General features: G+C 61.3%; 105 protein-coding genes, 1 tRNA gene and 1 other RNA gene (1 of these 107 running past the window's edge). 41 read left to right on the top strand and 66 right to left on the bottom strand.

Going from position 1 to position 115,343, the window contains the following annotated elements; all coding sequences use genetic code 11:
- On the top strand, positions 1-850 hold the 3' portion of the coding sequence (locus KBC96_03045; protein ID MBP6963363.1) for a DUF362 domain-containing protein. The gene continues 257 nt to the left of window position 1, outside the view; only the last 850 of its 1,107 coding nucleotides appear in the window; its start codon lies off the left edge, out of view; the stop codon is at positions 848-850.
- Positions 851-966: 116 nt separating this feature from the next.
- On the opposite strand, the gene KBC96_03040 is transcribed toward KBC96_03045, so the two are convergent.
- The 13 genes from KBC96_03040 to KBC96_02980 all read right to left on the bottom strand — a co-directional run bounded on the left by KBC96_03040 (position 967) and on the right by KBC96_02980 (position 15,568).
- The gene (locus KBC96_03040; GenBank protein MBP6963362.1) at positions 967-1,722 is read right to left on the bottom strand and encodes a sugar phosphate isomerase/epimerase; all 756 of its coding nucleotides are present in this window, start codon (positions 1,720-1,722) and stop codon (positions 967-969) included.
- A 175-nt stretch (positions 1,723-1,897) separates the two neighbouring features.
- Positions 1,898-2,797, bottom strand: a complete 900-nt coding sequence (locus KBC96_03035) for a sugar phosphate isomerase/epimerase (protein ID MBP6963361.1) — start codon at positions 2,795-2,797, stop codon at positions 1,898-1,900.
- Entirely contained in the window at positions 2,794-3,552 is a 759-nt protein-coding gene (locus KBC96_03030) for a TIM barrel protein (GenBank protein ID MBP6963360.1), read from the bottom strand. Before KBC96_03030 ends, KBC96_03035 begins: the two co-directional genes overlap by 4 nt.
- A 161-nt stretch (positions 3,553-3,713) precedes the next feature.
- A complete protein-coding gene (locus KBC96_03025) occupies positions 3,714-5,585 on the bottom strand; it encodes a sodium:solute symporter family protein (GenBank protein ID MBP6963359.1) in 1,872 nt (623 codons plus the stop codon).
- 33 nt (positions 5,586-5,618) lie between these two features.
- Positions 5,619-6,815, bottom strand: coding sequence for a PmoA family protein (locus KBC96_03020; GenBank protein MBP6963358.1), 1,197 nt, complete (start codon positions 6,813-6,815; stop codon positions 5,619-5,621).
- Between the two features lie 5 nt (positions 6,816-6,820).
- Entirely contained in the window at positions 6,821-8,056 is a 1,236-nt protein-coding gene (locus KBC96_03015) for a Gfo/Idh/MocA family oxidoreductase (GenBank protein ID MBP6963357.1), read from the bottom strand.
- Between the two features lie 12 nt (positions 8,057-8,068).
- Positions 8,069-9,166 carry a PmoA family protein gene (locus tag KBC96_03010; GenBank protein ID MBP6963356.1) on the bottom strand — a complete coding sequence of 366 codons (1,098 nt, stop codon included), beginning with the start codon at positions 9,164-9,166 and terminating at the stop codon, positions 8,069-8,071.
- 172 nt (positions 9,167-9,338) lie between these two features.
- The gene (locus KBC96_03005; GenBank protein ID MBP6963355.1) at positions 9,339-10,577 is read right to left on the bottom strand and encodes a Gfo/Idh/MocA family oxidoreductase; all 1,239 of its coding nucleotides are present in this window, start codon (positions 10,575-10,577) and stop codon (positions 9,339-9,341) included.
- A 41-nt stretch (positions 10,578-10,618) separates the two neighbouring features.
- On the bottom strand, positions 10,619-11,308 hold the full coding sequence (locus tag KBC96_03000; GenBank protein ID MBP6963354.1) for an SGNH/GDSL hydrolase family protein: 690 nt from the start codon (positions 11,306-11,308) through the stop codon (positions 10,619-10,621).
- A 67-nt stretch (positions 11,309-11,375) separates the two neighbouring features.
- On the bottom strand, positions 11,376-12,626 hold the full coding sequence (locus KBC96_02995; protein ID MBP6963353.1) for a Gfo/Idh/MocA family oxidoreductase: 1,251 nt from the start codon (positions 12,624-12,626) through the stop codon (positions 11,376-11,378).
- A gap of 87 nt (positions 12,627-12,713) precedes the next feature.
- On the bottom strand, positions 12,714-13,655 hold the full coding sequence (locus tag KBC96_02990; protein MBP6963352.1) for an FAD:protein FMN transferase: 942 nt from the start codon (positions 13,653-13,655) through the stop codon (positions 12,714-12,716).
- Between the two features lie 27 nt (positions 13,656-13,682).
- Positions 13,683-14,915 (bottom strand): Gfo/Idh/MocA family oxidoreductase, encoded by a 1,233-nt coding sequence (locus KBC96_02985; GenBank protein ID MBP6963351.1) that lies wholly within the window; start codon positions 14,913-14,915, stop codon positions 13,683-13,685.
- A 77-nt stretch (positions 14,916-14,992) separates the two neighbouring features.
- Positions 14,993-15,568 (bottom strand): hypothetical protein, encoded by a 576-nt coding sequence (locus KBC96_02980; protein MBP6963350.1) that lies wholly within the window; start codon positions 15,566-15,568, stop codon positions 14,993-14,995.
- A 284-nt stretch (positions 15,569-15,852) separates the two neighbouring features.
- On the opposite strand from KBC96_02980, the gene KBC96_02975 reads away from it, so the two are divergent.
- A complete protein-coding gene (locus tag KBC96_02975) occupies positions 15,853-16,752 on the top strand; it encodes a hypothetical protein (protein ID MBP6963349.1) in 900 nt (299 codons plus the stop codon).
- Between the two features lie 100 nt (positions 16,753-16,852).
- Here the strand turns inward: KBC96_02975 and KBC96_02970 are convergent, their stop codons facing one another.
- Positions 16,853-17,551, bottom strand: coding sequence for a PHP domain-containing protein (locus KBC96_02970; GenBank protein MBP6963348.1), 699 nt, complete (start codon positions 17,549-17,551; stop codon positions 16,853-16,855).
- Positions 17,552-17,721: 170 nt separating this feature from the next.
- Between KBC96_02970 and KBC96_02965 the strand changes: the two genes are divergently transcribed.
- The 14 genes from KBC96_02965 (at position 17,722) to KBC96_02900 (ending at position 31,446) form a co-directional block, all read left to right on the top strand.
- On the top strand, positions 17,722-18,558 hold the full coding sequence (locus KBC96_02965; GenBank protein ID MBP6963347.1) for a glycerophosphodiester phosphodiesterase: 837 nt from the start codon (positions 17,722-17,724) through the stop codon (positions 18,556-18,558).
- Positions 18,559-18,598: 40 nt separating this feature from the next.
- Complete coding sequence (locus KBC96_02960) at positions 18,599-20,500, top strand: family 10 glycosylhydrolase (protein ID MBP6963346.1); 1,902 nt, start codon at positions 18,599-18,601, stop codon at positions 20,498-20,500.
- Positions 20,501-20,503: 3 nt separating this feature from the next.
- The gene (locus KBC96_02955; GenBank protein MBP6963345.1) at positions 20,504-21,571 is read left to right on the top strand and encodes a GHMP kinase; all 1,068 of its coding nucleotides are present in this window, start codon (positions 20,504-20,506) and stop codon (positions 21,569-21,571) included.
- Positions 21,568-22,284 carry an NTP transferase domain-containing protein gene (locus KBC96_02950; protein MBP6963344.1) on the top strand — a complete coding sequence of 239 codons (717 nt, stop codon included), beginning with the start codon at positions 21,568-21,570 and terminating at the stop codon, positions 22,282-22,284. The genes KBC96_02955 and KBC96_02950 overlap by 4 nt, the downstream gene beginning before the upstream one ends.
- A 21-nt stretch (positions 22,285-22,305) precedes the next feature.
- On the top strand, positions 22,306-23,214 hold the full coding sequence (locus KBC96_02945; protein MBP6963343.1) for a radical SAM protein: 909 nt from the start codon (positions 22,306-22,308) through the stop codon (positions 23,212-23,214).
- Between the two features lie 9 nt (positions 23,215-23,223).
- Positions 23,224-24,519 carry an ABC transporter substrate-binding protein gene (locus tag KBC96_02940; GenBank protein MBP6963342.1) on the top strand — a complete coding sequence of 432 codons (1,296 nt, stop codon included), beginning with the start codon at positions 23,224-23,226 and terminating at the stop codon, positions 24,517-24,519.
- Positions 24,520-24,572: 53 nt separating this feature from the next.
- A complete protein-coding gene (locus tag KBC96_02935; protein MBP6963341.1) occupies positions 24,573-25,505 on the top strand; it encodes a sugar ABC transporter permease in 933 nt (310 codons plus the stop codon).
- Between the two features lie 67 nt (positions 25,506-25,572).
- Positions 25,573-26,433 (top strand): carbohydrate ABC transporter permease, encoded by an 861-nt coding sequence (locus tag KBC96_02930; GenBank protein ID MBP6963340.1) that lies wholly within the window; start codon positions 25,573-25,575, stop codon positions 26,431-26,433.
- Between the two features lie 189 nt (positions 26,434-26,622).
- Positions 26,623-26,916 carry a 30S ribosomal protein S6 gene (locus KBC96_02925; GenBank protein ID MBP6963339.1) on the top strand — a complete coding sequence of 98 codons (294 nt, stop codon included), beginning with the start codon at positions 26,623-26,625 and terminating at the stop codon, positions 26,914-26,916.
- Positions 26,917-26,999: 83 nt separating this feature from the next.
- Positions 27,000-27,431: a single-stranded DNA-binding protein gene (locus tag KBC96_02920; protein MBP6963338.1), complete on the top strand. Its 432-nt coding sequence runs from the start codon at positions 27,000-27,002 to the stop codon at positions 27,429-27,431.
- Between the two features lie 56 nt (positions 27,432-27,487).
- Complete coding sequence (locus tag KBC96_02915; GenBank protein ID MBP6963337.1) at positions 27,488-27,766, top strand: 30S ribosomal protein S18; 279 nt, start codon at positions 27,488-27,490, stop codon at positions 27,764-27,766.
- Positions 27,767-27,978: 212 nt separating this feature from the next.
- Entirely contained in the window at positions 27,979-29,886 is a 1,908-nt protein-coding gene (locus KBC96_02910; protein MBP6963336.1) for a hypothetical protein, read from the top strand.
- Positions 29,887-29,952: 66 nt separating this feature from the next.
- Positions 29,953-30,126, top strand: a complete 174-nt coding sequence (locus tag KBC96_02905; protein MBP6963335.1) for a hypothetical protein — start codon at positions 29,953-29,955, stop codon at positions 30,124-30,126.
- 15 nt (positions 30,127-30,141) lie between these two features.
- Positions 30,142-31,446: a sulfatase gene (locus KBC96_02900; protein ID MBP6963334.1), complete on the top strand. Its 1,305-nt coding sequence runs from the start codon at positions 30,142-30,144 to the stop codon at positions 31,444-31,446.
- Between the two features lie 21 nt (positions 31,447-31,467).
- On the opposite strand, the gene pdxA is transcribed toward KBC96_02900, so the two are convergent.
- Positions 31,468-32,469, bottom strand: a complete 1,002-nt coding sequence (gene pdxA / locus KBC96_02895) for a 4-hydroxythreonine-4-phosphate dehydrogenase PdxA (protein MBP6963333.1) — start codon at positions 32,467-32,469, stop codon at positions 31,468-31,470.
- A gap of 108 nt (positions 32,470-32,577) precedes the next feature.
- Between pdxA and KBC96_02890 the strand changes: the two genes are divergently transcribed.
- Together KBC96_02890 and KBC96_02885 are read left to right on the top strand one after the other, a co-directional pair.
- Complete coding sequence (locus KBC96_02890; protein ID MBP6963332.1) at positions 32,578-33,636, top strand: hypothetical protein; 1,059 nt, start codon at positions 32,578-32,580, stop codon at positions 33,634-33,636.
- A gap of 54 nt (positions 33,637-33,690) precedes the next feature.
- Complete coding sequence (locus KBC96_02885; protein MBP6963331.1) at positions 33,691-35,178, top strand: ADP-ribosylglycohydrolase family protein; 1,488 nt, start codon at positions 33,691-33,693, stop codon at positions 35,176-35,178.
- 120 nt (positions 35,179-35,298) lie between these two features.
- On the opposite strand, the gene KBC96_02880 is transcribed toward KBC96_02885, so the two are convergent.
- Positions 35,299-35,805 (bottom strand): phosphoheptose isomerase, encoded by a 507-nt coding sequence (locus KBC96_02880; GenBank protein ID MBP6963330.1) that lies wholly within the window; start codon positions 35,803-35,805, stop codon positions 35,299-35,301.
- 139 nt (positions 35,806-35,944) lie between these two features.
- Here KBC96_02880 and KBC96_02875 point away from each other — a divergent pair, with 139 nt between their 5' ends.
- Together KBC96_02875 and KBC96_02870 are read left to right on the top strand one after the other, a co-directional pair.
- A complete protein-coding gene (locus tag KBC96_02875; GenBank protein MBP6963329.1) occupies positions 35,945-37,216 on the top strand; it encodes a DegT/DnrJ/EryC1/StrS family aminotransferase in 1,272 nt (423 codons plus the stop codon).
- Positions 37,217-37,297: 81 nt separating this feature from the next.
- The gene (locus tag KBC96_02870) at positions 37,298-38,083 is read left to right on the top strand and encodes a TIM barrel protein (protein ID MBP6963328.1); all 786 of its coding nucleotides are present in this window, start codon (positions 37,298-37,300) and stop codon (positions 38,081-38,083) included.
- A 6-nt stretch (positions 38,084-38,089) separates the two neighbouring features.
- Here KBC96_02870 and KBC96_02865 read toward each other — a convergent pair whose 3' ends face one another.
- Both KBC96_02865 and KBC96_02860 read right to left on the bottom strand, forming a co-directional pair.
- Positions 38,090-38,305 carry a type II toxin-antitoxin system HicB family antitoxin gene (locus KBC96_02865; GenBank protein MBP6963327.1) on the bottom strand — a complete coding sequence of 72 codons (216 nt, stop codon included), beginning with the start codon at positions 38,303-38,305 and terminating at the stop codon, positions 38,090-38,092.
- Between the two features lie 3 nt (positions 38,306-38,308).
- Positions 38,309-38,494: a type II toxin-antitoxin system HicA family toxin gene (locus KBC96_02860; GenBank protein ID MBP6963326.1), complete on the bottom strand. Its 186-nt coding sequence runs from the start codon at positions 38,492-38,494 to the stop codon at positions 38,309-38,311.
- 119 nt (positions 38,495-38,613) lie between these two features.
- Between KBC96_02860 and KBC96_02855 the strand changes: the two genes are divergently transcribed.
- From KBC96_02855 to KBC96_02845, 3 genes are read left to right on the top strand one after another with little or no spacing between them, the layout of a single operon-like run.
- Positions 38,614-40,092 (top strand): trimethylamine methyltransferase family protein, encoded by a 1,479-nt coding sequence (locus KBC96_02855; protein ID MBP6963325.1) that lies wholly within the window; start codon positions 38,614-38,616, stop codon positions 40,090-40,092.
- 21 nt (positions 40,093-40,113) lie between these two features.
- Positions 40,114-42,015: a hypothetical protein gene (locus KBC96_02850; GenBank protein MBP6963324.1), complete on the top strand. Its 1,902-nt coding sequence runs from the start codon at positions 40,114-40,116 to the stop codon at positions 42,013-42,015.
- A gap of 10 nt (positions 42,016-42,025) precedes the next feature.
- Complete coding sequence (locus tag KBC96_02845; protein ID MBP6963323.1) at positions 42,026-43,051, top strand: radical SAM protein; 1,026 nt, start codon at positions 42,026-42,028, stop codon at positions 43,049-43,051.
- Here KBC96_02845 and KBC96_02840 read toward each other — a convergent pair.
- The 26 genes from KBC96_02840 to sppA all read right to left on the bottom strand — a co-directional run bounded on the left by KBC96_02840 (position 43,048) and on the right by sppA (position 71,637).
- Positions 43,048-44,142: a hypothetical protein gene (locus KBC96_02840; GenBank protein ID MBP6963322.1), complete on the bottom strand. Its 1,095-nt coding sequence runs from the start codon at positions 44,140-44,142 to the stop codon at positions 43,048-43,050. The genes KBC96_02845 and KBC96_02840 overlap by 4 nt on opposite strands.
- A gap of 87 nt (positions 44,143-44,229) precedes the next feature.
- Positions 44,230-44,802 carry a rubrerythrin family protein gene (locus tag KBC96_02835; protein ID MBP6963321.1) on the bottom strand — a complete coding sequence of 191 codons (573 nt, stop codon included), beginning with the start codon at positions 44,800-44,802 and terminating at the stop codon, positions 44,230-44,232.
- 138 nt (positions 44,803-44,940) lie between these two features.
- Complete coding sequence (locus tag KBC96_02830; GenBank protein ID MBP6963320.1) at positions 44,941-46,347, bottom strand: sulfatase; 1,407 nt, start codon at positions 46,345-46,347, stop codon at positions 44,941-44,943.
- A gap of 90 nt (positions 46,348-46,437) precedes the next feature.
- The gene (locus KBC96_02825; GenBank protein MBP6963319.1) at positions 46,438-47,097 is read right to left on the bottom strand and encodes a hypothetical protein; all 660 of its coding nucleotides are present in this window, start codon (positions 47,095-47,097) and stop codon (positions 46,438-46,440) included.
- A complete protein-coding gene (locus tag KBC96_02820; protein ID MBP6963318.1) occupies positions 47,097-47,864 on the bottom strand; it encodes an ABC-2 transporter permease in 768 nt (255 codons plus the stop codon). Before KBC96_02820 ends, KBC96_02825 begins: the two co-directional genes overlap by 1 nt.
- Positions 47,852-48,601, bottom strand: coding sequence for an ABC transporter ATP-binding protein (locus tag KBC96_02815; GenBank protein MBP6963317.1), 750 nt, complete (start codon positions 48,599-48,601; stop codon positions 47,852-47,854). The genes KBC96_02820 and KBC96_02815 overlap by 13 nt, the downstream gene beginning before the upstream one ends.
- Positions 48,602-48,677: 76 nt before the next feature.
- On the bottom strand, positions 48,678-50,411 hold the full coding sequence (locus KBC96_02810; protein ID MBP6963316.1) for a polysaccharide deacetylase family protein: 1,734 nt from the start codon (positions 50,409-50,411) through the stop codon (positions 48,678-48,680).
- 178 nt (positions 50,412-50,589) lie between these two features.
- The gene (locus KBC96_02805; protein MBP6963315.1) at positions 50,590-50,892 is read right to left on the bottom strand and encodes an ATP-binding protein; all 303 of its coding nucleotides are present in this window, start codon (positions 50,890-50,892) and stop codon (positions 50,590-50,592) included.
- Between the two features lie 311 nt (positions 50,893-51,203).
- Entirely contained in the window at positions 51,204-51,794 is a 591-nt protein-coding gene (locus tag KBC96_02800; GenBank protein ID MBP6963314.1) for a DedA family protein, read from the bottom strand.
- 117 nt (positions 51,795-51,911) lie between these two features.
- Positions 51,912-53,576 carry a ribonuclease J gene (locus tag KBC96_02795; protein MBP6963313.1) on the bottom strand — a complete coding sequence of 555 codons (1,665 nt, stop codon included), beginning with the start codon at positions 53,574-53,576 and terminating at the stop codon, positions 51,912-51,914.
- A gap of 70 nt (positions 53,577-53,646) precedes the next feature.
- Positions 53,647-54,681, bottom strand: a complete 1,035-nt coding sequence (locus tag KBC96_02790; protein MBP6963312.1) for an aspartate-semialdehyde dehydrogenase — start codon at positions 54,679-54,681, stop codon at positions 53,647-53,649.
- A 9-nt stretch (positions 54,682-54,690) separates the two neighbouring features.
- Entirely contained in the window at positions 54,691-55,467 is a 777-nt protein-coding gene (locus KBC96_02785; GenBank protein MBP6963311.1) for a 4-hydroxy-tetrahydrodipicolinate reductase, read from the bottom strand.
- Between the two features lie 5 nt (positions 55,468-55,472).
- Positions 55,473-56,708 (bottom strand): insulinase family protein, encoded by a 1,236-nt coding sequence (locus KBC96_02780; GenBank protein ID MBP6963310.1) that lies wholly within the window; start codon positions 56,706-56,708, stop codon positions 55,473-55,475.
- A gap of 115 nt (positions 56,709-56,823) precedes the next feature.
- Positions 56,824-59,064 (bottom strand): polyribonucleotide nucleotidyltransferase, encoded by a 2,241-nt coding sequence (locus KBC96_02775; protein ID MBP6963309.1) that lies wholly within the window; start codon positions 59,062-59,064, stop codon positions 56,824-56,826.
- Positions 59,065-59,079: 15 nt separating this feature from the next.
- A complete protein-coding gene (rpsO, locus tag KBC96_02770; protein ID MBP6963308.1) occupies positions 59,080-59,349 on the bottom strand; it encodes a 30S ribosomal protein S15 in 270 nt (89 codons plus the stop codon).
- A gap of 211 nt (positions 59,350-59,560) precedes the next feature.
- Positions 59,561-60,487 (bottom strand): bifunctional riboflavin kinase/FAD synthetase, encoded by a 927-nt coding sequence (locus KBC96_02765; protein ID MBP6963307.1) that lies wholly within the window; start codon positions 60,485-60,487, stop codon positions 59,561-59,563.
- Between the two features lie 78 nt (positions 60,488-60,565).
- Entirely contained in the window at positions 60,566-61,483 is a 918-nt protein-coding gene (truB, locus tag KBC96_02760) for a tRNA pseudouridine(55) synthase TruB (protein MBP6963306.1), read from the bottom strand.
- Complete coding sequence (locus KBC96_02755) at positions 61,468-62,445, bottom strand: bifunctional oligoribonuclease/PAP phosphatase NrnA (protein MBP6963305.1); 978 nt, start codon at positions 62,443-62,445, stop codon at positions 61,468-61,470. Before KBC96_02755 ends, truB begins: the two co-directional genes overlap by 16 nt.
- On the bottom strand, positions 62,408-62,779 hold the full coding sequence (gene rbfA / locus KBC96_02750; protein ID MBP6963304.1) for a 30S ribosome-binding factor RbfA: 372 nt from the start codon (positions 62,777-62,779) through the stop codon (positions 62,408-62,410). Before rbfA ends, KBC96_02755 begins: the two co-directional genes overlap by 38 nt.
- Positions 62,780-62,807: 28 nt before the next feature.
- Positions 62,808-63,089 (bottom strand): DUF503 domain-containing protein, encoded by a 282-nt coding sequence (locus tag KBC96_02745; protein MBP6963303.1) that lies wholly within the window; start codon positions 63,087-63,089, stop codon positions 62,808-62,810.
- An 18-nt stretch (positions 63,090-63,107) separates the two neighbouring features.
- Complete coding sequence (gene infB / locus KBC96_02740) at positions 63,108-65,249, bottom strand: translation initiation factor IF-2 (protein ID MBP6963302.1); 2,142 nt, start codon at positions 65,247-65,249, stop codon at positions 63,108-63,110.
- A 159-nt stretch (positions 65,250-65,408) separates the two neighbouring features.
- Complete coding sequence (locus KBC96_02735) at positions 65,409-65,702, bottom strand: YlxR family protein (protein MBP6963301.1); 294 nt, start codon at positions 65,700-65,702, stop codon at positions 65,409-65,411.
- The gene (gene nusA, locus KBC96_02730) at positions 65,680-67,038 is read right to left on the bottom strand and encodes a transcription termination/antitermination protein NusA (GenBank protein ID MBP6963300.1); all 1,359 of its coding nucleotides are present in this window, start codon (positions 67,036-67,038) and stop codon (positions 65,680-65,682) included. Before nusA ends, KBC96_02735 begins: the two co-directional genes overlap by 23 nt.
- 152 nt (positions 67,039-67,190) lie before the next feature.
- Entirely contained in the window at positions 67,191-67,844 is a 654-nt protein-coding gene (locus KBC96_02725; GenBank protein MBP6963299.1) for an MgtC/SapB family protein, read from the bottom strand.
- A gap of 75 nt (positions 67,845-67,919) precedes the next feature.
- The gene (gene polA / locus KBC96_02720; GenBank protein MBP6963298.1) at positions 67,920-70,631 is read right to left on the bottom strand and encodes a DNA polymerase I; all 2,712 of its coding nucleotides are present in this window, start codon (positions 70,629-70,631) and stop codon (positions 67,920-67,922) included.
- A 46-nt stretch (positions 70,632-70,677) separates the two neighbouring features.
- A complete protein-coding gene (sppA, locus tag KBC96_02715) occupies positions 70,678-71,637 on the bottom strand; it encodes a signal peptide peptidase SppA (GenBank protein MBP6963297.1) in 960 nt (319 codons plus the stop codon).
- Positions 71,638-71,688: 51 nt separating this feature from the next.
- Here sppA and KBC96_02710 point away from each other — a divergent pair.
- Positions 71,689-71,774 (top strand) — tRNA-Leu (locus KBC96_02710).
- Between the two features lie 71 nt (positions 71,775-71,845).
- Here the strand turns inward: KBC96_02710 and KBC96_02705 are convergent.
- The 10 genes from KBC96_02705 to KBC96_02660 all read right to left on the bottom strand — a co-directional run bounded on the left by KBC96_02705 (position 71,846) and on the right by KBC96_02660 (position 86,208).
- Positions 71,846-72,196, bottom strand: coding sequence for an aspartate 1-decarboxylase (locus KBC96_02705; GenBank protein MBP6963296.1), 351 nt, complete (start codon positions 72,194-72,196; stop codon positions 71,846-71,848).
- A gap of 52 nt (positions 72,197-72,248) precedes the next feature.
- Entirely contained in the window at positions 72,249-73,322 is a 1,074-nt protein-coding gene (locus tag KBC96_02700; protein ID MBP6963295.1) for a hypothetical protein, read from the bottom strand.
- 31 nt (positions 73,323-73,353) lie between these two features.
- The gene (locus KBC96_02695) at positions 73,354-73,884 is read right to left on the bottom strand and encodes a cob(I)yrinic acid a,c-diamide adenosyltransferase (GenBank protein MBP6963294.1); all 531 of its coding nucleotides are present in this window, start codon (positions 73,882-73,884) and stop codon (positions 73,354-73,356) included.
- Between the two features lie 4 nt (positions 73,885-73,888).
- Positions 73,889-74,917 carry a mannose-1-phosphate guanylyltransferase gene (locus KBC96_02690; protein ID MBP6963293.1) on the bottom strand — a complete coding sequence of 343 codons (1,029 nt, stop codon included), beginning with the start codon at positions 74,915-74,917 and terminating at the stop codon, positions 73,889-73,891.
- Between the two features lie 234 nt (positions 74,918-75,151).
- The gene (locus KBC96_02685) at positions 75,152-75,568 is read right to left on the bottom strand and encodes an STAS domain-containing protein (protein ID MBP6963292.1); all 417 of its coding nucleotides are present in this window, start codon (positions 75,566-75,568) and stop codon (positions 75,152-75,154) included.
- 222 nt (positions 75,569-75,790) lie between these two features.
- The gene (locus KBC96_02680) at positions 75,791-78,964 is read right to left on the bottom strand and encodes a heparinase II/III family protein (protein MBP6963291.1); all 3,174 of its coding nucleotides are present in this window, start codon (positions 78,962-78,964) and stop codon (positions 75,791-75,793) included.
- 183 nt (positions 78,965-79,147) lie between these two features.
- Positions 79,148-80,617 (bottom strand): glutamate--tRNA ligase, encoded by a 1,470-nt coding sequence (locus KBC96_02675; GenBank protein ID MBP6963290.1) that lies wholly within the window; start codon positions 80,615-80,617, stop codon positions 79,148-79,150.
- Positions 80,618-80,653: 36 nt separating this feature from the next.
- On the bottom strand, positions 80,654-82,522 hold the full coding sequence (locus KBC96_02670; protein ID MBP6963289.1) for a hypothetical protein: 1,869 nt from the start codon (positions 82,520-82,522) through the stop codon (positions 80,654-80,656).
- Positions 82,519-83,871, bottom strand: a complete 1,353-nt coding sequence (gene rimO, locus KBC96_02665) for a 30S ribosomal protein S12 methylthiotransferase RimO (protein MBP6963288.1) — start codon at positions 83,869-83,871, stop codon at positions 82,519-82,521. Before rimO ends, KBC96_02670 begins: the two co-directional genes overlap by 4 nt.
- 69 nt (positions 83,872-83,940) lie before the next feature.
- Positions 83,941-86,208, bottom strand: a complete 2,268-nt coding sequence (locus KBC96_02660; GenBank protein MBP6963287.1) for a DNA translocase FtsK 4TM domain-containing protein — start codon at positions 86,206-86,208, stop codon at positions 83,941-83,943.
- Between the two features lie 267 nt (positions 86,209-86,475).
- Between KBC96_02660 and KBC96_02655 the strand changes: the two genes are divergently transcribed.
- From KBC96_02655 to KBC96_02595, 13 genes are all read left to right on the top strand, one after another.
- Positions 86,476-87,405, top strand: a complete 930-nt coding sequence (locus tag KBC96_02655) for an ABC transporter ATP-binding protein (GenBank protein MBP6963286.1) — start codon at positions 86,476-86,478, stop codon at positions 87,403-87,405.
- Complete coding sequence (locus KBC96_02650; protein MBP6963285.1) at positions 87,402-88,178, top strand: ABC transporter permease; 777 nt, start codon at positions 87,402-87,404, stop codon at positions 88,176-88,178. Before KBC96_02655 ends, KBC96_02650 begins: the two co-directional genes overlap by 4 nt.
- A 10-nt stretch (positions 88,179-88,188) precedes the next feature.
- Complete coding sequence (locus KBC96_02645) at positions 88,189-89,406, top strand: hypothetical protein (protein MBP6963284.1); 1,218 nt, start codon at positions 88,189-88,191, stop codon at positions 89,404-89,406.
- A gap of 59 nt (positions 89,407-89,465) precedes the next feature.
- Positions 89,466-89,731: signal recognition particle sRNA large type (ffs, locus tag KBC96_02640), an RNA gene on the top strand.
- A 124-nt stretch (positions 89,732-89,855) separates the two neighbouring features.
- The gene (gene dnaX, locus KBC96_02635) at positions 89,856-91,484 is read left to right on the top strand and encodes a DNA polymerase III subunit gamma/tau (protein ID MBP6963283.1); all 1,629 of its coding nucleotides are present in this window, start codon (positions 89,856-89,858) and stop codon (positions 91,482-91,484) included.
- A 36-nt stretch (positions 91,485-91,520) separates the two neighbouring features.
- Positions 91,521-91,856 carry a YbaB/EbfC family nucleoid-associated protein gene (locus KBC96_02630; protein MBP6963282.1) on the top strand — a complete coding sequence of 112 codons (336 nt, stop codon included), beginning with the start codon at positions 91,521-91,523 and terminating at the stop codon, positions 91,854-91,856.
- A gap of 9 nt (positions 91,857-91,865) precedes the next feature.
- A complete protein-coding gene (recR, locus tag KBC96_02625; protein ID MBP6963281.1) occupies positions 91,866-92,462 on the top strand; it encodes a recombination protein RecR in 597 nt (198 codons plus the stop codon).
- A gap of 52 nt (positions 92,463-92,514) precedes the next feature.
- The gene (locus KBC96_02620; GenBank protein MBP6963280.1) at positions 92,515-93,096 is read left to right on the top strand and encodes a 2-oxoacid:acceptor oxidoreductase family protein; all 582 of its coding nucleotides are present in this window, start codon (positions 92,515-92,517) and stop codon (positions 93,094-93,096) included.
- A gap of 59 nt (positions 93,097-93,155) precedes the next feature.
- A complete protein-coding gene (gene porA / locus KBC96_02615) occupies positions 93,156-94,304 on the top strand; it encodes a pyruvate ferredoxin oxidoreductase (protein ID MBP6963279.1) in 1,149 nt (382 codons plus the stop codon).
- Between the two features lie 15 nt (positions 94,305-94,319).
- The gene (locus tag KBC96_02610) at positions 94,320-95,243 is read left to right on the top strand and encodes a pyruvate ferredoxin oxidoreductase (GenBank protein ID MBP6963278.1); all 924 of its coding nucleotides are present in this window, start codon (positions 94,320-94,322) and stop codon (positions 95,241-95,243) included.
- 157 nt (positions 95,244-95,400) lie between these two features.
- Entirely contained in the window at positions 95,401-96,291 is an 891-nt protein-coding gene (gene pdxS, locus KBC96_02605) for a pyridoxal 5'-phosphate synthase lyase subunit PdxS (protein ID MBP6963277.1), read from the top strand.
- Between the two features lie 95 nt (positions 96,292-96,386).
- Positions 96,387-97,013, top strand: a complete 627-nt coding sequence (gene pdxT, locus KBC96_02600; GenBank protein MBP6963276.1) for a pyridoxal 5'-phosphate synthase glutaminase subunit PdxT — start codon at positions 96,387-96,389, stop codon at positions 97,011-97,013.
- 104 nt (positions 97,014-97,117) lie between these two features.
- On the top strand, positions 97,118-98,203 hold the full coding sequence (locus KBC96_02595) for a WD40 repeat domain-containing protein (protein MBP6963275.1): 1,086 nt from the start codon (positions 97,118-97,120) through the stop codon (positions 98,201-98,203).
- 190 nt (positions 98,204-98,393) lie between these two features.
- Here KBC96_02595 and KBC96_02590 read toward each other — a convergent pair whose 3' ends face one another.
- Positions 98,394-98,657 (bottom strand): helix-turn-helix transcriptional regulator, encoded by a 264-nt coding sequence (locus tag KBC96_02590; GenBank protein MBP6963274.1) that lies wholly within the window; start codon positions 98,655-98,657, stop codon positions 98,394-98,396.
- Positions 98,658-99,101: 444 nt separating this feature from the next.
- On the opposite strand from KBC96_02590, the gene KBC96_02585 reads away from it, so the two are divergent.
- Positions 99,102-99,350 carry a response regulator transcription factor gene (locus KBC96_02585; GenBank protein ID MBP6963273.1) on the top strand — a complete coding sequence of 83 codons (249 nt, stop codon included), beginning with the start codon at positions 99,102-99,104 and terminating at the stop codon, positions 99,348-99,350.
- A gap of 85 nt (positions 99,351-99,435) precedes the next feature.
- Here the strand turns inward: KBC96_02585 and galK are convergent, their stop codons facing one another.
- The 8 genes from galK to KBC96_02545 form a co-directional block, all read right to left on the bottom strand.
- The gene (gene galK, locus KBC96_02580; protein MBP6963272.1) at positions 99,436-100,629 is read right to left on the bottom strand and encodes a galactokinase; all 1,194 of its coding nucleotides are present in this window, start codon (positions 100,627-100,629) and stop codon (positions 99,436-99,438) included.
- A 167-nt stretch (positions 100,630-100,796) separates the two neighbouring features.
- Entirely contained in the window at positions 100,797-101,771 is a 975-nt protein-coding gene (gene galT, locus KBC96_02575) for a galactose-1-phosphate uridylyltransferase (protein MBP6963271.1), read from the bottom strand.
- Between the two features lie 178 nt (positions 101,772-101,949).
- Positions 101,950-102,939, bottom strand: coding sequence for an ROK family protein (locus tag KBC96_02570; GenBank protein ID MBP6963270.1), 990 nt, complete (start codon positions 102,937-102,939; stop codon positions 101,950-101,952).
- Positions 102,940-102,978: 39 nt separating this feature from the next.
- Positions 102,979-103,818, bottom strand: coding sequence for a sulfite exporter TauE/SafE family protein (locus tag KBC96_02565; GenBank protein ID MBP6963269.1), 840 nt, complete (start codon positions 103,816-103,818; stop codon positions 102,979-102,981).
- A gap of 57 nt (positions 103,819-103,875) precedes the next feature.
- Complete coding sequence (gene rho / locus KBC96_02560) at positions 103,876-104,970, bottom strand: transcription termination factor Rho (GenBank protein ID MBP6963268.1); 1,095 nt, start codon at positions 104,968-104,970, stop codon at positions 103,876-103,878.
- A 9-nt stretch (positions 104,971-104,979) separates the two neighbouring features.
- Entirely contained in the window at positions 104,980-105,828 is an 849-nt protein-coding gene (locus tag KBC96_02555; protein ID MBP6963267.1) for a PIG-L family deacetylase, read from the bottom strand.
- Positions 105,829-105,929: 101 nt separating this feature from the next.
- Positions 105,930-107,339, bottom strand: coding sequence for an ROK family protein (locus KBC96_02550; protein ID MBP6963266.1), 1,410 nt, complete (start codon positions 107,337-107,339; stop codon positions 105,930-105,932).
- Positions 107,340-107,523: 184 nt separating this feature from the next.
- Entirely contained in the window at positions 107,524-108,939 is a 1,416-nt protein-coding gene (locus tag KBC96_02545) for an aspartate ammonia-lyase (GenBank protein ID MBP6963265.1), read from the bottom strand.
- 123 nt (positions 108,940-109,062) lie between these two features.
- On the opposite strand from KBC96_02545, the gene KBC96_02540 reads away from it, so the two are divergent.
- Complete coding sequence (locus tag KBC96_02540) at positions 109,063-109,767, top strand: DUF1080 domain-containing protein (GenBank protein MBP6963264.1); 705 nt, start codon at positions 109,063-109,065, stop codon at positions 109,765-109,767.
- Between the two features lie 84 nt (positions 109,768-109,851).
- On the opposite strand, the gene KBC96_02535 is transcribed toward KBC96_02540, so the two are convergent.
- The 3 genes from KBC96_02535 to KBC96_02525 form a co-directional block, all read right to left on the bottom strand.
- Positions 109,852-111,153, bottom strand: coding sequence for a hypothetical protein (locus KBC96_02535; protein ID MBP6963263.1), 1,302 nt, complete (start codon positions 111,151-111,153; stop codon positions 109,852-109,854).
- A 331-nt stretch (positions 111,154-111,484) separates the two neighbouring features.
- On the bottom strand, positions 111,485-112,165 hold the full coding sequence (locus KBC96_02530) for an SPOR domain-containing protein (GenBank protein ID MBP6963262.1): 681 nt from the start codon (positions 112,163-112,165) through the stop codon (positions 111,485-111,487).
- 187 nt (positions 112,166-112,352) lie between these two features.
- Entirely contained in the window at positions 112,353-113,780 is a 1,428-nt protein-coding gene (locus KBC96_02525) for a family 10 glycosylhydrolase (protein ID MBP6963261.1), read from the bottom strand.
- Between the two features lie 376 nt (positions 113,781-114,156).
- Here KBC96_02525 and KBC96_02520 point away from each other — a divergent pair, with 376 nt between their 5' ends.
- Both KBC96_02520 and KBC96_02515 read left to right on the top strand, forming a co-directional pair.
- The gene (locus KBC96_02520) at positions 114,157-114,333 is read left to right on the top strand and encodes a hypothetical protein (GenBank protein MBP6963260.1); all 177 of its coding nucleotides are present in this window, start codon (positions 114,157-114,159) and stop codon (positions 114,331-114,333) included.
- A 102-nt stretch (positions 114,334-114,435) separates the two neighbouring features.
- Positions 114,436-115,343: hypothetical protein (locus KBC96_02515; protein MBP6963259.1), on the top strand; the 908-nt coding region annotated here is incomplete at its 3' end.

The raw sequence follows: 115,343 nt of genomic DNA, 5'->3' as shown, positions 1-115,343 counted from the left end.
GTCGGCCGTCGAGAGAGGCTACACGACGGAGACGATCGGCTGCCCTATCCTTCCAGCCGCGGGGAGCGGCGACAAATACTTCTACGCCCATCGCATTGACTACAAGAACCTGCCTGAGCTGCAGATCGGCGGAGAGGTATGGGATGCCGACTATCTGGTATGCCTGTCGCACGTCAAAGGGCACGGGAACACGGGCTTCGGCGCCTCCATCAAGAACATCGCGCTAGGGGCGATGATCGGCAAGAATCGAAGCGCAATGCACATGGTCCAGCATGCGGATCCTTACTGGGACGCGGACAAATGCACGCACTACTCCGACGGCTGCGCGAAGTGCGCGGAACACTGTCGAGTACGCGCGATGCGCTTCGCCGACGATATGAAGCTGCATGTCGGCTTCCACGAATGCAACTTCTGCCTCGAGTGCAACGATCTATGCCCTACGGGGGCGCTCTCGATCCGCGACGAGATCGCCGCCTCGTTTCAGGAACTGACGGCCATCGCCGTCCAGGCGGTCATGAGCCGTTTCCCGCAAGGGAACGCGGCGTTCATCAACTTCGCGCTCAACGTCACGCCGTACTGCGACTGCTGGGGCTTCACGAGCGCCAACCTCGTGCCGGACATCGGCATCTTCGCCGCAAAGGACATCGTTTCCATAGAGCAGGCTACGCTCGACAGCATTGACCGACGCAGCCTTCTCCCGGGGACAGTGCCGCCGCCGCTCGTCATGAACGACCAGGAGGGCAGACACCTCTTTCACCGCATCCACGGCAAGGACCCGTACATCCAGGTGCGCGCGGCGGAGAAGCTCGGGCTTGGGTCGAGCGAATACGAACTGGAAGAAGTTGAGTGACGGGTGACTGCGGACGGCAGCACACAATGCCATCGGGGCAGGAGTCGAACTCCTGCCCCAATTTCTTTCTGCGCTCTCCGTTCTCCCGGCTTCGGGCTGAATCCCGCCGTCTCCTGCTACATCTTCCAGTATTTCAGAATCAGGTCGCGGGTCTTCTTGACGCCCTCGATCTGGTCGCCGCCGCCCTCGAACTCAATCGAGACCGCGCCCCTATACCGCGCATCCTTGAGCATCTGTAGAACCTTTCCGAACGGTACGACCGTCTCCTCGCCGTCCTCGCCGAAGGTATGCGCCTTGGCGTGAACATGGTAGGCGTAAGGAGCGAGCTTGGCGTTCTCCTCGAGGATCAGATCCTGCGGCCAGTTCTTGAAGTCGAGGCATGAGCCGACCCACTTCGGATCGGTCTCCTTGATGATTCGAATGATGTTGTCGGCCTTCTTCGACGGCCCGCCGTGGTTCTCTATCGTCATCTTGACATTGAGTTCCTTCGCGAGCGGAAGGAGCTTCTTGAACGCGGCGATGCACCTCTCCGTGCCGATGGTATCGTCCTTCGCCTGGTCGCCGAGGCCGCCCAGGTTCAGCCGGACCAACGGCGCGCCGAGGTATGCAGCCGCCCGCATCTTCTCGGCATCTACCTCGATCTGTCTGTTCCAGGCTTCGTCGTCGGTCGTCGAGAGGTTGCCCTCGCATATAAGTCCTGCGATGATGATGCCGCTGTCCTTGGCGGCCTTCTTGATCTGGTCGAGATACGCGGTGTCGGTAGCCGACTTCAGCCAGATGTCGTTCAACGTCACGCCCTTCATGCCGAGTTCCTTCATGAGCTTCATGACGCCGATATGGTCGTACTTGCCCTCGGCGGGCTCCTTCGACATGACGTTCCTTATGCTGTACGTCTCACAAGCGATGTACACCCGAGGTTTACGAGGCGTCGGAGCCTTCGATTCCACAGGACCGGCCAACATTGCGGTCATAATAACTGCACCTCCCAGCACCAAGCCGACACTCACTCTAAGAATCCTCATTGCTTACCTCCATTGGGCAGGCTCTCTACCCGACAACGTCCTTCAACTTGCGAATGAAACCCGGAACTCCGGTCTTCGGATCTTCCTGACCCTCATACTCCAGCGTAAGATATCCGCGGTAGCCGATTCCGCTCAGTATCTCAGTCACCTTCTTAAGATCCACGGCACGGGCATCCTGCCCTGCCGGTCGCACCTCCGTCTTGATATGCGTTGTGACGGCATAGGGAGCAGCTAGAGCGATGTCGGCATAGGGATCGTCCGTACGGAAGTTGCCGGCGTCCAGATTGATACCGACCCAGTCGGACTTGACGGCTTCGATCATCGAGACGATCTGGCCGGCCCCGGCAGTCACTCCTCCATGGTTTTCGAGCGCCAGGATCACGCCTCGCTGCTCGGCCAGAGGAACACATTCCTCGAGGCACTCGACCACCCACTTCATTGCCTGCTCGGACGACGAGTTCTGCGGCACACTCCCTGCGAACACGCGCATGCACGGAGCGCCCATCTCGGACGCATGGTCTATCCATGCCTTCACGAGAGCGATCTGCTTGTCGCGCTCGGCGCCGGCGGGATGCGTGAACCGGTTGCCGACCGAGGTGGCGCAGATATCCAAGCCGAGCAGAAAAGCCCTGCGCTTCACGCGGTTGATGTAGGCAACGTCCACGTCCGGCGGAAAGTAGTAGGAGGTAAGTTCCACCCCGTCCAGGCCCATCTCCGCGGCGACATTCAGGAAGTCGTCCCACGTCATCGGCGATTCCTGTGCCGTCATGTATTTGCGGTAGGAAAACGCGGCACACCCGACCCGGAAGACAGAGTCACCCTTGCGCGTGATCGGCCCGGCGGCCGCGGACCGTGCGGACAGGCCGCCGAGGGCACCCGCGGCAAGCAATCCGGCGGTCTGGAGGAACCCTCGCCTGTTCATCATCTGGTCAACTCCGCCCACAGCGCACGGTAGTAGCGCAGCACCGCGTCCGGGTCCGCGCTCTCTGGAATCTCCGCCAGGGTGAAACGATCGTATTTCGACGCCTTCAGAAGCCGGAATAGTTCACGCCATGGATACGAGGGGGTCCAGATCTGGTTGATGTGGCAAGACTTGATATCCGGCCGCAGGAGTTCGAAGTACTCACTGACTGAGCCGTCTTTGATATCGGCCGCGTTCGAGTTCCAGCACGCCCCGACCGACCGATGATCGCAGTGGTCGAGAATCGCCCGGATATGAGGCGGGTGGCAGGTATCCTTGCCGTGAACCTCAAGCCATATCTCGACACCGTGATCGGCCGCGAACCGACCACACTCCCTCAGCGCAAGCCCGATCTGCTCGAGCGTCTTCTCCCGGGATACACCTTCAGGGAAGCCGTTCGGTCGGACTTTGACTCCCTTGGCGCCGACATCGACCGCAAGGAGCGTAAAAGCCCGGCAATCCTCGACGTTCTTCTTCACGACGGCCGGATCAGTCTGGTGGAACTCGCAGACCGACCCCAGACCCCACAGTGCGATCCCGGAGTCCCCGAAGCGCTTTCGAACCTCCCGCCTCTGCGACTTGCCGAGCGACGGCTCGACGCCGTGAGCATGTGTCGTCCTGAGTTCGACGCCCTCGATGCCGACCGAAACGCACTTCTCGATCAGCGTGGGCAGATCCCACTTGCCGGCTATGTTGTATGTTACGAGTCCGAGCTTCATGTCTGCTTCGGCCTCCTTTCCGTCTCCGGTCGCACCCGCGCCGGGGAGAGATTGCAGTTCCGCCCCCAACAAGGGTGTCGGTATCCATGCCGCGACCCCGGCGGCCGCTGCCAGCTTGAGGCATTCTCGACGCGTCATCAAACCCATATGGCACATATGACCTATGCGCCGATCCCCGCGAGCAAATACAGCAACCCCAGGATGGCGAGCGAGAAGACGGCCGCTACGAGGAAGCCGACGACATTCACCAACCGAGGGTGCTTCAGCTCCCACGGATGCCCTTCGCTGTGCCCGGCGTAGACGATATTCACGCCCGCCTCGATCAGCTCACCCTCGCGGCCGACGGGGGTCTTGAGGAGCAGATAGAACTGATCCAGCCTGCGCTGGTCGGGCGTATGTCTGAACACGCTGCCGAGCACCAGCGCAATGAGCGCGGATGCCAGGCACGTCCCCATGACTAGTTCGGCCTGCGAGGGGTTCATCCACGACCCGAAGCCGCGCCCATGCGGCACGACGAGTCCCCACGCGAGCACAACCGCTCCAGCACCTGCATAGGCCGGCAGCTTGCTCCGAAACCGTTCTGAAGCGAGGCTGCCAATCACAAGCGCGACGATACCCGCAGGAACGAAGGAGAGCGCAAGCAACTGCAGAACCTTCTTGTCGCCGTACATGCCGAGCCAGTCGGGAGCAAAGGAGATGGCGGGCTTCAGCATGGCGCCGAACGGGCCGAGAGCGAGCCAGATGCAGGCCATGATCGTAAACGACAGCCACGCGCCCGTTGTGTTGGCGCGCCTCCACAGGACTCCGAACCACATGAAGACCCCGGTGAAGGTCGCCATCGCCCAGAAGATCGTGAGACCCTGGGCAACCCCCTCGACCATGAACGCAAACCCGACTCCGAACGCGACGATCACGAGCCCGACCCAGCGCGCTAGCCGGAGGAGATGCTTGTCGTCCGCGGCGGGGTTGATCTTTTCCTTGTAGATATTCCTGCTGAGGAGCGCCGACGCCGCGACCATGAACGCGCTGAGGGACGACATCTGCGCCGCCAGGATCGCCGCGAACATCAGGCCGGTCAGCCCGGCGGGCAGCAGCACTCGGATCGCGATGCCGAACGCCGCTTCGCGCGTCTCGTTGGTCAGCGAAGGTATCGTTCCCGACGCGACCATCGCCAGGACTATGACTCCGGTGAAGGCCCAGCCCATCGCGCAGAACCGCTTAACGAAGTTGCCGTAGGTGAACCCCACCCTGCCCTCGAACTCGGTCTTACCGGTCGAGCACACCTCCATGATATGCGGTTGCGCGACGATCCCGATCAGCATCATAACGGAGCCGGTGATGATCCACGGGATGGTCAGTTCCGACGGCGCGTGCAGGGTGAACTTGTCGGCGGATACGAGTTCGTGAAGGCCCGAGAAGCCCCCGACCTTCGACAGGCCGAACGGTACGAGCAGGAGCGACATCACCACGATGAGCACGCCCTGGATGGACTCCGTGATCACCGTGGCGATCAGACCCCCCGCGAATCCGTACGCGACGAAGACGACCGTCATCGCGGCGATGGCCGCCCACTCCGGGATCGCGCCCTGCGTCACAGCGGTCGCAATCGAGCCGGTGCCCTTGAGCAGGGTACCCATGTTGACGCAGAACATCAGGATACCCATGACCGCATAGAGCATCGCCATCTCGCCGCCGAAGCGCGCCTTAAAGAAGTCCGCTGTCGTGATGAAGCGGGACCGCCTGAACAGAGGCGCGACGAGCCAGTAGAACGGCGTGACGAAGAGGTACACGAAAGTGTACCAGATGCCCGCTAGACCGTGGTTGTAGGCAGCGCCGGTCACTCCGACAGGGTCATCCGCGTGAGTGCCGGTCCCCAGGGCGTGCATCACCATCAGCCACTTGCTGAACTTCCGGCCGCCCGCGAAGTAGTCACCGGAACTCTTGATCTTTACGGCCTGGTAGACTCCGATGCCGCCGATGCCGAGCAGATACACGAGTACGACGATCAGGTCGAAGGTTGTGAAGTTGCTCATGCTCACCTCGCGAAAACGGCCTACTGGCCCCGCTTACTTGACTGTGACGACGGGTGGGCGCGCGTAAGTGTCGAAGATGCGCCATACACCGACCTGGTCGGGCGCGCCCGTATGTATGAAGACCCGATATCGGAACCTCAGTTCGCCGCCTTTGGGTATTGTGTAACTTCCGTCCTTGCCCTTGCCCTCCGGGAAATCGCCGATGCCGAATGGATTCGCGGCGAAGAGGCCGTAGGTGCGAACGTGCCAGTACGTCGGATGCCGGAAACTCGAGGGATGGTCCATGACAGCGATGCCGACGGTCTTCCCGTTCACCGGCCCGTAGTAGTCGCACCATTCGGCCGCCCTGCCCCAAGCATCGCCGTCCTTCTGGCCGCGCGAGTTCACGATGTGTCCCTGCTTGCGATCAACGTCCATCGAGGACGCCACACGGAAGCCCATCATACCTTCTTTCGTGTCGCCGAAGGTGACCGGACCCTCCGTGGCGCGTATCGTCACATCGAGATCGGCCATCCGCCCGCTTGAAACGCGGTAGAAGCGCATCTCACTCGCGTCACGACAGACTATCTTGCCGTCGGGGGCCACCCAGTCGTTCTGCGTCCTGATCCGACCCAACACCGGGCCGTAGTCAGCGACCTCCAGCCTCGTCTGGACTATCCTGCCGGCCTTCCCGTTCTCGGACCAGAAGTCAACGCCGTTGACATCGCCGAAGGTAAACCACCATGAACGATGGTGCGGGTGATCCCTCGTCTCACCCTCGACCTCTCTCATCGGATAGTTCCGCGTCACCGGGTCACCTGTCGGGCCGATCACCGGGTACAGGTACGGCTTCGGGCCGTCGGCAAAGCGGAGAGTGGTGAACGGCTTACCGTCAAGAGCCACGGTCACTGCCCCCGCGATTCGCTTGATCTGCACGCCCTGCGAGGCCTTCGGCTTCGAGCCCGGAGCGAACTCGACTCGATACGCACGGCTCTGGCCTTTGCCGAGAGCGCCGGCGATCCACATGAGCCTGATCTTATTGCCTTCGGGGCAGTACTGGCACGGCACGATGCCCGAAGGACCCCTCACGATCACGCCCCCGAACCCCGCCGGCGGAGTGAGAACCGCACTCACGAGCGTCTCTGAACAGTCGTGATCAGGAGATGAGACGATGGCGGTTCGGTAACCGGGGCTCGCGCCCGCCGCCGATATTGCCAGAAAGAGAAACAATCCGGTCAGAAAACGTGACATAGCAGCTAACCCTCGCTTATCTCGCGCTTCGCCGCGTCGTACACCATGCGCCTTCCCTTGCGCAGAGCTAGACCGCCAAGGAGCGATGCGACGGCGTGGGCATATCCGGCGTGTATGTCGGCGTTCGGCTGCTTGCGGCTCCGGACGCACTCCAGAAAGTTCTGCATATGGTTCTCGCCGCCCACGGGCTTGATTTCGGTCTCGCCGGCGATCTTGTCCGACCCGCTGCCTCCCCCGCCCGTCACCTTCCAGGTGTTGGTGTCGAAGGTGCCGTTCGTGCCGAAGAAGTAGCAGTTGTTGCCGAGGGCGTTACCCAGCCCGGTGCAGTACCTGAGCACCCAGCCCTTCGGGTACTCGATCAGGGCATACATGGTGTCCTCGTTCTCGCGCCCGTCGTTCCATGCGAAGTTGCCGCCACTCGCGACCGCGGCGGTCGGCAGAGCATCGTCCATGAACCAGTGGACGACATCTATCATGTGGCTGCCCAGCAGTCCGATGGTGCCGATGGAGAGATCGCGGTAGAGCTGCCACTCCCGGAAGAAGTGGGGATCGAAAGGGCGATCTTCGAGACCGTCGAGAAACATCCTCCAGTTGACGTCCTCGGCCTTTGCGTTCGAGACGTCCTTGCGCCATCTCGGCCCGCAGTCGTTCCAGGCGCACTCAACCCGGCTGATCTTTCCGAGCGCCCCTGAGCGTACGAACTCCGCGCCCGCCTTGTGGCGGCCGTCGCTTCTGCGCTGGGTGCCTATCTGCACAACCCTTCCGGTCTCGAGAGTGGCCTCGAGGGCTTCTCTCGCATCTGCGAAGTCGGATGCCATCGGCTTCTCGCAGTAGACATCCTTGCCGGCGCGAACGGCCTTCGCCAGGATGCGCGAGTGATGGTAGTCGGGCGTGGCGATGATGACCGCGTCGATGTCCTTGCGAGACAGGAGGGAGTTGTAGTTCGTGAACTTCCGCGGCTCCCGCCCCCACTTCTTCTTCACCATATCAACGGCCGCGTTCATGCTGACCCGCCATACATCGCAGACGGCCGTAATCTCGGCATTCATCGAATCGGCCAGACCGATGATCTGGGACATCTGGTATCGGCCCTGACCGCCGGCGCCGATGATGCCGATGCTCAGTCGGTCGTTCGCGCCGATGACCCTGGCGGCCGCCGGACCGGCGGAGAGAGCGCCAGCCGCGATTCCGGCGGCCGATCCGGCGATGAAATCGCGCCGGGTGAGTTTCTGCTGGGACATGAATGCAACTCCTTACCTGTTCCTGATTTCCACCAGGGGCGGATTGACGTAGGCATCGTAGGCCTGGCGGACTCTGCCGGATTCGATGTCTCCGGCGTGAATCCAGATGCGGTAACTGAGATGAAGCGGCTGATCCTTCGTGATGATCAGCGGCTCGACGGCGGGAGCGGGATTCAGGACGCCGTAGTATCTGTTGCTCCAGGTCTGCGGATGACGAACGTTGCCCGGATTGTCGAATATAGACACACCGGAGACCGCCTCGGCACCCCTGAACGTCGCGGAGAGATCGCTCCAGAGAAACGGCTCCTTGTCGCAGTCGGCCGGAAGTCTGCCCTTGTCGTTGTACAGGACCGTGTCTTCCCTCGGCGAGAACCTGACGTTCAGGCCGCCGTAGCCGCGGTCTGAGGACCGTATGCTGACCGGCTCGCCGACCGCCTCAAGGAGAATGTCGAAATCGACCACCCGGCCGACTCCCGACTCCCGGTAGGCCTTGACCGTCCAAGTCTCATCCACCACACGCTCCGACTTGACTGTGTACCACCCGTGGCGAACTTTCAGCAGCGAGTAGATCGGGCCGTTCTCGATTCCCAGCACCTTGCCGAGACGCGCCCTCATGCCATTGATCCCCCACAGATCGTAGTCCTTCTCGCCGACGGTGACGTGCGTCCACATGACGGCCAGCCCCCGGTGGTGGAAGTGATCCGCGGGAAAATCGTCGGTCAGCACCTCGCCATAGGGGCCGTAGACCGGGTGAAAGTAGCACGACCGCCTATACTTCTCATTGACTCCATCGGGAAGGCGGGAGCGGTAGTTGTAGACCAGAAGCGGTTTGTCGCCCTCTCGGATCACCAACGACTTGCCGTCCATGTCTTCGATGCGCATGCCGTCTCCGTAGACCGGCGTTCCCGGGACCAGGCGGTAGGTTCTGAGCGCCGGCCCGACAGTCTCCGAGGCGTCAACCACGAACTCGATCGTCCGAGAACTGCGGTCGTACTGGAACGGAACGCGCCGTCCTGTGGAAGAGTCACGCAGGCAATACCTCGAGCTGTCGGGGACGTCGTCGTCCGTCCGAACCGAGATCGGCACGGCGGCCCCCGAGTGCTCCGGCAAGAGGCGTACTCTGATCTCCAGCGCTAAGGCTGACCGGAGAGAGAAACAGAGGATCGGCAGGACAAACAGAAGGACACTGATCGTTCGGCGAGTCTCAGTCATATTCAGGCACTTGCTCCCAGGCCGAGCCGTCGCCCGCACCAAGCTCGGGTGACGGCGCATACTCCACACCTCAGCCGAGCGAGATCTGCATCTCCTCAGGGTGATAGACGGCGCGCCGACCTGACTCCATTGCGGCGACGGCCAGTATCGTGGCAATCGAATGACAGTACCCCGTGCGGGCATGAGCGTTCGGCTGCTTGCGGCTGCGAACGCAGTCGAGCCAGTTCTGCATGTGGTTGACGCCGGGCAACTTCTCCAGCGTGATCTTTTCTTTGATCTTCTCGTCGCCGCCGCCATCGCCGGTCACTTCCGATGTTTCGATGTTCATCGTCCCGTTGGTGCCATAGATGACCATGTGGTCCCCCGCCGAGTTACCGAACTTCGTCGAGTAGCTGCAGAGGAAGCCCTTCGGGTACTCCAGGAGGGCCTGGAACGTGTCGCCGTTCTGCCGGCCGTCCCTCCAAACATATGTACCACCCATCGCCACTGCGGACTTCGGATAGTCCTCGCCGGTGACCCAGTGGACGACATCCATCATGTGGCTCATCCATTGATCGGGGATGCCCGTCGAAAAGTCGCGGAAGAGCCGCCACTCCATGTATTGATGCGGGTCCCACGGGCGGTAGGGCTTCCCCATCAGGAAGCGCCGCCAGTTGGTGTCCTCGCGGTTGACCTGGCCGACATCGGCCCTGCGCCACCGCGCTCCGAAGTAGTTCCACTCGACGTCAACCTTGCTGATCGTGCCGAGCTTTCCCGCAGCTATGAACTCGGCGGCCGCCTGATATTTGCCCTCACTGCGGCGCTGAGTACCGATCTGGACGATGCGCTCGGAATCTTCAACAGCCTTCAGCGCATCCCTCGCATCGTCTAGGTCGTTGGCAAACGGTTTCTCGCAGTAGACGTCCTTCCCCGCGCGAACGGCCTGCGCCAACATTGTGGCGTGCTGGAAGTCGCAGGTGGCGATGATCACACCGTCGAGGTCGTCGAGCGCGAGCAACTGCTCCATATAGCGGAACGTTCGAGGCTCCGGACCGCCCCAGCCCTTCACCCGATTGGCACAGGCATCGAGGTTCCTGGTCCAGATGTCGCAGACCGCGGTGATCTCGGCGTTGCAGAACTTCGCGGCCTTCTCGAAGTCTTTGAGCAGGCTCTGGCATCGCTGACCGTAGCCGATCACGCCGACTGAGAGCCGGTCATTGGCGCCGTAGGCCCTCGGCGATGCGAGCATCCCCGTCCCTGCCAGCGCGATCCCGACCGTGCCCACAGCCGCCTTGGACAGGAACTCCCGTCGCGTCAACTTCTCATCCACAGTGGTATCCTCCCTGAGACACGTCCCACGAACGCATCTGCTCACTTGGGGGCTTCGCCCCACGCCCGCAGGATGGTATCGGCCATGACACGATGTCCGGCTTCGTTCGGATGGACGCCGTCCGGAATCAGTGTGAACGAGGGATCTGTGCGCTGCCCGACAGCCAGGGCCGCTCGCAGCGGGTGGAAGAGATCTATGACGGGAACGCCTTCCTTTGCGGCTACTTTCTTCGTCTCCGCGATGAAGCGGGAGAGCGTGAGGTTGTAACCCTTCAGCTTGCTGTTGCGGGTCTCATCCACGCAGGTGGTAGTCAGCAATACCACGCGCGCATCCGTTCTGGCGCGAATGTGGGAGATCAGGTTGCTGAGTCCATCCTTGAACGTCTGGAGCCCCTTCATGTCTACAGTCGGCCTGTAGGCGGCATCATTCCCGCCAAAGCAGATCGTGATAACAGTCGGCTTCGCTGCGATGACGTCCTTCTCCACGCGGTTCAGAGCGGCACTGGATCGGTCGCCGCCAACACCCGCGTTCACAAACGTGACGTTCATCTCGGGATGGGATGTGGTGAAGTAGTCCTCGACGTACTTCGTGTACAACCTCTGAGCCGTGATACTGTCGCCGAGGAACACCACTCGATCATTCGGCTTGATGAACTGCTCTGCGGATGCAGGCACTGCGATAACGATGGCTAGTACCAGAATGGCCGCGAATACCCTTGCTCCTGAATGCATTTCTATCCTCTTTCTAGGAAAGGCAGATGCCCTCAGCAGGAGGGCATCTGCCAAACAAAGGCCTTCTTCAGGCCTTGAACATCTCGGGCTTGTAGAAGAGCTTCCTGCCCTGAGCCATGGCATCGTTTGCCAGCAGGCACGTCGCCGCCGACTCGAGGCCCTCCTGCCCGTCGCAGTCCGGCTGGCGCCCCTCTCTGATACACCCGATGAAGTCCTCCAGTTCGGAGAGGTAGTCGTCTTTCTTCTCGCCGGCCTGAATCTGCTCCCCATCGCCTGCCTGCGCCTTGAGCCTCGCGGTGACATCGGCATCGAGAAGGATCGCTTCCTTGCCGCCGACCGTCTCCTTGTGAGCCGCGGCGGCCCACATGACATCCTCCGCGCTCGGTTCCTTGAAGAGCTGCGCCTTGCCCGGAGTGACGACGAGGGTGCCCTTGTCGCCCATGAACTGCTCGTAGCAGCTGTCGTACTGGTTGGTCGTCAGCGACTGATAATACAGCTTGACTCCCTCCGGATACTCGAACAGGACGTTCACATTGTCGTAGACCTCGCGGCCGTCCTTCCAGTAATCAATGCCGGCCATGCCCATGACCGACACGGGCGTGCTGCCGAGGAACCAGTTGACGACATGTGTCTGATGGCTGGCGAGTTCCGCCATCAACCCCTGGGAGTACTCGGAGTACATGCGCCAGTTGATAAGGCGCTCGAACTGAGGATCGGGTACTGCCCTGCGCCAGCTTCCGTTGCGGTTCCACATACAACGGACGTGAGTGATCTTGCCGAGGACTCCCTGCTGAATCAGTTTGTAGGCATGATTGTAGAGCGCATTGTACCTGCGCTGATGTCCAATCTGGAGGTACTTGCCGGTGTCCAGCGAAGTCCTGAGCATTGCCTTCGCATCCTTGATCGAATACGCCATCATCTTCTCGCAGAAGACATGCCGCCCGGACTGCATAGCGGCGATGGACATCGGGGCATGCAGGTACAGAGGAGTCGCGATCAGTACGGCATCCAAGTCGTCCCGCTCGAGCATCCAGCGGTAGTCCTCGTAACCCCGGGCGCCTCTCGCGATACGCAGGCCCTTCTTGAGATTCGGTGGGTAGATATCGCACACCGCGGCAACCGTGACTCCGGGCACGCGAAGCAACTTTCCGAGAAGCATCGAGCCTTCCGTACCGACTCCGATGAATCCGCATCGGACCTCCTGCTCGTTTGACTGCTGTGAGAACGCTCGGGCGGATACGCCCAGCGTCATAGCTGCGGCGGCTGAACCTTTCAGGAAGTCCCGGCGGTTCAGAGCGCCTTCGTCGTAAGAACTCATGAAACAAACACCTCCGGATTACTCTGATGGCGGCCCCGTCTCAGTGCCGGCCCCATCACCTACATGGCCGGCACTGAGGCGCGGCACCTACGAGAAATCTCCCATTCGCATGATCTCCGGCTGCGACTGCTCTGCACTACCGGCAACCAGCAGGGCGCTCACTTCGGCGTGGCCGTCGCAGTATTCTCTCGCCCCATCTTTGCCGAGTACAAGGAGAGCAGTCGAGAGCGCGTCACCTTCGGCGGGGTCGCGTCCTATCACTGCCGCGACCATCAGATCCCCTGCGGGAGAGCCAGTGCGCGGATCAACCACATGGCTGTACTTGACGCCATTCGCTTCCACGAAGCGTTCGTGGCCGCCGGACGTCGAGAGGGATCGATCGCACAGACGAACCGTCGTCAGCCGCTCGGCTCGGTTTACCGGATGGCGGATGCCCACCGTCCACGCACCATCGTCGGGGGGACGTCCCAGCGCGTAGATAGAACTCGCACCGCCGCTGATCAGAGCAGCCCCGATGCCGCGGTCATGAAGAAGAGACGCCATCTCACCGACGGCATACCCCTTGCCCAGAGCGCCGAGGTTCAGCGACATCCCCTCGTGCTCGAACCGGACGGTACCGGCTTCCTCATCGAGCCGCAAGTGCCTCATCCCACACTTAGACAGAAGTTCCGCGATTTCCTCCGCAGTCGGCACGGGAAGGCCGTCGGCGACTCTCGACCACCTCTCGATCAGCGGCCCGGAGGATACGTCGAACGCGCCGCCGGTATCAGCGCTGACCCGCTTCGCCAGCAGAAGGAGATTGAGGAGCCTCGGATCCACACGGACCGGCTCGGAGCCGGCGCGCGCATTGATATCGGATATGTCGCTCGCCGGCCTGAAGACGCTAAGCTGCTCCTCCAGGCGCTCAAGTTCCTCAAATGCCTCTCCACCCGCGTCCAGCAGGTACTGCCGGTCCGCCCCACAGAGAACGAGTTCGAACTCGCAACCCATCGCCGGGCGCTTCATGCGGATGGTGATCGTTTTATCCACTGCTACCCTCGACGACCGACAATCAGGCTAGACCACCCTCTGCTTCTCAGGATCGAACTTCATCACCCTCTCCTTGCGATAGGACTGTACCCCCAAGCCTATCGCGACCATCGTCCTGTACGCCGTCTCGACATCCAGATGCGGTCTGTTCCGCGTTCTGATACAATCGAGCCAGTTCTCCATGTGGCCCAGCCTCGGTTCGAGAGCAACGCTGATCTCCTGGCGCCGATCCGCAAACTCCTCCTCGGGCCGCACGACTACGCCAGGACCCTCGAAGTACATGGTGGCCTCGTGGCCTCGGATAAGTTCCGGAATCGCCTGTCGGTTCGCCATCGAGGAACAGAGCACAACCGAATGATCGCTGGGATAATCTATGATCATGTGGAACGTATCGGGCACATCGCGGTCGTGCTGGACGTAGATGCCGCCGCCCGCCGAGACTCGCTTCGGGAACTCGGGACCGAGCGCAATCTGCAAGTGGGAGAGTACATGATAGAAGAGGTCGGTCGCGATTCCCCCCGAGTAGTCCCAGTACTTGCGCCATCGGAAGAACCTCTCGACATCAAACGATCTCTTGGGCGCGGAGCCGAGGAACGCCTTCCAGTCGAGGTTATCCGCGTTCGCCCCCTCGTCAATCGGATAGTTCCACTCACCCCGGGTGGAGTTCCGGCTGAAGCTTCCGGTAGTCCACAGGACCTTGCCGATCGCGCCGTCTCGGATGAGCTTGTTCGCCTTCCACCACCGGTCGTCCGAGCACGACTGAGCGCCTACCTGCAGGACCCGGCCCGTTTGTTTGACAACGCCCACCAACTCCCGAGCTTCCTCCCAGGTGTAGGTCATCGGCTTTTCGAGATAGACGTCTTTGCCGGCTTCCATCGCATCCGTCGCCATGCGCGCGTGCCAGTGGTCGGGCGTGGCGATGACTACGGCGTCGAGGTCGCTGCGTTCAAGCAGCTTGCGGTACTCGTGATAGACGTCGCCGCCGCAAGTGCGCTTTCCCCGATCCTTCCTTGGCTCGTAGATGTCGCACACGGCTACCACTGCGATCCTCGCAGCCGGATCTTTGGACTTCTCAACCAGCTTTCTGAGATGGTCCGTGCCCTTGCCGCCGCATCCGATCACGCCGATCAGTATTCGATCGTTAGCCCCCAGAACTCTCGGCGCGGCCATCGAGGGTCCCGCACCGATGATTCCGAGCCCGATCGCCGCCGCTGACCCCTTGATGAAATCGCGCCTGGAAAAACTCCTGTCCTGTTTCATAGAAGCTCTCTCCTTGGGCAACAGGGAGGCCGATAGCGACCTCCCCGCAAACACTCGCTGGGTTGGGACAGCCCGGCCTACTTACTCGACTCTCCGTTCAGCCCACCCTGCTCGTCTACCGGTTCATCGGGAACGCTGTTCTCCGTGCCAGACTTGAGGCTCATCACGGCGGGCAAGTACTTCGCGGCAAGTGCGCCGAGCTTCGCGAAGTCCACCTTGCCATCGGTGCGGAGAGCGGCCACCCGGCCGTCGCTTACCACCGTTCCGAACATCGCCGAGAGGTCGGGTTTGACATAGAGCCTCACTGCGGCCTCTCTCTGGCTGACACGCAGAGTCTGCTGCCATCCCTTGCTGAGACCCAGCTTCTGCATGTACATGTCGGCGATCCGGTCCGGTGTGGCTCCCTTAGGATGCCTGTACGCTATCACCGACACTTGTTCGAGTCCTGCCATGACCTCCTGAATCTCCTTGACCATCTCCTCGGTCATCAGCCCGGCCAGCGGATTCACGGCAGCACCATCGCCGCTATCGCCCGAACGATCGGGCCCGTTGACAGTGCCCTGGCTCAGAGCGCCCGCGAGCATCGCGGGGGCGAGGCCGATCCACTGCTTGATGACGGGCAGGAAATCGTTCTGAGTGAGGTTGAGTTCCAACTCTACCTCGCTGCCCGGGTATACCGGAAGCGCCGCGCTCTCGGCCCAAGAAGACACGGGCACGGCCGCACTAGCGCAGCACAAGACGACAAGACAAGAAAAGTAACGCAGACTCATGCAACACCTCCCCGAGTTGATCTCTCACGCAGACATTATACGATATTTGCCGGCGGGGGTTTGAATCCCTCCCATGAAGGGTAATGATACATGGTTGATGTTGCTGTAACATTAGAGTCTATTGCCCCTCTGAACGGAAAACTTCGCTTGCACAGGAGGCATGAAAGATGGAAAAGCGCATACTCCTAGTCTTGCTGGCGGCATTGACCGCGCTGGGATGCGGTGCGGCACTCGCTCAGTCCACTGATGTCGTTCCTCCGCCCGAGGCCGGGGTCAGGGGAAGTGGAGCGATCCCTGTTTTCGATAAGGGCATCGGCGCGTTCGATGTCAACGTCTGGAGAGCGGGCGGCGCGCTCTACGGCGGATTCCGCTACTCGGAGGCCGACGCCGCCGGGCGACGCACCTCTTTCATCACCACCAGGCTCGTCACCGAAATGACGATCACCGGCAACTTCGCCGTCGTGAGGGCCGTCGGCACCTGGAACGGAATGCCCGCCGACCTAATGATCGAAGTTCTCGACGACACTCCGAGCGGCGACTGGTTCCACATCGTCGCCAAGCCGCAGGGACCTCTCACAGTAATACTCGAGAGAGCCGGAGGCGTCGTCAAGGGCGATCTGGTGGTGTTCAGCGCACCTCCTCCGCCCGACCTGCACGCCCGGGGCGCGGGAACGATAGCGGTCGGCAGGAGCCTCGGGCGGTTCAAGTTCGCGGCCGACAGAATCGGCGACGTTCCGGAGGGCAGCATTGCCTACGCCGAGTGCGAGCCTGTCTCGACTACGATCCGCCCCAGGGTGCAGATATCGGTCGCTCGGATTGACACATTCGAGGTCAAGGACAACACCGCATTCATGGCGGGAAGAGGCACGCTGAACGGACGCCCCGCACTCGTGAAGATGCAGGTCGTTGACAACGCCAGACCGGACTCGGCGTCGCTGCTCCCGGATCACTTCCGCATCGCCGCTCAGACGCTCACGAACGCAACCGAGATGCCTACCTTCTTCTACGAGGCAGGCGGCCCGCTCAGGAGCGGAGATGTCGCGGTGTGGGCCACAGCGCCGAGATAGCTAGCGGTCAGAAGATTGACACAGGCGGCGTCACCGTCGATTATAGCCTCTCCGCGGACTTGGATTCGGGACGGCCAAAGGAGAGGGGCCTATCGCTTCGTCAGCGGCGGCCGAAGCGTTTGACGTGGTGGCCCTCGCCGACCACAACGTTCTTGAGACCCACGTACCACGCCCTGAGCACGCCGCTTCGCCTGGTTACCAGACGTCCCTTTGCGAGGCTGCGAAGGAACTCCTCCGGTGTGCCGAAGTCATCCATCTCGTTCACACAGATGTCAATGGCGGACAGATAGTGGGAATCGCTGCCGGCTGCCCCAACCTTGCAGTGCTTCTCCGCGAAGCGCCTGGCGGAGATGTTGAAGAACGGCGTGATCAGCTTCGCGTTATACACCTCGATTATGTCCACCATGTCAAGCAGTTCCAGCAGGACGGGCTTCTTGAGGCGGTTGATCTTGAACGGGTCGAAAGGATGCGGGACGTAGACGAGGCCGCCCTGACGCTTGATAAGTTCGCAGGTTTCGACGGCGTCAAGCCCCGGTTCGATCTCGTGCTTCAGAAACAGGCCGACGATCTCACCCTGCCGTGTCTTGATCTCCTCGCCAACGATAACGCGAAGGCCCGGAGCTACGGCCTGAAGTTCGAGCGCGCCGGATATGCTGTCATGATCGGTGACGCCCAGCACATCCACTTTGTTCTCACGGCAGTACTCCTCCACGTCGCGAGGGCGCGTCTCGGCGCACGGCGAGTAGAGAGTATGGACATGGAGCGCTACGTTGATCTTCGGACACTCGGAATCGACCACGACCGGCTCACCTCGGCTGGTATTGTTGCACGACTACATTTCGACGGCAGGCAGCTACACCCCTCCCCCCGGCATCGCAATCGCAGAGACCTCTCGCGGCCGACCCCCGATTGACACCCGTTTGCACGCGCTGATATAGTGAACGCATCAGAAGGCACGGAGAGGCACAGATGCACGATTTCATCTCATTCTACGCTCTGCCCATCATTCTTATCGCCGCCCTGTGCGCTGTGACACGCGGAAGATCCTCGACGGAGCACGACGATCCGAGAGCGCCGCTGGTCATCGCCCACCGGGGGGCATCGGCATACGCCCCCGAGAACACGCTCGCCGCTTTCCGAAAAGCGGCCGACATGGGTTTCGACCTCATCGAGAACGATGTGCGCATCTCCAGTGACGGCGTGATAGTCGTCTCGCACGACAAATCGCTCGATCGTTGCACCGAGGGGACAGGCGAGATATCGGATCTTACGCTGGCAGAGATCAAGGCTCCCAGCGCGGGCGCGTGGTTCGGCCCCGAGTACGCAGAGGAGAAGATACCGACTCTTCAGGAGGCGCTCGAAGCAATTCCCGGCAACGCGGGATACTGCATCGAGCTGAAGGTAAGCGGCATCGCGGAGAAAGTCGTCCGCCTGGTTGAGGAAGCCGGACAGGTTGAACGTACCGTGATATTCGCGTTCGACGGCGCGAACGGTGCCGCGGTGAAGGAGGCAAACCCGAGACTGCCGTTCCTGTACCTGGTTGCCGCCCAGCCCGAGGACAGAATCGCGCGGATTCCCGACTTCGTTGCCAACGCTCTCGACTTCCACGCGGATATGATCGGGGTCAACCAGGGCGGGTTGAGCCCCGAGTTGGTCAAGGCGTCGAAGCGCAGAGGGATCAGGGTCTGGGTGTGGACGGTCGATGACTTCGAACGAGCGAAGGAGTGCGTCCTGATGGGCGTTGACGGGATTATCAGCAACAAGCCGGACGTCGCGCGTGCCGCAGTGGAAGCAGTCTACGGATAATCGGCGACGTACACCTGATATCGGATTGGAGAACGACTGATTGACGCACCGATCACCGGTTACCGGCTACTTGGTATTGTTTCTGGCATTCATGAGCCTGGTAACGCCCGTCCTCGCCCGAAGCGACGTCCTCTCGTGGCCGGTCGAGATTCGCGGGGTGTGGATGGACCGGAAAAGCATTCCCACGACCGAGCAGGGCATCCGGGAGATGATCCGATCCTACGCCCGAGCAGGAATCAACCTCGTCCATCCCGAGGTGATCTTCAACGGCTACTCGTCCTACCCGAGCACATATCTTCCTCAGAAGGACCTCTACCCCGGGGTTGATATGCTCGGCATCTTGCTGGAAGAGGCTCACAGGCACGGCATTGAGGTGCACCCGTGGGTATGGGTGTTCCGTACCGGCAACAAGGACGACATGGGCGGCATTCTCGCGCGGCATCCCGAGTGGGCTATGCAGGACAGCAAGGGCGGCGAGCAGTCGGAGAGCGGGAGCTACTGGCTCTCTCCATCCGTTCCGGCGGTCCGCCGACTGCTCCTTAACGCCTATGTCGAACTCGTCGAGAAGTATGACGTAGACGGCCTACAGCTCGACTACGTGCGCTATCCGACGCCCGATCAAGGCTATGAGCCGTACGCGCGCTCGAGATTCATGGCGGCATACGGCGTTGACCCGGTGGAGATACAGCCGTTCACACAGGCCGCCGCGGACTGGCACCAGTGGCGCGAGGATCGTATAGACTCTTTTGTCGCGCTGGTCGCCCGCGAGCTGCGGAGAGTCCGCCCAAGCCTGATGGTGACGGCTGCGGTGGCATCGTTTCCGGAACAGGCGCGCAAGAATCATCTCCAGAACTGGGCTCACTGGGCCGCGAACAAGTGGGTGGACTACCTAGCGCCGATGGACTACACGGCCAACAACTTGAACTTCGCGCTCAGGGTATCGGATTCACGCGACAAACTCGGCGAGACGACGCTGCTTGCGCCTGGAATCGGCATCTACATGCACAAGAGTCCTCAGACGATGCTGGAGCAGATCGCCATCGCGCGGGAAGCACCGGTTAACGGCTTCACGATCTTCGCCACCGCCTACCTCAAGGAAGTGCATCTGCGGTTGCTGCGAGAAGGGCCGACGGCGGCAAGGGCCGATCTGCCGTTCAGAAGCCCCGCGGACAAGGCGCGACTGCTCCTTGAATACGCGGAGAGGACTCCTGAAGGATCGGACGCCGCGCGCGGCGCCGCCAGAAACCTTGAGTCCTACGCATCCTACATGAGACGGGAGGTCGGCTACGTCGCACCGACTCCGGCGCCCGTGCCCGTCATCGAAGGGATCGCTCCGCTTCCATGCGCGCAGATCCCACTCATGTCTTCGGCACCGGTCATTGACGGGAAGCTCGACGATGCGGTCTGGCAGAATGCATCCGTCATACACCTCGACTACTCGTCCAGCGGCGGCACGGCTTCACAACCTACGGAAGTGCGACTGGCCTACGATCGGTCGAACCTGTACGTCAGTTACCTGTGCGCCGAACCCGACACCAAAGACATCAAGGCCGAGGTACGCAATCGTGACGGCCACGTGTTTTTTGAGGATTCCGCAGACATCTTCGTCAGCGCGGATCCGGAATCCGCCGACTACTATCAGTTCGCGCTGAATACCCTTGGCGTGAAGTACGAAGCGAAGGGGTATGAGACTGCCTTCAGCCCGGGATGGCAGGCCGGCACGACTGTGGGACCTGGCAGTTGGACGGCGGAGATCGCAATCCCGTTCGCCGACATCGGATCGGATACTCCGGCTCTGGGGGCCGTCTGGCGGGCGAACTTCTGCCGGAATCGGTTCACCGCCGATCCGAAGGGGCAAAACATGTGCTGGTCGCCGACCTACGGCTCGTTCCACACGCCGATTCGGTTCGGCAAGATCGTGTTCTCCGGAGAGGTTAAGTAATAAATGGTTTTGAAAGTATCTGCTCCCGGCCGCATCTGCTTGTTCGGCGAGCATCAGGACTTCCTGGGGCTGCCGGTCGTCGCGGCGGCGATCAACCTTCGCTTCCACATTGAAGGCACGCCGCGATATGACTCTCGCATCGAGATCGAAATGCCGGACGTTGGCGAGAAGCAAAGCATCGATCTCTCGGGCGAACTGGCGTACACCGTGAAGCGGGACTATCTCCGCTCGTGCATCAACGTCCTGCGCCGGACCGGATGGCAGATGACCCAGGGCTGGGACTGCACCTTCCGAAGCACCATTCCGATCAATGCCGGGGTCTCCAGCTCTTCGGCGATGATCGTCGCGTGGCTTCGATTCCTGCAGGAAGCTGCGAAAGCTTCGGTCTCCAGCCCGGACGATCTTGCGAGACTGGCACACCAGGCGGAGGTCTTGGAGTTCGGCGAGCCGGGCGGCATGATGGACCACTTCGCCGCGGCGCTGGGTGGGTTCATCTACGTAGACTGCCGGCCGCCCTTCAAGGCAGAGCACCTGCCGATCAGGCTCGATGGTTTCATCCTCGGCGACTCACTCCAGAAGAAGGATACCCTCGGCACGCTTGGTGGCTCGAGGAACGATGTTCGCATTGGCCTCGATTTCCTGGCAAAGGCGTACCCTCGCTTCGACCTTCACACGACGCCAAATGATGAGGTGTGGGAACTGCTCGACCGCACGCCCGAAGCCGTCAGGCGGAAGGTCCGGGCGAATCTCATCAACCGCGACATCACGGTCGAGGCAATGAAGATGCTCCGCTCACGCATCGTCAATCCGCCGGAACTCGGCTGCCTGCTCTACAAGCACCACGAGCAACTGCGCGACGGCATCGGCGTCTCGACCCCTAAGATCGACGCGATGCTCGACGCGGCGATGGACGCAGGGGCACTCGGCGGGAAGATCAACGGCTCGGGCGGTGGCGGTTGCATGTTCGTCTACGCACCGGGAGCGGAGGATGAAGCCGCCGAGGCGCTCGAACGCGAGGGCGGGAAGGCGTACAAGCTGGCGATCGACACAGGCGCGAGGGCCGACGAATGAAGGCAGTCATCGTCGCCGCCGGTCGTGGGAACCGCATGATGCCGCTCACGGCCGACACGCCGAAGCCGCTGCTCCTACTCCACGGACGCCCGATACTCGAGCACATCCTGCTCGGACTGAAAGACGCCGGCGTCAAGGACGTGCTGATCGTCGTGAAGTACCTTGGCGAGAAGATCGCGGAATACTTCGGCGACGGGTCTAAGCTCGGCATGCGAGTCTCGTACGTAGAGCAGACCGGTCCGATGGGGACCGGAAGCGCGCTTCTCTCGGCCGAGCCATGGGTAGGCGACGAGCCGTTTATGCTCCTCTGGGGCGACGTGTTGATGGAATCGCACAACTACCGTCGCCTGCGGGAGTTGTACGCTCGATATCCATGCGATCTCATCAGCAGCCTGAACTGGATGGACGACCCCTGCGCCGGGTCATCCAACGAGGTGGAGGGCGACCGGATCGTGCGGATCGTCGAGAAGCCGGCGCCGGGAACCGCGAAGTCGAACTGGAACCAGGCCGGCCTCTTCGTCTGCACAACCGCCGTGATCGAGGCGATGAAGGTGTGCGGACTCTCCCCACGCGGTGAGATCGAGTTCACGGCCGGCGTGGAACTCCTGCTGGGCCAGGGCAAGGACGTCCGCTGGATGCCGGTGCAGGGTTTCTGGTCAGATGTGGGGACGCCCGAGATCCTGGCTGCGCTCGAGGCGTCCGACCTAACCTGAGATACAGTGGCCGCACCAACGATGATCGAACCTTCCTATCGAGAACTGCACAGGACCGGTGAGTTCCACGAGCGCGTGGAAGAGGCCTACCGGCTGATGTCCCCGGAATGCGGACTCTGTCCACGAAACTGCTGTGCGGACAGGGTCTCGGGACAGCTTGGCGCATGTCGAACCGGGCCGAATCCCGTTGTCGCCAGCTACGGCGCGCACTTCGGCGAGGAGCCCCCTCTCGTCGGCCGGAACGGCTCCGGGACGATCTTCTTCGGCGGATGCAGTCTGTCCTGCGTCTTCTGCCAGAACTGCGAGATCAGCCAAGGTAATGCCGGCCGCGAAGTGGGCATCGAGGACCTCGCCGACATGATGCTCTCCCTCGCCCGCCAGGGGTGCCACAACATCAACCTTGTGACGCCGACCCACCAGCTGCCGGTCATCCTCGCAGCGCTGGAGATCGCCGCCATCGCGGGACTCGACATCCCGATCGTCTACAATTGCGGCGGATACGAGCCGGTGCAGGCGCTGGCGATTCTCGAAGGTATCGTCGACATCTACATGCCCGACGCCAAGTACGGAAACAACGAGATCGGCTTGGAGCTTTCCGGCGTTCCGGACTATTGGGAGCGCAGCCGCGAGGCGCTACGGGAGATGCATCGGCAAGTCGGCGATCTCCACCTCGACGAGCGTGGAATCGCGGAGTACGGATTTATTGTGCGGCACCTGGTACTCCCCGATAACCTCGCAGGCACGCGGGAGGTCATGCATTTCCTGGCGGCCGAGATCAGCAGAGATACATACGTCAACGTGATGGACCAGTACCGGCCTGCGTTCGAGGCTGTCGGACGGCCGGACATCGGCCGCCCGGTCACCGATGAGGAGTTCGATAAAGCCATGCGCACTGCCCGGGAAGAAGGTCTGCGCCGCTTCGCCGGGTAAGAGTATGATATGCCCAGATTCGCCTATGTTCCTGTCCTTATACTACTTGCCCTGATCGCGGGGCTGTTCTACAGTCCAGGCCGGCAGGAGGCCGACGGGAAGGTCGTCATCCACTACTGGACCGGCTGGACAGGCGACGAACTCGCGACTCAGAAGCGGATCGTCGAGCGCTTCAACCGCGAGCACCCGAACATCGAGGTCAAGATTCTCAGCATCGCCGGCTCCTACCAGAAGGTACGGATCGCCTTCGCCGGGGGGAGCACGCCGGACGTCTGCTCGGCGGTCTGGGCGGATGAGTTCGCCGGGTATGCGATCCGCGGGGTGCTGACGCCGCTGGACGACTTCATGAAGGAGACCGGCTACGACCCTGACAACATTGTGCCGGGCGTCCGCCGGATGCTGACTTTCCGAGGTAGGATCTACGGCCTCGTCGCCACGACGAACGCCCATTTCATCGCCTACAACAAGAGCATCTTCCGCGAGTGCGGCCTCGATCCCGATGACCCGCCGGATACCATCCCGGAACTCGACCACGCCGCCGAGAAGACGACGCTCTACGACAATAAGGGCAACTTCACGCGGTACGGCCTGCGCCCGACCGGTCTGGTCTGGTGGGCCTACGTCTTCGGCGGGCAGTGGTACGATGAGAAGACCGGCAGGATCACCGCGAACCACCCGAAGAACGTAGAGGCGCTCAGATGGATGATGTCGTACGCGGAGAAGTATGATATCACAAAGATGGAGACCTTCGAGCAGACGTTCGGCAACCGAAGCACGGTGAGCGGACCGTTCTTCGTGGGCAAGACATCAATGTGGCCGGCGGGCGAATGGGCGCGCACCCACATCCGGCGGTACGCGCCCGACTTGGAGTGGGGATGGTTCCCCGCCCCGGCGCCCCCGGGGGGCAGGAAGAACGCGTGCACCGTCGGCGGAAGCGTCTTCGTGATCCCGTCGGCGTGCAAGCACAAGAGGGAGGCTTGGGAATTCCTGCAGTACATCTGCGGCCACGATGCCGTCAAGGAGTTCTGTCTCGACATTTCTAACATGGCGCCGCTCAAGTCGGTAGCCGCCGAGCCGGAGTTCGCCAACGATCCGCTCTACAGCTTCGCCATGACGCTCGCCGGCGGTGAGAACGCGTTCGGACCGCCTCCGGTGCCGATCTGGCCGAGGTACGCCTCGGAGATCGCTCGCGCCGAAGACTACGCGCTCCACGGCCACCGCGACCCGAAGGCGCTGCTCGACGATGTGACGCTTCGGATGCAGAAGGAACTGAACCAGACGCTTAAGGAGTTCGACGGCAACTGACCTTCAGGCACGTCGGACCTTTTGCGAACGGACCGACTGAGAACCGGAACACTATGCGCCAAAAACTCTCGAAAACCGAGAAGACCGACCTCCGCAACGGGCTGCTCTTCGCCGCGCCGTGGATACTCGGCTTCCTGGGCCTGGTCGCCTACCCGATCGTCAAGTCGATCTACTACAGCTTCTGCAGTTTCGACGCCATCTCACCGCCGCACTGGATCGGCGTGGAGAACTATCGGATGCTGTTCACCGAGGATGAACTGTTCTGGCGGTCGCTCTGGAACACGCTCTACATGATCGTCTTCGGACTGCCCGTCGGGCTACTCGCGTCACTCGCGCTCGCGTTCCTCCTGAACCTGAAGGTCCGCGGTATGGCCTTCTACCGGACGATCTACTACCTGCCGTCGATCACGCCGATCGTTGCGGCGTCGGCGCTCTGGATGTGGCTTCTGAACCCGCAGATCGGCCTGGTGAACCAGATCATCGGCTGGTTCGGGAGCGCGCTCCATGCGGTCGGACTTCCCGCTCCTCAGGGACCGGGATGGCTGATCGACCCTGCGTGGGCGAAACCGGCGCTGATCTTCATGGGGCTCTGGGGCGCGGGCGGCGGGATGCTGATCTACCTCGCAGGTCTGCAGGACGTCCCGGAAGCGCTCTACGAGGCGGCGGACCTCGACGGCGCGTCTAGTTGGAAGAAGCTTCGGCACATCACCCTGCCGATGCTAAGCCCGATCATCTTCTTCAACCTGGTGATGGGGTTGATCCACTCGTTCCAGTACTTCACGCAGGTCTACGTCATGACCGGCGGCGGCCCGCAAGACTCGACGCTCTTCTACGCGCTGCACCTGTTCAACAACGCTTTCCTGAACTTCAAGATGGGCTATGCCTCCGCGATGGCATGGATCCTGTTCGTCATCACACTAGCCTGCACGCTCGTCGTCTTCAGGAGCAGCGCGCGGTGGGTGTACTACTCGGGGGATCTCAAGTGAGGGAGTACTGGAGTGATGGGTTTCTAATGCTGCGAGACTCCAGCAACTCATCACTCAAAAAGGGACCATGACCACCACTACTGACTGGAAACGAAGAAAGCATCGCCGAGAGCAGATCAGAGCCGGGCTGCAGCACCTCATGCTCGTGGGCATCGGGGTGAGTTTCATGCTGCCTTTCTACTGGCTCGTCTCGACCAGCCTGAAACCGGACAACCAGATCTTCCTCTCGCCGCCCGCGTGGGTGCCCCACCCCGCGATGTGGTCGAACTACCCGAAGGCGCTCACCTACGTCCCGTTCGGCAACTATCTGCTCAACACGCTGACCATCTGTGCGCTGTCGGTCTTCGGGACGCTTTTCTCGTGCACGCTCGTCGCCTACAGCTTCTCGAAAATCCGCTGGCCGGGACGGAGCATCGCGTTCATGATCCTGATCAGCACCATGATGCTCCCGGGTCAGGTTACGATGATCCCGGTCTTCGGTATCTTCAAATCGCTGCACTGGATAGATACGATCAAGCCTCTCGTCGTGCCGTCGTTCCTCGGAAGCGCTTTCTTCATCTTCCTGCTCCGCCAGTTCTTCATGACGGTGCCGCTCGAACTGTCGGATTCGGCAAAGATCGACGGCTGCTCCGAGTTCGACATCTACTGGCGGATCGTGCTCCCGCTGGCCAAGCCCGCGCTCGCCACGGTGGCGCTCTTCGCGTTCATCGGGGCCTGGAACGACTTCCTCGGCCCGCTGATCTACCTCAACGACGAGACGAAGTACACGCTCTCGCTCGGACTTCAGCAGTTTGTCAGCCAGCACGGCGCGGAGTGGTCGATGCTGATGGCTGCCGCGACTGTGATGACGCTGCCGATCGTGATCCTCTTCTTCTTCGCCCAGAAGACGTTCATTCAGGGGATAACTCTCACGGGTATTAAGGGATAGCTTGCTTGTCCGGAGTTGCATCTTTGCGCCGGACGTGATATAATCCGGCGACAATATGTCCGCGGCGCACGCCGCGGGGTTGAGTACGTCGGGAATCCGCCACAGGATTTCGGGCAGAGCGCCCGCACCCGACGTCCTTCCTGCCCCGGACTGGATTCGGGGCCGATTAGTCCGAGGGGAGGTGAATTCATGGTACGACCATACGAGGTACTGTACATCGTCCATCCGGACCTCACGGATGAGCAGATCACCCCTATCACCGAGAAGTACAAGGCAGTGGTAGAGGGTCAGGGCGGCGAGGTGGAATCCATCAACCGATGGGAGAAAAGAAGGCTCGCCTACGAGGTGAAGGGACAGATGGACGGCATCTACGTTCTTATGAACTACACTGGCGAGCCTGCGGTTTCCGCTGAGCTTGACAGAACCATGAAGATCGGTGAAGATGTCCTGCGCCACCTGATCGTCCGCACGGACGAGGTGTAGCGCAGTCGGGTTGCATGAGAGTCGAGCAAGGGCAGGAATCATCGCTTCAGGATTGCGGATATGCAGACCAGGAGGGAAATGGCATGTTGAACAGAGTAGTGCTGATCGGACGGCTCGCGACTGATCCCGAGTTGAAGTACACGGCTAGTGGAATCGCGGTGACATCGTTTCTTCTCGCGGTTGACAGGCGCCCCAACTCGCAAGGCGAGAAGGAGACGGACTTCATTAGGATAGTGGCATGGAGACAGTCCGCCGAGTTCGCGGCAAACTATCTTACCAAGGGCCGATTGGTCTCAGTAGATGGCAAACTGCAAACCCGCTCCTGGGTTGCACAGGATGGTACTCGCAGAAACGCCGCCGAGGTGGTAGCCGACGACCTGAGAGGCCTGGATAAGCCCAAGGAGCGCACGGGAGTCGAGCCTGTCCCCGGTGACGAAGCCGTCCCTGAGCCGGACCACGAGGAAGCGGAGGTCGCCGCCGACCAGCAACTCGAGGACCCATTCGACCAGGAGTGAGTCCGAGCGCTGCGTTTCTTGATGATATGCCCTGTTTTTTCAGGAGGTTATAGATAATGAGACCAACCGGAGGAAGACCCGGTGGAAGAAGAGACGGCCCGGACAGAGGCGGCAGCAAGTTCCGACGCCCGCGCCGTAGAGTCTGCGCGTTTTGCGCGGACAAGATAGATTCCGCAGACTACAAGAACGCCGCAAGGTTGCGGAGGTACGTCTCCGATCGAGGCAAGATCCTGCCGAGACGGGCTACCGGCAACTGCGCCAAGCACCAGAGGATGATCATGCACGCGATCAAGCGCGCGCGTGAGATCGCTCTCCTGCCGTTCACCGCGGAGTAGATCGTTCAACCTCAACACGAGCAAACGCCTGGGAGCCTACTCCCAGGCGTTTCTTGCTTCACCGGCCCCGCGCCGGAAGTGCTTCAGGCAGGGGAAAACCCTGTACGCGTGTCGAACACAAGAACATTATGGTGAAAACGCACTTGTTCCTCAGCCTGGGCATCGTTTTGTCTGCGGCGTGCATCTCTCATGCCGTTACTGCGGTACCACACGTGAACCTGATCAAGAACCCCGGATTCGAGAAGGGCTCATCGGAGTGGAAGACCGACCCGGCCAGATGGCAGGTAGTGTCCGACGTCTCTCATTCCGGCAGGCACAGCCTGCGCATAGAGAACGACGACAAGGCAAGCTACACGCTGGCGTCACAGCCTATCCCGTGCGTGACTGAACGCGTCTACCGGATGAAGGTGAGGATCAGGACAGACGGTGTCGAGGGCGCAGACAGCGGCGCAACCATCTGCCTGGAATGGTATAACAAGGAGGGACAGTATCTCGGCGGAAGCTATCCGCCGGGAATCAAGGGGACCAACGAGTGGACACTCCTCGAGGCGAATTCGAAGTTGATTCCAGAGGATGCCGCAACCATGAGAGCGGTCGTCTACCTTCGCCAAGGATGCACCGGCACAGCCTGGTTCGATGACGTCAGTGTAGAACTAACTGAAGAGCCGGGAGAGATGACCTTTCGGCCGATGATCCGGTATCCCAACTACCGTCATACGATATTCCCGTGGCAGTCCCGGCGGCTCGAAACAGGCGCGGAGATCAAGGCAAATCGCGCTCATCGCATCGAGGACCTCGCGCTTCTGGTATCCGTGGTGGATTCTTCGAACAGGATTATCGGAGAGGCCGAGGATTCAGATCTCGCCGGCAAACCGTGGGCGAGCGCGAACGTTGACCTTACCCGAGCCAAGCCGGGGGACTACCGCGTCGTCGCGACCCTTCGAAACACCAGAGCGCGTGCGGACGTCGCTGCCGAGGTGCTGCGCTTCCGCATCGCCGATGAGGATACACCGAAACCCGCAATATACGTTGACGAGCACAACCGGTGCGTCGTGAACGGGAAGTTGTTCTTCCCCGTCGGCATGTACATCGGCGAGAGTCCGACCAGCCCGGTCGCGATCGAGGACCTGGACAAGTTCTCAGGCACCCGGTTCAACTGCTTGATGATGTATGGAATCAACAACGGCACCCCCGACCAGATCAGAGCATATCTGAACGAGGTATACAGACGGCGTCTGAAGCTGATCTACTCGGTAAAGGACCTTTACTTTGGCTCGACCTGGGAGGTCACGAAGGTCGGAGACTGGAGCGGAGTAGATGAGATTCTGCACGGCGTCGTATCGGCCTTCAGGGATCATCCCGCGTTGCTCGCGTGGTATCTGAACGACGAGTTGACCGACACCAGGCTACCCGAGATCGCCGACCACTATGAGAAGATTGCGGCGCTCGACCCCAATCACCTGATCTGGCAGGTGCTCTATCTGGGCCAGAACGTTGGCGACCACGTCTCGTCGTCCGACGCGATAGGTATAGACCACTACCCCGTGCCCGCAGCGCCGATCACGAACTTCTACATCGCCACCGCGAGCGTTGAGAGGGCGGTCATGGGAGCAAGGGCGATCTGGATGGTCCCTCAGGGAGCGAGCCAGGGGGCCTATAGCGGCAATCCCGACGTACGCCAGCCGACCTACGAGGAGACGATGTGCATGTCTTACCTGGGACTGATTCACGGCGCTCGGGGGCTGATCTACTACTCGTTCTTTGATTTGAAACGGACGACCGGCGGCGATGAGCACTGGGAAGTACTGAAGAAGGTGGCTGACGAGATGGCGCGAATCAGCCCGATCGTACTCGGTCTGGACGTGCCGGCTGTGAAACGGCTTACAGCCGGCGACGGGCGCATTCACGTGCTCACCAGGGAGGTCAACGGCGAAATCTACGCGCTCGCGGCGAATCCGCAGAAGGAATCGGTCAAGTCGGAGTTCCGTATCGGGCCGGAACTCAGGATCGCGAGGATCGAGTCAACCGGTCGAGCCGCTCCGACATCGGTGAACGAGAGATTCTTCACCGACGAGATCGAGTCATACGGCGTTCGAGTCTACAAACTGATCCGCCGCTGACCGCCCGCGTTCCACTCGGCACGGACGACCGAGCCGAGTCCAACTAAGCATCGGGAGGTGATGATTATGGCAGACAATGGGTGCAAGACGACCGCCACAATCGGCATAGGTTCCGGTAGTGTCATAGCAGGTCTGATTTCCTGGGAGCACACTCAATCCGTGCTGTGGACGCTACTGCACGTGATCCTCGGCTGGGTCTACGTCATCTACTCGCTGATCATTAAGAGAGTGCACTTCTAGTCGGAGGGAAACTCTATGCGTTCCGACAAGCCCAGTATCGTCGTAGTGATATGTCACGACCTGGGGCAGCACCTGGGATGTTACGGCGCGAAGGGCGTCCGTTCGCCCAACATTGACCGATTCGCCGAGACAGGAATCCGGTTTGCGAACTCGTTCTGCGCCGCGCCCCAGTGCAGCCCATCCCGTGCCGCGCTTTGGACCGGCCGATTCCCTCACGCCAACGGGGTAGTCGGCCTCACGCACGGAGGATTCGCCAACGACCTGCACCCGAAGGAACGACACCTCGCGCAGATCCTGGGCGACGGGGGCTACGAGACGCATCTCTTCGGCCACCAGCACGAGGCCCGGCGTGCGGAGCGATGCGGTCACGACATGATGCATCGGACCGGGAGGTGCGCCGAGGTCGCGGACGGCTTCGTGGAGTTCCTCGCTATGCGCGGCCAGCAGTCGCGCCCGTTCTTCGCGGAGGTGTGTTTCGTCGAGCCGCATCGGCCGTTCCATCACGAGGATGTTGAGGCGAACGACCCTCAGAGCATGGCCGTTCCACCCTGGCTTCCGGACATACCCGAGGTGCGCGAAGACCTGGCCGACCTCGAGGCATCTGTATCCTCGGCCGACAAGGCATTTGGGCGCATCCTCGATGCCATCGACTCCTCGGATATCGCAGGGGATACGATTGTGATCTTCACGGCAGACCACGGAACCGCATTCCCGCACGCAAAGATGACCCTCTACGATCCCGGAATCGAGGTGCCTCTCATCGTAAGAGTCCCCGGCTCCAAGCGAGGGATCACTCGCCGGGAGATTATCTCGAACGTGGATGTCTTCCCCACGCTGCTCGACCTCGTGGGGATGCAAGTACCTTCGAACCTGCACGGCCGCAGTTTTCGGGGGCTGCTCTCCGGGGCAGACTACCTGCCGCGAGAGGCCGTCTTCGCTGAGAAGACATATCACACCTACTATGATCCGATGAGGGCCATCCGCACCGAGCGGTGGAAGCTGATCGCCAACTTCGAGAACGCGCCCTGGCAGGAGACCTCGCCGGACTACTTCAACAACGCGAAGTGCTACGTGGAGGTGTCTAAGGCGCTCGACGTCCCCTACCCCGTCATGTACCATCCGCCGATCGAGTTTTTCGACCTGCACAATGATCCCTGCGAGCAGCACAACCTCGCCGATGCGACGGAACATGCAGCCACCCGCGATGATCTCATCCGGCGGCTGAGACAATGGATGCGGGAAACGGAAGATCCCCTACTCGACGGCCCGATGGCTCAGGGCGCATATTGCGAGCGGATGAGAGTGTTCAAGAACGTCTGATCGGCCGACCGGGCTCTGCGCCTAGGGAGCCATACGTTGGAGCATCTCGACCGCAGCCAGGATCGCCGCCTCCATGCTGACCGCATTCGCCTTCCCCTGCCACGCGATGTCGAAGCCAGTGCCGTGATCGACCGACGTGCGCAGGACCGGGAGACCGAGCGTCGCCGTCACCGTGCGGAAGAAGTCGCGGGTCTTGGCGGCGATGTGGCCCTGGTCGTGGTAGAGCGACAGCACGCAATCGTAGCGCCCGTCGAGAGCCTGGTGAAAGACGGAGTCCGCGCCGATCGGGCCGACGACGTTGATCCCTTCCCCGCGCGCCTTCTGGACCGCCGGGATGATGATCTCCGCCTCCTCACTACCGAACTGGCCCCCGTCACTCGCATGGGGATTGAGCGCGGCAACCGCGATGCTCGGCGACTCGAAGCCGAAGCCCCGCATCGCCCCGTCCACCCTTCGTATCATCGCGGCCACACGCTCCTCTGTGATGTACTCGATCGCCTGCCTGAGCGACAGATGCCTGGACAAGAAGAAGATTCGCATGTTGCCGGTGATGAACAGCGTCAGCGGGTCCGGGGAATGAAGGTAGTCGGCCAGGAGTTCGGTATGCCCGATCCCGCGGATCCCGGCGGCGCGGAGTGACTCCTTGCTGATCGGAGCGGTCGAGATCGCGTCAATCCGCTCCTCCGACGCCAGTTCGCAGGCCCGACGGATGTACGCATCAGCGGCGATCCCGGCCGGACCCTGCACCAGTCCCGGTTCGATCAACTCGATACCGGGAGTCGGCACATCCAGCACCTCGACCCGCCCGCGGCATCCCTCAGCGTCCTCCGGGCCTTCGACGGTTAGCAGATACGGGGCCGAACCGCCGACCCGTTCGGAGCACCGCCTCAGCACCTCGATGCTGCCGATGACGACCGGAATCGCTCGCCGGTAGACTTCGTCGCTCCTCAGCGACCCCAGAACGACCTCCGGCCCGATCCCCGCCGGATCGCCCATCGTAACCGCAACTGTCGGACGTTTCATTCCGCACTCCTTCTCAACGCCTGATACTCAGGTGTTCCGTGCTGGACGCTGCTCTTCCTGCGGCGTATAATGGTGTTTGTCCGCAGAACGAGTTGCCAGGAGCCGACCATGCTCACGCCGAAGGAACGCGTCCTGACGGCTGCCAACCACGAGCAGCCCGATCGGCCGCCGATCACGATATACGTCACCCCGGAGATTCATCGTGCCCTCTGCGCCCATTTCGGCGATCGAAGTTATACCGACGCCTTCCAGGTTGACTTCCGGCACGTTGGTCCGGCGGGATTGAAGCCGCCTGCGAAGGCGCAGAACGGCGCCGACTTCTGCGACGAGTTCGGCGTCGGGTACAAGATGGTGCAGAACAACGTCGGCGGAACGTATGCCGAGGCATGGGACCTCACTCTCGCGCGCCTCAACTCGATGGATGATGTGGAATCCTACCCGTGGCCCGACGCGGACGACTACGACTACTCGGTCATTCCCGAGCAGATCCAGCGAGTGAAGGACTACGCGGTCTGCCTGGGAAGCGCTGGCATCCCTGATATCATCAACGGGATCGGGCGCGGACGAGGCATGGAGCAGGTACTCATCGATATAATCAGCGAGGATCCGGTCGGCACGACTATCATCGATCGGCGCGTGGACTTCTACTACGAATGGTGCAAACGCTCGCTGGAGGCCGGCCAGGGCAAGATCGACATTCTCTGCCTGGGCGAGGACCTCGGCTCGCAGAAGGGTCCGACGATGAGCCCGGCGACGTTCGACTCGTTCTTCCGGCCCAGGATCGAGCGCTTCTACCGCCTCGCCCACGAATACGGCGCAAAGGCGATGATGCACTCGTGCGGCTCGACACGCGACCTTCAGCCTCGCCTGATCGAGATGGGACTCGACATACTCGACGCCGTGCAGCCGGAGCCGGTCGGCATGGACCCGCATGAACTCAAGGACCTGTACGGCGACAAACTGACCTACTGCGGCATGATCAGCACTCAGCAGACGCTCCCTCACGGCACTGTCGAGCAGTGCCGGGCCGAGGCGCGCCACCGCATCGACGTCATCGGCAGGGGCGGCGGCTACTTCTTCGCCCCCGCCCACTGCATCCAACCCGACACCCCCCTGGAGAACGTCCTCGCGATATACGAGGAGGTGACGGGTGAGACATTCATCTGAGCATCGACTCAGCCCGACAGCATCGAACCGCTCAGAATAGCCAGGAGCAAAACCGTGAACCTGAACAGACCGATCATCCTCTCTGAGGCCGAGTACCGCGACAAGGTATACGCGTGCTGGCTCGGCAAGAACATCGGGGGCACACTCGGCGCTCCGACCGAGGGCCGCAAGGAGATACTGAACTTCGAGTACTACGATCCGATGCCGTCCGAATCAGCGCCGAACGATGACCTCGACCTGCAACTCGTCTGGCTCAAGATGCTCCAGGAGCGCGGCATCAACCCGACGCTCTCCGACTTCGCCGATTACTGGATGAAGCATCTGGCCCCCTACCCCTGGGACGAGTACGGCTTCTGCCAGCGAAACCTCCAGCGGGGGCTCCGGCCGCCGATCTCCGGGTGCTTCGAGAACGACTTCATCGATCAGATGGGCTCCCCCATCCGCAGCGAGATATGGGCCTGCATCGCGCCCGGCGATCCCCAGCTCGCGGCGATGATGGCATGGAAGGATGCCGTCCTCGACCACGCGGGCGGCGAGGGCGTCTGGGGGGAGATGTTCTGGGCGGCCCTGGAAAGCGCCGCGTTTGTCATCCAAGACCCGATTACGCTCATCCGGATCGGGCTCGGCATGATCCCGATCTGGTCGCACATCCATCGGGCGATTACATCCGCCGTATGGTCATATGAGCACAAGGCCTCATGGGAGGATGCCCGCAGCCGGATCATCACGCGCTTCGGCCACAGCCACCCGTGCCACGCTCCGCAGAACCACGGCTTCACGATCATCGGCTGGCTCTACGGGGAGGGCTACGGCGACATGCTCTGCAAGGCGGTCAACTGCGGCTACGATACCGACTGCACCGGCGCCACACTCGGCTCGCTACTCGGCATCATCGGCGGCACGAAGGCCATCCCGAAGGAGTGGCGCGACCCGATCGGCGAGGGCATCGTGCTCCACAAGTTCACGCAGAACCTCGATGCGCCGAAGACCGTCGGCGAACTGACCGACCAGACCATCGAGATCGGCATGAAGCTCCTGAACACCAGGTCGCAGGTTGCCGGTATCGCATTTAGTACAATATCACCCGCTGATCCTATGCCAATCTTGACTCAGAACCACCTCGCGAGGGACCTCTGGGCGAGGGACATGGAATCGGCCATGGTGAGCGTTGGCGGCGGTCTGGAGATCACGCTTCACTATCACGGTGAGCCGGTGATCCGCCCGGGGTTCGCTAAGGTACTCAGCATCTCCGCCGAGCGATCGGGGCATGCGATCCCCGCCGACATGCAGTTGGAGGTCCCCAAGGGCTGGAAATCGAGCCCCCTCCGGCCATCGGAGGAAGAGGTCGCGTACGATGTCACCGCCGAGAAACCGTCGGACTCGAACACCGTGACCGCGCACGTCACCGTAGCAGGAAAGAAGCACAGCGCGCCGTTTGTGCTGTTCGGCCCGGATGCCGGAAAGGACTGGCAGCCTGCTCGCGGAGTTCCTACCTGCCCCAAGTGCCACGCGCGCCTCGAATCGTGCCTCTGCCCGAAGTAGAAGCGCACGTTCGTTCCGGAGTTGCACTCGGGAAAGCCGCACCATGAAGGCGGCTGAGCTTCCAGACCGGCTATACGGGAGGGAATGCAACCCCCTCCCCGACGGTATCCTGGCAGCCGGCTACCTGGAATAGTCGTCCTGCACGCGGACGATGTCCGACTCGTCGGAGAGGTTGCTCGGATCCTCGTGCTGCCAGATTTCGGCCACCCTGCCCCAGGAGTCGAGCGCCCCCGCCAGCCGATGCATGTGTCCGCAGGGGATGCTGATCACCTCGCCCGGATACAGGACGTCCGCCGCCAGGTTCTCGCGGTCCGGGCCGTGGATCACCATCACCGGTCCGTCGAGCACACGCCAGAGCTCCGACCGGCGGTGGTGAAGTTGGAGTGAAAGCCGCTGAGCGGGCGCCACGATCAGAACCTTCGGGTCGCGCCGGCCCGCATGCTTGCCGGTATCCGCACCCTTCCAGTAAGCCTTGAAAAACGCGCCTAGAGACTCCTCGGTGAACCTCAAGAATCCGCCCCACGGCCGCCCGAAATCTCGGTCCGCGATCTCCAATCCGAATCCGCGCGTTTCCGCCAGTATCCGATCGAAAACCATCCCTGCCTGTTCCTGATTGCTTAGTCTCATGTCGGCCTCCAAGGGCATTATATGGGCCGAGGAACGGACGAGTCAAGAAGCCGAGAGACCGCTGACGCCGCCCCTTCCGGTTGCGCGGCCTCGCACGGCTATGCTACAGTGCGTACGAGTATGAGAGGAGTGATAGACGATGGAAAAGCTGGCAATCGAGGGCGGTCCGAAGGCGAAGACGACACCTAACATACACATGTTTCCCGGCGGGATGGAGATCGGCGACGAGGAGCGTGCCGAGATCATGGAGGTGCTCGACCACAAGTACCTGTTCCGCTACTACGGCCCGGAGGACTTCCCGTCGAAGGTCCGGCAGTTGGAGATCGCTTTCGCGCGCCTCATCGGAACGAAGTATGCTCTCGCGGTCAACTCGTGCACGTCCGCGCTGATCTCGTCGCTGGTGGCGGTCGGCGTCGGTCCGGGCGACGAGGTGATCGTCCCCGGCTACACGTTCTTCGCGTCGGCGGCCTCGATCCTCGCGGCGAAGGCGATCCCGATCATCGCTGAGGTCGACGACTCCCTGACGCTCGACCCGGCGGACTTCGAGGCGAAGATCACCCCTCAGACGAAGGCCGTCATCCCGGTCCACATGCGGGGCGCTCCGTGCGACATGGATGCGATCATGGCGATCGCGCGGAAGCATGGCCTGAAGGTGATCGAGGATGTCGCGCAAGCGTGCGGAGGATCGTACCGCGGCGCGCGGCTCGGCGGCTTCGGGGACTGCAATGCGTTCAGCCTCCAGTACCACAAGATCATCACCTCGGGCGAGGGCGGAATCGTGACCACGGACGACGATCGCCTCTACGACCGCGCCCAGGCATATCACGACACAGCGGCGTGCTGGCGGCCGGACCGCTTCGGCCTCCCGAGATACGAGGGCGAAGTCTTCCCCGGCGTCAACTTCAGGATGAGCGAGTTGGCCGGCGCGGTGGCATTAGTCCAGCTCCGGAAGCTCGACGGCCTGCTCGCGGGGATGCGTCGGAACAAGGCGCGGATCAAGGGTCAGCTTTCCGACCTCCCACTCACCTTTCGGCGGATGAATGACGCCGAGGGCGACACGGCGATCGCGCTGATCTTCTTCCTGCCTGACAGCGCCTTGACGGCCCGGTTCGCGGAGGCGCTCCAGGCGGAGGGAGTCGCGGCCGCGTGCATCTTCGACAAGGGCATCCCCGACTGGCACGTCTACGCGCACTGGAAGCACATCATGGACAAGGTGACCGCGACTCAGGAGGGGTGCCCATACACCTGCGCGTACTACGGGAAGAAGGTCGAGTACTCGCCGGACATGTGCCCGAACACGCTCGAACTCCTCAGCCGCTCGATCCACATAGACATCCCCCCGCAGATGACGGATGCCGACTGCGGCATGATCGCGGAGGGGATACGGAAGGTGGCGGCAGCGCTCCTGTAGGAGGCGAAAATCGAACACCGAACGTCCATGATCCGATTCCGCAATTCCGAGTACGATTCCGATTAGGAGCAGGAGTATGATATGCCTGGGATAGATGTCTGCATTGAGCCCCTCTTTCCCGACCTCTCGCTGGTGGAGCGAGCGAAGAGAGTCCGTGACGCGGGATTCGACGCGATCGAGTTCTGGTTCTATGACATGGGCGGCGACCGAGGGATCGGTGAGCTTGCCGGGTACTGCCGCTCGACCGGCATGCTGATCAACAACATCGTGGCCAACTCGCCGGACGGAGCGATCGGCGGCTCCTTGACCGACCCGGCGGACAGGCGGAAGTATGTCGAGCGCGTCCGGGAGAGCATCCGGGTCGCGAAGGACATCGGCTGCGATAAGATGATCACCTGCACGGGCAACTTCCGCGCGGGCGTCTCACGGGAGGAGCAGCGCCGTAGCGTCGTGGACGGACTGAAGGCCGCGTGCGAGGTCTGCGAGGCGGAGGGGATCACGCTCCTGCTCGAAGCGCTGAACACCCTGGTGAACCATCCCGGCTACTTCCTCGACTCATCCGATGAGGGAGCGGCGATCTGTCGGGAGGTCGGCAGCCCGAACATGAAACTGCTCTACGATGTCTACCACATGCAGATCATGGAGGGAAATGTGATCGCGCGGATCGAGCAGCACCTCGATGTGATCGGCCACTTCCACTCCGCGGGCGTCCCGGGGAGGCATGAGCTTGACGACGGCGAGCTGAACTACCCCGAGGTCCTCCGCCGGATCGACGCGCTCGGATACAAGGGCCTCTTCGGCCTCGAGTACTGGCCGTCCCTCCCGAACGATGAGTCACTCACGAAGATGCGGTCGTTGACGAGGTAGCGAATCCTAGGCCGCGATGGAGATTCGCCCTGCCTCGGAGGTCGGCTCGGGGATCGGCAGGCCCTCTTCCTTGAGGCCTTCGATGTGGAAGGTCAGGGCATCCCGGAAGTTGCGCTCGGCTTCTTCCCTCGTCTTGCCCGTCGCCATGCACCCAGGGACATCGGGCGAATACGCCGCCCAGTTGTTCTCCGTATGCTCATATATGACCGTGTATTCCTTCATGGCTCATCTCCACTGCGCCTGCTTGCAGATGTTGCTGAGGGTTCCGGGCGGCACGTCTTCCGAAGGGTGGCCGTGCACCGTTACCACTCCACCTTTCGTGGCGTGCTTGAACTGTCGATGACTGCCTCGCGTCCGAACCAGATACCAGCCGTCTTCCTCAAGCTTCCTGACCAGATCGCGAACTTTCATGTCTAGTGTCAGTTTACCCTCAATCTGCGGTCCGGTCAAGCGTTTCCATGCCGGACGGTTCACAATGCTTGATAGCATCTGTGTATCCGTGTTACCATCTGACCATCAGGAGGCTCTCCATGCCGATCAGACGCCTGCACGGTGGTCAACTTGAAGTGCTCTCCGACGATGATATACAGATGATCCACGAGGCGGTGCTCGAAGTGATGAGCACGGTCGGGGTGAAGGTCGAGCACGGTGAGGCGCTTGGCATCTACCGGGACAACGGGTGCGATGTTGATTTCGAGAAGCAGGTCGTCCGGATGCCGGAGGACGTGCTGAAGAAGGCGCTGAGCACCGCGCCGAGCGAGTTCACCCTCTACGGCAAGACATCGGCTTTCGACGTCCACGTCAACCTCGACGATGTCTATACCATCGGCGGCTCGTCGGCGCTGACGGTCCTCGACCTCGAGGGAGTCAGACGCCCAGCGACGCTGCAGGACCTGTCGGACCTCACGCGGCTGCTCGACGGCCTGGAGAACCTCCACATCATGCATGCGCTCGTCGTTCCGCAGGACATCCCCCAGCCGGGGTTCGACCGCATCCTCTGGGCGACCGTCATGAAGAACACCAACCGCAACTACTACTCCCAGGGCCAGTGGGGAGTCAGTATCCGCGACCAGATCGAGATGGCAAAGGTCATCCAGGGCAGCGAGGCGGAGGTCCGCGCGCATCCGCTCTTCACGATCGTCATCTGCATGATGAGCCCGCTGATCCACAGCACCGAGCGGGTTGACGAGCTGATCGAGTCGGCGAGGCACGGGATTCCGCTCTACATCGAGGTCGATGCGATGCTCGGCGGGACGACTCCGATGACCATCGCCGGGACGCTCGTCGAGGAGTGCGCAAACGTCCTGACCGGCATCGCGCTCGCCCAGTTTGTGAACCCGGGGAATCCGTGCGTCTTCGCGATCGCATCTGGGCTGATGAGCATGTCGAACGGCGAGTATTCGGGCGGCGCGCCGGAGACGGGGCTGCTTCATGCGGCCACCGCGCAGATGGCTCACTTCTACAAGCTGCCGTTCCAAGGCGGGACGGGCATCGACTCGACGCTCCCGGACGCCCAGGCGGGATACGAGCGGGCGCTCCAGGTGCTGACGAACTCGCTCGCCGGGACGAACTTCGTGCACCTTTCGATCGGCATGATGGAGCAGATGCTGCTGGCGAGTTACGAGCAGGCGGTGATCGACAACGAGATTCTCGGCGCGGCGTTCAGGATCGTGCAGGGGGTCGAGGTCACTCGCGACGCGATCGGCCTCGACGCGATCAAGGAGGTCGGCATCGGCGGGAACTACCTGGCGCACGATCACACGGTGAAGTACATGCGCCCGCACACCTGGTTCCCCCGGATCACGAACCGCGAGCAGTGGACGCCCTGGATGGCAGGTGGTGGGAAGGACATGTCCCAGAGGGCGAACGAGCGAGCACGTCAGATCCTCGCCGAGCATCATCCCGAGCCGCTCACCGACGATCAGGAGCGTGAGATCGACCGCCTTGCCCTCGCCGCCCAAGTGCGCGCTATTGCTCAGGGTCCTTACACTATGTCGGGGGTACAGTGAACTACGAGATTGGAGTTTATCATGCATCGACTTGTATACGCCTTCGTGTTGAGCGGAGTTCTCACCTCGGGAGTTGGCCAGACCGCCCAGGGCGTTCGTGACATATACCCGGATACCTGGGTGGGCAGCGATGCCCTCGGCAGAACGATGCCGGGGTTCGCCGATGTGGGGCCGGTGAAGAACGATCAGCGCCGCGTGGTGGGGATCTTCTACATCACCTGGCACGACGACGGCAAGTACGGGATGAAGAGCCCGTATTCCGCCGATGTCTCGAAGATCCTCGCGAGGGACCCGAGCGCGCGCCTGGATGCCAAACATCCGCTGTGGACGGAAGGCTCGTATCACTGGGGAGAGCCTGAGGCGGGCTACTTCCTGAGCAAGGACGAGTACGTCATCCGCAAGGACATGTCGATGCTCGCCGACGCGGGCGTAGACGTGCTCGTGATGGACGTGACCAACGCCGTACGGTACTGGGAGGAGTGGGACGTCGTCTTCCCGGTCATGCAGAAGATGAAGGCCGAGGGAAACAAGGTCCCCAAGTTCTGCTTCTGGGCGTTCAACGGTCCCGTGGTAACCGTCGTGCAGGACCTCTACGACAGAATATACAAGACCGGGAAGTACAAGGACCTGTGGTTCATGTGGGACGGCAAGCCGCTCCTCCTTTACAACAACAATCCGAGTTGGGACTCCACCGGCTCACAGACCGGCCCCCAGGAGTACTCGAAGGAGGTCAAGGATTTCTTCACCCTGCGCACGATGTGGTGGGGCTACTATGAGTGGGCCGCAAAGCGCTTCGTCGGGGCCGAGGACAACTGGAGTTTCGGGCTCGACATGGGCGATCCGCGGGTCAGTTCCATGAAGCCGGAGGAGCGAGTCTCCCTCCACAACGGCAAGCGGGAGGAGGCGGCCGTCACGCCAGGACAGCATCCGTCGAGCCTGATCGGGAAGTCTTGGACCGTGGACAAGGGAGAGCCAGAGTTGAACGATCAGGATCTCCCCGTGCGCACGTTCGTGCCCTGGCTCGGCAAGTGGGTCGATCACCCCGAGGGCTACGGGATCTACTTCCAGCAGCGGTTCGATGAGGCGCTCGAGGCGAATCCGCAGTTCCTCTACATCAACGACTGGAACGAGTGGACCGCCGGCAAATACCATCCCGCTGAGGGCCAGACCTTTGACTTCATGCGCCGCAAGAGCCCTTTCTTCTTCGTGGACCAGTACAATGCCGAGTTCAACCGCGCCATCCAGCCGATGAAGGGCGGATACACCGACAACTACTACATGCAGATGGCTCAGAACATCCGGCGGTATAAGGGCGTCAGGCCGATACCCGAGCTTCGCGGATACGGCGCGATCAAGATCGACCGGGATTTCACTGACTGGAATCAGGTAGACGTCGAATATCGAGACACCATCGGCGATACGGCGCATCGCGACTACAACGGCTATGGCGGCCTGCATTACACGAACGACTCGGGGCGTAACGACATCGTCGCCTGCAAGGTCGCGGTGGACAGCAAGACGGTCTACTTCTACGCTGAGACGAACGACGCTCTGACGCCGCATACGGACTCGAACTGGATGCTGCTCTTCATCGACGCCGACAGAAACCCGGGGAGGGGGTGGTTCGGCTACGACTTCCTCATCAACCAGAGCATCGTTGATTCGAAGACCACCACGATCAAGCGGTATGACCTCGGGGCCAAGTCATGGGTGGAGGTTGGGAAGATCGGCTATCGGTACAAGGGAAAGACCCTTGAGCTGGCCGTCCCGCGCGAGATCCTGGGGCTGAAGGGCCTCGCATTCAGCTTCGACTTCCACTGGTGCGACAATCCCGCCGATATCACCGACCCGATCTCACTCTGCGTCAACGGCGACAGCGCCCCCAACCGGCGCTTCAACTACCGCTGCATCTGGCGGAGCTAGGTGGTGCGGATTGCGGAATCGAGAACTGGAAGACCTCATCGGCGAGGCGGGAATGAGGGCTGCCGGCCAGAGGTATGGTGTTGCGGGCTTGCTGTTCACATACCGCTGTTCGATCGCGTGCCAGCACTGTTTGTTCGGCTGCTCGACCGACAAGCCGGACGTCGCCATGACGCCCGAGCAATGTGCAGACGCCCTTGCGATGCTCCATGAGACCAACCGAGCGGTACACGTCGCAGGCGGCGAGGCGATGATGTACTGGGAGAGGTTGGCGAAGGGCTTGGCGCTCGCGCACGAGGAGGGCAATGCCCCGCATTTCATCGAGACCAACTGCTCATTTGCCACTAACGGACAGATCGTCAGGGAGCGGTTGGAGTTCCTCGCATCTCATGGAGTCCTGGGGCTGCTGGCATCGGCTGATCCGTTCCACCAGGAGTGGGTTCCGCCCGAGCGATTCATCCTCGTGCGCCGACTTGCACGGGAGATATTCGGCGAGGCGAACTTCTGGGGCCCGACGCAGAGCGATGAAGAGATCATGCACCTGCAGTCGTTCGCCCGCGACCTCGATCGGCTGCGGGAATACGTCAACCGCCGTGAGATCGTGATGGTCGGAAGTGCCTTTCGGGAACTACCCCGATACCGCGAGCACTTCGACCCACGTGACGAGCGAGTACCCCGGATGGGACATCGCGGGCCGAGGAAGAACAAGAGCTGCCTGGACGAGTTCAGGGCCGAAACGATCTGGGAGTTTCACATCGACCCCTACGGTAACATCCAGACCAACTGCGGGATGATCCTCGGACGAGTCGGCGAGACGACACCGGCTTGCGTCTTGGCCCGGGGGCCGGAGAATGCCAACGAGTTCACAAGGACGGTGTGCGAGAGCGGACCTATCGGCCTTGCGGAACTGGCAACAAAGGAATACGGCTTCGTCTGGCCGGAATCGATATCGCAGGACTGCGAGCTGTGCTTCCTCGCACGGAGGCATCTAAGGCAGTTTCATCCCCAGGTATTCGGCCCGGCTGAGATCTATGACTAGACTGCCGGACGCTCATACTCCTTGAGGATCTCAGCCACCAGGCGGACGCGCTCGATGTCGCAGACCGGCGACGGCTCATCCGAGACGCCGAGGACCAGGTTCGGCGAGAACATCTCGATGCAGTCGCGCGCCGTGCGCTCCACTTCCTCGAGCGGCTCGGACGGAAGGAAGCTGGTCATCGGGATGCCGTCGAGCAGCACCATGTCGCCCAGCCCCTCCTTCATCTCCTGAAGCGTGACGTCACCCTGGGGAATCGGGGTCAACGCCTCGATGCCGTCGAGCCGCGTCTGTTGGGCATACGGGAGCAGGAGTTTGATGCTGCCGTCCCAGTGCGCATGCGTGAACTTGCCACGAGCTCGGAAGAGGTCGGCCCGCCGCTGGTACTCCGGGAGCACGTACCGCTCGAAGAGGTTCGGCGGCAGGAAGTGGTGGTCCACGTTGTCGCCGAAGTTGATGATCGGCACAGGGCTCTCGAGCACGACCTTCAGCATCGGCTCGTCGGTCTCGTTGATGACGTCGATCAGGTGCTCGACCATCGCCTGATCGTCATGGAGCGCGTAGATCGTGCCCTCGACCCCCATGATCTCGATCAGGAGCTTCTGCACGTTGACGCGGGGGATGAACATCATCGGGGCGGCCCGGTCGCCTACGATCGCGTCGTTCTGCGCGAACAGCTCGTTGTTGAACGACCACGTGCGCCCGCGAAGGATATACTCCATCACCCTCGCGTCATCCGGCGTTTCGACGGGGAACTTGTCGGTGTGCGATGCAAGGCCGGTTGAACGGGAGTGGGCCTCCACGGTCCCGACGGGAGTGATCCAACGGGAGACGTGCCGGTTCCCATGCTGCTCGGCCTCGTACTTCACGCTCGGATCGTCGGCGCATCCAAGGCAGCCGTTGAACCAGGGATAGCTGCGGATCGAGCACCCCAAGTCGTCGTAGACATCCAGGAGCGACATGTCCCTGTAAAGCTCGGGAAGCGTGTTCTGCGCCTTGTTGACTCCGTACCAATGCTCGATGCGGGGCTGGTAGACTACATTGTCTACGGGTTGATCGGCGAAGATCGCGAGGGTTCTCTCTCGGAAGTTCATGCCGGCGTTTCCTCCACGCAAGCTTGTTGGGGCGGGAGTACAACTCCCGCCCCAACACCTCAACAGCGGCGTCTCTACATCGTCGAATCAGAAGTTGTCGGCGAGAAGCTCGAAATGCGCCTGGGGGTGCGCGCATGCCGGGCACAACTGGAGGGCTTCCGGACCTTCGTGGATATAGCCGCAGTTGCGGCACTTCCAGACGACCGGGGCGTCCTTCTTGAAGACCTTGCCGTCTTCGACGTTCTTCAACAGCGCGCGGTATCTCTCCTCGTGATGCTTCTCGACGGCAGCGATCTTCTCGAACACGACGGCCACCGCCTCAAATCCTTCGGCACGGGCAACGCGAGCAGCCTCAGGGTACAACTCCGACCACTCCTCGAGTTCACCAGCAGCGGCTGCGGCCAGGTTCTCGGCGGTCGTGCCGATCTTGCCGGCGGGAAAGACGCCGACGACCTCGCAAGTCCCACCCTCGAGGAACTTAAAGAAGCGCTTCGCGTGCTCCTTCTCGTTGTCCGCGGTCTCCGTGAAGATGGCGGATATCTGCTCATAGCCGTCCTTCTTCGCCTGACTGGCGAAATACGTATACCTGTTCCTCGCCTGGGACTCACCTGCAAACGAGGTGATCAGGTTCTTCTCGGTCCGGGTTCCTTTGATCTTCATACTCTCCTCCTTGATCATGCGACATTCGTCATGCCAAACATATGCCGAATCGCCAAAAAGCTCATCGCGAAGAGGTCGTCTCCCCGTGCAGAGCACACTATACCACAAGTAGTATTCCCAGGTCGCGTTCCATCTAACCTAGCTGCCCGCTGGATAGCCGGTCTCATCTCTGAGCCGCGCGAGACGAGCACGCATCTCGGAGAGTCTATCGGCGTGCTTCGCATCATCAACCAGGTTGCGGAGTTCCGTCGGGTCCTCTCTGAGATCGTAGAGCTCAGCCGGGACGCCTTCCTCGTCGAGATACTCGATATACTTCCAGCGCTCGGTCCGGACTCCAACGGTGGTCGGCGTCCAGTTGTATCCCTTCTCGCGGAAGTACTCGTACATCCACTCTTCGCGCCATCCCCGGGCCTTCCCTCGAAGCAGCGGACGGAACGACCTCCCCTGGATTCCCTGGGGCGCGGTCACCCCCGCAAGGTCGAGGAACGTGGGGCACAGATCAATGTTGAGCACCATGCCCTGGACCTCAGTTCCCGGCTTGACAACCTTCGGGTAGCGCATAACCATCGGGATGCGTATGGACTCCTCGTACATCAGGCGCTTGTCCACCCGCCCGTGCTCGCCGAGGAAATAGCCGTTGTCGCCGCAGAACACGATGACGGTATTGTCGAGTTCGCCCATCGCCTCCAGTGTATCGAGCACACGGCCGACTCCCTCGTCTACGGCGACGAGCGTCCGGCAATAGTCGAGTATCAACTCGTCCAGCTTGGCAGGGTCGGTCAGAGCTCCAGTCAAGTCGTGGCCGGGCTCCATGCCTCTCCGAATCCACTCGGGCTTGCCCTCTAGGGTATCGCTCATGCTCTTCGGGCGCTCGATCTTCTCGCCCGCATACAGCTTCTTGTGCCGCACGGCAGGCTGGAACGGGCCGTGAACCGCCTTGTGGGATAGATAGAGGCAGAACGGCGCATTCCGGGGTCTGTTCAGCCACTCGACGGCCTTGTCTGTCAACAGGTCGGTCATGTAGGTGCCGACCCGTTTGACTTCGCCGTTATCGTTCACGGTCGGGCTGTAGTAAACGCCCTGACCTTTGAAACTGAACCAGTAGTCGAAGCCCTTTCGAGGGCCCTCTTGCCCGGCCATGTGCCATTTGCCGACAAATGCGGTCTCGTATCCCGCCGCCTTGAGCACGGTCGGGAAGGTCGGCTGGCTGTCTTCGAACACGGTGGCATTGTTGAGGACGCCATGGGAGTGAGCATATCGCCCCGTCAGAAAGCTCGCCCTGCTGGGAGAACACAGTGAGGTTGTGACGAAGGCATTGCGGAAGATCGCTCCCTCTCGTGCGATACGGTCGATGTTCGGAGTGCGCAGGAAGGGGTGGCCCATGCAACTCATCGCATCGAACCGATGGTCGTCGGTCAGGATGAAGACGAGGTTCGGCTGTTTCGATGGTGCGGACGCTCCCTCGACACCGACCAAGGGCAGTACCGCGCAGGCAGCCCCTATCCCTGCAAGAAACTCACGCCTGGTGGCATGCCCGTCGCTCATGGGTCGCACTCCTCCTCGCGAGATGATGTCGCTTCAGAGGATACATTTCGGCGCCGACCCAGGAGCTACCTGCTTGTTCGGAGATGGCGTCTACTTCCGCAGTCTCTCCGCACAATCGCGCAGGTAAATCCGGGCCGCCTTCAACTCAAACGGCGAGTCCTCGTCGAGCGATCTGTACAGCCTCATCGCTGTACGGAGGTCGGAAGCCGATTCGTTCCAGCGTTCCAGGCGGTGGTAGAGGATGCCGCGCTCCAGGTAGACGCGGTGGTCCGAGGGGTTGCTCGCAATCCCCGCGGATATGAAGCGTTCGGCCTCGCGAACCTGCCCCGTTCGGTAGTACCAGTAGGCGCCGGTCCGCCAGGCCTCGACGTTCCGCGGGTCAAGACGCGCGGCGATGACGAACCAGGGGAGGAGTTCCTTCTCATCCGAGCCGACAACATGACTGTGGTCACGGGGAGCGGTCTGGCCGTGCAGTCTCCTCACCAATCCCTGCATTGGCAGGGAATGAGAACGCTGCTGATCTCCGTCATGCCCGTGATCTTCGCACAGATGGCCTGCCCCTTTGTGGAGGTAGAGATCAGCCTGATCGAGCGCGCTTCGCGAGGCAATCTCGGCCGTTCCGCCGAATAACCGCACAAGGATGTCACCGTTCTGCCGATCCGCAGCCTCAGTCCGAACTCCTATCGGACCGCAGAGAACGACGACGACCAGTCCGCAGATCGCCATTACGCCTAGATGCCTGGACTCCATCACAGCCACTTCCTGCGGAACGTGAGCGACGCGCAGGCGCCTGCGAAGAGAGCATACCCCAGTCCGTAGGCCAGTATCTGCACGAATGCTATCTTCGGCAGAGGCCCCCATCCGTGCACGAACCTGCGCGATATGTCGAAGAACTCGAAGTGCGGGAGAGCGAGGTATGCCGCCCACGCCGCGTACTGACGCATCCCGGTCATTGTCTCGATGGCCGACATGAGCGACTGCCCGCCGTAACGCGTCACGCAGAGGAGAACGAGCGCGAATGTTACCGCCGCCGCCGGTGAGAAAGCGCATGAGAGGCAGAGAGATATGCTGCACAGCAGAGTGAGCGCGCAGACCTGCAGGGCATACGCCTGCCAAAGAGTCGCATCCAAGACGCCCGCGCCTCCCCTTATCGCCAGCATCACTATTAGGATCAGGAAGAGGCCGGTGAAACAGGTAATTGCGGCCGACACCGCACCCAGACCCCGACCCGCGATGTACTGCCATCTCGGAATCGGGCGAGCGAGCAGGATGTAGGCTGTCCGCTGTTCGACGTCGGTTGGAATCTGGCGAGTTGCGAGCGCCACGGCAAGCGCGAACGAAGCCAGCCAAGCGACCTGCATGACGATCTCTCGCGAGAATCTCCCGGCCTGCGAAGCACCGAGATTCGCCATCTGAAGCCAGCCCGCGAGGAGCGCGATCAGGACCAGCACTACGTAGAACTCCTTCCGCCGAAGCGTCTCGATAAGGGATAGATACGATAGTGCTAGGCAGCGCATGGCAGTTCCTCCCCAAGAAGGCGGATAAAGGCGCGCTCCAGGTTGCCGTCCATGCCCACGGCTTCGGATACGGCGCCGTCGTAGACCAGCCGCCCCTGGCAGAGCACGAGTATCCGATCCGCAACCATCTCGATCTCGCCGAGTTCGTGGGACGAGAAGAGAATGGTCTTGCCCTCCGATCGTAGTTCCACCAGCAATTCCCGCATCTTCATACGCGCGATCGGATCGAGGCCGGACATCGGCTCGTCGAGGATCAGGATGTCGGGGTTGTGCACCAGGGCCTGAGCAATGCCGGACTGTTGGAGCATCCCCTTCGAGAAGCCGAACATGCGGCTGTTCAGATGCTCGGTCATGCCCGTCCGCCTCGCGGCGGTTCTGACGGCATCCTTGCGCGCGCGCCTTGGAATCCCGGAGAGCCAAGCGCAGATGTAGAGGAACTCCAAGAGGCGCAGAAACCTCGGGTAGTACGATACCTCAGGCAGATAACCGAGCGACGCCCGCGACCGCGGATCGCTCGACCGAATGTCCAAGATGCGGCACGAGTCGCCGGGAGAAGGAATCAGGCCGAGCAGGGCTTTGATGGCGGAGGTCTTTCCGGCACCGTTCGGGCCGATGAACCCGACGATCTCTCCGCGGCCGACGCCAAACGAGAGGTCGGAGACTGCAGGTTTCTTCGGCCCGCGTCCCGTCCTGTAGGAGATCGAAAGCTGGTTTGCCTCGATGGCAGGCGAATCCAATGTTCCTCACATCCCTTCCTGGTATATTTTCGGAAGGAACTGAGGATGTCTGGAGGAACGGAGAGACCGCCCCAACCTACCGCGCGCCCAGAAGCTGGGACACGGTCACGAACTCGTACCCCGCGTCGCGCAGCCGTTTTGCGATGACCGGAAGCGCGTAAGACGCGGTAGCCTCGCCGTTGTGCATCAGGACGATGCCCCCGTCGGTGATGTTCTGAAACACATAGCCCGCAAGCCCCTGAGGGTCGCCGCCCTCGAGGTGACCGCAGTTGACTGTCCAAAAGACGCTGTTCATCCCTTGCCGTGATACAGCTTCCCTGACGGTAGAGTTGAAGTTGCCTCCCGGAGGCCTGAACAACCGCGGCGACTTACCGGTAATCACCCGGATCACGGCGTTCGTCTTGCACAGCTGCTCTTCGATCTCGTACAGAGAGAGGCTCGTCAGGTTCGGATGAGTGTAGCTGTGGCTGCCGATCTCATGCCCGCCCGCCTCAATGGCCTTGACGAGTTGCGGCTGTGCCTCCGCTCTGAAGCCGACGAGAAAGAACGTGGCAGGAATCTTGAGCCGTTCGAGCGTCTCCAGAAGGCGGACCGTCCTCTGGTTCGGGCCGTCGTCGAAGGTCAGAGCGACCAGTTTTCTGCCGGTCGGGCCGGACCTGATCTCCCGAGATGCCGGGGGCTTGCCGTTGATCTCTTGCAGCATCCGCCTGGCATCGGCGAAATCAGGCCGATATGCCAGCGTGCATTCGAGGTTGAGGGCCGCCGAATCCTTCTCCCCTTCATCGAGCATCAATTGCGCCAGTTCGTAGTGGGCGAGCCGCCTGCTCTCCGACAGCCTGATGCACCTCCACAGCCGCGCCCTCAGATTTTCGACCTCAGGCCCGGAGACTGGAGGCAGCCTAACAGGATCAGCATTATTCACGCGCACCCAGACCGACTTCGAACTGACAACATCGCCGGAAGCGTTCTTGCCGTCTATGCGCACCTGGTGGAGGCCGTTGGTGTGCCGTCTGGTGTTCCAGTTGAATGACAGCGGCTCAGAGTTCGACATGCCGACGAACGTGCCGTCCACGTAGAAGGTCACGAACTCGACGCCGTCAGCACCGCTCGTGTCAGCCGTGAGGTAGACCGTCTCCGCCACTTCGCGGGCGTCGTCGCCTCGAGGCGGAGTCCATGTCATCCTACAAGACGGCAGGGCGACCGGCGCCGAGGAGATAAACGTCGCGACAGGACTCCTCCGCTCCTCGAAACCGGGCAGGCACGGCGAGGCGAGGATCTCAGTCAAGAGTGTGCGAGCATCGGCGTGGAGACCCGTCCTCAGAGCAGCGTAGGCATCCATCTGCTTGTCGAGAAGGGATTCGGACTGCCTCGCCGGCGTCGAACGGCCGACGATGTGGTCTCGATAGCGCTCGAAGGTGTCTATGTCAGAAGGTGGAGCGCCCGCCTCGCGCGCGGCCGCGATCTCCTTGTCAACGGCGGGGGCGTCCCCCCTGACCAAGGCCGTCACCGCGAGTCCGTAGTGGGCGAGCCATTCACCCGGGGAAGACTCAGTCACGGCCCGGAACTCCCCCGACGAGCCGTCTATCCTGCCTCCGTGGAGATAGAGCACGGCAAGCGAGAGGTGGACGAGCGGGTCTGCCTCGTTGGCGGCAATAGCTTGCTCGATTGCGCTACCGGCTTGATCGCACGCACCCATCTCGATCGCGGACACGGCCTCCCGGAGGCTTTCCAGGTAATCGGCGGCATTCGCGGTCGCGGAGGCGATACACAGCAAGACACATAGGGCAATACGGCCAGGCAGGTTCTTCATGATCAGGTGTTACGGAAGCACGGGTTTCCCCATGCAAAGAGTACCGCTTTCTTTCATGAATGTCAAACGTCGGACGGCGGGTGGACGACGTCGAAGGCGATGAGAGAAGGACCGAGCTGCGAGGAATAGAGCAAGCGTCGGCGGTCCGATTGACCTCGCCGCCGACGCTACCGGTGAATCAACACCGAGAGAAGAACTCTGCCGGAGGGAAATGCGTTTCTCGGTAGGCAAGATCTACTATGATTTCATCCGGACGCGCGTCAATCTTCAGCGCGATGCGGCCTTCGTTGGGATGCTTCTGCTGGGTGAGTGCGTTGTTGTACGCCTCGGTGACCGCAAGCTGGAGATCGGTGACCTCGATAACTGTGAGGCGGGTGCCGCGGGCGATCTCCCTGATGAATCTGCGCAAGACGGACGCCGCAGACGGCTCAGCCGGCAGGCTGAACCTGGTGATTCTGGATCGCGATGTATACGTTGTCATTCGGCTAGGTTTTCCTCCTCCACTTAGAGACTGCTGAAGGCTTGAAGTCGCCGCGGGAGGCTCAGCGCCGTGCTTATATGAACTACGCACGGTCTCGTTGATTCAACTCTACAGCAATGCAGGTGAAACGTCAACTGGTAAAAATAACAGTTTTTCGCAAGTTCCTTGACTCTGAGCAGCCTTTCGGCTCGACAATCGGACCCGCAACCTGAGACTCGTGACACTCGAACTCAGCATAGGGAGTCTACCCAAACACGGGGGTAACGCAAACATGACTATCAGGAAAACCAAGCGAGGAACAGAGCGCGATCTCAGCCGACCTCGGACTCTTTGTCGGGTTGCAGGTGATGGTAGAGCCAGAGCGCGAACCCCACGAGAAGAACGATGCCGATGATCACATCTGCACCATGGAAGTACGTCCGTATTGACTGCCAGTTGTCGCCGAGGACTTTGCCCACATAGGCGAGGAAGTAACACCAGGGCACCGACCCGACAAATGAATACACGATGAAGCGCAGGAAGTTCATCCGGGCAACGCCCGCCGGGAACGAGATGAACGTGCGGATCACGGGCAGCAGGCGGCTGATGAACACCGTAGCCTCGCCGTGCCTGGTGAACCATCTATCTGCCTTGTCAATATCCCGGGCGCGGATAAGTACGTACCGGCCGTATTTCTCGACAAAAGGCCGCCCGCCCAGCATGCCTGCAAGATACGCGACGGCCGACCCTACCGCGCATCCGAACGCTCCGGCCAGGGACACCCCGTGCAGGTTCAGTTTGCCCGTAGAAACGAGATAGCCGGAGAACGGCATGATGATCTCGCTCGGCAGGGGTATGCACGCACTCTCGATCGCCATGAGAGCGGCGACCCCGACGTATCCCATCGCCTCGATCTGCATCATGACCCAGTGCGCGATGGGCTTGAGTATTGCTTCCAAGCGGGAACCTCCTGCACAGGTGAGTTTGGCTCAGTGAGATGTCATTCTTTTCCGCGCGCGGAACGACGTTGCCCGGTTGCCCTAGATCTCCATGACGACGGGAATGACTATCGGCCGGCGGTGAGTCCGGGTGTAGAGCAGCTTGGCAACCGCTCTCTTCACATCGTCCTTTATGGTGCTCCACTCCGAAACGGAGTCAACCGCCAGTTCGCCGATGGTGGCAACTACGACTTCTCTAGCCTCTTCCATGAGTTCCTCGGCTTCCTCCACGAAGATGAAGCCGCGCGAGACGACGTCCGGACCGGCGACCAGCGCGCCTGTGGCCTTGTCTATGCTGAAGACGATGATGAACATACCGTCCTGGCCGAGGTGCCGCCGATCTCTCAGGACGATGTCACCGACGTCGCCGACTCCGATCCCGTCCACCAGGACGTCTCCCGCAGTGACCTGCCCCGTGATGGATGCACAGTCCCTGCTGATCTCCAGCACGCCGCCGACCTCCATGGCAAAGATCCTCTCTCTTGGGATCAACATCTCCTCGCCAAGTTCGATGTACTTCGCGACATGCCTGTACTCACCGTGCACCGGTACGATATAGCGCGGCCGCGTGAGGTTCAGCATCAGCCGCAGTTCGTCGCGGTTTCCGTGGCCGGAGACATGCACCGGGGTAGTCGCACCGTATATCACATCCGCCCCACGCTTGAAGAGGCGGTTGACTGTCCGCATGACGAGGTCTTCGTTGCCCGGTATAGGTGTGGCTGATATGATGACCGTGTCGCCGGGGTCCACAGTCACCTTGGCGAACTCGTCAAGGGCCATTCTCGTAAGCGCCGAGAGAGGCTCTCCCTGGCTGCCTGTCGTGAGCACGACGATCTCGACCGGGAAATGCTGTTTCACTTCGTCAAGCCGGATCAGAGTCCCCTCCGGTATCTGAAGATACCCGAGTTCCTGGGCTATCTCGACGTTGCGCGCCATGCTTCTGCCGGCGATAGCTACCTTGCGACCGAAACTGATCGCGGTGTTGACGGCCTGTTGGATGCGGTTGATGTTTGATGCGAAAGTGGCGATGAATATCTTGCCCATCGAGCGGGCGAAGATCTTCTCGAAGGCGCTTGCCACCGTACGTTCCGACGGGGTATGCCCCGGCTTCTCGACGTTCGTGCAGTCGCTGATGAGAAGCACCACCCCTTCGTCGCCGAGCTGTGCAAGCCTGCCGAAATCAGCGAACTTCCCGTCCGCCGGGGTCTGGTCGAACTTGAAGTCGCCGGTGTGCACGACCGTTCCGACGGGAAGGTGGATCGCAAGACCGACTCCATCCGGGATACTGTGGCTGACCCGGAGGAACTCGATATCGAAGATGCCGAGGCCGATCCGGTCGCCCGCCTCGATCTCGGTCATCACGGTCGTCGCGACGAGGCCGTGCTCCTCGAGTTTGGCTCGTACGAGACCCATGGTGAGGCGGGTCCCCCAGATCGGCAGGTTGACTTGCTTGAGGACGTAGGGCAGTGCGCCGATGTGGTCTTCGTGGCCGTGCGTTAGGACTATGCCTTCGATCCGATCTTCATTCTCGACGAGGTAGGTAACGTCCGGGATGACGATATCCACGCCGAGCATCTCTTCGTCGGGGAACATGAGGCCGCAGTCAATGACCAGGATCCGGCCGTCGTACTCGATCGCACTCATGTTCTTCCCGATCTCGGAGACGCCGCCGAGCGGGATATACTTCAATGTTGGTTCGTTGGTCATGACATGAGAATGGTGCGAGACTCAGTGTTCGATGGTCAATCCGGGACCTTGGGTAACGAACACTACCGGATCAGCGGCCCTCTATCATCCCGCGCTCGATGAGCAGTTCGGCGATCTGTATCGCGTTCAGAGCCGCCCCCTTGCGAAGGTTGTCGGAGACGACCCACATGCTCAGGCCGGTCGGGATGAACGGATCCTCGCGGACGCGCCCGATGAACGTTTCGTCCCTGCCCGAAGCTTCGATCGGGGTCGGATAGGTGCGGCAGTTCGGGTCGTCGTCGGTCGGCTTCGGATCGTCAACGACTACGCAACCCGGAGCCTTCGACAGAATCTCCCTGGCCTCGGCCGCCGTGATCTTCTCCTCAGTCTCGATGTAGACCGCTTCCGAGTGGGAGTTGAACACCGGCACGCGAACGGTCGTCGGCGTGACCTTGATATCTCTGTCGCCGAGGATCTTATGAGTCTCGGCGACCATCTTCCACTCCTCGCTGGTATATCCGTCCTGACGGAAACCGCCGATGTGCGGCAGCAGGTTGAACCCGATCTGGTACGGATAGACCTGAGGTGGTGCGATCTCTCTGCCGGCGACCAGAAGCGATGCCTGATCGTGGAGTTCCTTGATCGCGTCGCGGCCGGTGCCTGAGACGGCCTGATAGGTCGTCACGACAAGCCTGGTGATGCGCGATCGGTCGTACAGCGGCTTCAGCGCGACCACCATCTGGATCGTCGAGCAGTTCGGGTTGGCGATCACGCCCTTGTGCCAGGACACGTCATCCGGGTTGCACTCCGGAACCACTAGAGGAACGTTTTCGTCCATACGGAACGTGTTGGAGTTGTCTATCACGACCGCTCCGCGATTCGCCGCTTCCCAAGCGTAGGTCTTGCTCGCGCCCTCGGTGCCGGCGAACAGCGCGATGTCAACGCCCTCGAACGCCTCGGGAGTCGTCGGCTCGACGTTGCAGCTCCGGCCACCGACAACGATCTCCCTCGCTGAACGGGCGAGCACTTTCAGGTTGTTGATCGGGAAATCCCGCTGGGCGAGAACGTTTAACATCTCCTCGCCGACGGCGCCTGCTCCCACAACCGCTACGTTGTATCTGCCCATTTCTGCCCCCTACAATATGTTCTCGAGCCCCCAGATCACTTCTCTCAGTCCGAGGGACTTCCTGATCGCCAGGAGAACTCCCGGCATAAACGATTTCCTGTCCAGCGAATCGTGTCGGATGGTCAGGGTCTGGCCCAGCCCGCCAAATATGACTTCCTGATGCGCAACGAACCCCGGAAGCCGCACGCTGTGAATGCGAATCCCATCGTATTCGCCTCCCCGCGCCGGGGCCGACGCATCTGGCGCGTCCGCGGGCCTCTCGCATCGAGCTTCCGCCAGCAGCTTCGCGGTCAGAAGTGCCGTGCCGGACGGCGCGTCGAGCTTCCTGTCGTGGTGCAGTTCGATGACCTCCACGTTCGGGAAGTACTTGACGGCTTCGGCCGCCATCTTCATCATCAGCACTGCGCCGATTGCGAAGTTCGGAGCGATGATCGCACCCACACCACACTGGACGGCCGTCTGCCTGATCTGTTCGATGTCGGCCTTCGTAATGCCGGTCGTGCCAACGATAGGGACCGCGCCGGCCTCCATTGAGGCGCGGATGGCCCCCATGGCAACAACCGGGACGGTGAACACGACCACCGCGTCGGCTCCGGCGGTCCGCAGGGTCTTCGCCAAGTCAGAAGTCATGGTGACCTGCGAACCAGTGATAGCCTCGCCGTCATGAGCGGGATCAACCGCGCCGACCAGGGCCATCTCGGGAGACGCGCCCAGAACCGCGCCGACGGTTTCACCGCCCATGCGTCCACCCGCGCCCGCTATCACGACTCGAATGGGGTCGCTCATCTGCCTCAATGCCTCTCCGGTTCGAATGGACCGATCGCCGCCATAGGAAACTCCGCATCCGCAAAGAACCTGTCGGCTACCTGCTTCACGTCATCGTGACTCACGTTCGTTACCTTCGCAGTCAGCTCCTCTATCGTGAGCATCCGGCCGTAGTGGAGTTCGGACTTGCCGATGCGCATCATCCGATTGCTCATGCTCTCCTGACCGAGGGCGAGCGCTCCGCGTATCTGGTTCTTCGCCCGCGTCATCTCGAGATCGGAGATGCCGTTCGCGCCGATATCACCGAACTGCTCCTTGACAAGACCCACGACCTCGTCCATGTTGCCCTTGCTGCTGCCTCCGTAGACTGCAAACAAGCCTCCCTCACTGTAGGAGGCTGAGTACGAACCGATGGCGTAGGCCAGACCCCGGTTCTCCCTGACCTCCTGGAAGAGCCTGGAACTCATGCCGCCTCCGAGCGTCGTGTCCACGACCGCCAAGGCGTATCGCGAATCGTCGTGATGCGAACAGCCCTTCGTGCCAATACAGAAGTGCACCTGCTCGGTATCCCGGTGCGCCAGCGCGGATTCGACCGAAAAGTCGGGCGCGCTGCGCGAGCAGTCGCATTTCGCGCCTGAGAGTCGGCCGTACAGACGCGATACCTGATCGAGCAGAGCGTCATGATCCAGTCTTCCCGCTGCGGCGACCACAATGGTGTCCGGAGTACAGCGCGTTCGCATGAACTCCACGAGTTGATCGCGCGTGAGGCTCCGCACTGCCTCGCTTGTTCCAAGCACCGATCTCCCGAGCGGATGGCCGCTCCAGACGAGGCGGGCGAACATATCGTGAACGAGGTCATCCGGGGAGTCCTCGTGGCGCTTGATCTCTTCGAGGACGACGCCTTTCTCCATCTCGATCTCGCACGGATCGAGCTTTGAGTTCATGAACATGTCGGACAGCACGTCCACGGCCATCGCGAGATGCTCGTGAAGCACCCTGGCGTAGTAGCAGGTAAACTCCTTATCGGTGAACGCATTGACCTGACCGCCGATCGAGTCGAACTCCTCGGCGATCTGCCTGGCGTTGCGGGTCTCCGTTCCCTTGAAGAGCATATGTTCGAGGAAATGAGATATGCCTTGGTACTGCTCATCCTCATCCCTCGCGCCCGATCCCGCCCAGACCCCGACGGATACTGACTGGACGTGCGGAACCATCTCGCTTATGACCCGCACGCCGTTGGGCAGTATATCTTTCCTGATCATCGCGCCACCGACTCTCGACGCCTATCATACGACAATCAGGGGATCGGTGACCCCCTGATTGCGCGACCGTCTGCCTCGGGGGGCGGGTCTCGGACCCTCCCCGTCAGAGGTTCGTTTATCTCTTAGGGCGGAACGTTGCCCTGGGCATGCCCGAATCGTCGGACTCCGCCTGAGGCTCCCTGCGAGGACCGTCATGTCGTCCATCGCCCCTGCGGTGATCGTCTCTCCGACCGCCGTCTCCGCCACGAGGACGATCCTGACCCTGACCGGTCTCACCGCCCTGCTCGGTACATCCCTTGCGAGTCAGGCTTATCTTGCCCTGCGGATTCAGCTCGATGACCTTGACCAGAAGTTCGTCTCCGACCTTGCAGATATCCTCGGTCCTCTCGACGCGGTGCGGCGCCAGCTCCGAAATGTGCACCAGGCCCTCGCGACCCGGAAGGATCTCGACGAACGCTCCGAACGGCATCGTCCGGGTAACGGTACCGACGTAGGTCTCGCCGGGCCTGACGTCGCGCGTGATGTCGTCCACCATCTTGTAGGCAGCCTCACCACCGGCCTTGTCCACGGCGGTGATATACACATGGCCGTCCTGCTCGATGCTGATGCTCGCCCCGGTCTCGGCCTCGATCTTCTTGATGACCTTCCCACCCGGGCCGATCACATCACCGATCTTCTCCGGATGAATCTCGATTATGAGAACCCTGGGCGCATACGGCGACATCTCCTCACGCGGCTCGGATATGGCCTTCATCATCTCCCCGAGGATGTGCAGCCGGGCATTCCTGGCCTGAGCCAGGGCGTCACGAACGACGTCCATAGAGATTCCCTCTATCTTGGTGTCCATCTGGATCGCCGTGATGCCGTCAGCAGTGCCTGCGACCTTGAAGTCCATGTCGCCGGAGAAGTCCTCCATGCCCATGATGTCGCTAAGGATAACGTACTTGTCGCCATCGCTCATGAGGCCCATCGCTGCGCCCGCCACGGGTGCCTTGAGTTTGACGCCGGCGTCCATCAGGGCGAGAGTGCTTCCGCACACGCTCGCCATCGAGCTCGAACCGTTCGACTCCAGAATCTCGGATGTAAGCAGAAGGGCGTATGGAAACTCCTCCTGCGGCGGGATCATCGGCGTGAGAGCCTTCTCCGCCAGCACACCGTGACCTACCTCGCGCCTCCCCGGCCCGCGCATCATCTTGGTTTCGCCGGTGCTGAACGGGAGGAAGTTGTAGAAGTGCATGTAGCGCTTGTAGCCGTCCTCCTCCAGGGTGTCCACCATCTGCGCATCGTCCAGCGCGCCCAGAGTGAGCGTAGTCAGCGCCTGGGTCTGGCCTCTGGTGAAGAGCCCCGATCCATGTACCCGCGGCAGCAGTCCGACCCTGCAACTTATCGGTCTGACCTCATCGGGACGACGCCCGTCCGGGCGCTGGTTCTTCTCAAATATCAGCGTGCGGACGGCCTGCTTCACGATCTTGTCCACGGCCTCAGCGAGTTCACTCTCGCGCTCAGGGTAATCCGGCGCCATTCGGTCAACGATCTCCTTGTTCAGGAGCCTTATTCCCTCTTCACGTGCCGCCTTCTCCGGCTGCTGGATGGCGTCCATGATCTCCTGACCGGCGGCATCGCGTACCGCCTGGAGTAGTTCCTCATCTATCTTATGCAGTTCGACCTCAGCCTTCGGCTGACCGACCTTCTTGACGAGTTCGTCCTGAAGTTCGCAGATGCGCCTGATTTCGTCGTGGGCAATCCGCACGGCCTCGATGACTTCGTCCTCGGTCACGCCCTTTGCATCGGCGTCCACAGTCGTGACGGTGTCGCGGGTGCCCGCAACGACCATGTTGAGATCGGAGTCCGCAAGGGACTCAAGCGACGGGTTGATCACCCACTCACCCTCGATCCTGGCCATCCGAACTGCAGCAATCGGTCCTGCAAAGGGAATGCGGGAGATGCTCAGAGCCGCCGAAGCGCCGGTGATGGCGAGGACGTCGCCAGGAATGTCGCGGTCAAACGACAAGGGAATGGCGATAACCTGAACCTCATGCCGCATTCCATCGGGGAAAAGCGGACGAAGTGGGCGGTCGATCAACCTCGAAGTCGTGATGGCCTTCTCAGACGGACGGCCTCCCCGCTTGACGAATCCTCCGGGAATCTTGCCGACCGCGTACTTGCGCTCTTCGTAGTCGCAGGAGAGGGGGAAGAAGTCCACGCCCGCTCGCGGGGTGGCGCTCATCGTAGCAGTAGCGAGGACATGCGTGTCGCCCATGGTGACCAGAACCGAACCATCCGCCTGCTTGGCGAGTTCGCCTGTCTGGATCGTCAGCTTGCGACCGCCGACCTCCATTTCTACCTGTTCAATCATTTAGTTTTCTGTCTCCTATCTTCTCAGGCCAAGACGTGCAACGACCGCACGGTAGCGCTCGATGTCCTTCTTGCTGAGATAGTTCAGCAGCCTGCGCCGCTGGCCGACCATCATCAAGAGACCCCGCCTTGAGTGGTGATCCTTCTTGTGCATCTTCAGATGCTCGGTGAGCTGGTTGATCCTTGCGGTCAGCAGCGCCACCTGCACTTCCGGAGAGCCGGTATCACCCTCATGCGTACTGTAGTCCACTATGATGGTGGTCTTCTCATCTTTCTGCAGAGTCATTTGCGCGTTAACTCCTCATGATACTAGTAGGCATCGCGCATGCAGGCCGCTGATGGAGACACCTGGGGGAACTATAGACAGAAGACTGAAGATATTCAGGGCATCTGCAGTCTCTTGTCTACGGCTCCACGGTCAGGGTTACCGGGCGACCTTACAGCCCAACGTCATGACAGTCTAGCACACATTCCTGTAGGTGTCAAATGCTGTCTAATCAGGGACTGAGCAGCGCTCCCGCACGATCTACGTCGCGGCGAATCTGCTCGACCAGACTCTCGGCATTGGGGAATCTGATCTCGCCCCGCAGTCTATGGCGGAACGACACCTCGATCTCCTCGCCGTATATCTCGTCAGAGAAGCCGATGATGTATACTTCGATGCTCCTGCGACCGTTATCGAGTGTCGGCCTGGTGCCGATGCTCGCCGCTCCTCCGGCGCGGATGCCCCGGACCGCCACCTCGACCGCATAGACGCCGTTGGCGGGGATGATCTGACGCCCCAGAGGCTCGGTATTCGCGGTCGGGAAGCCCAGCTTGCGGCCGAGTCCCTTCCCCGGAACGACCCGTCCGTCCAGCGCAAAGGGCCTGCCAAGGAACGAGGCGGCAGTCTCCACGTCGCCCTCTGCCACCATTCGCCTGATTGCGGTGCTGCTCACGATAGACTCGCCGACCAGCATGGGCGGCACGACCGTGACTTCGAACCCGAGGCCGGCGCCCATCCGACGGAGGAGTTCGACATTGCCCGCCCTGCCCCGACCGAATGCGAAGCTCTGCCCGACCACAACTTCAGCCGCCTGCAGTTTCTCCCACAAAACGTCGCGGACGAACTCCTCGGCGGGCACCGAGAGCAGTTTCCGGTCGGCTTCGAGAACGAGAGCGCGGTCGAGCCCCTGATGGGCGATCAGGGCCATCTTCTGCCGAATGGTGGTTATGTACGGGGGAGCCGAGTCCATGCGCGCCGTCTCCTCGGGAAGACGGTCGAAAGTGACGACCACGGCGCAGGCTTTGTGGCGAAGCGCCGACTCGCGCACCGCGCGCATAATCGCCTGGTGGCCGAGGTGGACGCCATCGAACACGCCGATCGCCAGAACGGATCGCTCCGCTTGCGTATGCAGTTTGTCAAGGCCCCAGATGGTCTCCATAGCAGTACGAACTCCAGAGTCCCAAGTGCCGTACAGGATTGGGCGGCGCTCTATCTCTTGCTGCGCCCAGGATGAAGACTAGGTGTTACTCCCTCCGAACATCTTCTCTGGTTTGAGCATCGGGATGTTATCTCTCAGACGGACGATGCCCATGCCAAGAAGCCGCCCCGTCGGGTCGTGTATCCTCACAACAGACCCTGTAACGGGCAGAGCCGAGACTTCGTCTGCCGGAATCTCCACGCCGTGAACAACCTTGATCGCCTGATCTTCGGACAGGTACGCTATCGGCATATCGGCAAGCACGTCATCAATGGAGTGCACGGACTCCTCGATCCGACCGGCTGCAGATAGTTCCTCGATCGCATCGAGAGAAAGAGCATCCTCGACCCTGAAGCATCCTACGGAAGTGCGCTCCAGCGCAGACACGTGGGCACCGCAGCCGAGCGCGGCGCCGATATCCGCACAGAGCGTCCGGATGTATGTGCCCTTGGAACATTCGACATCGAGAACCGCGACCGGCCGCTCTCCCGGCGCAAAGTCCACGAGCCGGATTGCATAGACCTCGACCTGCCGCGCCTCTCTTTCGACCGTCTTACCTGCGCGAGCCAGCTCGTAGAGCCGCCTGCCCTCGTGATGAACGGCCGACACCATCGGGGGGATCTGACTGATCCGGCCGACGAATCCCTCCACCGTGGACTCAATCAGATGCGCGGTCACGGGCGAGGCGTCTCCTTCCCGGGTGATCTTTCCACTGGCGTCCTCGGTATCCGTTTCGACTCCGAAGACCGCAGCCACCCGGTATGACTTCCGCCAATCCACCAGATACTCGATAATCCGGGTCGCGCAACCAAGACAGACCAGAAGCACCCCGCATGCCGGCGGATCGAGCGTGCCAGCGTGGCCCACTCTGGTTGCGCCCGAGATGCGCCTGACGCGTGCGACGACATCGTGAGACGTCGGCCCGGGAGGTTTGTTGACGTTCAGAAGCCCATGCATGCCCGCACCGCACCGATCACGAGACGCTCCGCTTCGTCGAGGGGCGTCTCGATGGTACATCCTGCGGCGACCGTATGTCCGCCGCCGCCGAACATCCGCGCAACCCGGCTCACGTCTAGGCCGTCGCGGCACCGAAGGCTCACGCGGATCGTGTTGTCAGGGGCCTCACGGAAGAGAAGCCCGACATCCGCGCCGAGAACACCCTTGACGTAGTTGACGATACCCTCGGTATCCGCGTCCGCCGCCTGCGCCGCCGCCAGGTGCTCCCGCGTCACCCGCGCGTACGCGATCCGACCATCCGACGCGGTCCGGACCGTCGAAAGCACCAGTCCGAGCAGTCTGACGCTAGAATAGGTACGCGTGTCGTAGACGTGATATGCAATCTCGTGCAGAGAAGCGCCGGCTTCCACCAGATCGGCGGCGGTCCTGAGAGTGGCGGCGCGGACGTTGCTGAATCGGAACGAGCCGGTATCGGTGACGATGGCGGTCAGCAGGCAGGTGGCAATCTCGGGCGTTGTCTTGACTCCAACGGCACGCAGTACGGTCAGCAGGACCTCGGCCGTCGAGGCCGATTCGGTGTCCACCAGCGAGAGAGGGGCATCCAAGTCCCCGCCGGGGTGGTGGTCAATCCGAACGACTGCGGAACAACGCAGAACCGCATCCCGCGCGTCGCCTAACCGATCCGGGCCTTCACAGTCCACGATGACGGCAACTTCAGAGGCGTCGCCTTCGGGCAATGATGTGACGATGCCGTCAGTACCGGGAAGAAACGCGTAGATACCAGGGACACCTTCGGGACTCAGCATCGTGACTCGCTTGCCCAGTGAGCGCAGTCCGAGGCCGAGGGCGCACATGCATCCGAGCGAGTCACCGTCCGGCTTGACGTGGCCGGCGATCAGGAAGCCTGCGTTCCTACTGATGGTCTCAGCTACTGCTGTCGCCTTGCGGCTCGTCTGGTTCATGCTTCACTTGCTGCAGAAGTTCGAAGATGCGTGAGCCGTGCTCGACCGAGGTGTCGAAACGAAAGGATATCTCCGGAAGCACCTTCATGGACGAGTGCTTGCCGAACTCGCCGCGGATGAAACCTGCCGCACTCTGCAGCGTGGCGAGGCTCCGATCCCGCTCCTCCTCGCTGCCCAGCACGCTGACGAAGATCTTGGCGTGGCGCAAATCCTTGGAGACCTCGGCGTCGGTCACGGTCACGAATCCGAGTCGGGGGTCCCTCATCCGGGTCTGAATGATCCTGCTAACCTCGACCTTGAGAAACTCCCTTACCTTTTCCTGCCTCGTTGACATATCACGTACCGATCTCGCGGCGCCGCGCCTAGAGGAAGTCCACCGAAACGTTTTCGACGACGACCCTGGGGTTTCGCTCTATCATGGCCAGCACGTGGTTGAGGACGGTGTTGGCTGCGGACTGCTCATTGCTGATGCAGGATGCGCCGATCACCGAACGCTGCCAGGAATCGAGAGCGCCCAGTTCGGCGGCGGACACGTTGAACTTGTGCCTGATGCCGTCGAGCAGGCTCTTGATCACCTGCCGCTTGTCCTTGAGCGACTGGCTGTCGGTTACCTGCAAGTCAAGAGTGATTACTCCGACTACCATGCGAGTACACCCGGGAATCTACGTTGCCTGGCGTCGGCGGCGGGCGACTTCCTGGACTGAGAACATCTCGATGACGTCACCTTCCTGGAAGTCGTTGAACCCTTCCAGGACGATGCCGCATTCGAAACCGGCGGCCATCTCCCGCACGTCCTCTTTGACGTGCCTGAGCGATGCAACCTTGCCGGTGAATATCACTTCTCCACCCCGCTGGAGCCTGGCCTCGGAGTTGCGGGTCGCCTTTCCGTCGGTCACATAGCATCCTGCAACTACGCCGCGAGGAACCTTGAACGTCGCGCGCACCTCCGCGTGGCCCATCACGGTCTCCTCGAGAACCGGCTCGAGCAGTCCGAGCATCGCGCCTTCCACATCCTCGAGCAACTCGTATATGACGTTGTATGTGCGGATGTCAACTCTCTCGACCTCGGCCGTCTTCCTGGCGTTCGGGTCGATCTTGACGTTGAACCCGACTACGACCGCGTTGGAGGCCGATGCCAGCAACACGTCACCCTCTCCGATATTGCCCACACCGCTGTGGATCAGGTTCACCCTGACCTCTTCATCAGAGAGCTTCTCAAGTGACTGCGCGATAGCCTCTTCAGAACCCTGGACATCAGTCTTCAGCACGACGTTGAGGTCCTTGACCACCCCTTCGCGAATCTGGCGATAGAGGTCGGCGAGGCTCACGCGGGACTCTGAGTCGAGCCTGCCCTCGCGCGTATCGCTGGATCGCTCCTGGGCGATCTGGCGGGCTTCCTTCTCGTTCTTCACCACGTCCATGTTGTCACCAGCCGATGGGACGCTTGAAAGTCCGATTATCTCGACGGGAGTCGCCGGCCCGGCCTTGGTCACTCGGTTACCGCGGTCATCGAGCATTGCCTTGATCTTGCCGTATGCCTCACCGACCACGACGGCGTCGCCGACTTTGAGGGTGCCCTCTGAAACCAGCACGGTGGCAACGGGCCCTTTGCCCTTGTCCAACTCAGCCTCAATGACGGAGCCGACTGCCGGGCCTGTAGGATCGGCCTTCAGTTCGGCCATTTCCGCGATGAGCGCTATCATCTCGAGCAGCTCATCTATGCCCTGTTTTTCCTTGGCGGACATGTCCACCGAGACGATGTCGCCGCCCCACTGTTCGATGACTAGCCCGTGCTCCGCGAGCTGCTGTTTGGTCCTGTCAACATTGGCGTCGGCCTTGTCAACCTTGTTGATAGCGGCGATGATGTGGACTTTGGCGTCCTTGGCGTGGTTGATGGCCTCGATGGTCTGCGGCATGACTCCATCGTCGGCGGCAACGATCAGGACGGCGATGTCGGTAACCTGGGCGCCGCGAGCGCGCATGGCGGTAAAAGCTTCGTGGCCCGGCGTGTCCAGGAAAGTGATCTTCTTGTCGTCAAGCGTCACCTGGTACGCGCCGATATGCTGGGTGATGCCCCCGAACTCTTGCTCGGTGACGTTCGTCTGACGGATGGCGTCCAGCAGCGTGGTCTTGCCGTGGTCAACGTGCCCAAGGATCGTGACAATGGGCGGGCGCGGAAGCGGCTTGCCATGCCTGACGGGTTTGGCGAGCTTGTGGACTATCGGCGCCGGTTTGGGTTCCTTCTTTGGCTTCGGCTCCTCCGGTATTGGAGGCTCTTGAACGCTGACCTCAAAACCAAGGTGTTCGACCACCTTGCGGACCAGATCCGGCGGGATTTTCTGACTGACGGCGACCAGTGTGCCCTGCTTGACGAGGGTCTTCTGCACATCTGCGGTAGTCACATCCAGCAGTTCCGCAAGCTGCCTGACGGTGACCTGGGCGGGAAGCTCGACTCGTTTCACTCCCGGAGGCGCGGCTTCCTCCTCGGCGGGCTGAGCTTCTTCTGGGGGAGCGGTTGGTTCGACGACCTCTGCTTCTTCCGAAGGAGCGTCTTCAGGGGAGGGGGCGGCTTTCTCCGGGGAATCGGCTTCAGGAGCGGGCTCTGCGGGCGCTCTCGCCGGCTTCTTCTTCGCGGGGGTTTTGCTCTTCTCGGCCAAATCCGCCCTGGCCTTGTCGGCCACCTCGGGCGCCAGAGAGCTGGAGTGGCTCTTGACTTCGACTCCCATTTCGGCCAGCTTCGCGAGCAGGTCATGATTGCTCATACCCAGCTCTTTCGCTAGTTCGTACACTCGCACGTTTGCCATTGTTGCCGTCACCTCTTCCTTGCTGACACGACGGGCCCCGCACAGCATGCTTGTCCTCAACTATGCACAGCCCGACTTTAGATCAACTGGAGCCTGTTTTCGACGCGGCAGATGCCGCACCGTGCGGTCACGCACTATGGCCGAAATGAGTCCGATGGTTTAGGTATCCATATCTGACGACCCTTGCTCCACTATTTGCTCGATCTGTCTGACCAACTCTTCCGGGATCTCAACTCGAAGAGCCCGAGATAGCTTGTTCCCCTTCATTGCCTTGCGCAGGCACTCAGTACCAGGACATATGTACGCACCACGCCCCGGCATCCTCCCGGTGGGATCAACCGAAGCTTCGCCGGTGGGAGTCCGAACGATTCGGATGAGTCCCCTCTTTCCTCCGGCACTTCTGCAGCCCACACAGGTTCGAATCGGAACCTTACGTTGTCTCATCTTCGGCAGCTTCGCCAACCTGTGCGAGCGATGCTTCTGATTCTTCTATCGCTGTCTCGCCGGCATCCGCCGGTTCCTCGACCGGTGCGGCCTCCTCGGCTTTCTTCTTCTTCGCGGGCGCCTTGCGCTTTTTGGCCGGCGCGCTCTCGACCTCGGCGACGATTTCCGCCTCGCCGTCGGATGGCGCGACCGTCTCTTCCGGCACTTCCTCGACCAGGACTGCTGCCTCGCCGACCGACTCAATCTCGCCCACGTCCGCAACAGCTTCCGCAGACTCGGGTTCGTCCTCGACGTCGGCGGTGAGAGCAGCTTTCGCGATCTGAAGCTCGCTTCGGATGTCTATCCGCCACCCGGTGAGCCTCGCCGCCAACCGCACGTTCTGCCCGGACTTCCCTATTGCTAGCGAGAGCTGGTTGTCCGGAACGACTACGAATGCGCTCTTGCTCGATTCGTCGGTTTCCACCGATACGACCTTGGCCGGACTCAGGGACTCGGCGATGAACTTGGCGTTGTCGTCGTTCCAGCGGACTATGTCAATCTTCTCGTCGTAGAGCTCGTTGACGACGGCCTGAACCCTGCTTCCCCTGTGACCGACGCACGCACCCACCGGATCGACGAGATCATCATTCGAAGAGACGGCTATCTTTGAGCGCGCGCCAGGCTCGCGGGCGACCGACTTGATCTCGACGATACCGTCGTGAATCTCCGGCACTTCGAGTTCGAACAGGCGGCGGATCAGGCTCGGGTGAGTCCTGGAGACGATCACCTGCGGGCCCTTCGGTGTACGGCGCACCTCGAGCACGTAAATCTTTATCCGATCGTTGAAGCGATAGGGCTCCGTGGGCACCTGCTCGTTGGCCGGCAAGAGGGCTTCAACCTTGCCCATGTTGACGTACACGTTTCGCTGTTCCTGCCGCTGGACCGTGCCGGTCATCACTTCGCCGACGTGATCGCTGTACTCCTCGAATATCTTCTCGCGTTCCGCTTCCCTCAGGCGCTGGACAACCACTTGTCGAGCGGTCTGCGCGGCAATCCGCCCGAAGTTCTCGGGCGTGACCTCGACCTCGATGAAGTCGCCTATCGCGGCGGACGCATTGTGCTTCCTGGCGTCGGGCAGGGCTATCTCAGCATGCTGGTTGTCCACGTCCTCGACCACCGCCTTCTGGCAGAAGACATGAAAAGAGCCCTTGCCGGACTCGACGCGCACGTTTATGTCGCTCGTGATGGCATAGTGCTTCTTGTAAGCCGTGACCAGCGCTGATTCGATGGTCTCCAGGAGAACCTCGAAGGGTATCTCCTTCTCTTTTTCTATCGCGCGCAGCGCTTCGATGAAATCCCCGTTCATGATATGTCCTTCCGGGCCGCCCGTGCAGGTACATCAACGGAAAAGAGTGGGTGATTTACCCACTCTTTGCCAATAAACCCGGCCTAAACCGAGATGAGTATATCATACTGCGAACACGGATGCAAGTCCTTTTTTGGCGCGTTCGACTCCCGCTACAACCATTCAAACTGCGTGACGTCGGCATGATCCGCCAGCAGCATGCTCACCGTTCGTTCGGCAGACCGTCTCGGTACCGACACCTTCATCCGTACGATCTTCCTGTCATGTTCCGGGGCGTCCTCGGTCTTGATGGAACGAATCGTGATCCCGTGCTCCATCAGAAGGCGCAGGATCGAGGTGAGCGAGTGAAGGTTGCCCGCAGGGACCTCCAGCATCAGGTCCCGCAGGTTCTTCATGCCCAGCACGTACTCGAACCTGCTCATGCTGGACAGAGTCAGGAAAACGATCAGAGTGGCGAAAACGGAGAGCAAGAGGAACTGGCCCCCGACTGCAACGGCCATGCCGATGCCCGCGACGGTCCACAGACTTGCGGCGGTGGTCAGTCCCCGCACGATGCTTCCCTGTCGAAGAATCGTGCCGGCGCCCAGGAAACCTATTCCGCTGACTATCTGAGCGGCGATCCTGCCCGGATCGTTCGGCGGGGAGAAGGAGAGCGAAACCAGAGTGATCAGGGCGGAGCCCATGCAGACCAGGACGTGCGTTCGCAGGCCGGCCGGGCGCTCGTGAACCTCGCGTTCCCAGCCGACTGCACCGCCCATTACTGCGGCCAACACAAGTTTTCCCGCCATGGCAAGTTCCGGTATCATGCCCGCACACCAGCGACCTTGGAGATGGTGTATTCTACCACAATGCGCGTCGGGCATCAAATGCGGGGCACGGCCTCAATCCGGAACGACTTCGGCGTCGGCGGCGGATACGGGAAGAGCGGAGCACCAGTCCGGCCCGACCTTGACCTCGACCTCCAGCGGAACGTCGAGTTCGAAGGCGTGCTCCATGGCCTGACGCACCATCACAGCAAGGCGCTCGGTTTCGGCTTCGGGCGCATCGAATACGAGTTCGTCATGAACCTGAAGTACCATCCGGGCGGAGAAGCCTTCCTCACCCAGCCGCCGGTAGACCGAGATCATCGCCAGTTTCATGATGTCGGCGGCGGTGCCCTGAATCGGCATGTTGGCGGCCGCTCGCTCGGCAAACTCGCGATAGGTGCGGTTGGGGCTGCTCAGTTCCGGCAGATACCTGCGGCGTCCGAGGAGCGTCTCCACATAGCCGGCCTCGCGGGCGCGGGCGACTATGTCGGCCGAATACGCCTTGACTCCCGGATACTGGCGGAAGTAGCTCTCGATGTACTCCCTCGCAACACCTGTGGGGATATTGAGAGAGCGGGAGAGGCCGTAATCCGTCTTGCCGTATATCACCGAGAAGTTGACCGTCTTGGCCAATCTGCGCATGTCCGGGGTAACCTCATCCTCACTCACGCCGAACAACCCCGTCGCAGTACGCGCGTGGATGTCGCGGCCGTCCTGATATGCCTTCAGCAGCTCGGGATCCCTGCTGACATGCGCGAGTATGCGGAGGTCAATCTGGGAATAGTCGGCGGACACCAAGAGGTTGCCCTCGGAGGCAACGAACGCCCTGCGTATTTCCCGGCCCGCCTCGGACTTTATAGGGATGTTCTGCAGGTTCGGATCACTGCTCGAGAGCCTGCCGGTAGACGTGATCGCCTGGTTGAGCGTGGTGTGTATCCTGCCGGTACGCTCGTTCACGAGCTTCGGCAGAGAGTCGGCGTAGGTTGACTTCAGTTTGGTCAGTTCGCGATACTCGAGTACCTTCTCGACGATCTCGTGCGTCGGAGCAAGCATGGCCAGGGTCTCGGCGTCGGTCGAGTAGCCGGTTTTGGTCTTCTTGCCGGCCTGCAGACCCAGCCTATCATACAGGACTTCCTGCAACTGCTTAGACGAGCCGATGTTGAACTCCATGCCGGCCAGCCGATGGATCTCAACTTCGAGCCGGTTGATGCCGTGCTCCAATTTCCGGGAGAGCGCGCCGAGCCACGCCTGGTCCACGACGACGCCGGACAGTTCCATGTCCGCCAGGATCGGCACCAGCGGCATCTCGATCTCGGCGTAGAGGCTCGCCAACCCCTCACGATCGAGCTTCTCGGTCAGGAGGGGGGCCGATCGCCGTATGACATCCGCCTGGGCGGAGAACCACTGCGCAGTCATCCACTCCCCTCCCGGCGCTGGAATCCTGCCGGTCCGCGGGTCGCGCGCCGGCAGTTCGACACCGAGATAATCGAGGGCAACATCCGCAAGAGAGTGCGATCCCCTGCCCGCGTTCAGCAGGTAGGCGGAGAGCATGACGTCGTCCCTTGGCCCGGCAAGCTCGATTCCGGCCGCCGCGAGCAGTTGGATTTCGTGCTTCAGGTTGTGAGCCAGCGTCCGAATCTTCGTTGACTCTAGCACGGGCCGCAGATCATCGAGCGACAGCCCGGATGAGCCGAACTCGACATAGTACGATCCCGAACCCTCGACGGAGATTCCCGCTCCCAGCGGCTCGGCGCTGACCGGGTGCGCGGACGAAGTATTGATCCTGAGGACGAGCGCCCCCGCCTCCCGAATCCTGTCGAGCAGATCGCCGAGGGCTCTGGGATCGCGAACGTCCACGTACTGCGTCGGGCGCTCGGCCGGCGAGAACAGCGACTGCTGCGAGTCGGTCAAGGAATCATCAGGCAGCCGTCGGAGCAGCGACTTGAACTCCAGCCTCTTGAACAGGTCGCGCAGACTGTCGAAGTCCGGTCCGCGATAGCCGCAGGCCTCCAGGTCCAGGTCGAGCGGCACGTCCGTAACGATCCTGGCGAGGTGCCGCGACTGCTCCGCCATCTCGGGCGCTGCCTTGAGCGCGTTTCGGGCGCGCGAATCCGCGATCTCATCAATATGCGCGAGGACGTTGTCGAGACTGCCATACTCCTGGATCAGCTTTGTGGCTGACTTGTCGCCGATGCCGGGAACGCCGGGGATGTTGTCCGAGGCATCGCCCTTCAGGGCCTTGAAGTCAACGAGTTGGTCCGGTCTGAGGCCGTAGCGCTCACACACAGCCTTCGAGTCGTACGTTACTGTCTCGCTGACACCCTTGACGGTCGTCAGGACGCTGACGTGGTCGTCGACGAGTTGCAGGGTGTCGAGATCGCCGGTGACGATGAGAACATCGTAACCCTCGGCCTCGGCCGTCCTCGCCACAGTCCCGACCAGATCGTCCGCTTCGAAACCCGGGACCTCCAGGATCGGCGCGTTGAAGGCATCAACCATCTCGCGAGCCAGGGGCGCCTGGGACCTGAGGTCATCGGGGGTCGGCTTTCTGTGGGCCTTGTACTGATCAAATGCCTCGTGTCTAAAGGTCTTGGCGGGGGCATCGAAGGCTACCAGCAGGACGTCCGGGCTCTCGTCCTGAACGAGCTTGAGGAGCATCATCGTGAAGCCGTAGACGGCGTTCGTCGGTTGGTTGTCGAGCGTGGAGAATCCGGGCATCGCGAAGAACGCCCTGTAGAGCAGGCTGTTTCCGTCTACCACGACGACTCTGCGGCGGGTACGGGGCATGACGACTCCTCTCCGTCGGACCGGGGATGCTTGCGGCTGAGCCGCGCTACCGCAGCTTCATGACTCTGTCCGTCAGCAGAAGCTTCCGGGCCAGCGATTCGAGGCCGGAATGGCTCTCGCCTGTCCCCGCAACGCCCGAAGGGGTACCGAGGAGCAGGTCCATCAGCCCTCCGGTATCATACTGGACGACCTGAAACTCCCCCGCAATCCCGGCATCATTCGCGGCGGCCCGAAGAGCATCCTGAAGCCCGCCGACCTTGTCCACCAGTTTCAGCTTCTGCGCCTGACGGCCGGTGAATACGCGCCCGTCCGCAAGATCCCTGACGTACCCTCTATCGAGCTTCCGCCCCTTGGCCACGTCGGCAACGAACTGATCATATATGTCCGCAAGCATGCCCTGGAGAAGCTCCTTCTCGTCGGGCCGCATCGGGCGGTTCGGGCTGCCGATGTCTTTGTACTTGCCGGTGGTCAGTGCGCCCATGTCCACGCCGATCTTCTTCCAGAGCTCGTGCAACTCGGCAGTCTGCATGATGACCCCGATGCTACCGGTCATGGTCGCCGGGTCCGCGTAGATGCGGTCGCCGGCGCAGGAGATGTAGTAGGCGGCCGAGGCGGCGACGTCGCCCATCGAGACTGTGACCCGCTTGCCGTGAGCCCGCAGGCGGTTGATCTGAGCGTAGATCTCCTGCGCGGCGGAAGGGCTCCCCCCAGGGCTGTTCACGCGGATGACCACGGCCTTGACCGACTTGTCCTTCCGAGCCTTCTCGAGCATCGAGACGATTCGCTCCGAGCCCGCGACCTGATCGCCGAAAACGCCACCCGACCCCCGGCCTGCGGTCATCACTCCCTCGACGTGAATCAGCGCGATCTTTTCGCCGAATCCTGCTTGAGAGCCCAGAGAGGCCAGACCCACCGCTATCGCGGCCCCCATCATAAACAGCAGCAGCAGCAAGAGGAACGCGACTATCGCGACCACAAGGATGATGCGTTTGGCTCGCGTGCTCATGACATCCTCCCGATTGACATGCGGCGTGGCGGTGGCTATAATGCCACCATTGCCGGAGTGGCGGAATGGTAGACGCGCTGGTCTCAAAAACCAGTGGGGGCAACCCCGTGTCGGTTCGAGTCCGACCTCCGGCACCACGCTGAAGCGACACCGGCCAATACCTGCGTGAGTTCGAAACTCACCGCCGTGCCTTCGTCATCCCTCAGCCTCACACATTCCGCAAGAACTTGTTTTGTTCGTCAACGAGAATCCACCGGGGGGTGATCTCCTCATCAGTCAGAACAAAGGAGACTATGATCACTTTGTCGCCGACGTCGGCCAGATGCGCGGCGGCTCCGTTTATACAGATGATACCGGATCGCTTCGGCCCCGGAAGCGCATAGGTCTCAAACCGATTGCCGTTCGCCACATTCCAGACCTGGACCAACTCACCTTTGCGGATGCCGGAGCGCTCCATCAGGTCGGAGTCAATCGTGATGCTGCCTATGTAGTTGAGGTCGGCCTCGGTGACCGTCGCCCTGTGTATCTTACTCTTGCAGATGCTAAGAAGTTGAGTCATAGCAGCACACTCCCTTGAAATCTCACCGGGGATTATAGCACTTCACCGGCCTCTAAGCCAATGAAGCGATGTAACTGCGCTCGCGGTACTCGGCGACCATCGCCTCGTCCAGAGGATAGACGCCGAACTCACGGGCTGCTTCGACCATCGTGCGATAGTTCTCCGGCTTGACGCCCGGGTGGATCGAGTTGCTGGAGGCGATCACGTGTCCTCCACCGGGGGACCCCTTCGCGATCGTCTCCTTGACGGCCTCCACGACCTGATCCTTCGTGCCGTATGGAAGGAGCATACCGCAGTCCACGTTGCCCACAACCGCCACGCGATCGCCGTACTTTGCCTTCACCTCGCCGATGTCCATGCCGGCGACGGGTTCGAGCGGGTCAACGGCGTCAACTCCGGTGCCGACGATCAGATCCAGAATCGGCCAGATGTTGCCGTCGGTGTGCTTGATATATGGGATTCCGCGGGCGTGAGCCGCCTCGACCATCTCCCTCATATAGGGTACGACGAACTCCTCGAAGAAGGCCGGGGACATCAGGGGCGCGGTCCGGAACGCATAGTCGTCGCCGGCTACTGCCGCATCTATGCCTTCGTCCATCGCCAGGTTGAGGACCGTCTTCTTGTAGTCAACGACCATACGCGACAGGCGGTGAGCGAACTCCGGATTCTCGACGTAGGCCATCAACAGGTTGTCCATGCCGTAGAGGTAGTGCGAAAACTCGAACCCCTCGTGGCAGCAGAAGACCACCGCCTTCTCGCCCTTGAACCGCCGGACAGCCTTACGGACCCGGGCCAGCCGGTGGTCGGCATGGGGATCGGGCGGCCGGTAGGAGTCGAGGTCGGACTGGGACTTGATCGGCCCGCCGACCGGGTAAAGGACCCCGCAGGGCTCCCTGCCCCATGATATGCCGTACTCGTCGGCAACGATTTCTCCGCCCTGTTCGACAAAACGCTGGTCCTCGAACACGGTCACCGCGTCTAGCCCGAGCTTCTCGGCCAGCGCGAAGTAACCGATGTCGCCGTAGATCCCGGATAGAGTCGGCTCGTTGATGATCAGTTCCCAGACCGGGACCCTGTCCGGCTGCTCTCGCCGCAGGGCGGCCAAGAATCTCTCTCTGCCGGTCATTGCTCGCCTTCCTTTCGACGGCGCCGCGCGATCAGAACTCGATTCCCGGGCGGGGAGGGGCTCCCGCGTCGGCGGGATGCTTCAACTCCACCATCTCTGTTACCAGGTCCGCCGCCGAGATGAGCCAATCGGGAGCGTATCTGCCGGTGATGACGACGTCCAGAGACCCCGGCCTGTCTGCCAGCGCGGGCAGAACCTCTTCGGCGGCGAGAAACTCGTAGTGCAGCACGATGTTCAACTCGTCCAGGACTACCAGATCGTACTCGCCCGAAGCGATCAGACGGGCTGCTTCCTCGAAGTTGCCTCTGCTCTCGGCACGCAGGATCGGCGAGGCGCGCTGATCCTCGGTCGGGTCGTAGGGTGAAGTCTCGCCGAAAATGCTGACGCCCGGTAGGCACTCCCCGGCGGCTATGTCCTCGCCCGACGGATTGGGCTTCATGAACCGCACGACGGCGACTCGACGGCCGCGCCCGACGCCCCGAAGCACCTGCCCCCAGGCAGCCGTCGTCTTGCCCTTGCCGTCTCCCGTGTAGACCTGGACTATGCCTCTTCCGCCCGCCATGCCCTCAGAGGTAGTCCTCCATATCGAGGTCTTTCAGTGTGTCCACGATCTTCTTCACGTCCTGCGCGCGATCCCTGCGGCATACGAGAAGCGCCCCATCTGTGTCCACGATGATCAGGTCCTCGACGCCTATGGTAGCGACGACCTTCCCTTCCTGGCCGATGATGAGCGAGTTCCTGGTGTCGACGCCGAGATGCGTACCCTTGACGCTGTTCCCGTTCGCATCGCTCGGCGATAGCTCGTATACCGTCGTCCAACTGCCGACGTCGTTCCAGCCAAACTCCCCCGGGATGACCAGAATCTCATCTAGCTTCTCCATGATGCCGTAGTCCACCGATATTCGCTGCATGCCGTCGTACTCGTGAAGGAGAACATCCTGCTCGGAATCGGTCCCGACTGAGTCGCGGATTCGCATCAGCCGCTTGTAGACTTGCGGAAGGTGCTTCTCGAAGAGACCGAGAATCGTCGGGATGCTCCAGAAGAAGATTCCGCTGTTCCACATGTAACGGCCGCTGCGGAAGTACTCGCGCGCGGTGTCCGGGTCGGGCTTCTCGGCGAACCGCTTCGAGTAGAAAACCTCGAGGCCGCCGACAGTTCCGAACGACTTGTCGAGCTCGATGTAGCCGTACCCGGTGGCGGGCTCCGTCGGTTTGATTCCGATCGTTACGACGTGCCCCTGCGCGGCTAGGCCCTCCGCCGCCCGCACGATGCGGCTGAACTCCCCCGCATCGCCGATGAAGTGATCTGCGGCAAATATGCCCATGACGGCGTTCGGATCGTTCAGGCTCAGGTAGGTCGCGGCCAGGCCGACACATGGAGCAGTATCCCGACGGAACGGGTCAATGAGCACCCGATCGCAACACGCAGGCATCAGGTTGCGAATGAGCTGGGCATGGTGAGTGTTAGTTATGATGTAGACGTTCTCGCTACCGACGATATCGCCGAGGCGATCAACCGTCTCCTGAACTAGCGGCTTATCGCCGGCAAGCGCATGCATCTGTTTGGGGTAGCTCTCGCGAGACGTCGGCCACAACCTGGTCCCTCCCCCTCCTGCCATGATGACCGCAAACATACCTTGTATCAGTCTCCTTCCGGGAAAGTAACGCGCGAGCGCCAGCTCCGAGGCGAACGAAATCGTCGAGCGGCGGCCGCGCCCCATTATACCACGGCATCCACTGTTTTGGGATTGGGATCTCTACGCCGGGGAACCTGACCCTCGAGCGACGGCGGGGAGAGTGCCGCCGCTCGGTGTTCGTGCCGATGAACCTCAGGAAGGATGCGTTCCCGGCTTATCCGGTGCCGGAACCGTCTGTCCGCGCACCTTCTTCAACCTCGGAGCTACTGCCTGATCGACCGGGATGACCGGGCCGTCGGCGACAAATGTGAACAGGTTCAGCAGACCTGTTATCTCGAAGACCCTGTAGACTCTGGGGTTCCTGCAGTAGATGCTCATCGGAATCTTCCTGTCGCGGCATCTTGTCCACAGAGTCACCATGGCACTAAGGCCGGTGCTGTCAATGTAGTCGAGTCCGTTCATGTTGACGACGAGTTCCGAGACGTCACTCAGCCACTCCTCATCGAACTTCGACAGTTGTGAACTGGTATATGAATCGAGGTCTCCCGACAGCTTGAGCACCGTCTTTCCGGCATCCTTCACGACGCGGACTGCCAGCGTATCGTCCATGACCGAACCTCCCTCTGCACAGCGCGACCCCACCCCGAGCACATCGGGCCGGAGAAGCCTCCGTCAGAATGAAACCGCATGCTCGACCGAACCGGTATGCCCGGCCCGTCGTTAGGAACTGATCGTGGAACTGCGACAGGTATACACCTTTACTACCCAGGGAACGCGAAGCTCAAACAGCGGCGATCGCCGCGAAGTTCGCGGCCGCGGCTCGGCGAATCATCAGCGGAGCGCCAGGGTCGTAACGCCGCGGTTCAGTTCATACGTCTTGTCTCCAAGACGAAGCTTCGCCCCGCAGGTGCAGTCTGCCAGGGCGGTCGAACCGTCAATCGCAATGTCGAGCGCGGTCGGAATCTCGAACGTGTCGCCGGGCTGAATCTCGTAGATTATCAGCCCCTGGTCCTTGCCGAAGCGCGCAGGATCAGGGACCAGGATCGTTTTCTTCCCGTCGCCTGCCATAACGTCGAGTATCGCGGCAGCCGTCCCGTCATTCGCGACGACCGGCTTGCCGTTGAAGAAGCCGGTATTGGTGTACTGACAGGAGGTGCCTCTTTCGAGCGGAACGACATTCCGCAGTTCGCGAAGGCCCGGTTTGTCTTCAGCGGCGACGTACCCCCGGCCGAGCTCAAGTGTATCGGTGTCAAGATGAACGACATACCGGCCTCCGGCTTGCTCGATCGCTCTTATACCGAAGCACGACTTGTGCGTATAGGACTTCCGGTTGACGTACACCTTCCGACCGACCAGCGACCCGTCTGTGGGAAGCACGCGCGACGTCGTGATCGTGCAGTCCTCGTAGTCCACCTGATCCGCCGTACCCCAGTATGATGCCCGCTCGGCGGAGAGTTCCCAATCCGCGGCTGAGACGGAACGCGAGGCGGTCAGAAGCATCCTGCGCGGATTGCCATCCTGCAAGCGCACGAAGGCGAACCGGCCCCTCGTGGCCATACGACCTGCGCCAGTGAACTCATGGGTATTCGAGCCGTCAATCGTCGAGAGGATGTAGTCCGTGCGCCCATCCATCAGGTTGACCGCCACCCCGACGGCCGACGAGGAGTCGGCGCCGACGTCGAGACGGAGCACGGATTTCACCGGGTTCTCCGACTGGACCGGCTGAAGCACACTGGCGAACGCGGAATCGAGGGCTTCGCCCTTCCGGCGCAGGATGGCATACCTCGCGTGAGGCAGTGAGAGCAGAATACCCGGGCCCCGCGCCGTGATCAGTTCGGCGTCGCCGAACGGGAGCATATCGATGCGCAACGACTCGCCGGCGCTCGGGGCGACGTCCCACGTGGCGGCGAACTGCCCGTTGACGCTGCCGCGCCTGACATCGTACAGGAAGCCGTAGCCGTTCCCGGGCGGAGGCGTCCAGTACGGCCCTCGTGCGACCTCGCCGATGACGTCGCCGTCGGTGCCGATCCTGCTGCCCCACTCGATGTCCGGACCCGCGAGGCTGCCCTCTTCCACGTCGCCCAAATCGACACCCTCGACGCGCATCTCCTCGCCAAGAGCATGCCAGATGAGGTCGTGCTGGTCTCCTCCTCGCACGCGAAAGATGTCCACCAGGTATGATTGCTTGTCACCGCTGTCAATCAGGGCCAGAGTGCGTCGGTAGAGTGAGACGCCCTCGCCTTCGTACGAGCCTTCCGAGGAAACTTCCGTTACCCGCGCCGCGTCGGACTCCGCGAAGAGATGCAGACTACCGCCTGTTCGCCCGGTAATCTGCGACTTCTCGTTCACCACTACTAGGTTATGGCTCGCCGTCTGCTTGGCCCACCCGGTCTGGACGTGGGCGCTGCCGAGCGAATACCCGAGGTCGTAAGTCAACTCCCGGCCCAGGGCGAAGAAGTTGAGGTTCAGATCGTCCCGATGCCCGTGGCATACCGACGGACCGTAACGCATGAACGCGGCACGGCCGTTGACCCCGTGGTCCGAACGCAGGGCGACCATGCCCTTGCTGTCCATCACAGCGGACCGGTCGAAGTCATAGCCGCCACCGGACGCATCCGTCGGCACCGGCTCGCCATGGTAGAGCAACCAGGTCCTGAGAAAGGCAGGTCCGTCGGTCCTGACCAGCTCTACGCCGTCGGGGCACAGCGAGTTCAGGATGCTCGCCCACTTCATGCGAGCCTCCGGTGTCTGCGCTCGCCTGAAGAGCCTCTCGGCGCCTGCATAGGCCTCGACAGAGAAGCCGTCCGTCTCCAGCTTAGTCGTGTCCGGCGCCCAGTCTCCGTATCGGGGGCTGTGTCCGGCACAAAGAATGTCCAGGTGGCTGTATACGATCGCACGGGAGAGCTTGGGGTGCTCATAGAGGTTGATGCCCTTCGGATGCTTCTCGCTGCGATGGTTGATCAGCATCTCGGCCATGTCCACGTACAAGTTGAGCGCGTGGCTCGAGTAGCCCGCGGAGGTCTCGTAGTACTGGCCGTCCCGGTCGAGGTTGTTTCCCAGGAAGTTGAAGATGCAGTACGGCCCGCTGAGGCTGTAGGCGATGTACTCCGGGATGCCGAGCACCAGGCCGACGCACACAACTCCGCGGAGGAAATCGGCCGCGCCGTTGGTTAGACCGTTCTTGCCCGTTCGCAGGTGTTCCATGCAGTAAGCCGACCCGTTGCGAAGGATGTTGTCCTCGACATGCTGTCCGATCGGGATGTCGCCGTATGCCGACTTCAGTGACATCGCGGGGCTGTTGTAGAGAAGATCGTAATATCGTGCGAAGAACACCTGGACGCGAGCCACCTGATAGAGGGTCCGCTCGAACCGCCCGCCGGGAGCGCCGGGGTAGTCTATCGAGCCGGTGGTACAGGTCGGGTAGACGTATGCCAGGGCGTCGAAGAGAGCCGCCGCGGACCGGGCGTACTTCTCGTCGCCGGTGATCGCGTAGGCGTTCGAGAGCGCGTCCAAGGCCCTGAGAGTGATCGTCTGTGCCACGTACGAGTTGTAACACCCGACGAAGTAGTACATCTTGCCGTCCGCCGGATCCTTCCAGCCGTCGCCACCGTCGGGATGCACCTCATCGGGGAAGGTGCGCTTGCACTTCGGGCATGTAACCGACCGCGGCTTGCTGAAGTCGCAGATTCCGCCGTTGCCCCACAGCGTCCATGCTGAGTGACACTCCGGGCAGCCGGCGAACCCGTAGGCGTACTCCGCCTTCTGAGGCGGAATCAGCGCCCGAAGCTCTTCGGGAGACATGGCGGTCCACTTGTCGGCCTCGGCCTTGATCCCGTCGAAGGTCGCCTTTGCCCAGGGGAACCGTTCGATGTTGAGCCTGGCGCGTTCGATATCCGTCCGGGTCAGGTACAGGCCGGGGTGTTCCTGCGCGGCCACAACACTGGTCGCGAGCGGAACGGCGATAGCTCCGGTCATGAGCAGTATCTCGGCGATTCTGATGAGCATGGTTTTGCACCTGGGTTTCATAGACTGCGTGTATCTCCGCATCGGGGATAGAGCCGGCGCTGAGGCGTGTCCTGGCTGCGGTTAGATTCGGCAGAAGAGGGTGAAATCCTTTGTGGGAGCTAAATCCGTCTCACCTGTCAGAAGCCTCGGACAGATTAAGAATATCGGGTGCAAGCCCTAGCGCTAGACCGACGCCAGCAGTTCGATGGTGCGCTTCAGCCGGAAGAGGACGCGGTCCCTGCCGAGGACCGACATCGTCTGGAAGAGGCCGGGGCCGACCATGCGGCCGGTGACAGCCATGCGGATCGGGTGTATGATCGCGCCGCCGGACTGGCCGATCTCCTCGCCGACCTTGCGGACGCACTCGTCAAGCGCCTCGACGGTGAAATCCGAGAGACCCTCCAACGCTGGGACGAGCTCTGACAGGAACCCGGATGCGTAGTCCTTCCGAAGCCACTTGCTCACGCCCTTCTCGTCGTAGGGCGGCTCCTCGAGGAAGAAGAAGTCCACCAGCTCGACGATCTCTGAGAGGAGCTTCAGCCGGTCCTGGCCGAGAGCAACTACCTTGCGGACGTACTCGATGCACTCCGTCGTCGGATCCTCCGGCACAAGGCCGGACTTCTGCAGGTACGGCAGGCAGAGGTCGGCGAGCCATACGACGTCCATCGCACGGATGTAGACGCCGTTCATCCAGGTCATCTTCTCCCGGTCGAAGACAACCGGATGGTTGACGATGCCCTCCAGGGTGAACTTCTCAATCAGTTCGTCAACCGAGAAGATCTCGTCGTCCGAGCCCGGCGTCCAGCCCAGTAGCGTGACGAAGTTGATGATCGCCTCGCGGACGAACCCCTGCTCGATGAAGTCCATGAACCTCACAGAGCCGTGCCGCTTGCCGAGCTTGGCACGGTCCGGGCCGACGAGCAGCGGGGCGTGTGCAAACACCGGCATATCCCATCCGAACGCCTGGTACTCCAGGACGTGCTTCGGGGTGCTCGATATCCACTCCTCGCCGCGGATGACGTGCGTGATCTCCATCAGATGATCATCTACCACGCTGGCGAACTGGTATGTCGGATAGCCGTCGGACTTCATGATGACGAAGTCGTCGATCAGCCGGTTCTCGAAAGAGATGTCGCCACGCACAACGTCGTGGAAGGTTGTGATCCCCTCCTGAGGGACCTTGAACCGGACTACGGCTGGGATGCCCTCACCCAGTTTACGCGCACATTCCTCAGTCGGCAGATCAAGGCATAGGCGGTCGTACCCGGTCGGCAGCTTGGCGGCCTCCTGGGCCTTGCGCATCTCGTCGAGCCGCTCGGATGTGCAGAAGCAGTAGTAGGCCTTGCCCTCATCAATGAGCTGCCGGGCGTGCTTCTCGTAGATGCCGATGCGCTCCGTCTGGAGGTACGGGCCTAAGGGGCCGCCGACGCCGGGGCCCTCGTCCACCTCGATGCCGAGCCAGCGGAGGCTCTCCATGATCTCCTCAGTCGAGCCGGGCACGAAACGCGCGCGGTCGGTGTCCTCGACGCGGAGGATGAACTTGCCTCCGGTGTGTTTGGCATACAGCCAGTCATAGATGGCGGTACGTACACTCCCTATATGCGGCGAGCCGGTCGGACTCGGCGCGAAACGAACTCTAGCCTGATCAGTCATATGTGCTAATGCGACTCATGGTACCTGCGGGATCTGTCAGTCCTTCCGGATGTACTTCTTCTTGGCTTTCTTGAAGCCCTGATCCACCTTCTTCTCGTCAACGGACCAGAGTACCGTCTTCGGACGCTGGTAGAAGGCGTAGTATGAACTGAGAATCGAGGCCACCATGCGGCGGGTAGTCCTTCGAACGAGGTTGACCTCGGTGAAGAGCTTCACGAACTCGACACCTTTCTTGTGGTCGGCCATGATCCGCCGCATGATGTCGAATACGGCCATCGCGTCGCCGGCCTCGGCGGCCAGGGCCTTGAGTTCCGCCATACGGTCCTCGGAGACGAACACCAACGGATCGGTCTCGCCGCTGTAGACGAAGCGGTACTCGTCCAGTTTCTCCGTCCTGTGCAGTTCGAAGACCGCGCCGCACGGGGGCATCTCCTTCCCGTACCATCGTCCCATGTCGTACATGAGCCCTGTCTGACGGTTGGCCCAGATATTGGCGGGCTTGCCGTCCTCGCCGATGAGGGTCAGCTCGATCAGATCGGCGACCAACGGGAAGAAACCCTTGGGTATCTGACAGAGAGGGAAAGTGCCCTTCTCGAGGTGAATGGGCTTCAGAACGCATCTGGCGGAGTCGGCCTTCGAAGCCTTCTCCTGTTCGGCGGACTCTTCCTGATCGTTGATATCCTGCACGACAGGGTTGCGAATCTCCTTCTTCAATCCGCCCTCAAGCCCCTCGTCCTCGATCTCGATGTCGATCTGATCACCCTCAGGGGTCTCGAATGAGAGATGGGGTATCGCGAACTCGGCCGGAACCTCGGACACGTAGGACGGGATCGTATCGGCCATCCGCCAGCGCTCCATCCCGACCCACGACAGGCGCGGATCGGTTCTCATTGCGTCGCTCAGGCCCTCGGCGGCAATGGCATACTCCCTGTCGCGCGGCGAAATCTCGAAGATCCTGTCCAGAATGGTGCTGATCCGAGATTCACCTGTCTCCTTGATGATAGCGACCACCTCTTCGAGATCGTCGTCGCCGATGGTCAGAGAGAGGACCGGGGCCTGTTCCTCCTCCTTAGCCTTCGATTTCTTCGCGGTCTTGACGGGCGCCGCCTCGGGGACCTCCTCGGCGATCTTGTCCGCCATGCCCGCCAGCGCAACCTCATAGTCCGCGACCATCTTCTTCGTGGCCCATGTGTGATCCGAGAGCCACGTCAGGTTCTTCGAGCCGAGGAGATCCTCGAAAAAAGCCACCGGGTCGAAGTCATCTCCGACCGCTTTCCATCGGAAGAACCCGGCATATCTGTTGTCCACCGGCGATCCGGCCGCATCGGCGAGCTTGGCAACGGACGCCGCGGCCGACTCCGAAGCGAAATCCAACTTGCTCGCCTTGGACTGAAGGCTCTGAATGACCTCATCGGAGAGGTCGTTGTCGAAGACGACATCCTCTTCGTCGCCTGAGTCTACACTCAGCAGCCACTCGCTCAGGCCGTACCGGCCGTCCGACGTCCTGAAGAACTTGTCCTCGTCTGCTAGCATGCGATCCAGGAACGTCTCGTAGTACTCCGCAGGGCGTTCGTAGACCTGGGAGAGTTCCCCAGCGACCTGGGCGGCCGTCATCGCTTGTCCGCAGGCCGACATCAACTCGCGCAGGACTCGCTCGACCGGGACCTGCTTGTCCTCGTAGCGCATCTCCAAGTCCCACTTGCGGTCTATCTGCGTGAACCTCGGACTCGAGGAGAGCACGTGGCGGATCAGCTTGCTGGTGTACAGATCCTTCCCGATCGTCTCGCCTATGTCGCCGGATCGCACCGGCTCTGCGCAACCCAGCATTGCTGCATACGCCTGGTCCTCCAAGTACCTCAAGGCCTGTTGCTCTATCGTGTTCTCGACCTCAGCAGTCTTCTTCATATCTGCACCTCCGGACTTTTCTCGTTCAACCCGTCGTTGCACATCGCCGTAAGATCATAGTGCGTTGCTCCGGTGACGGCCGCATGGACCATCTCTCCGGGCGACGCACTCGACCCTTCAACGTATACAACTCCATCTATTTCAGGCGCGTCCCGATGCGACCTTCCGACACGAAGATCGCCCTCGACGCGCTCGATCAGCACCTCTAACCCCGAACCGACAAGCCTGCGGTTGCTCTCCAGGGATATCCCCTGCTGGAGTGTCATCAGCCTGCGCAAGCGGATCTCTGCCACTCGCGCAGGTATCCTCGCGGGCATATCTGCCGCAGGCGTGCCGTCTTCTATCGAATACCGGAACGCTCCCATCCGGTCGAAGCGCATCTCTGCAACAAAATCGGCCAACTCCTCGAAGTCGGCCTCAGTCTCGCCGGGGAATCCCACGATAAACGTCGTCCGCAGCGCCACATCGGGGTAGGCGTCCCGAATCCTCGCGATAAGCTCGCCGTAATCGGTCCGGCTTCCCGGCCGGTTCATCGCCCGCAGGACACTCTCCGCGCAGTGCTGGAGCGGTATGTCCACGTATTTGCAGACCTTCTCGTTACCGGCGATCGTCTCGATCAGTTCGTCCGTCACTCGGCTCGGATAGAGATAGAGCAGGCGTATCCAGTCCACGCCATCAACCCCCGACAGCCGATCGAGCAGGCCCGGAAGCGTCAGCCTCCCGTGCGCATCGAGCCCGTAGCGAGTGACATCCTGGGCCACCAGGACCAGTTCCCGCACTCCCTGATCCGCCAGAGCCCGCGCCTCCTCGAGGACGCGCTCCTCCGGGCGGCTGGCAAAGCCCCCCCGGATATCGGGGATCGCGCAGTACGAACACCGATTATCGCAACCGTCCGCGATCCGCAGGTATGCAGTCCACGGCGCGGTCGAAAGGACGCGGCCCCGGCTCTCTGTCCACCAGGCATCACGGCGGTCCAACCGCAGAACGCGATCGCCGCCCAGTGTGCGCTCGATGATACTGCAGATCTCGCCGGCGCGCCCAAGGCCGACGAACGCATCGGCCTCCGGAATCTCCTCTGACAGAGCGGCGCCGTACCGCTGGGCGAGACATCCTGTCACTATCACCGAGCGGCACACGCCGTCCTGCTTGAGGCGGACGGCGTCGAGCACGGCATCTACCGATTCTTCTTTCGCGCTCTGGATGAAGCCGCACGTATTGACGATCAGCACGTCCGCCGATGAAGCGTCGGATTCGATCACGTGACCTGCGGACGCGACTTCCCCAAGTATCTCCTCGGAGTCTACCGTGTTCTTCGGGCATCCGAGGCTGATCAAACCAACTCTTGCCATTGCGGATCTAGGACTGCGGGTCTCGGATTCACGGTTGCCTCCCGTTCCGCAATCCGCATTCCGAAAACGTCAATCGTCCTCTCGCTCCTCGTCGTCCGACTCGACATAGTCGTCATCCGGCTCGACGTCGTCCAGAGGCTCACCGAACATCGGGGTACCGAACAGGCGATCGAGTTCGTCTATGCCGATCAGCACCTCTCGCGGCTTCGCCCCGTCGGGCGGGCCGACGAGACCCTGATCTTCCATCGCGTCAACCAATCGCGCCGCGCGGGTGTATCCGATCCGGAACTTCCGCTGGATCATCGAGGTGGACGCATACCCGTTGGAGACCACCAACCTGACTGCCGGCTCATAGATCTCGTCGGCCATAACGTCTTCCTGGCCGACGGCACCCTTAGTGCCATCGCCGATCTGAACGGCCTCGATGGTATAGTCCGGCGTCTCCTGGTCCTTCAGGTACTTGACGAGGTCCTCGGTCTCCTTCTCGCTGATCCAGCATCCCTGGATTCTGGTCGGCTTGCTGGCGTCTATCGGCTTGAAGAGCATGTCGCCCCGGCCGATCAACCTCTCGGCGCCGTTGCCGTCGAGTATTGTGCGGCTGTCTATGTGCGAAGTAACCGCGAACGATATTCGCGACGAGATATTCGCCTTGATCGTTCCGGTAATCACGTCCACCGACGGCCGCTGGGTCGCGATCACCAGGTGGATGCCGGTCGCCCTGGCCAACTGGGCCAGTCTGCAGATGCAGAACTCCACCTCGGGAGCGGCCTGCATCATGAGGTCGGCCAACTCGTCAACGACGATCACCAGGTAGGGCATCCTCTGCTCGGGCTTCACCTTCGCATTATAGCTGTCAAAGTTCCTTGCGCCGACCTTGACGAACAGATCGTACCGATGCTCCATCTCCTTGAGCGACGAACGCAGGATTCCCGCCGCCTGCCTCGCGTCCTTCACGACCGGCGAGGCGAGATGCGGTATGCCGTCGAAGAGACTCAGCTCGACGCGCTTGGGATCAATCAGTATGAACTTCACCTCTCGCGGAGTCGCCCGGAAGAGCAGGCTGGCGATCAGCGAGTTCAGGCATACGCTCTTCCCCGCGTTCGTAGCGCCGGCGATCAACATGTGCGGCATTTTCGTCAGGTCGGCATATTTCGGCTCGCCCGATACGTCCTTTCCGAGCGCGAAAGTGAGCTTCGTCGGCGCGTTCCAGAACTGCTCCGTGTCTATGACCTCGCGCAGGGCGACGATCGCCGGGTTGCTGTTCGGGACCTCGACGCCTATCGCCGACTTGCCGGGAATCGGGGCCTCGACACGGACGTCAATCGCCGCGAGAGCCATCGCCAGGTTGTCGGCTAGGCTCACGATCTTGTTGACCTTGATTCCCGGAGCAAGCTGAATCTCGTAGCGCGTAACCGTCGGGCCGTGGGCGATCTCGACCACATCGGCCTCTATCTTGAACTCCTCGAGCGTCCGCTCGATGATCTCAATCTTGTACTTCAGTTCGGACTCGATCCGCTTCGGCGGCGGCGGCGGCTCGGACAGAAGCGTCACCGGCGGAAGGACGAACTCCGAACCCGAATGCGCGGCCGGCTGTCTCGGCGCAGGCCTCGACGGAGGACCGGGCTTCGGGATCTTGACGAGGATGTCGCCCCTCGTCTGCTCGTCCTCCGCGCCGCCGAGCAGTCTGCGTTTCAGGATGCTGAGCGGCTCGGCGCGTGGGGTATTGTCTTCCTCGGCTGAGGCGAGTCTGCGGGCCTTTCTCTCATCGAGCCCGGCGACCTTGCGCCTGGAGGTCTTCTCGTCGCGCCCCTGGAAGAGGCCGAGCACTGGAGCGACAAACGCCATGAACGGCACGCCGGTGATAAGGATCATCGCAACGATCATCGCACCGGTCAGCAGGACGTAACTGCAGACTCGCCCGAAGACACGTTCCAAGACATAGGCGATCGAGAGGCCGAGGTATCCGCCGCCTCGATGGATGTCGAGAATCGGCATCGTCTCCCCGCTGACAAACTCGCGCAGGTTCGGCGTATGAATGAACTGGCAACCGCTGATAAAAGCAACGAACAGGATCGCGAACCCGACTATCGCGTTGGCGGTTGTCGTCCTCTGCGAACCGGCCAGAAGTATGGCGCCCACAAAGACGAAGAGGGCCGGCACGATAAACGCGCCGAGGCCCACCACGCTTCGAAGCAGCGCGCCGACGAACCTCGGAAACGCGCCGCTGTTCGGGGCTATTATTCCCACCAGCAACACGATTCCCAGGGTGATCAGCCCAACGGCGACGATATCCTGAATCAGAGGGTCGGGGGCCGGCTGCTTACGCGTTCTCGCCATGGGAAAGCCTCATGCGGGAAAGTATAGCAAAATCACAATACTCGGTCAAGGTACGCCGGAACCAAGACGCCCGGAACTTCGTAGTAGGGAATGGCCGTCTATAGGGTTGAGAGGCGAGAGAGGCGGGCCGAATGCTTGACACGCCATCCGCCGCTTCGTATACTTGGATGCTGCAGCGCAGAGCTGCTTTTTTTGCGCCTTGACGGGCGCGGAAGGCCGCCCTCGAACGAGAGTGAGACTGAAAGCGATCACGGAGGTGCCCCATAAATGGGAACTGCAATAGAGATTGAAGGGCTGACAAAGACCTTCCGCCTGCTGATGCACAAGGAGCCGGTCAAGGCCGTTGACCATCTGGACCTCGAAGTGCAGGAGGGAGAGATCTTCGGCTTCCTCGGCCCGAACGGCGCCGGCAAGACAACTACCATCAAGATGCTGCTGGGGATCATGTTCCCATCGGGCGGCTCGGCGAAGATTCTCGGGCGTCCCGCAGGCGACATCGAAACCAAGAGGCAGATCAGCTACCTTCCCGAGAGTCCCTATTTCTACGAGCACCTGTCCGGAGAGGAACTTCTTCACTTCTACGGGCGGCTCTTCGGTCTGCGCGATCCGGCGCTTCACGGCAGGGCCGAGGAACTCCTGAAGACGGTGGGGCTGTATGCCGACCGGCGCAAACCGCTGAGCCAGTACTCCAAGGGAATGCTCCAGAGGATCGGCTTGGCGCAAGCGCTGATCAACGACCCGAAGCTGTTGATTTTCGACGAGCCGACATCGGGCCTCGACCCCATCGCCCACATGGACGTGCGCGACCTGATATTGAGCCTGAAGGCCCAGGGCAAGACGGTCTTCCTGAGCTCGCACCAACTCTCCGACGTCGAGATGGTCTGCGATCGCGTCTCGATACTGAACCGGGGCAAACTGCTGAAGGTCGGCAGACTCACGGAACTGCTTGCCGGGGCAAAGGTGGAGATCACGGTGACTGGACTCGATGATACTGCCGTGCAGAAGCTGCAGGCGTGCTGCGCGAGCTTGGAATACCGAAGCGACAGCATCGTCATACTGCAACCGGAAGGGCCGACGGTTAACGAGACGATAGACGCAGTCAGGTCCGCCAACGGACACATCGTCTCCGTCATCCCGATCAAGCGAACGCTGGAGGACCTGTTCGTCGAGGTCGTCCGGGAGGGTAACAGGCAGTGAACATACTCGTGATAGCCAAAGCGACGTTCGGCGAGGCCGTCAGGAAGAAGGTGCTGAACATCTTCCTGCTCTGCGCCCTGGCGCTCATCGTCTTCTCGGTGTCGTTCGCGTATTTCAGCGCCAGGGAGGAACTGACGATCATCAAGAGCCTGGGGCTGGGCGTGATCGCGCTCGCCGGGATGTTCATCAGCGTCGTGCTGGGGATCAACCTCATACCGGCCGAGATCGAGAAGCGCACGATCTACACCATACTGGCTAAACCGGTCAAGCGGCACGAGTTCCTGCTCGGCAAGTTCCTCGGCGGCACGCTCACGATGTTGGTGAACCTGGCGCTGATGACGTTCGTCTTCATGCTGACCGTCACCTACAAGAACCACTGGTCGCCGGAGTGGGACCTCCTCAAGGGCAGCATGATGATCTTCTTCCAGTTGTTCCTGCTGGGTTCGGTGGCTATATTCTTCTCTATATTCACGACACCCGCGGTCAACTTCTTTATGACGTCGGCCGTGTACATCATCGGCAGCCTCTCGGACGTGACGATGTCGCTCATGCGAGACAAGGAACAGAACTTCGTCGTGACCTGGTTCTTCAAGCTCGTCCACTACCTGGTGCCGAACTTTGCGAACTTCTTCACGCAGAATCCGCTGATACACGAGGGAGTAGCCATCAAGAATGAGGCGGTCTACTACGCGCAGAACATCCTGTACGCCCTGATATACGCCTCGGTGCTGATGATGATCGCCATCCTGGTGTTCGACAGACGGGAAGTATGAGGTAGCTGAGATGAAACAGAGCACCAGGATCGGCTTGATCCTGCTGATAATCGCCTTGCTTCCCGCGATCGTGAGACTGCAGGCCGCGATTGACCCTCAGCGCAAGCAGTTTCTGCCCGGGAGGCAGGTGGTGTCGTCGGTGGTCACCCAGGTTGGCAATAACCCTGTCGTACTGCCGAGCCAGTTCGTAGCGGGCGCGCTGATCGGTTTTCGCGAGGTCGTCGCGGGGCTGCTCTGGGTCCGCGTGAATGACTTCTTCCACTCGGGCAACTACGACGCCATAATACCGCTGAACCGCATCATCACCTGGCTCGACCCGCATCAGATTGACGTCTACTCGACCGGGGCATGGCACCTGGCATACAACTTCACGGACTCTCAGAACCGGGCTGACCGAAGATATTTGATTCCGGGGATCAAGTTCCTCGACGAAGGGATTCAGAACAACCCCGAGTTGTGGGACCTCTACTTCGAGCAGGCCTTCACGATGCACTACTGGAAGAAGCAGGACTACGAGCGCTCGGTGTATTGGTTTCGAGAGACGGAGAAGCGCAAGAACTGCCCTTACTTCGTCTACACACAGGCCGCTCACGCCTATGAGCGAAGCGGCCATCTCGATCTGGCCATCAACCAGTGGCGGAAGGCTCTTCGCATTACCGAGGCGGCATATGCGAAGAATCCGAAGAACACCGTCGCCAGGGGGTTGGCCGACGTCGCGAAGCGAAATCTCGACCTCACGCTTATCAGGAGAGTGGACCGCGCGGAGCTCGCAAAGAATCCGCACGATGTCAAATACGAGGCCTCTTTTACGCGGCTGTCGCCCAGGGTATTCCGCGTCAGCGGAAAGATCGATCTGCCGGACGGCGCGCGAATCGAGGTCATGCTCACGGATGCCGGATACCGGGAAGAAAGCATGGACAAGTTCACCTGGGAGGTCAATCCCGACCTGACGCTGATGTTCGACACCGGGATCAACGGCATCAGAGTGGAGAACGGGAAGTTTTCACGGGTGTACGATCTGAGCAAGGATCTCAAGCAGTACCCGCTGAAGGCCGAGAAGTACACCCTGACGGTGTTCTACAACTCCCGGAGTGCGACCCAGGATATCAAAGACCACACTGGCTGGAGCGGTGAGTGCATCACGGACAGGAAGTACCTGGATGCGTCCGTCCCGGGCCTGCGCTTGATAAAGAAGGTCTTCGAACTACGGCGCGAAGACATTATCTGAACCCCTGGAAATATTCTCCCGCACTTGGTATAATACCGTAGTCTTTTCGACCGGTTTGATCGTGCTAGACGGGGAGCTAGCGGTGCCCTGAACCCGCAATCCGCTATAGCGGGGTCGAATTCCCGCTCGAGGTCTGGTCTTTTGAGGCTCGCCCGGCGCAAGAGGCGTTGATGGTCGGGCCCTGCGCAACGGCCGTCTCACGAACCCCGTCAGGTCCGGAAGGAAGCAGCGGTAAGTGAGTTCGCCCGTGTGCCGCACGGTTTCCTGGCTGGAGCAGGCTGCGCTCGGTAACACTCGGAGGGCCCTATCGAAGGCGGGTGCACGATCATCTGTTTGGATCGGCACACGAGATTGCAGGCCGATCATCCCTGCAGTATCCGGAGGAATCCGGATGCTGCATTTTCGTGTCGTGGTGCGCGCGGAGTTACCGCCGCGACAGGACTGCGCTTATGTCGCATATCGCACTCTATAGGAAATACCGCTCGCGGACCTTCAACGACGTGATCGGCCAGGAGCACATCACCCGAACGCTCCAGAACGCCATCCGCCAGGGAAAGATCAGCCACGCCTACCTTTTCTGCGGTACGCGCGGCACGGGCAAGACCACCACGGCCAGGCTTCTGGCGAAGGCGCTGAACTGCGAGAAAGGCCCGACCGACGAGCCGTGCAACGAGTGCCAAGCGTGCCTCAGCATCACCGACGGCAGCGCGGTGGACATCATGGAGATGGACGCCGCCTCCCATAGAGGGATTGACGACATCCGCGATATCAGGGAAAACGTGAAGTTCCCCCCGATGGCCCTGCGGTACAAGGTTTTCATCATAGACGAGGCGCACCAGCTCACCAGGGAGGGCAAGGACGCGTTCCTCAAGACGTTGGAGGAACCTCCCGCTCACGCGGTCTTCATTCTCGCGACGACCGAGCCGCACAACATCCCTATCACGATTCGGTCGAGATGCCAGCAGTTCGACTTCCGGCGCGGTTCGCTCTCGGACATTCGATCTCGAATGAAGTTCGTATGCGAGGCCGAAGGAATAGAGGCCGACGACGAGGCCCTCGACATCATCGCCATGGACGCAGACGGGTCGTACCGCGACTCGCTGAGCCTCCTGGAGCAGGTGCTATCCTACAGCGAGGGAAGGCTCACTCCGAATGATGTGTACATGGTGCTGGGCACAGTCACGCAGGACTTCCTGTTCCGGATGGGCGACATGATCGCCGACGGGGATGAGGCGGGCGCATTTGAAGCTGCGAGAGAGGCCGCCGAGTCGGGCAAGGACCTGCGCCAGCTCATGCGCTCGATGGCCGATCATTTCCGCAACCTGATGTACGCATCGGTAACTAGCGGGAAGGAATCGCGCGCGTTCGGCGAGGACGTCCTGACCCGCCTGCGCGAGCAGGTTGAGAAGCTCGACAAGTCGCGGCTCCTCGCCCTGATCGAGCTCTTCTCGGACGCTGAGCAGAAAGCACGTTTCGCCGAGAGACACAAACTGCTTCTCGAGATGGCGCTGCTCAGGGCGATCGAAACGGCGACCGGCTCGCCGCCTGCTTCCGCACAGCCGGCACAGTCGCGGACCCCGGTGCCCAGGCCGACCGCTCCAATCAAACCGGCGCCGAAGCCAAAGCCCGCCGAGCAGCCGACGATGACCGTGGACCGGCCGAAGGAGCCTGCCGGCGACCGGAAGATGCCGGATTTCGACGCGATCAGGCGCAAGTGGAACGTCGTCCTGCAGACCATGAAGGCGATCAGCGTTCCGGCGCACGCGCTTGTATCGGAAGCGATCCCGGCGGACATCAGGAATGGATCGCTGGTACTGCAGTTCAAGCACGTGGCCCACTGCGAGATACTCCAGTCCGAGCCCAACAAGGCGAAACAGAGAGCAGTCCAGACCGCGATCGAGCGGGTATTCGGCTACGCGAACATGGGCATCATCTGCGAACCAGCCCGTCACGAAGCCCCAGAGCCCGAACCTGAACCGGAACCCGAGTTCGGGACGCCCGAGCTGCCGGGGGCATCGGACGATAGCGCCCTGCAGGACGTGCTGGACATCTTCAACGGGAAGATAGTCGACGACTAGACGGACTGCGATCCGCAGTCTGATTGGAGGATGTAAATGAACAACCCTTTGGGCAATCTCGGCAACCTGGGTGGGCTGATGAAGCAGGTCAAGAAGATGCAGGAGGACATGCAGCGAGTCCAGGCGGAGCTGGATTCGGCGCGGATTACCGCCTCATCCGGCGGCGGCATGGTCAGCGCAACCGTCACGGGCAAGAGCGAGTTGGTCGAGGTCAAGATAGACCCCCAGGTCGTCGACCCGGACGACGTGGAGATGCTGGAGGACCTCGTCACCAGCGCGATCCGAGAGGCGCAGGAGACGGCGTCGAAACAGCAGGCCGACCGCATGCAGGAGATCACGGGAGGCATGGGAATCCCGCCCGGGCTGATCTGAGGGAACGAGATGCACTACGCGAAGCCGCTGGCCAAGTTGGTGGGCGCCTTGGAGAGACTGCCGGGGATCGGGCCGAAATCCGCTCAGCGGATGGCCTTCCACATTCTCCGCGCGCCTGCCGAAGAGGCTCGCGAGCTCGCGGAGGCGATCGCCGAGGTCAAAGACAAGATAGTGCAGTGCAGGATCTGCTTCAACCTCACGGACCAGGAGGTCTGCGACCTCTGCACCAGCGAGAAGAGAGACCATGACACGATCTGCGTGGTGGCCGAGCCGCGCGACGTGATCGCCATGGAGAAGACAAACGAGTACCGCGGGACCTACCACGTGCTTCAGGGCGTCATCTCCCCGATGGACGGGGTAACTCCAGAAATGCTGCGCATCCGGGAGCTCCAGCAGCGGGTGGCGGAGAACCCCGGTGCGGAGGTCATCCTGGCGACGAACCCGACGATCGAGGGCGACACGACGGCGATGTACCTTGCAGGTATTTTGAAGCCACTCGGCGTAAAGGTAACCAGGATCGCCCACGGAATGCCTGTGGGCGGCGACCTCGATTACGCTGACCAGGCAACGCTCATCAAGGCGCTCGAGTGGCGCCGCGAGATGTAACAGCGACATTTGCCGCGCTGGAAATCTAATCAATCCGAGAGGAGTTGTGACTATGGCGAATATGATGGAAATCCGCTGGCACGGACGCGGCGGGCAGGGAGCCAAGACGGCCGCCCTGCTCGTCGGCGATGCCGTGCTGGCGCAGGGAAAGTACATGCAGGCTTTCCCGGAGTACGGTCCGGAGAGGATGGGGGCGCCCGTCCAGTCGTTCAACCGGATCAGCGACGAGCCGATCACCCTGCACTGCCACGTGACGAACCCGTCCGTGGTGGTAGTGCTCGACCCGACGCTCATCGGGGCGACCGACATTACGGCCGGACTGCCGGATGATGGCGTCATCATCATCAACACCGATCAGTCTGCATCCAGTTTCAGCAAGAAGCTGGGAATAACGAACGGCCAGAAAGTCTACACCGTTGACGCTTCCAAGATCGCGCGGGAGACAATCGGGCGAGACATCCCGAATACGCCGATGCTCGGAGCGCTCGTAAGTGTGACCAAGATACTGGATTTCGACGCGATGCTGGAAGACACCAAGCACAAGCTGGAGAAGAAGTTCCGATCGAAGCCCGGAATCGTCGAGGGAAACGTCAAGGCGATCCAGCGGGCCGCGGAGGAGGTAAAATCAGATTGAGCACCAAGGACGTTAAAGACAGAATAGCGCTGACCGGCAACGAGGCGGCGGCGCTTGGCATGAAGCAGATAAACCCTGACGTCTGCGCCGCGTATCCGATCACGCCTGCGACCGAGGTCATGCAGATCTTCGCGCAGTATGCGGCGGACGGGCAGGTTAAGACCGAACTGGTCACCGTCGAGAGCGAGCATAGCGCGATGAGCGCGACCATCGGGGCCGCCGCCGCGGGCGCGCGCTCAATGACGGCAACGTCATCGCAGGGACTGGCCCTGATGTGGGAGATGCTCTACATTGCATCGGGCCTCCGGCTGCCGATCGTGATGCCGATGGTCAACCGGGCGCTTAGCGCGCCGATCAACATTCACTGCGACCACAGCGATTCAATGGGAGCGCGCGACGCGGGATGGATCCACATCTTCTGCGAGAACGCGCAGGAAGTATACGACAGCACCATTCAGGCGATCCGCATCTCGGAACACTCCGACGTCCTGCTTCCTTCGATGGTGAACTACGACGGATTCATCATCAGCCACGCGATGGAGCCGGTGGACACCTATTCCGACGAGGAAGTTCAGAAGTTCATCGGCCCGTACAAGCCGCCCTACGCTCTGCTCGACGTGGACAATCCGATCACCGTCGGCGCGATTGACCTGACCGACTACTACTTCGAGCACAAGCGCTCGCAGGTGGAACCGACGTTCCACGCCTGCAAGATCATCGAAGAAGTCGGCGCGGAGTTCGGCAAGGTGTTCGGAAGGAAGTACGGCCTCTTCGAGGAGTACAAGCTCGAAGACGCGGAGATCGCCATCGTGGTGCTCGGCTCGACCGCCGGCACTGCCAAGGTTGTGATTGACCAGCTCAGGGCAAAAGGCGTCAAGGCGGGCATGCTCAAACTGCGCATCTTCCGCCCGTTCCCTCACAAGCAGATCGCGGAAGCGCTGAGCGGTGTGAAGGTGTTGGCGGTCCTCGACCGCTCCGAGGGCATGGCGAGCATGGGCGGACCGGTCTTTGCCGAGATTCGATCGGCGCTCTATGACTGCGATAAGCGCCCCATAACGTTGAACTACGTGTACGGCCTCGGCGGCCGGGACATCACCCTGGAGCACATCAACAGCGTCTACGGCGACCTGCAGAGACTGGCCGCGGAGGGCAAGCCCACCGTGGATTCCATCAGCGACCTGGTCACCTACCTGGGCGTGAGGGAGTAACGGAGGATAAGTGTAATGGCGAATCTCAAGGAAATGTCGAAAAAGGGAGAGTTCCTGTCCGGCGGTCACCGGGCCTGCGCGGGATGCACTTTCCCTCAGATAATCAGGCAGGTGCTCGCGGCGACGGATACGCCGGTCGTGGTCGGCGCGGCAACGGGGTGCATGGAAGTCACGACCACCATATTCCCCTACACCGCATGGAGAGTGCCGTTCATACACAGCGCGTTCGAGAACGCTGCGGCGACGATCAGCGGGGTCGAGGCCGCGTACCGATCGCTGAAGAGGCAGGGCAAGTACGACCGGGACGTCCGGTTCATAACGTTCGGCGGCGACGGAGGCACTTACGACATCGGTCTGCAGTCTCTATCGGGAGCGATGGAGCGCGGTCACCGCATGCTCTACATCTGCTACAACAACGAAGCCTATATGAACACCGGCATCCAGCGCTCGAGTGCGACCCCCATAAGCGCTCATACGACGACGTCGCCGACCGGGTCGGCTTCCACCGGCAAGAAGCAGTACAGCAAGGACCTGACGGCGATCCTGGTGGCGCACAATGTGCCTTACGTAGCGCAGGCGTCGCCCAGCAACTGGAACGATCTGGCGACCAAGGTCCAGAAAGCGCTGGCGACCGACGGGCCGAGCTTCATCAACGTGCTGATGCCGTGCCGCCTCGGATGGGCGTTCGAGCCGCAGGAAGCGATGCAGATTGGCCGCGACGCGATCAGTTCGTGCTACTGGCCGCTCTTCGAGGTCGTGGACGGCAAGTACAGGATCACCCTCACCCCGAAGGAGAAGATGCCTGCCGCGGACTTCATGAAGAAGCTGACGAAGTTCCGGCACCTGTTCCAACCGGGCAATGAAGCTCTGGTCGAGGCTATGCAGGGAGAGATTGACAGGCGCTGGGAGAAGCTCCAGGCGCTTGCGGCGATGGAGTAAGATTCCTCTGATGCTTCGGCAGAAGACCAGACGTACATCAGGGCAGCCGGAGTCTCTGCGCTCCGGCTGATCCTTTTCCGCAGGACACACGTGCCTGGTTGCAGAAAGATTCCGTATCGGCCGCGCCTCCGTGCCGGCCCGAATGAGGTGAACGAGAATGACAGATACACAGAAATCCACCTGGCGGACCAAGGTCGGCCTTGCTGAGATGCTCAAGGGCGGCGTGATCATGGACGTCACGAACGCCGAGCAGGCGAAGATCGCTGAAGACGCCGGCGCGACCGCCGTAATGGCCCTCGAGCGCGTTCCATCCGACATCCGCAAGGACGGCGGAGTCGCCCGAATGGCCGACCCAAACGTGATTCTTGGGATCATGGAGGCAGTCACGATCCCGGTCATGGCGAAGGCGCGAATCGGCCACTTCGTCGAGGCGCAGGTGCTCGAAGCGCTGGGAGTGGACTTCATTGACGAGAGCGAAGTCCTCACGCCCGCGGATGAGGCGTTTCACATAGACAAGCACGCCTTCAAGGTGCCGTTCGTCTGTGGATGCAGAGACCTCGGTGAAGCCCTGCGGCGGATCGGCGAGGGCGCGGCGATGATCCGCACGAAGGGCGAAGCCGGCTCCGGAAACATCGTCGAGGCCGTGCGGCATATGAGATCGGTTATGCAGGAGATTCGGCGACTTCAGACGATGGCCCGCGAGGAACTGATGGCCTACGCGAAGAGCCTCGGCGCGCCGTACGAGTTGGTCTGCGGGATCGCCGAGACCGGAAAGCTGCCCGTCCCGAACTTCTCCGCGGGCGGCATCGCCACTCCCGCCGACGCCGCGCTGATGATGCAGCTTGGCGCTGAGGCCGTGTTCGTCGGCTCGGGCATCTTCAAGTCGGAAGATCCCGCCCCGCGGGCCAAGGCGATCGTGGACGCAACCACTCATTTCGACAAACCGGAGGTCCTCGCCGAGCTGTCCAAGGGCCTCGGATCGGCGATGCCCGGGTTGGACATCAGGCAGCTTCCCGAGAACGAACTGCTGTCCACCCGGGGCTGGTAATGCATATGCAGGATCGCACCCCAATCCGCAGATAACTGTCGTTAGTCTCAGGGGTTCCCTCTCATGCACGAACCCTGGAGTTGAATACTCGTACCATGCCTAGTGACCTTACCATAGGCGTCCTGGCGCTGCAGGGCGCTTTTCAGAAACACATCGAGGCACTTCAAAACTGCGGCGCAGAGGCCATCGCGGTTCGCACGGCTCAGGAGCTGGCACGGGTCAGCGGCCTGATCATCCCCGGCGGCGAGAGCACCACGGTCGGCAAGTTGATGGCCCGGTACGGCCTTGACGCCAAGATCACCGAGGCCGCACACCAGGGCATGCCGATCTACGGAACGTGCATGGGCCTGATCGTGATGGCGAGAGATATCGTTGGAAGCGATCAGCCTCGACTGGGGCTTATGGACGTGACCGTGCTGCGCAACGCGTTCGGCCGGCAGGTAGACAGCTTCGAGGCGGACTTGGATATCTCTGAGATCGGACCCCCACCGGTGCGCGCGGTCTTCATCCGAGCGCCCTACATAGTACATGCCGGCGCAGACGTCCGTGTGCTAGCTACGTGCGATGACAAGATTGTACTCGTCCGGCAGGGCAACCTGCTGGGCGGCGCGTTTCATCCGGAACTGACCGGAGACGCGAGACTGCACGGGTACTTCATCGGCATGGTGGAGGAATCGCTCGCTGTGCAGTCAATATCGAAGTCCAGCGACTGCAAGCAATGAGATTCCCGTTCCGACTGAACCCTGAAGGTGCACGTAAGCGCCGAACATCGGGACACCTCATCCGACGCGGTCGGCGGTGGCCGGGCGCTCTGGCGCTGGCCGTATTGCTGATCCTGTCGGCCTCGGCCGCGCTGTACGCGACCCGTAACGAGGCAATATCCATACTCTGGCGGCAAAAAGCAAACCGCCCGCAGTCTCTGACCATTGCCCCGGGAGGGCAGTTCTTCGGCGGCGTGGACGAGGACGGTCTGGTTCGCCTCTACGATGAGCACGGCGACCTGCTCTGGACCAAGAAGATAGACGGCGCGACCGACGTGCTCGTTGCGCGAAGCGGACAGAGCATGCTGGTGTACTCCCGACTGAACCCGATCCACCGAACCGTCCGCTTCTACCGGCGCGACGGGAGCATGGTGTGGTCTCATGAGGTACAGGGCAGCGTTTGGGCGGGAGCCGTCACCCCCGACGGCCAGTACGCGGCGGTTACCACCGGGGAGAGGTTCCTCTACCGATACACCCCTCATCCTAGCAGCCCGAAGTTTCGCCGCTGGAGACTGAAGGGCATCGGCCACTGCCTGGCGTTCACTCCGGACAGCAACCGCATAGTGGTCGGAACGTGGCAGGACTCTACTATAGCGTGCTATGATCTCGAAGGGTCGGCCAAATGGCTTCTCGAGCAGGAGACCAAGCAGCAGTACGAACTGCATCTTAGCACCGACGGCAGGCATATCCTCGGCGTCCGGCCCGGGACTCAGCACACACCGTCGGGCGAGATTTGCCTGTGGGATTCCGACGGACAGGGAATCTGGCAGAGGGATCTCTCCGGCTACGACATCGAGGCGCGGATCTCGCCGCAGAGCAGGTATGTGGCCGTCAGCTACGCGACGATATTGAAGCACAAGAACGCCGAGATAGTCGAGCGCAAGGTGGCGGTGTACGCGGCCGACGGCAGACTCTCCTGGGAGAAAGGTGGGCTGTTCTTCGGACCGAGGCTTGTGGCACTCTCCCCTACGGGTGACTCTGTGATCGTATCGGACGGCAACCGCTCGCTTTACAACATGGACAGAAGCGGACGCATCCTTTCCAAACGCAGCTTCAGGGCGAAAATCGAGATGACCGCGTCCTCCGATGACGGCCGCAGGATTCTTATATACTGCTCCGACGGCAGCTTCTACCTGCTCGGCGTTGGGTGAATCGAGCCGGCAGCCACTTGTCCCCGTATTCCCATGCGGGGCGACACAAAAAGAAATCTCCCCCTGGTTACGGTAGCTGGGGGAGATTTCATCTGCTAACGCGACACGGCAAAGCAATCATTCGCCATATCGGCTCATTGCGCCTCGCCGACCGCTATGCGGTCGGTCCGGCCCGCTTCGGGCGGTTCTTCTAGGCTGATCTAACCTCAACAGGCTCGAGCGGTACAAGGCCAAGGCTGGTTGCTCTGCGGAAGGCTTGCACTCTGTTGCTGACCTGCAACTTCTCGTAGATATTCGCGAGATGGAAGTCCACGGTTCGCTTGCTCACGTACAACTCCTCCGCGACCTCTCTACTTGACTTCCCCTCGATAACGAGGGACAGAACCTCCTGTTCCCGTCTTGTCAGGTGAATGGTTCTATCATCCCGTATCTGGGGCATAGTCATAGCAGTCATACCGTAACTCCTTTCTCGTGTCGCCGCTTCCGGGTAGTTTCTTCCATAGTTTTGCGGGGATGTGATAGAAAAAGAGCAAGCAACCGGGTTCTTGGGCGAAAAGGCGAGTGCAGAGCGAGTCTCAGGAGTAGTTGTCGCGTGATTATTTATAGCCACATGCCAGTAAATTTACCAGTTTTGCCCTCCTTCATTGACAGAATGGCGACATACTGGTAAAATTACCAGCGTGGATGAGTCCACGTACAACGTAGCATAACCCCCGTACCAGAAGTGCAGCAACCTTCAGGGCTATCAAGGGTCTCCGACACTGGCGGCACGGCACAGGAGTCGGAACTGCGATTGATCCGAGTCGGCGGCGTCCTCGGAGCATGCCCGTCCATCCTGAACGCTTCTGGTTGCCCGTTGGTTTCGTTCTTTTCGGGACCGCGGAAAGGAGTGCCGGGAATGGCCACCACGCTGCCCATTGTCGAGCTCGAGGAGTCGCGCGACGTCCTTACCGTCCGAGAGGTTCAGGTTCTCAGACTGATCCTGGAGGGCCGATCCAGCAAAGAGGTTGCAGAAAGCCTGTACCTCAGCAAGAGAACTGTTGACTTCCACCTTGCAAGGATCTACGAGAAGCTCAATGTCACCAACCGCGTTCAGGCCATCCGGCGCGCCGCCGAACTGGGATTGGTGAGCGGGGAACTCGCCTGAGTTCACTGCCAGGCTGCGACTACACCGGGCGATCTGGCAGGCACATCGAGCAGGCTGCTCAGCCGGCAACCTGCGGGATACCTTCCTAGGAAACCGACGGCTCGGTGTACGGGAGAATCTCGGCGCCGTTTTCCGGCGTACAGACATAGACGGCTGGTTCGATGCCGGTCCTAGACTTGTACTCTTCGGGGACCTTCTCCAGGAAGTCCTTGACCGAATCGTCCGCTACGATGCTTACGGTGCATCCGCCAAACCCCGCTCCCGTCATCCGCGAGCCGAATACCCCAGGCACTCTGCGAGCCGCATCCACCATCACGTCCAGCTCGCGGCAGCTTACTTCGTAGCTGTCGCGCAGCGACTCGTGCGATTGATCCATCAGTCTGCCGAAGATCACGACACTGCCCGCCCTGAGCGCTTCGACGCTCTTGAGGACGCGCTCATTCTCGCGGACGACGTGCTCGGCCCGACGCCTGACAGTCGGCGGAAGGCGGTGGCCATGTGACTTGAAGTCGCTGACCGTCACATCTCGCAGCGCCTTGATGTTCGGAAGATATGTGCGGAGTATCGAGACCGCTTCCTCGCACTGCGAGCGGCGCAGATTGTACTCAGAATCCACCAGCCCGCGCTTCTTCATCGTGTCGGCGACGATAACCTTCACTCCGGAGGCCATCGGAACCGACTCGTGGTCGAGGGTGCGGCAGTCCACGAACAGCGCGTGGTCCTTCTTTCCGAGGCACGAGACGAATTGGTCCATGATACCGCAGTTGACGCCCACGAACTCGTTCTCGGCGGCCTGACACAGAAGCGCGATCTCGGTGTCTTCCATCTCGAAACCGTTCAGCGCCTTGAACATCAACGCACTGGCGACCTCGAAGGCGGCCGACGAACTGAGGCCGGATCCGAGCGGCACGTTGCCCTCGACGACCATATTGACGCCGAGGATTCTCTTGCGCCTCTTCTGCAGCATGACCGCCACGCCTCGGGGGTAGTTGCTCCACTTGTTGACCGAGTCCCTGCGGATCGGACGATCGAGGTCGAACCCGGCAACTCTGTCGAAATTGACCGAATACAGAGAGACGTGCATGTCCGACGTCCGGGAGGCGGCGACCAGTACATCCCTGTCTATCGCTACGGGAAGGACGTAGCCGTCGTTGTAATCAGTGTGCTCGCCGATCAGGTTGACCCTTCCAGGGGCGCGGACGATCAACTCAGGCGACGAACCGTATACTTCCGTGAACTTCTCCACCAGTTCGGCGATTCTGCTCTCCAACTGAGGCATGGCGTACAATCATCTCCCGGATAGGCGTTTGGCGATTCGAAAGCAACAAACCTAGTTTACTGTTTGATGCAGAGAATGGGTTTTCCTCTTGACTGCTAGGCGCAGTTGCAAGATTTCTTGGGCAGGCGTGGAAATACACCGGGCTGGAGTGATGAGTTGGCGCCGGCCTATCGGGGCTCGCTGTTTCGCAGTTCGGCAGCCTTCTCTTCGGCGAGGGTATCGTTGATGAAGACCCCCGCGCCTGCTTCGGAACCGGCAAGATACTTGAGCTTGTCCTTCGTGCGGTACGGGGGATAGAACTCGATGTGGAAATGGTAATGGTCGTGGTCGCCCTGGGAGGAAGGCTTCTGGTGGAGTACCATCATGTAGGGCATACTGAACCCCCACAGGTTGTCGTACTTCCTCAGGATCGTCTTCAGAATCCGTGCCATATCCATCTTCTCGACATCCGAGAAATCAGGGAGGCACCGCCGATGCTCACGCGAGGCGATATGAACCTCGTATGGGTAGCGGGCGTAGAACGGGATGAACGCCGTGAAGCAGTCGTTCCGCACTACGATCCGGCGTCCGTCAGCTTCTTCCTCGCCAAGCACGTCGCACACGAGGCATCTGCCGGTCTCCTTCATGTGGGCGGCGGATGAGTCAATCTCGCGCTGGACGATCGGCGGGATGAACGGGTAGGCATAGATCTGCCCATGGGGATGGTTCAGCGTGACACCGATCTCCTTGCCCTTGTTCTCGAAGATGAACACGTAGTCTACGAAGTCGAGCGCTCCGAGTTCCTCATATCGGTCCGTCCACACATGAATGAGGTTGTTGATTTCCTCGACCGTATGATCGGTCAGGCTGCCGGAGTGCTTCGACGAGTAGAGAATGACCTCGCAGACGCCTTCCGCCGGTCGAACCCTGTAAAGGTCAGTCTCTTCCACATCGGGAACGGGAGCGCTGCGCCTCAGGGATGGGAACTTGTTCTCGAACGATACGATCTCATAGTCTTCGACCGGGACCTCGGTCGGGAAGCCGCCTTCCCTGGTGGGGCAGAGAGGGCAGTAGTCGTCAGGCGGGAAGAAAGTCCTCTCCTGGCGGTGCGTAGCGGTTATCACCCACTGCCTCAGCAGCGGATTCCAGCGCAGTTCGGACAAGGCGGGTTCCTTTCAAGAACGGTAGACCGGAGACCGACGACCTCAGGCGGAAGCGTTCAGCCCTTCGCTCCTGCACTTCGCGCATCGGGCCTGGCATCTTGCACTTTTCGCGGAGGCCGCTTCGCGAACCAGTAGTAGACCAGCTTGCGGCCGTCCTCCTTGACCGTGGTCTGCTTGATCATCGGTCCGCCTCGAGTTCCTCGAGAACGAGAGTAACTCCGCCGAGTATGCCCGCATCGTCTCCGCACTCCGACGGCACGACCTGGCAGACGTCCAGGGCCTCGGCGAGGGCATTCGCCCTGACCGTCCGCATGATCGGATCCCACAGGACGAACCCTGCCCGCGATATTCCTCCGCCGACCACGACCATCTCGGGATTCAGGAAGTTGATCGCGTTGGCGATTCCGATGCCGACGTAGAAGCCGGTCTCCTGCATTACCTCGAGGGCCACCTCATCACCCTCGAAAGCGGCCTCTCCGATCCCCTCGGGATCCAAGGCCGAGAGGTCGCCCTCGACCCTATCAACCAGCATCGTCTTTCGACCGAGCTGTATCTTGCGTCGGGCACGCTCCAGGATGCCCCCCAGACTAGCCTCGGACTCGAGATCGCCGTATAGCCCGCACCCGCAGAGCCGTCCGTTCGGGTTTACGATCTGGTGGCCGATCTCCCCCGCGCCCTCGTTCGCGCCCTTCCAGAGCTTGCCGTCCAGGACTATGCCGCCGCCGATACCAGTGCCGAGAGTCATCATCACCATGCTGTTGATGTCCCTGCCTGCGCCGAATCGGAACTCACCGAGCGCAGCGACATTCACGTCATTTCCCATGAACACGGGAAAGCCAAGCGCCTCAACGATCGGCTCCAGCAGTTGGAGGCCGCCCCAATCCTTGAAGTTGGGCGACCAGAGAACTACTCCCTCGCCCGACTTGTGGCGCCCGGGAACTCCCATCCCGGCTCCGCATACATCGTCGGGAGTGACACCGGCGTTCTCGATCGCTTCCCTGATGGCAGCGATGATCTGAGGAATGCTCTCGTCCGGGCCATCCATCGCTCTGGTCGGCCGATGTCCCTCACTGAGGATGCCGCCATCCCGATCCACCACGGAGGCCCGCGTGTTCGTGCCTCCGATATCAACTCCTATTATGTACGGTTTCTGTGGATTCAGTTCCAAGATCGTGCCTCGACCTATCGATTCCGGGCACAAGTATACTTATCCGGCTCTGCCGCTGTCAACCTTGCACTCCCGTCTCCGGCTCGTGGCCATCATGGCACCAAGAACTGCCATGAGAGCGCCGAAGATCGCTCTGAGAGCCTCGTTCGGGAGGATCTGAGCCAGGCGCGCACCGAACAGTCCGCCCGCAACACCACCAAACGCCAACCAGTACCACACGTCCGTGCGCACGTTGCCATGCCTGGAGTGGATCACCGTTCCGGAGATCGAAACCGGGATGATCACCGCGAGCGAGATTCCCTGCGCCATTTTCTGGCCCAGGCCCATCAGATACACTAGCGCCGGGACCATGATGATTCCGCCGCCTACTCCCATCAGCCCGCTCAGGATTCCGGTCAGCAAGCCCAGTCCGAGAACCGCAACTGCACCGATCCCATAAGCAGAAACCATCTGGCCGTTCACGGGCGCATTCCCTGAAGCGGATGAGACCACGTCCCAGATCATCCTGACGGCCACGAGTATCAGAAGCAGTCCGAAGTAGCGCCGCAGATGCTCTGCGTGGATTCTGCTGCACAGTCTGGCGCCGATCATCGCGCCGAAGACCCCGCCGATCGCGAGCTCGACGGCCACAAGCCAGTCGACCTGACCATTGCTGCCGTACGTGACCGCGCCGAGTATCACGATAAACATCATCACGGCGAGCGATGTGCCGTGCGCCTCATGCTGGCTCAGACCGATGAGGTAGACCATCGCAGGAACGAGGATGAACCCCCCGCCGACCCCCAGCAACCCGCTCAGTATGCCCGCACCGAGCCCGATGCCGACTATCGAGGCCGCCTTGAGCGTCCTTAGGATGCCGCCTCTCTGTCCGGGTGTCATGCAGCCGCCTTTCGTGCGAGAGGATGTCTCACGGGTATATTATAGGCGTTAGGCGCGTCAGGAGGCAAGGGAGGAGAGCAACTCCTCGTTGCTCGAGGAGTTCTCGATAAGCTTAAGAAGCGCCTTCACAGCCTCGACGGGAGGGAGATCATAGAGGATGCGTCGGAGCTTGTGGTGCCGTTCGAGGCGGTCTCCGAGGATCAGTTCCTCGTTTCGCGTGCCGGAGGGCTTGATGTCGATCGCCGGGAAGATGCGCGACTCAGCGATCTCCCTGCGCAGGACGATCTCGCAGTTGCCTGTTCCCTTGAAGTCCTCGTAGATGAAGTCGTCCATCCGCGAACTGGTCTCCACGAGCGCCGTCGCCACGATCGTGATCGATCCGGCCTCTTCGGACTGACGGGCGGCGCCGAAGATGCGTCTCGGCCACTCGAGCGCCCGGGAATCTACTCCGCCGGATAGCGTCCGTCCGCCGCCGGTCTGCATCAGATTCGAGGAGCGGCCCAGTCGTGTAAGCGAATCGAGCAGCAGCATGACATCCGATCCCGCTTCGGCCCACCGCTTGGCATAGTCGAGTGCCAGTTTGGCCAGCCTCACGTGGTTTCGCACGTCTTGATCGCTCGAACTGGCATAGACCTGCCCCTTGACCGCGCGGACCATCTCCGTGACCTCCTCGGGCCGCTCATCGAGGAGCAGGACGACGAGTTGCATCTCCGGATGGTTGGCTGATACGGCGGAGGCCAGCTGGGTGATGAGGCGCGTCTTCCCCGCCCGCGGAGGGGACACGATGAGCGCCCGCTGACCCTTGCCGATGGGGGCGATGAGATCAATAATCCGCATCGAGGGGTTGCCCGCTCCCGGTTCGAGGACTATCTGTTCGTGCGGGTGAATCGGCGTGAGGGAATCGAAGTCCCCCACCCGCTTCCATTCGTCCACCGGAAGGCCGTTTACGGTCTCGACGGACGTGAGCTGGACTCCCTTCGGAGTATGCTCACATATCCCCTCAACGACGGCGCCGTTGCGGAGACGATTGACGAGGCTGACCGACGGCAGGACGAACGCGTCGTCCCGCCCCGGCTTCATCTCAGTGGATAACGGGCGAAGTAACCCCGTCCGCCCGTCCGCCGTATCGAATACTCCTGTGCACCGCGCCAATCCCGACTCCTAGAGCGACTTGCCGATCCTCGCCATAACTTCCTCGGAAAACCTCTGGATGTGATCCCGGACGAATCCTCTGATATCCAGCGACGGGTCCTCTATGAGCGGCGTGAGGTTCATCGCGAAGTTGAGCTGATTCGTGTCGTCCACGCCGTGCGATGCGAAGTAAGTGGCGTGGGCACGGCGGCGACCGATCGTGGCCAGGTCGTATCTCTTACCGCCGCATATCTGAGAATCGAAAACGCCCAGCAGCGCGGCCGCCAGGTTCTCGTGACCGGCACAGTCGAGCCCGACCTTGTCCTCGTCTATCATCCAATCGAGATCGCGCCAGACCTCGCAGCCCAGAAGCGTCTGGGGGCGCACGTCGGCGGGAAGCTCTCTCAGCGCCTGTATCGTCTTGATCGCGACGGCGACGTGGGTGTCGTGCTTGTCGGCCAGGTTGTGCGTGTAGATCACTTCGGGCCGGGCGGCGATGACCAGCTTCTTGATGTCCTCGACGGCGGCGGTATTGACCGGGTCCTTGACCGACGCACTCGGATAGTCGAGCATGGCCTGAAACCCGTACTCGCCGACATACGCGGCTTTTTTCTGCTCGGCCCGGCGGACTTTCTGCATCATGTCGTCCGTGTAGTCGGCGTATAGATCGTCCCTCGGGCTGCCCGAGCCATTGGTGACGATGACTCCGCCGAACCACTTGTCCTCGAAGCCGAAGCAGCTCAGGACGCCGTGGTACGCCATGATCTCGATGTCGTCCTGGTGGGTAGCAAGGGCCATGTGGGTAGTGCGGCTCAGGGCCTCGGCCTCCGCCTTGCCGTCCGGGACAAACAACTCGGCGGTGTCTATGCTGAACTTCATATCGTCCCTCCCGATAGCGCGTATTTTGTGTTGCGTGAATCCAGGCAAACCATCAGCGACTCCATCCGATGGGCCGATGTTTCGCCCCTACCGATCACTCGTCATTTGAGTTCCGGCAGGCTCGCCGCGGCGACCGCCTGGCCGACTCTGCGCGACTTCTCGTCGGGCAGGTTGATCTTCAGCCTCGTCGCCAGTTCAGGAAACTCCGCGTCGAGGACTTCCTGCGCCCGCTTGATGATGATCTCACCACCGTCACCGGACGTCACGCGTCCGAGGATCAGAACCTGGCTGACGTCGTAGAAGTCCGCATAGTGCGCAACGGCATAGCCGACGTAGACGCCGATGGTGTTCCAGATGTCGATCGCCCGCTGATCGCCGGCATGCATGAGATCCTGCACCGACTTCAGGCGATCGGCCAGGTCCGCATCCTCATCGAGTTCTATGCCGACGCTGGGCGCAAGGCGGAAGACAGCCTGTTGGGACATGAACTGCACGCCGCAGCCGTCGTCGCCCGACCACTCGTCCTTCGGCGCATCCACCCGATAGTCCATCGGGCAGAAGGCCAACTCGTTAAGCCAGCCGGTGATGTTGCCGTTGCGATCGACGTATCCGGCGGCCTCGGAAGAGCCCATAGCCACGCCGAGGATCGCGTTCTCGCCGAGCGACATCGCGCCGGCCAGAGCTGTCACGTCGCCGTCATTGACGACCACAAGCGGCACGCCCCACTCCTTGCCGAGTTCGACAAACATCTCCCGAATCTTGCCATAGCGCTCCTTCGGAATGCCTCGGAAGAGCGAGGCGACCATCGGGCGGTTGTTCAGGATGACACCGGCGGAGCTTCCCCCGATCGCGTCCACGCGGGGCATCTTCGAGGCGGCGGTCTTCAGAGCGGCGTTGACCTCGGCATAGTGGTAGGCCGGGTCGGTGTTGTCGCGAGGATTCCAGTTGACTTCCTCGGTGTACACCGGCTCGCCGTCAATGACGGCCGACACCTTCCGGTCGCTTGCGCCGAGATCGAACCCGATGCGGCATCCCTCCAGGTGGCGTCCGATGCTCGCCCCGACCTCGTGGGCCTCGGCAACCCTGTCGGCATCGGTAATGACCACGGTGAAGTCCCTCTCGCTGACCGACTGGCCGTGGAAGTTGTAGTCGAACGCGCGGGCGCCGCCCGGTGAGTAGACCTGCTTTATGTGCTCGCCGATCTCCTTCGGACCGCCGATGGAGACCTTCCAGCCGCCCTTCATCCAGAGAAGGAACTTCACCAGTCTCTCCACGTACGGGTAGTTCATCCCGACGTCAGGGTGACCTGCGGGCAGGACGGCGGTCTCGAAGCGGGAGGTCGTCCCATCCGCGCGCTCGAGCCCGATCACGAGCGGAACGGGGTTTCCCGACTCTGAGACCAGCTTCCGGAATGACTTGTTTGCGAGGACTGCGGGCCGAAAACCCTCGTCCAGCGCGGGAATGATTCGGGGTTTGGCGAGGTCGGCGAGTTTGCCGAGGTCTGTGCTCATCTATCATCTCCTACGCGTTATTCGCGCCCTGCAGGAGACCTGCAAGGCGCAGAGACAGCATGTAAACGTATGCATGAGCATGATACCCCGCCCGCCCGGTGTTGTCAAGCCTGAGAAGGTACGGGCGATCTTCGCGGGTGACTGCGAGATGCGCCTCTCTCTGCCACCCGGCGAACCGTCTCACCTATGTCTCATCGACCAGACTACGGCCCGCGATTCCCGGGTGGGTCATCTCGGTCGGGGAGAGAATGGCGTCCAGTTGCTCACTGCTGAAGAGCCTCTTCTCGAAGGCAAGCTCGCGGATTGTCTTGCCGGTGAGGAGCGCCTCTCGGGAGAGCTCCGACGCCGCCTCGTAGCCGATGTAGGGCGAGAGCGCCGTCACAAGGGTAAAACTATTCTCCAGCAACTCGGAGCACCGGGCTTCATCGGCCTCGATACCCCTGATGCACTTATCGGCGAGGAGACGTGCCGCCGCCGTGAGCATGTCGAACGACTGGAAGAGGTTGTGCGCCAGCGCCGGGATGAACGCGTTCAACTCGAGTTGGCCGTTCATCGCGCAGAGAGTGATCGCCTGGTCGTTCGCCATCACCTGGAACGCGACCTGACTGACCGCCTCCGTAACGACCGGGTTCACCTTCCCGGGCATGATCGAAGAACCCGCCTGAAGCTCCGGGAGCCTGATCTCGCCCAACCCCGCACGCGGGCCGGAGGATAGGATGCGGATGTCCGAAGCGATCTTCGCGAGGTCTGTCGCCGCCGCCTTGAGCATCCCCGAGACCTCGACGAAAACGTCGTAGTTCTGCGTGGCGTCGATCATGTTCTCGGCGCGCGCAAGCCCGATGCCGGTCAGGTCGCGAAGGATATCGGCTACCTGAAACACGTACTCCCGCTCGGCGTTCAGACCCGTTCCGACCGCCGTGCCGCCGAGGTTGACCTGCCTGAGCCGCTCCTCGACCTTGTAGAGCCTCCACCAATCGCGCTGGACCGACTGCGCCCAGGCGGAGAACGCCTGGCCGAGGGTGATCGGCACAGCGTCCTGCATCTCGGTGCGCCCGACTTTGAGAATGCCGGCGAACTCCCGCTCCTTCTCCTGGAGCGCGTCCTGCAGGTCGGCCATCGCCTGACTCGCGCCCTGCAGGAGCCGGATCGCGGTCAACTTCACGGCGGTCGGAACGACGTCGTTCGTGGACTGCGAGAGGTTGACGTGATCAAGCGGATGGACGAGATCGTAGTCGCCCTTTGTGCCACCGAGCATCTCAATCGCACGGTTGGCGATCACTTCATTGGCGTTCATGTTCATCGAGGTGCCCGCGCCGCCCTGGAAGGCGTCGGTGATAAACTGATCATGCAGCTTACCCGCCGCGATCTCGTCGCAGGCGGCTGTGATCGCGTTCCCGATACGCTCGTCCAGGTAGCCGGTGCGCATGTTGGCGGTGGCGCATGCCTTCTTCACCAGCGCGAGCGAGCGGATCAGCTCCCGATGGACGCCGACGCCCGAGATCTGGAAGTTCTCAGCGGCTCGGAGCGCATGGATGCCGTAGTAGGCATCAGCGGGCACTTCCATGTCGCCGAGCAGATCGTGTTCAGCACGTGTACTCATGCGCGCATTATATCACAATCGCCGGGCGAGCCGGACACGGAGGAGTACAGACGAAGACGGAGAAAACAACATTGGCTGACGGTCAATCTGACACAGCTCAACTACTGTCTCGGAGGCGTTACCATGAAGTCACAATACCGCATCCGCCTGATTCCCGTTCTTGCGGCCGGAATGACGCTGGCATCAATAGCCGCACTGTCGGGCGGCAAGACGCTCTTCGTTGCCGACGAACCGACTCCATCAGACGCAGTTGTCCTCTTCGACGGCAAGGACCTCTCAAAATGGGTCTACGTGAGCTCGGGCAAGCCCGCAACATGGAGAGTCGAGGCGGTTTCCATGGAGGTTCGGGGCGGGAACATTCGGACCAAACAGGAGTTCGCAGACTGCCAGCTCCACGTCGAGTTCTGGCTGCCCCTCATTCCCGACGCCAAGGGACAGGCTCGCGCGAACAGCGGCGTCTACCTGCAGGGCAAGTACGAGATCCAGGTGCTCGACTCCTATGGGCTGGACAGTCAGAGCAACGACTGCGGCGCGATATACGGCGTCGCCGAGCCCATGGTGAACGCCTGCAGGCCTCCGAAGCGTTGGCAGAGCTATGACATCGTCTTCCGCGCCGCGCGGTTCAACGATAGGAACGAGATCAGCTCGAAGCCGCGGATGACGGTATTCCACAACGGCGTGCTGATCCATGACAACGTAGAAATACCCGGAACGACGACGGCAGCCATGTCCGAGGGCGATGAGGTCTTAGGGCCGGTGATGCTTCAGGACCACGGTAACACGGTGAGATATCGCAACATATGGATACGACCGCTCCCGAGGCGGTGAAGGCTACACAGACTGAACTGATAACCGGGCGCGCAAGGCTGCGCGCCCGGTTATCATCTGCACTCCAGGAATCGGTTTGCCAGATCACTGAGCCGCGAGGATCAACGCGGTGTGAGGCTTGACGGTCACGGACTTGGTGAGCGCAGTTCCCTTCGGCGTGCGGTACGCTCTGTCGAGCGGATAAGTGATTGCTTCCGAGTGCTCATAGTTGAGAAGCACCAGTCCCTGGGTGTACTTCCGGCTCCAGAAGTACTTGCCGGACATCTTCTCCGGCAGGGCTGAGGGGTCGCCGATCGCGAAATCCCACAGCGGCTCCCAGAATACCTCCTGGTTCTTGTAGTGCGCGTAGGACCGCTTTGCGCGAAGCGACGGTGACTGAGGAAGGCCGACATAGTACATAGCCAGCGCCACCTCAAGCTTTTTGTCATATTCCGTGTCCGAGCTTCGCAAGGCGTAGTCACAGACCCACGCGTCCAGCGGATCATCCAGAAAGCTGTTGATTCGCATTTCCACCGCACTCTGGCTGGCCCACTCACCGTCGGAGTTCAGCGCCCAGTTCTCATACACCGTGCCGTCAATGATACCGCGCAGCCACTGGGCTTCCGGCGATATGTCGTAAGTCTCGCCGCCGCAGTTGCAGATCACCTCATAACCTCTGCTGCGCAGCCCCTTCACGACGTGATCCATGAGCGGTTGCGCGGCCTTCTCGAACCACTGACGTTCATCAGGATAGGCTTCCGGGGCAGGAATCCCCACTCCCGTAACCCACTTGGTGTACATCCCCTGGTTTACGAGATGGTAGTCGAACAGGACACCGTCATAGCCTTTTCCCTCCATCCTCGCAAGGACATTGGCCAGGACCATCTCCTTGAAGCCCGGCTTCCCTGCATCCAGAAACCGCAGTTGGTCGTTCTCCTTGATAACATTGCCGTCGCCATCTCGAAGCCACCAGTCGTTCTTCACAATCTCGTCATACAGCATCGGGGTCTGCAGGTGACTGCCGGTTACTCCCGCGCAGTCCGGATCCAGCATGTTCTTACCGCATAGAACATAGGTCTGATAGATCTTGGCGTTCGGGTTCATCCTGCGCAGGGTGTCCGGGGTCAATCCCGAACGGCGCGCGTAGAACTCCGTCATGCAGATACGGTCACGCGCCGCCAGCAACCGCACCTGTTCGCCATAGTCCGCACGCTCGGGCCGAGGCGGCGTCCAGTTGTTGTAGTTGTTCAGATTGACCGATCGGACGTCGAGTGCGGGGCCGGATGCCGGCAGCTCGGAGAGCGAACTAGTAGAGCCGCCTCCACCGCATCCGCACAGCAGACCGGATAGAATCAGAAGAAGAGCGCCCACCTTGATCACCGAAGCTGAGCGAGGAAATGCCTTCATGGATAACCACCTCCAAGAGCCGGGCAGATACCCAGTGTCTCGGACGCACCCTGAATGGATGCCGTCGGAGGTAGGTACTGCCCAAGTAGTTATTCCAGAGGAGTGCTACGTCGGGTCTCAGCAATACTGCGAGGATTCGAGGGCCGTTTGCGGGAGATCATCGAATTCCCATTTCGCCGGTCATTGTTACGCTGAGCTGTGAATCTCGCATGAGGACACGGGGCACGGAGGGATCGTATCGCGCGCGGCAAGAGCCACTCTCACCGTATCATCTCCGGCATCGTTCGAGGGTGGTCACGCTACGGGCATACGCAGATAATCCGAGACGGCGTCATCGCAACTCGACCACCGCCGGCTCGTAACCCGTCGCCCCTAGATCCTTCGCCAGTTCCTGGGCATCTTCGATTGTCTTGTACTCGCCCACCTGGACTCGATAGAGGGTGCGGTCGCCCACCTGCGCCTGGATCACCGATGCCCGGCGATACCCGCCGTCTCTGAGCTTCGCCGCAAGGGTGTCGGCGTTCGGCCTGCTCGCGTAGGATCCGACCTGCACTCGGTAGACGCTGCCGCTCTTCTCCGTGGCGCTCCTCTTCACCTCCAGGCTCGGGCCGGAAGACGCCGCGGGCTTGTCCGTCGGTTGAACGGGGGCATCGGCGGGCCCACTATCCTTCCCAAGTGAGATCGTGAGCTTGTCACCCTCCTGCCTGACATCGGCCTGATCCTCACCCGTTGGCGCGGTCTCATCGCTGACGGCCTCGTCAGGCGAGCGCTCCTTGACGTCGACCTTCAGATCAGGCTGCGCGGACCTGCCGGAGTCTTCCCCGGCCGAGCGCCATGGGGCAGGCGGCGTGTAAGACGGAAGCCGGACGGACGGTCCTGCGCCCTGAGACGGCTTGAGCCGCGGCCCTACGCAGAAGACCCCCACGCTGAAAAACACGCCAGCCAGCAGCAGGAATCCCAGCACACCAAGCACCCTGGTACGCGTATCTATAGACTTATCCTTCGGCCGCATCGGACGGTCTGCCGGATGCATGACTCGTTACCCCTCTTCGACGAGCGTGGTTGGAGCAGTGCGCCAACGGTGCGCCGCCATCACTGTATACGCGATCGCAGTCCGATTAGTTGCGCGGTCTACACGCAAAGAGGGAGGCTTGACCGCCTCCCCCTTGCATAGAATACGAAGCCCCCGCTTCGAGGACTCAACTGGCGAGTTTGCGCAGTTCCGCCTGAGCTTCCTTGTGATCCGGCTTGATCTCGAGGGTCTGACGGAACTTCTCGGCGGCCTCCGTCTTCATGCCCTTTCGGAGGTAGCACCTGCCGAGCCGATAGTATGCGTCCGTGAAGTTCATGTCCTTCTCGATGGCCCTCGTGAGCAGGATGATCGCGGTATCGAAATCGTTGCTGCCGGCGTAGGTGATCGCCTTCTCATACAGCGCCTTCGGATCGGTATCCGTGATCGGCCCGCCGCTCTTGCGAGGAGCCTTCCACGGCATCGGAGCGACGGGCACCCACTCCCGGTACACGCCGTCGCGCAGGGCGTTTACCAACGGCGATCGGTTTCGCCCGTTGAAGGAAAACCCGACGACTCCGTCCGTGCCCTGGTCGCGGCTGATCTTTACCTGCTCCGCATACAACTCGGGTGTGCGGACGCTGATCCCGTTGTATGCATGCCGGTCGTGGCTCCACTTGACCATGGCGCCCGTCCAGTCCTTGAAAAGCTGAGCTTCCGACTCGCTGGTCTTGTAGTTCATGGGAATAACGGCATCTATGATCCCCTCGCGGGTCCACCTCTCCCACTCTTGAAGCAGCATATTGTAGGGATGGCTGTCCTTGAACTGCTCGGTCAGCGCCTGACTGCATACGACAGAGCCCGTCACCTTGACCCACGGCTTGACAGCCTTGACGCCCTCGTACACCTGGCGGACAAGATCGGTGACCCTGTCACGACGCCATTGGCACCACTGCGGGTCGTTGTAGAAAGGAGTCTCCTTCGCCCCGGTCTCCTTCTTGTAGCGCTCGACCGCGAGATTCGAGTAGCCGAACCAGGGATCCCAGTAGCGCACGTAGTCGAAGTGCACGCCGTCCACGTCATAGTTCTTCAATACGTCCATGAATATCTTGTAGGTATACTCCTGAACCTCTTTGATGCCGGGATCGAGCCCGTAGCTTCCGCTCTTGTCGAGTCGTCCCTCGTTCGTCTTGTTGATCCACTCAGGGTGTCTGTTGAAAACGTGATTCGGCGATTTGGGCGGTCGCGTTCCCTGCCATACCTTGTATGTATTCAGCCAGGCGTGCACTTCGAGGCCCGATGCGTGCGCTCTCTTGATAATGTACGCGAGCGGGTCGAAGTTCGGGTCGGGGATATTCTCGCCGCGAGGCTCGTAGGCTGATTTGTAGTGGGCATCGCCCGCCTTGCGGACCTGAACAAGCAAGAAGTTCAGGTTCGCCTTCCTGGCCAGTTCGACTGTCTCGTCAACCTGCGCCGGGGTTAGCAGACTGGAATCCCAGGCGGTAACCCACATTCCGCGAACCTCGGCCTTTGGCGCTGCGGGCGCTTCGGCGCAGAACCCCAACGTGCCAGCACACAGCATACCTGCCAGCACCAATAGAATGACACGATTTGACACGATTACCTCCATGTTGCCGGCCGCGATTGAGTCAGCGATCCGGATGCGCAACACCCTGTCAGAGTTTGACCGGTTCGGGACCGATTCCTCCCCAGACGCCGGATAGAAACTTCTGCAGCAGGGGAGGCCGCCGGCTCGCGCTACACTGGCAGGCGATAGCGCGAAGCCGTGGGTTGCGGCTTCCCCCAACGGTATTTGACGTCTCCCAGAGGCTGTTTGTACTCAGAGAAAGAGTCTCCAGCACTTATTTTCGGTTTACGAGGAGCCGAGAATGGTGTATAATGTCAATGTTGCTTCGTCGGCAGATTGCCGACCGAGCACAGCGTCAATGCATACCCACCTCGGGAAGCACGGCGCACGGGCAGGTACTATCACAATGCAGGCACGTATAGTCAGATCGGTCATCTCGACCCTCTTGCTGGGCGTTATCCTGGTCGTATCGGGCAGCGTATCGAACGGTTCAATAGCCGCCAAGAGGACCTATAAGCCTCGCCAGTTCACCATATTCTTCACGGGTGACGACTGGGCAGGCTACAAGGGAAGCTGTGGGTGACACGACACAGAGGACCTCGGTGGGGTCCATAAAAGAGCTACCTTCCTGAGACAGGCCACGCAGGCCGCTCCCAATCGGCTGCTTCTCGACCTCGGCGATTTCGTGCCGGGTCTCGGGAAACCGGCGGAGATCAAGCTCGCCCTCTACGTGAAGGCTCTGACGCGGATGGCCTATGACGCGGTGGGAGTAGGCGAACTCGACGCGCGCCTGGTCAAAGATGCGGGCAAGAGCGCATTCGACGAAGTACGCATCCCTCAGATTTGCGCAAACGTCGTCCTGGCCGATACGAAGAAGCCTCTACTCAAGAAACCCTACATCATCAAGAAACTGCCGAGCGGACTGAGGGTGGCCGTTATCGGCATCGTCGGCACGACGACGCTCCACCCCACGGTCGCCGCGCAGTTGGGCGTCGAAGTACTCTCGCCCGAGGAGACGATACGCAAGACCGTGGACTCCCTGAGCGGGAAGGCCGATCTATTCGTCCTGCTGGCTCACTCCGGTTACCAGGACGCGAAGCGCCTGGCGGGTTCCGTCAAGGGCATTGATATCATCCTCAGCAGCCATCCTTCGCCCGTGAACACCGACTTCGAGCGGGTCGGCGACGTGATACTCATGCACTGCAAGGGCAGCAGCAAGTACGTCGGCAAACTCGTGCTCGACATTGACGCCGAGGGTAAGATCAGCAACGCCGCCGGCACGCAGGAACTTCTCGATGCCAAGATGGAGAAGGACCCCGAGATGCAGAAACTCATCGACGAGACCGAGGCGGCCCTGAGGGAGTTCTACCAGAGTTCGACTGCCACTGCGCCCGTGGTGCAGTCGCAGAACAACGAGCCGCTGACGTATGTCGGAATGCAGCGGTGCATCGGCTGTCACTTCTCGATCCAGCAGTCCTGGAAGAAGACCAACCACGCTCAGGCCCTCGACAACCTGACGAAACGGGACCCTGACGGCAAGACCAAGCCGGACTGCGTGTCGTGCCACACCACCGGCTACGGCATGGCGGGCGG

It is taken from the genome of Armatimonadota bacterium, from assembly GCA_017993055.1.
In the GTDB taxonomy this organism is placed as follows: Bacteria; Armatimonadota; UBA5829; order DTJY01; family DTJY01; genus JAGONM01.
The sequence above is the reverse complement of the archived record's forward strand: the minus strand, read 5'-3'. Positions and strand labels throughout refer to the sequence as shown.

Bases quoted from the DNA above. Each gene is read 5' to 3' on its own strand.
- sppA (MBP6963297.1), bottom strand. From the start codon at position 71,637: ATGAGCACGCGAGCCAAACGCATCATCCTTGTGGTCGCGATAGTCGCG.
- KBC96_02535 (MBP6963263.1), bottom strand. From the start codon at position 111,153: ATGAAGGCATTTCCTCGCTCAGCTTCGGTGATCAAGGTGGGCGCTCTT.
- KBC96_02530 (MBP6963262.1), bottom strand. From the start codon at position 112,165: ATGCGGCCGAAGGATAAGTCTATAGATACGCGTACCAGGGTGCTTGGT.
- KBC96_02590 (MBP6963274.1), bottom strand. From the start codon at position 98,657: ATGACTGCTATGACTATGCCCCAGATACGGGATGATAGAACCATTCAC.
- KBC96_02955 (MBP6963345.1), top strand. From the start codon at position 20,504: ATGGTTTTGAAAGTATCTGCTCCCGGCCGCATCTGCTTGTTCGGCGAG.
- infB (MBP6963302.1), bottom strand. From the start codon at position 65,249: ATGGCAAACGTGCGAGTGTACGAACTAGCGAAAGAGCTGGGTATGAGC.
- KBC96_02835 (MBP6963321.1), bottom strand. From the start codon at position 44,802: ATGAAGATCAAAGGAACCCGGACCGAGAAGAACCTGATCACCTCGTTT.
- KBC96_02935 (MBP6963341.1), top strand. From the start codon at position 24,573: ATGCGCCAAAAACTCTCGAAAACCGAGAAGACCGACCTCCGCAACGGG.
- KBC96_02965 (MBP6963347.1), top strand. From the start codon at position 17,722: ATGCACGATTTCATCTCATTCTACGCTCTGCCCATCATTCTTATCGCC.
- KBC96_02725 (MBP6963299.1), bottom strand. From the start codon at position 67,844: ATGATACCGGAACTTGCCATGGCGGGAAAACTTGTGTTGGCCGCAGTA.
- porA (MBP6963279.1), top strand. From the start codon at position 93,156: ATGAAGCAGATAAACCCTGACGTCTGCGCCGCGTATCCGATCACGCCT.
- KBC96_02995 (MBP6963353.1), bottom strand. From the start codon at position 12,626: ATGAGTTCTTACGACGAAGGCGCTCTGAACCGCCGGGACTTCCTGAAA.
- KBC96_02940 (MBP6963342.1), top strand. From the start codon at position 23,224: ATGCCCAGATTCGCCTATGTTCCTGTCCTTATACTACTTGCCCTGATC.
- nusA (MBP6963300.1), bottom strand. From the start codon at position 67,038: ATGAACGGGGATTTCATCGAAGCGCTGCGCGCGATAGAAAAAGAGAAG.
- KBC96_02820 (MBP6963318.1), bottom strand. From the start codon at position 47,864: ATGCGCTGCCTAGCACTATCGTATCTATCCCTTATCGAGACGCTTCGG.
- KBC96_02925 (MBP6963339.1), top strand. From the start codon at position 26,623: ATGGTACGACCATACGAGGTACTGTACATCGTCCATCCGGACCTCACG.
- KBC96_02870 (MBP6963328.1), top strand. From the start codon at position 37,298: ATGCCTGGGATAGATGTCTGCATTGAGCCCCTCTTTCCCGACCTCTCG.
- KBC96_02660 (MBP6963287.1), bottom strand. From the start codon at position 86,208: ATGGCGAGAACGCGTAAGCAGCCGGCCCCCGACCCTCTGATTCAGGAT.
- KBC96_02550 (MBP6963266.1), bottom strand. From the start codon at position 107,339: ATGAGCACAGACCTCGGCAAACTCGCCGACCTCGCCAAACCCCGAATC.
- dnaX (MBP6963283.1), top strand. From the start codon at position 89,856: ATGTCGCATATCGCACTCTATAGGAAATACCGCTCGCGGACCTTCAAC.
- KBC96_02565 (MBP6963269.1), bottom strand. From the start codon at position 103,818: ATGACACCCGGACAGAGAGGCGGCATCCTAAGGACGCTCAAGGCGGCC.
- KBC96_02930 (MBP6963340.1), top strand. From the start codon at position 25,573: ATGACCACCACTACTGACTGGAAACGAAGAAAGCATCGCCGAGAGCAG.
- KBC96_02855 (MBP6963325.1), top strand. From the start codon at position 38,614: ATGCCGATCAGACGCCTGCACGGTGGTCAACTTGAAGTGCTCTCCGAC.
- polA (MBP6963298.1), bottom strand. From the start codon at position 70,631: ATGCCCCGTACCCGCCGCAGAGTCGTCGTGGTAGACGGAAACAGCCTG.
- KBC96_02765 (MBP6963307.1), bottom strand. From the start codon at position 60,487: ATGGAGACCATCTGGGGCCTTGACAAACTGCATACGCAAGCGGAGCGA.
- pdxS (MBP6963277.1), top strand. From the start codon at position 95,401: ATGACAGATACACAGAAATCCACCTGGCGGACCAAGGTCGGCCTTGCT.
- KBC96_02880 (MBP6963330.1), bottom strand. From the start codon at position 35,805: ATGAGACTAAGCAATCAGGAACAGGCAGGGATGGTTTTCGATCGGATA.
- KBC96_02900 (MBP6963334.1), top strand. From the start codon at position 30,142: ATGCGTTCCGACAAGCCCAGTATCGTCGTAGTGATATGTCACGACCTG.
- KBC96_02800 (MBP6963314.1), bottom strand. From the start codon at position 51,794: ATGATGCAGATCGAGGCGATGGGATACGTCGGGGTCGCCGCTCTCATG.
- KBC96_02540 (MBP6963264.1), top strand. From the start codon at position 109,063: ATGAAGTCACAATACCGCATCCGCCTGATTCCCGTTCTTGCGGCCGGA.
- KBC96_02945 (MBP6963343.1), top strand. From the start codon at position 22,306: ATGATCGAACCTTCCTATCGAGAACTGCACAGGACCGGTGAGTTCCAC.
- KBC96_02655 (MBP6963286.1), top strand. From the start codon at position 86,476: ATGGGAACTGCAATAGAGATTGAAGGGCTGACAAAGACCTTCCGCCTG.
- rimO (MBP6963288.1), bottom strand. From the start codon at position 83,871: ATGGCAAGAGTTGGTTTGATCAGCCTCGGATGCCCGAAGAACACGGTA.
- rpsO (MBP6963308.1), bottom strand. From the start codon at position 59,349: ATGACTCTGCAGAAAGATGAGAAGACCACCATCATAGTGGACTACAGT.
- KBC96_02785 (MBP6963311.1), bottom strand. From the start codon at position 55,467: ATGAGCGACCCCATTCGAGTCGTGATAGCGGGCGCGGGTGGACGCATG.
- pdxT (MBP6963276.1), top strand. From the start codon at position 96,387: ATGCCTAGTGACCTTACCATAGGCGTCCTGGCGCTGCAGGGCGCTTTT.
- KBC96_02810 (MBP6963316.1), bottom strand. From the start codon at position 50,411: ATGAAGAACCTGCCTGGCCGTATTGCCCTATGTGTCTTGCTGTGTATC.
- KBC96_03000 (MBP6963354.1), bottom strand. From the start codon at position 11,308: ATGCATTCAGGAGCAAGGGTATTCGCGGCCATTCTGGTACTAGCCATC.
- KBC96_02920 (MBP6963338.1), top strand. From the start codon at position 27,000: ATGTTGAACAGAGTAGTGCTGATCGGACGGCTCGCGACTGATCCCGAG.
- KBC96_02695 (MBP6963294.1), bottom strand. From the start codon at position 73,884: ATGGCGGGCGGAAGAGGCATAGTCCAGGTCTACACGGGAGACGGCAAG.
- KBC96_02545 (MBP6963265.1), bottom strand. From the start codon at position 108,939: ATGAGTACACGTGCTGAACACGATCTGCTCGGCGACATGGAAGTGCCC.
- truB (MBP6963306.1), bottom strand. From the start codon at position 61,483: ATGCATGGGCTTCTGAACGTCAACAAACCTCCCGGGCCGACGTCTCAC.
- KBC96_02790 (MBP6963312.1), bottom strand. From the start codon at position 54,681: ATGGGCAGATACAACGTAGCGGTTGTGGGAGCAGGCGCCGTCGGCGAG.
- KBC96_02890 (MBP6963332.1), top strand. From the start codon at position 32,578: ATGCTCACGCCGAAGGAACGCGTCCTGACGGCTGCCAACCACGAGCAG.
- KBC96_02850 (MBP6963324.1), top strand. From the start codon at position 40,114: ATGCATCGACTTGTATACGCCTTCGTGTTGAGCGGAGTTCTCACCTCG.
- KBC96_03030 (MBP6963360.1), bottom strand. From the start codon at position 3,552: ATGAAGCTCGGACTCGTAACATACAACATAGCCGGCAAGTGGGATCTG.
- KBC96_02795 (MBP6963313.1), bottom strand. From the start codon at position 53,576: ATGACCAACGAACCAACATTGAAGTATATCCCGCTCGGCGGCGTCTCC.
- KBC96_02670 (MBP6963289.1), bottom strand. From the start codon at position 82,522: ATGAAGAAGACTGCTGAGGTCGAGAACACGATAGAGCAACAGGCCTTG.
- KBC96_02520 (MBP6963260.1), top strand. From the start codon at position 114,157: ATGCAGGCACGTATAGTCAGATCGGTCATCTCGACCCTCTTGCTGGGC.
- KBC96_02865 (MBP6963327.1), bottom strand. From the start codon at position 38,305: ATGAAGGAATACACGGTCATATATGAGCATACGGAGAACAACTGGGCG.
- pdxA (MBP6963333.1), bottom strand. From the start codon at position 32,469: ATGAAACGTCCGACAGTTGCGGTTACGATGGGCGATCCGGCGGGGATC.
- KBC96_02860 (MBP6963326.1), bottom strand. From the start codon at position 38,494: ATGAAAGTTCGCGATCTGGTCAGGAAGCTTGAGGAAGACGGCTGGTAT.
- KBC96_02915 (MBP6963337.1), top strand. From the start codon at position 27,488: ATGAGACCAACCGGAGGAAGACCCGGTGGAAGAAGAGACGGCCCGGAC.
- KBC96_02610 (MBP6963278.1), top strand. From the start codon at position 94,320: ATGGCGAATCTCAAGGAAATGTCGAAAAAGGGAGAGTTCCTGTCCGGC.
- KBC96_02825 (MBP6963319.1), bottom strand. From the start codon at position 47,097: ATGGAGTCCAGGCATCTAGGCGTAATGGCGATCTGCGGACTGGTCGTC.
- galK (MBP6963272.1), bottom strand. From the start codon at position 100,629: ATGCCTCAGTTGGAGAGCAGAATCGCCGAACTGGTGGAGAAGTTCACG.
- recR (MBP6963281.1), top strand. From the start codon at position 91,866: ATGCACTACGCGAAGCCGCTGGCCAAGTTGGTGGGCGCCTTGGAGAGA.
- KBC96_02675 (MBP6963290.1), bottom strand. From the start codon at position 80,617: ATGACTGATCAGGCTAGAGTTCGTTTCGCGCCGAGTCCGACCGGCTCG.
- KBC96_03040 (MBP6963362.1), bottom strand. From the start codon at position 1,722: ATGTCGAAGGAGCCCGCCGAGGGCAAGTACGACCATATCGGCGTCATG.
- KBC96_02780 (MBP6963310.1), bottom strand. From the start codon at position 56,708: ATGATCAGGAAAGATATACTGCCCAACGGCGTGCGGGTCATAAGCGAG.
- KBC96_03025 (MBP6963359.1), bottom strand. From the start codon at position 5,585: ATGAGCAACTTCACAACCTTCGACCTGATCGTCGTACTCGTGTATCTG.
- KBC96_02840 (MBP6963322.1), bottom strand. From the start codon at position 44,142: ATGAACTTCCGAGAGAGAACCCTCGCGATCTTCGCCGATCAACCCGTA.
- KBC96_03020 (MBP6963358.1), bottom strand. From the start codon at position 6,815: ATGTCACGTTTTCTGACCGGATTGTTTCTCTTTCTGGCAATATCGGCG.
- KBC96_02985 (MBP6963351.1), bottom strand. From the start codon at position 14,915: ATGAAACAGGACAGGAGTTTTTCCAGGCGCGATTTCATCAAGGGGTCA.
- KBC96_02630 (MBP6963282.1), top strand. From the start codon at position 91,521: ATGAACAACCCTTTGGGCAATCTCGGCAACCTGGGTGGGCTGATGAAG.
- KBC96_02950 (MBP6963344.1), top strand. From the start codon at position 21,568: ATGAAGGCAGTCATCGTCGCCGCCGGTCGTGGGAACCGCATGATGCCG.
- KBC96_02905 (MBP6963335.1), top strand. From the start codon at position 29,953: ATGGCAGACAATGGGTGCAAGACGACCGCCACAATCGGCATAGGTTCC.
- KBC96_03035 (MBP6963361.1), bottom strand. From the start codon at position 2,797: ATGATGAACAGGCGAGGGTTCCTCCAGACCGCCGGATTGCTTGCCGCG.
- KBC96_02875 (MBP6963329.1), top strand. From the start codon at position 35,945: ATGGAAAAGCTGGCAATCGAGGGCGGTCCGAAGGCGAAGACGACACCT.
- KBC96_02830 (MBP6963320.1), bottom strand. From the start codon at position 46,347: ATGAGCGACGGGCATGCCACCAGGCGTGAGTTTCTTGCAGGGATAGGG.
- KBC96_02805 (MBP6963315.1), bottom strand. From the start codon at position 50,892: ATGACAACGTATACATCGCGATCCAGAATCACCAGGTTCAGCCTGCCG.
- KBC96_03015 (MBP6963357.1), bottom strand. From the start codon at position 8,056: ATGTCCCAGCAGAAACTCACCCGGCGCGATTTCATCGCCGGATCGGCC.
- KBC96_02585 (MBP6963273.1), top strand. From the start codon at position 99,102: ATGGCCACCACGCTGCCCATTGTCGAGCTCGAGGAGTCGCGCGACGTC.
- KBC96_02775 (MBP6963309.1), bottom strand. From the start codon at position 59,064: ATGATTGAACAGGTAGAAATGGAGGTCGGCGGTCGCAAGCTGACGATC.
- KBC96_02975 (MBP6963349.1), top strand. From the start codon at position 15,853: ATGGAAAAGCGCATACTCCTAGTCTTGCTGGCGGCATTGACCGCGCTG.
- KBC96_02700 (MBP6963295.1), bottom strand. From the start codon at position 73,322: ATGACCGGCAGAGAGAGATTCTTGGCCGCCCTGCGGCGAGAGCAGCCG.
- KBC96_02705 (MBP6963296.1), bottom strand. From the start codon at position 72,196: ATGACTCAACTTCTTAGCATCTGCAAGAGTAAGATACACAGGGCGACG.
- KBC96_02680 (MBP6963291.1), bottom strand. From the start codon at position 78,964: ATGCTCATCAGAATCGCCGAGATACTGCTCATGACCGGAGCTATCGCC.
- KBC96_02555 (MBP6963267.1), bottom strand. From the start codon at position 105,828: ATGAAGTTCAGCATAGACACCGCCGAGTTGTTTGTCCCGGACGGCAAG.
- KBC96_02620 (MBP6963280.1), top strand. From the start codon at position 92,515: ATGGCGAATATGATGGAAATCCGCTGGCACGGACGCGGCGGGCAGGGA.
- KBC96_02645 (MBP6963284.1), top strand. From the start codon at position 88,189: ATGAAACAGAGCACCAGGATCGGCTTGATCCTGCTGATAATCGCCTTG.
- rbfA (MBP6963304.1), bottom strand. From the start codon at position 62,779: ATGTCAACGAGGCAGGAAAAGGTAAGGGAGTTTCTCAAGGTCGAGGTT.
- KBC96_02685 (MBP6963292.1), bottom strand. From the start codon at position 75,568: ATGGACGATACGCTGGCAGTCCGCGTCGTGAAGGATGCCGGAAAGACG.
- KBC96_02745 (MBP6963303.1), bottom strand. From the start codon at position 63,089: ATGGTAGTCGGAGTAATCACTCTTGACTTGCAGGTAACCGACAGCCAG.
- KBC96_02755 (MBP6963305.1), bottom strand. From the start codon at position 62,445: ATGAACCAGACGAGCCGCAAGGCGACAGCAGTAGCTGAGACCATCAGT.